Below are 81,842 nucleotides of genomic sequence, written 5' to 3'. Positions count from 1 at the left end.
TTCCGTGGTGTTGTACTGAGGACGGCGCCGACATGGAACTGATCTCTCAACATGGCTGCCACGGCGGCATGCAGCGCTTCTATCGTCATGACTCGGCCGCAATCGGGCTGCAGATGCGTTTCTCGGTCTACCTGCCGCCGCAGGCGCAGGCCGGCGCACGGGTGCCGGTGCTGTTCTACCTGGCCGGCCTGACCTGCACCGAAGAGACCTTCATGATCAAGGCCGGCGCCCAGCGTTTTGCCGCCGAGCACGGCCTGATGCTGGTGGCACCGGATACCAGTCCGCGCGGCGCGGCCCTGCCCGGCGAAGCGGATGCGTGGGACTTTGGAGTGGGCGCGGGGTTTTATCTCGATGCCACCGAGGCACCGTGGCACAAGCACTGGCGCATGGAAAGCTACGTCGCCGACGAACTGTTCGAACTGGTGACCAGTGCGTTGCCGGGCGATGCCGCGCGCGTCGGCATCTTCGGGCATTCGATGGGCGGGCACGGTGCGCTGGTGCTGGCGCAGCGCCATCCGCAGCGCTTCCGCTCGGTGTCGGCGTTCGCGCCAATCGCCGCGCCGTCGCGCTGCCCGTGGGGCGAGAAGGCCTTTACCGGCTACCTCGGCAGCGACCGCGCCGCCTGGGCGCAGCATGACGCGAGCGAGCTGATGGCACGACAGCAAGCGGCGCCGTTCCCGGCCGGCATCCTGGTCGACCAGGGCCTGGACGACCAGTTCCTGCAAAGCCAGCTGCATCCGGACGCATTCGCCGCGGCCTGCCAGGCCGTGGGCCAGCCGCTGACGCTGCGCCGGCACAGCGGCTACGACCACGGCTACTATTTCATCACCAGCTTTATCGCCGATCACATCCGGCACCACGCCACGCAGCTGTAGCCGCGCACTCAGCCTTCCGCCACGCGGCGGTAGGCCCCCGGGCGCGATCCGGTCCAGCGCCGGAAGGCCCGGTGGAACGCGCCGGGCTCGGCAAAGCCGAGTTCGGCCGCGATATCCGCGACCGCGCGCCCGGAATGGCTGAGCGCTTCGATCGCCAGGTCGCGCCGCAGCGCATCCTTCAGGTCCTGGTAGCTCACGCCCTCCTCCATCAGCCGGCGCCGCAATGACGATGCCGACAGGTTCAGGCTGACGGCCAGGTCTTCGAAGGTCGGCCACACATCCGGCCTCTGGTTGCGCAGCAGCCTGCGCACGCGCGCACCCATGCTGCTGCGGTCCGAATACTTGACCACCACGTTGTGCGGCGCATCGCGCAGGAACGCCTTCAGGCTGCGCTCGTCCTGGCGCACCGGCTGATCCAGCAGCGCCGCGTCGAATACCAGCGCCGTGGCCGGCTGCGCGAAGGCCAGCTGGCGCGAATACATGACGCGATACTCCGCGCTGTACGGTGGCTCGGCATAGGCGAACGCCGCCAGCCGCACCGGCACGCGCCGCCGCAGCAGCCAGCTCATCAGGCCATGCAGCATGATCAGCATGGTTTCCTGCGCAAACACGCCGGGCTGCCGCCCCAGGTGCGCGCTGGGCGTAGTCAGCACCAGCGCGGCCTCGTCGCCGTGGCGCTCCAGCCGCACGCCGATATCGTCGAGCAGCAGCCGGAAGTACCGCGTGATGCGCTCCAGAGCCTGCGCCAGCGTGCGGCTGCCCGCCACCGCATGGCACAGCATGGCAAAGCTGCCGCACTTCATGCTGCGCGAATCCTGGCCGAAGAACTCGTCGTCCAGCGCCGCGGCCACCGCCAGCCACAGTTCGCTGTAGCTGGCAGCCGAAACCCGCGCCTGCGGCACGGTCAGCAGCGCCGGGGCAATGCCGGCGCTGCGCAGCACCGGATCGGGGTCGATGCCGCGCGCACGCAGTCCCGCAATGGCGTGGTGGACGAAACAGATGGCGACACTGCCTTTTTCCATGGCGCTGGCGGGTGGCAAACGAGTTCACGAAGATTGGCGGATTTTGGCATAGGAGCCGGCCCCGGGCGTTCCTACACTGCCCGCAGGTCAAACGCCGAGCGCGCATTCTGCCTGAGTTGCAGCGCGGCTCCAAACGCCAACCCAATCTGCCATGCACAGCGACTACACCGAAGAGCAAACCATGATCCGCGACAGCGTGCGCGCCTTTGCCACCGAGCGGCTGGCCGGCGGCGCCGCGCAATGGGACCGCGACGGCCGCCTTCCCGACGAGGTCGTCGCCGAAATGGGCGCGCTGGGGCTACTGGGCATGATCGTGCCAGAGGAATGGGGCGGCACCTATACCGACTATGTCGCCTACGCGCTCGCCATCGAAGAGATCGCCGCCGGCTGCGCCGCCTGCGCTACGATGATGAGCGTGCACAACTCGGTAGGCTGCGGGCCGATCCTGCATTACGGCACCGATGCGCAGAAGGAACGCTACCTGGCCCGGCTGGCCAGCGGCGAGCTGATCGGCGCGTTCTGCCTGACCGAGCCGCAGGCCGGCTCCGAAGCGCACAACCTGCGCACCCGCGCCCGCTTTACCGACAACGGCTGGGTGCTCAACGGCAGCAAGCAGTTCGTCACCAACGGCCAGCGCGCGGGCGTGGCGGTGGTGTTTGCCGCGACCGAGCCGGAGCGCGGCAAGAAAGGCATCTCGGCGTTCCTGGTGCCCACCGACACCCCCGGCTTTATCGTGCACGCACCGGAAAAGAAGCTGGGCATCCGCGCCTCGGACACCTGCGCCATCACGCTGGAAGACTGCATGGTCCCGCACGACGCGCTGCTGGGCGAGCCCGGCGAGGGCCTGCGCATCGCGCTGTCCAACCTGGAGGGCGGACGCATCGGCATCGCCGCGCAGGCGATCGGCATCGCCCGCTCGGCATTCGAGGCCGCATGCCGCTACGCGTCCGAGCGCATCCAGTTCGGCCGCGCGCTGCGCGAGCATCCTCCCATCGCCAACATGCTGGCCGACATGGCCACCGAACTGAATGCCGCGCGGCTGCTGGTGCATCGTGCCGCGCGCATGCGCAGCGAGGGGGTGCCGTGCCTGTCCGAAGCCTCGCAGGCCAAGCTGTATGCGTCGGAGCTGGCCGAGCGCGTGTGCTCGAAGGCGCTGCAGATCCACGGCGGCTATGGCTACCTCGAAGACTATCCGGTCGAGCGCCATTACCGCGACGCCCGCATTACCCAGATCTACGAAGGCACCAGCGAGATCCAGCGCATGCTGATCGCGCGCAGCCTCTGACCCTTCTTCCCCTGCAGAACAACACCCTCCGGAGACAACCATGACTGCCGTGCCCAACACCGCCACTGCCGTGCCGACCGTACCGCTGCTGATCAACGGCGAATGGGTGGACTCGTCCGCCACCGAATTCCGCAACGTGGTCAACCCCGCGACGCAGGAAGTGCTGGCGCGCGTGCCGCTCGCCACCGCCAGCGAAGTCGCGGCAGCCGTGGGCGCCGCGCACCGCGCCTTTGCTAGCTGGCGCCACACGCCGATCGGCGCGCGGCTGCGCGTCATGCTGCGCTTCCAGGCGCTGATCCGCGAGCACAGCAAGCGTATCGCCGCGATCCTGACCGCCGAGCAGGGCAAGACCCTGGCCGATGCCGAAGGCGATATCTTCCGCGGGCTGGAGGTGGTCGAGCACGCCTGCTCCATTGGCACGCTGCAGCAAGGCGGCTTCGCCGAGAACGTCGCCGCCACCGTCGACACCTACACGCTGCAGCAGCCGATCGGCGTCTGCGCCGGCATCACCCCGTTCAACTTCCCGGCGATGATCCCGCTGTGGATGTTCCCGATGGCGATCGTCTGCGGCAATACTTTCGTGCTCAAGCCGTCCGAGCAGGATCCGCTGTCGACCATGGAGCTGGTCAAGCTGGCGCTGGAAGCCGGCGTGCCGCCGGGCGTGCTGAACGTGGTGCACGGCGCCAAGGACGTGGTCGATGCGCTGTGCACGCACCCGGACATCAAGGCGGTGTCGTTCGTCGGCTCCACCGCCGTCGGCACCCATGTCTACAACCTCGCCGGCGCGCACGGCAAGCGCGTGCAGTCGATGATGGGCGCCAAGAACCACGCGGTGGTGCTGCCCGACGCGCACAAGGAACAGACCCTCAATGCGCTGGCGGGCGCCGGCTTCGGCGCGGCCGGGCAGCGCTGCATGGCGACTTCGGTGGTGGTGCTGGTGGGCGCGGCGCGTGACTGGGTGCCCGACCTGGTGGCGCGCGCCAGGACGCTCAAGGTCGGCGCCGGCGCCGAGCCGGGCACCGATGTCGGCCCGGTGGTTTCGGTCGCGGCAAAGGAACGCATCCTCGGCCTGATCGCCGCCGGCGAGCGCGAAGGCGCCACGCTGGTGATGGACGGTCGCGGCGTGGAAGTTCCGGGATACCCGCAGGGCAACTTCATCGGCCCGACCATCTTCACCGAGGTGAAGACCGACATGTCGATCTACACCGAAGAGATCTTCGGCCCGGTGCTGGTGGTAATCGGCGTCGACACGCTGGACGACGCCATCGCGCTGGTCAACCGCAACCCGTTCGGCAACGGCACCGGCGTGTTCACGCAGAGCGGCGCCGCGGCGCGCAAGTTCCAGAGCGAGATCGATGTCGGCCAGGTTGGCATCAACATCCCCATCCCGGTACCGGTGCCCTACTTCAGCTTCACCGGCTCGCGCGGCTCCAAGCTGGGCGACCTGGGGCCGTACGGCAAGCAGGTGGTGCAGTTCTACACCCAGACCAAGACGGTGACGGCTCGGTGGTTTGACGATGCCACGGTCAATGATGGGGTGAATACCACCATCAGCCTGAAGTAATCGGGCGGCATTCAAAAACGACACGGAAGGAGACACCCATGCATATCGCCTTCATCGGCCTGGGCAACATGGGCGCGCCCATGGCGCGCAACCTGCTCAAGGCCGGCCACACGCTGACCGTATTCGACCTGAACGCCGCCACGGTGGCCTCGCTGTGCGCCGACGGCGCGGGCAGCGCGGACTCGGCGCGCAAGGCCGTGGCCGAGGCGGATTTCGTCATCACCATGCTGCCGGCGGCCGCGCACGTGCGCAGCGCCTACCTGGGCGAAGACGGCGTGCTGGCCGGGGTGCGGCCCGGCGTGCCGCTGGTCGACTCCAGCACCATCGATCCCGCCACCGTGCGTGAACTGGCCGCCGCCGCCGAGGCGCGCGGCAATGCGCTGGCCGATGCCCCGGTCTCCGGCGGCACCGTCGGCGCGCAGGCCGGCACGCTGACCTTCATGGTCGGCGCCTCCGAAGCGCTGTTCGCGCAGGTGCGGCCCGTCCTGGCCGGCATGGGCCGCAACCTGGTCCATTGCGGCGGCACCGGCACCGGCCAGGTCGCCAAGATCTGCAACAACCTGATCCTGGGCATCTCCATGATCGGCGTCTCGGAGGCGATGGCGCTGGGGGTCAAGCTCGGCATCAATGCCAATGTGCTGGCGGGCATCGTCAATACTTCCACCGGGCGCTGCTGGGCTTCGGATACCTGCAACCCGTGGCCCGGCGTGATCGAGACCGCGCCGGCCGGGCGCGGCTACAGCGGCGGCTTTGGCGCCGACCTGATGCTGAAGGACCTGGGCCTGGCCACGGACGCCGCGCGCAGCGTGAAGCAGCCGCTGTTTCTCGGTGCGCTGGCGCAGCAGGTCTACCAGGCGGTGAGCCATGCCGGCGACGGCCATCTCGACTTCTCCGGCGTGATCCGCCAGTACCTGTCCGCTGCGGACAAGGAGAACCAGCAATGATCGAGTTTGCCCTGCACGGCCACGTCGCCACGCTCACGCTGAGCCGCCCGCCCGCCAACGCCTTCACCGCCGAAGGCCTGCAACAGCTGCGCGAACTGGTGGCAAGGATCGATGCCAACCCGGAAGTCCGCGCCGTGGTCGTCACCGGGGCCGGCGAGAAGTTCTTCAGTGCCGGCGCCGACCTGAACGGCTTTGCCGAGGGCGACCGCGCCCACGCGCGCGTGATGGCGCAGCAGTTCGGCAACGCCTTCGAAGCGCTGCAGAATGCGCGTCCGGTGGTAATTGCCGCGATCAACGGCTATGCCATGGGCGGCGGGCTGGAATGCGCGCTGGCCTGCGATATCCGCATCGCCGAGGAGCAGGCGCAGATGGCACTGCCCGAAGCCGCCGTGGGGCTGCTGCCGTGCGGCTGCGGCACGCAGACGCTGCCGTGGCTGGTGGGCGAAGGCTGGGCCAAGCGCATGATCCTGACCAACGAGCGCGTCGACGCGGCCACCGCGCTGCGCATTGGCCTGGTGGAAGAAGTCGTGCCGCGCGGCCAGGCCCTTGCCACGGCGCTGGCGATGGCCGAACGCGCCGGCAAGCTCAGCCCGCGTGCCGCCGCGCACAGCAAGCGGCTGGTGCACCTGGCGCGCCAGGGCGTGCCGCGCCAGGCCGCGCTGGCACTGGAGCGCGAGCGCTTTGTCGACCTGTTCGACGATGCCGACCAGCGCGAAGGCGTCAATGCCTTCCTCGAGAAACGCGCGCCGCAATGGCGCAACGCCTAGGAGCGCGCCATGCGCCTGACCGAAGAAACCAAGGCCGCCAACCTGGACGTGGCCGAGCCGGAGGTGCTGTTCCAGGTGGTCAACGGCGTCGGCATCGCCACGCTGAACCGGCCGCGCCAGCTCAATGCCCTGTCGTATCCGATGGTGGTCGCGCTGGGCGCGCAGGTCGAAGCCTGGGCGACTGACGATGCCATCCGCGCGGTGGTGCTGCGCGGAGCGGGCCCCAAGGCCTTCTGTGCCGGCGGCGATATCCGCGCGCTCACCGACAGCTATCGCGACGGCACGCCGCTGCACCGGCGCTTCTTTATCGACGAATACACGCTGGACTACCGCCTGCACCGCTACCCCAAGCCGCTGGTGGCGCTGATGGACGGCATCGTCATGGGCGGCGGCATGGGCCTGGCACAGGCCGCGCACCTGCGCCTGGTCACCGAACGCTCGCGCGTGGCCATGCCCGAGACCGGCATCGGCCTGGTGCCGGATGTCGGCGCCAGCCACTTCCTGTCGAAGCTGCCGGTGCCGCTGGCGCTCTACCTGGGACTGACCGGCGTGAGCATCGGCGCGGCCGACGCCTTGCTGTGCGGACTGGCCGATGCGGCGGTAGACAGTGCCACGCTCGCCGGACTGGAGCAAACCCTCGCCGGCATCGAATGGGGCCATGACACGCTGGCCGATCTGCGCCACGCGCTGGTCCGCGAGCCCGTTGCCAGCGCCGCCGAAGCGCCGCTGCTGCAAGTGCTGCCGGCGCTGCTGCAGCATTTCGCGGGGCACGCCACGCTGCCGGAGATCCTGGCCGACCTGGCTTGCCAGGACGACCCCGCCTACACCGCATGGGCCACCCGCACCATCGACGTCTTGCGCACCCGTTCGCCGCTGTCCGCGTGCGCCACGCGGGAGCTGCTGCTGCGCGGGCGCAGGATGGACCTGGCCGACTGCTTCCGCATGGAACTGGCGGTGGTGGTCAACACCTTCACGCAAGGCGATTTCGTCGAAGGCGTGCGCGCGCTGATCGTCGACAAGGACAACGCGCCGCGCTGGCGCGTCACCAGCTATGACGCGGTGGACGATGCCCGGGTCCAGGCGCTGTTCCGGCCGTGGTGGGCGCCGGGCGAGCAGCCGCTGGCCCTGCACCACTGAGCGGATGCGCTGCCGTGAGCCTCGACGCGCTGCTGGCGCGCAGCCCCTGGGCCGCGGCACTGACACCGGAGCAACGCGACCGCGTGCGCGCCGAACTGCGCGAGCGCGCGGTGCCGCAAGGCGCCTATGTCATCCGCAAGGGCGACCGGGCCGACAGCTGGCTGGGCGTTGCCGACGGCCTGGTCAAGGTGCATTGCGCCTCGCCGTCCGGCAAGCGTGCCACGCTTACCGGCGTGCCGGCCGGCGGCTGGCTCGGCGAAGGTTCCCTGCTCAAGCGCGAGGCGCTGCGCTATGACGTGGTGGCGCTGCGCGATTCCCGCATCGCATGCATGCCCGGTGCCACCTTCCGCTGGTTGCAGGAAACCAGCCTGCCCTTCAACCGCTACCTGCTCGACCAGCTCAACGAACGGCTCGGCCTGTTTATCGCCACCGTCGAGCATGAGCGGCTGCATGGCATCGAGGGCCGCGTGGCGCGGGCGCTGGCGACGCTGTTCAATCCGGTGCTATGCCCTGGCCTGGGTCCGGCACTGCACCTGACGCAGGAAGAAGTGGGCCTGCTGGCGGGGATTTCGCGCCAGCGGGCCAATGCGGCGCTCAAGGTGCTGGAGAGCGAAGGCTTGCTGGCGGTCGAGCACGGCGCCGTACATGTGCTCGACCTGGAGGCGCTGCGCCGCTACTGAACGCGGCGCGGGTTCATGCCTGTGGGCCCGTCGATGGCTTCACCAGACCGTCCGCCCGGAACATCGCCTTGATGCCGCGCACCGCCTGCCGGATGCGCGATTCATTTTCGATCAGCGCGAAGCGCACGTACTCGTCGCCATAGTCGCCAAAGCCGATGCCCGGTGACACCGACACCTTGGCCTTGGCCAGCAATTGCTTCGAGAACTCCAGCGAGCCCAGCGCGCGGTAGGGTTCCGGAATCCGCGCCCAGATATACATCGAGGCCTTCGGGATTTCCACCGGCCAGCCCGCCTCGATCAGACCGCGCGCCAGCACGTCGCGGCGCGACTGGTATTGCGCGGCGATCTCGCTCACGCATTGCTGGTCGCCTTCCAGCGCGGCAATGGCGGCGATCTGCAACGGCGTGAAGGTGCCGTAGTCGTGATAGCTCTTGATGCGCGTCAGCGCCGCCACAAGGTCCGGGTTGCCGACCATGAAGCCCACGCGCCAGCCCGCCATGTTGTAGCTTTTGGACAGCGTGAAGAATTCCACCGCGATATCCTTCGCGCCCGGCACCTGCATGATCGACGGTGCCTTCCAGCCGTCGAAAACAATATCCGCGTAGGCTAGGTCGTGCACCACGAAGATGTCGTGCTTGCGCGCCAGCGCGATCACGCGCTCGAAGAAGTCCAGCTCCACGCACTGCGCCGTCGGGTTGGACGGAAATCCCAGCACGATCATCTTGGGCTTGGGATAGCTGCCGCGGATGGCGCGCTCCAGCTCGGCAAAGAAGTCGATGCCCGGCACCAGCGGCACCGAGCGGATATCGGCCCCGGCGATGACCGCGCCGTAGATGTGGATCGGATAGCTGGGATCGGGCACCAGCACCGTGTCGCCGCGATCCAGCGTGGCCAGCATCAGGTGCGCGAGGCCTTCCTTGGAGCCGATGGTGACGATGGCCTCGGTATCCGCATCGATGTCGACGTCATAGCGCTGGCGGTACCAGTGCGAGATCGCGCGGCGCAGCCGTGGAATGCCCTTGGATGCCGAATAGCCGTGCGTATCGGGCCGCTGCGCCGCTTCGGTGAGCTTGGCCACGATATGCGCCGGCGTGGCGCCATCGGGATTGCCCATGCTCATGTCGATGATGTCCTCGCCACGGCGGCGGGCGGCCATCTTCAGCTCGGCGGTGATATTGAAAACGTACGGGGGAAGGCGATCGATGCGCGCAAAGCGGCGCTTGCCGGAGGAAGCGGCAGTCATGAGGGAGTCCTTTACGTAAGCGCCCGGAACCGTCCGAGCGACGTCGGCAGCCGCTGTCTTTTGTCAAACTTATCGGCGCCGGGGACTCATGTTAGCGGGGATGCGGCCATTGCACAACGGGCGTGTGCAGATGACCTAGAGCCTGCCGCCCGGCAGACCGGTCGGCCGGTTCGCGGGCAGATGGCGCACGATGCAGTCCAGCGCGGGGGAATCGGAGCGCCCACCCAGCGCCGCACTGACCGAATCGCGGTACTGCTGCGCAGAGATGCGCTGGTAGTACAGGCGCGAGGTCTGGTCCAGCCAGTAGACGTAGTCGTCGTCGCTGCGGCTGCCGCTGGTGCGCAGCCACTCGCTGATATTGTTCGTCCCGACGATCATGTTCGGGCACGCGGTCTGCAGCGAATCGAGATAGGCATTGAAGTCGGTGGCCTGGCGGTTGCGCACGGCGTCCGGCGCACAGGCGGCGAGCAACGCTATGGATGCCGCCGCGGCGCCAGCAGCGCGCAACGGTCTGGATGCAGTCAGCACGGCAGTCCCCTTGGACAGTAGCGATGCGTGCCATCTTATGGCAACACATCGCCCGCGTACACCGTGCCGCCCCGCGTTGCTCAGTCGTCCAGCGTCTCGTGCACCGCCGAGGCCCCGCGCTTCCAGTAGGCGGAGGCCCGGATGCGCTTCTTGTCGATGCCGCGCTCCGTGACCAGGTACTGGCGCACCGTCTTCATCGCCGCGCCCTCGCCGGCGGCCCACACATAGCCCTCGCCACGCGGCAGCGCCAGCTTGCGCAGCGCGCCTTCCAGCAGGCTGCCTTCCGGCGCATCGCCGCGATGCAGCCAGTGCACGTCCGCCTTCGCGGCGCTCGGCAGCGGGATCTGCGCGGCGGCATCGCCCACTTCCACCACGACAATGGCATGGGTGCCGGCACCCAGTTCTTCCAGCCGGCGCGCGATCGCCGGCAGCGCCGTATCGTCACCGACCAGCAGGTGCCAGTCGAACCCCGTCGGCACCACGAACGAACCGCGCGGCCCGCCCACGCCCAGGTACTGGCCCGGCCGCGCCTGGGTCGCCCACGTCGACGCGGGGCCATCGCCATGCAGCACGAATTCGAGGTCCAGCTCCTGCTTCGCGGCATCGTAGCGGCGCGGCGTATAGTCGCGTGCCGCCGGGCGCGGCTCGCCCTCGGGAAACGCAATGCCGTCCGCGGTGACCCGCGGCAGCACCGGCTTGTCATCGCCGGCAGCCGGGAAAAACACCTTGACGTGATCGTCGAAGGACCCCGAGACAAAGTCCTGCAGGTCGGCGCCGCCCAGCGTCACGCGCAGCAGTTGCGGCGAGACCTGCGTGGTGCGCACCACCTGCAGCAGGCGCATCTTCAGCGGATGGCGCACGCGCTCGACGGTCAGGTTGCGTGCGGGTTCGGTAGCGTTTGTCGTCATATCGGAATTCCTTGTCTGCGCGCCCTGCGCCTGCCGGGCACGATTGCCGAAGGCCGATGCCAGGGTCAGCGCCATGGTTCAGGCCTGCGGGCCCGCTTCGATTTCCTTCGCCGCGCGCGCCAGGATCGCGGCAATGCGGCGCTGCTCGTCGGCACCCGCTTCACTGCGCATCACCAGCGCCTGCTTCAGTGCCGCGCGCGCCTGCATCAGCTCGGGCAGCCAGCCGCCCTGCTCCGGCTCGGGCTGCTGCTCGCCCCGCATCGCCCGGCGCATCCACTCCATCTTGCGCGCCACATGGCGCAGCCGCGCCACCATCACGTCGACCCGCTCGCGGTTGGCCGCCAGGTGCGCCTTGCCGGGCTCTGACAACTGGTAGCGCTTCTTGTTGCCTTCGGTGTCGACGGTGGCATAGCCGACTTCTTCCAGGTAGGTCAGCGCGGGATAGACCACCCCGGGGCTGGGCTTGTAGAAGCCGTTGGTGCGCGTTTCCAGCGCCTTGATCAGTTCGTAGCCGTGGCTGGGCTTTTCTTCCAGCAACGACAGCAGCAGCAATTGCAGGTCGTCCGCACTGAACTTGCGGCCGCGGCGCCAGCCTTCCTCGTCGAAGCCGCCGGGCCCGCCTGGACCGAAGGCGTCATCGTCGCGACCGCCCCAGAAGCTGCCGTGCCCTCGGCCCATGGCGTGGTGAGCTACGTGCGGGGCAAGGCGCATCATGAGATGGCGGGCCCTTCCGAGAAAGTCCGGATGGGGGCCGAAGCCGTGGTGATGCGGGTGGTGGTGATGCATGAAGCTCTCCTGTATGTCGCTAGACATATCTTACGATATATATCGTAAGAGCTAAAGTCAAGGCTCACCGCTTTACCACGCTACGCACCACAAGGACTGCCATGCGTGCGCTGGCGTACCAACCCGGGTTGTCTATCGTCCTGCCGCTTTCCAACATTCATTTAACGCCAAGCATCGCGACAGACGGCGCAGCGGCCGGCACGACAGTGAACAACAACAGGCCAACCGGGGGACAAAGATGGACGCCAGGATTCAGCGCAGGCTGAGGGCCTGCATCGGCGCCATGATGCTGGCGCCAGCGGGAGTGGCGTTCGGCGCCATGGAGGATGCGCTGCTAAGCGCGGAACCGGTGGGGGCGGCGGCCCGGGGCTATTACGCCGAACCGGCGTACGACATGGGCACCCATTACCAGGGCGGCCATCTGCGGCTCGGCTACAAGCTGTCGCCGGACTGGTCGCTGGAAGCAGGCTACTGGCGCCGCCACCTCAGCCACGGCGACGACTCCGCCGGCATCGACAGCTGGCTGGCGTCGACCAGCTATGGCCTGATCACGACGCCGGACGCTGGCCGCAAGCTCACGTTGCGCCTGTCGGCCTGGGGCAACTACACCGGCAGCCTGCGCAAATCCGGCGCAATGCCGGGAAGCAAGCTCGCCGACTACAGCATCGCCCATCCGAACGACACGCAGGTGCAGGCCGATCTGGTCTACACCGGTCAGCCGTGGCCGGGCCAGTCCCTGACCGGCTTTATCAGCGGCGGCTATAGCTGGGTCCGTGCTGGCGATATCCAGGGCACGCTCAAGCAAGGCTCTTGCCTGTACAACGTCAGGGTCGGTGCCGACAACATGGCGACCGGAACGCTGGCGGCGCCATGCCGAGTGGGCCGCGCCACCGTGTCCAACGGCGGCTTTCGCCTCAATGCCGCCGATGTCGGCGTCGACGCCGGCAGCAGTTTCAATGACAGCGGCGCATTCGTCGGCGCGGGCGGCTCATGGCGCTGGGGCCTGGGCGCATGGAGCCTGACCGCGGGCTACCACGTCCAGTACTTCTTCCGCGAACTGGACAATCGCTACATGGCCTATGGCTCGGCCAAGACCCAGTTCAACCAGACCGTGCTGCTGCAGGCGTCTTACGCGATCAACCGGCACGTCGACGTCTTCGTGCGCGGACAAGGGGCGCAGAACAGCCTGATGGGTTATGTGCCGCTGCTGTACAACCCGGTCACCGCGAGCCGGCTTGACCGGACCTATGGGTTGTTCTCGATCGGCCTGCGGATCAGCGGGTTCTAGCCGCCGCGAGAACACCGGTCAGCGGCGTTGCAGCCTGACGCGCACCCCGTTGCCCGAACGGATCGTTACGCGCCCCACCACCTTCGGCACGTGCCCCGGATCGGCTTCCACGCGATACCGGCGAACGATGCTGGCGAGTATCAGCACGGCCTCCTGCGTTGCATAGGCAGCGCCGATGCATACGCGCGGCCCCTTGCTGAACGGGATATACGCGCACTTCGACGACTCCTTGCCGGCCGGCGTGTCGAAACGATCCGGATCGAATTCGTCCGGCCGCTCCCACAACGCGCGGTGCCGATGCAGCAGCCACGGCGAAATCAGGATCGGCGAGCCTTCCTTGACCGACTTGTCGCGGATGCACTGCGACTGCGCGGCCTCGCGCACGAAGAACCCCACCGGCGGGTACAGGCGCAGCGTTTCGCGGAACACATTGCCCACGGTCGGCAGGCGCTTGATATCGCTCAGCTCGAAATCCCGTTCCCCCACCGCGGCCTGGATCTCCGCCAGCATCTGGTCCTGCAGGTGCGGGCATTGCGAAATCAAATAAAGCGCCCAGGTCAGCGCGCTGGCCGATGTCTCGTGCCCGGCCAGGAACAGCATGCAGACCTGGTCCACCAGCTCTTCATAGGTAAACCGATCGCCGCTGACCGGATCGACAGCATCCATCATGGCGGCGAGGATGTCCTGCCTTGCACCGCCCTGCCCGCTGTCGCGCTCCGCCATCCGCCGCGCGATGATCCCCGACAGGATCGACCGGATCTTCTTCGCCGCGCGCTTGCTGGCCCAGGCCGAATACACCGGCGGCAACCGGTAGATCATCAGGATCATCGCCCGTTGCGCGTGATGCTGGAATTCCAGGAAGGCGTCGTAGATCTCCTTCGCCGCGGATTCCTCCAGCGTTTCCGACAGGATGGTGCGGAAGATGATGTCCGCCGTCACGTAGGTCATCTCGCCGTCGACCTCGTACGAACGCCCGTCCGCCACCTCATCCAGGCGCTGTGTCATGCCCGACACCGAATCCGCCATCAGCGCGAACACGAGCCTGAGCCGCGCCTGCGCGAACGCTGGCTCAACCAGGCGGCGCTGCCGTTCCCACAGGCCACCGTTGGTGGTGAAGATGCTGGTGCCCAGCAGCGGCTCGAGCATCCGGTGCATCAGCTTGTGCTTGGGATACGCATGCGCATCCCCCAGAATCCGGCGCACCCAGTCGGCATCGTTCACCATGAAGATGTCCATGCCGGGCTGCGAGATCTTGCCCATCTTCATCGAATAGCTGCGCTCGAACAGCACATCGATCCAGGAATTCCAGCCACGCAGGAAGCGCAACAGGAACGAACTCTTGCGCACATGCGGCCTGGGGTACGGGGGCTGGAAATTCATGGGGGCGAACGGCGGGTATCAGAAAGGCTGGATGCGGCGCGGACCGGCCGTCATCCGGAAATAGTCATACTCGTTAGGCAAGGCGCTTGCCATCAGGTACTGGAAATGCAGGCGCTGCTTGCTGCGCTTCATGCGCGCGTATTCCTGCTTGCCGAACATGCGGAACGGGCGCACCACCTGCGCGGTCGGCCGGCCCGCGGCCACGCCGGCAATGCCCGAGATTTCGAGCGGATTGGCCTGCGAGAAACACAGCGAATCGGCACGGGCGTTCATGTCCAGCCACTGCATCTCACGCTCCGCCGACAGGCGCTGCAGGTCGCGGCGGAACGCAACGGCCGACGGCATCAGGCTCAAAAGCGGAATGCACTGCCCCAGCGTCACCAGCGTCAGGCCGCGGCGCTGCGCCGGTGTCAGCGCATCCGCCAGGCGCGCCGCCAGCGACACGCCGACGATCGAGCCGACGCTATGGCCCACCACCAGCGCCTCGTCGCAGGGCGATGCCTCCAGGTCACGGCGGATCCAGTCCGCAAACGCATCGATGCGCTGCCGGACATCCTCGGGCTCGCGCTCGCCCCACGCCTGCACGAAACGGTAGATCCGCAGCAGCCAGAACACCGCCAGCCGGTTCGCCAGCGCAACCCCGCCGCCGAACAGCACGGCACCGGCGGCCATCCCGCCCGTCACCGCCAGCCATCCATGCACTCCCACCGCCGACAGCGCCGCCGAGGCGCCAATCCCGAGACCGAGCGACAGCATCAGCAGCAGCGCCAGATAAACCAGCGGATACAACGCACTGAAAAATGGCCCGCGGAAGGTCTTGCTCAGGCGGCCGAACGCGCCGCAACCGATATAGCGCGCATAGCTGGCGAGCGTCGCCAGCACCAGCAGCGTCAGGCTCGGCTCCCAGTGCCGACGCACCAGGTCATCCCAATGCAGGAACTGGTACTCCGTGGAAACCGAATGGCCATCCCATTCACTGTCGACGTTCCAGGCGCTGACATGCTCACCCAGCCGCGAGCGCGCACCGACGGCGACCGAACCGCCATGATGGACGGCCTGCTTGGCGGACTCTTCGCGATACAGGCGGTGATAGAACGCCGCGCCACGCGGATCGAAGCCGCTGACGTAATAGACCTTGCGGCGCCTAACGCTGGCCGAAGCAGCCTGCGCGGGCTTGTCCTGAGCGGCAGTGCTCATCCTTGCGTCCGGTGATGGAGCTTTTTCTTGAGTACCAGGTCCACGATCGGCTGCTCGCGCTTGTTGGCGCGCCGGCAATGGTCCTGCTGGAACTTGTCGGTAAACCAGATGATGAATCGTGCCCACCAGCGATGCTGCTCGCGCCAGGCGTGCGAAGACACCGACTCCCAGGCGTAGCCGTTGAGCAGCGTCGCATTGACGAAATGATCGAGCGCCCGCACCCCTGCCCGGCCGCGCTCGGTCTTGCCGAAAAAACCGATATAGACGATCAGGAGGTATCCGAGGACGGCCAACGGGACGATAAAGATCATCAGCAGGAAGCCGGCGATGCGTTCTCTCATGGCGATGAGTGGGGGCGAAGAATGGGGGCTGGGGGCGCAGCGGGGGTAATGCGGGTGGACCGGCTAGCCGGTAACGCTAAGGGCGCCGGGGCGCCCGACAGTATAGCGGCAGATCAAACCTGGGACAGCCGGATAGCGTCCGACCGGACCGGCTCGGCAATGCTACCGTCTTGACTGTTGTAGTTTTGAAACAATATCCAGTCGGCACCCACAGCAGCTTTCCGGTCGCGAATAAGACAGGGATTCACTGCTACGCAGATTTGACTGACATCCGGGTTTCCTCCAATTTATGACCGGCATGCGCGAGCCGTTGAATAGAACAAGGAGCTGAACGCTCGACAAAGGACTCGCATGCTGGTTCTCAGCCTTGTTCTATTTGCAGTGATTGGCCTTGCCGCCTTCGTGATGGAATCGGCAGCGCAAGACTGGCGCGACGAACACGTATGACGGAGGCAAGGAAATGACTTGGTCATGCGCAGCACCAGCCGGGCCCACCGGTCGTATCGCTCATCCAACCAGCAGCGCAGCCAGTACGTTAACGGTTGCGTTGATATCCCAGACCCGGCCGCTATAGGCATCGGCGGTGACGAGGCCGGCGACAAACAGCAGACGCGCCAGTTTCCGCCTTTGCAGATCCTTGCGACGCTGCTCCGGAACAGGCACCAGCATGTCGTCGGCATAGAACGACGAGTTGATCTGAGACACCCGCACCAGGTAGTTGCGAAAGCGCGCATAGACCCGCATGTCGACAGCGCCTGGATCATTCCAGAAGGCATCCAGGGACCCTTGGTAAGTCAGGCCGGGCTTGGCGTAAAAGCAGCGGCCAAGCGCAATGACGGGGACACGGTGAAACAAGGCCTGCAAACCGGTCGTGGAGTTCACCGTCACCAATCCCATGCAACGGTGCATCAACGATGGCAGGTGGGCATCGTGAATATAGACGATGCGGCCGCTGGCACCGAAGCGTGCGGCGCATGCCTCAATAAAGGCTGCGTAATCGCTATGGCCCCGATCCATCGGATGATGCTTGAACACCAGCACGCTGTCGGCCGGCGCATGCTCGGCAAAAGAATGCGCGGTCCACTCGATAAAATCCTCGATCCGGCGCCAGGGGCTATGTACCCGAATCTGGCTGTCGTTGTAGACCTGAAGCGGAGCCAGGAAAAAGTGGGGATGCTCGTTCGCCAGCAACTGCTCGCGCAGCGACCGCTCCTGCCAGCGATATACCTGCTTGCGGTATGCCGCCCGTGTCCACTGCCCCAGTTCGTGCACGCCGAACGGCTTGTGATGCTGGTAATGCGGATAGCGGCTCGCAGCGGCCATGCCGCCGGCAAAGTACCAGAACGAGTACAGCGCCATCTTGCGGAACGAATGGCGGAACTTGCGGGGCTTCGGCGGCACCGTGACCTTCGGAATCTCCGGGATCCCAAGCAGGTCAAGCGGTGAATCCGCATTCACGCCGCCGCACTCCAGCGTGATGTAGTCCGGACGCACGTAGCCCTCTTCGAACGCCCACAATGCAATGCCCAGAGCCTCGGCCACCCGCGCGGCAATGCGGTGGTGGCGACGGCTGGTGCCGAATACCACGATGGCGTCGATACGCCGCTCCGCAACCAGGCTACGGAGCACCGCCTCCCACAGCACCATCGGCTGCACGAACCTGACAATGTCACCGCGGCGATAGAAGGCATCGTCGCCGCCGTTGAAGTTGACTTTGGTGACCTGGCAGCCTTTGGCCGTCAGCAGGTCGCGCAGGCGCGCGAAGAACGGGCCGTTCGGTCCTTGTAGCAGCAGGATGCGGCGATGCCTGGCAATCTGTTCCAGGCTCGCCGGCTCCGTCGCGGCAGGCCCTGCAGCGTCGTGCGGAGTGGCCCCTCCACTTCCCTGCGACAGACTGGGGATGTCGATACTTCCGGATGGCTTCCTGAACGACAACATTTCTCGACCCTCGTGCTGCTCTTGTATTCTGTTATTTGTGATTCTGTCTTTGTTCTGCAGCGTCTTATTGCTCTGGCGCAGATACCCGTCGATGCGCCGTGCAATGCTGCGGATGCGCCAGACCGGCAGGATCGGCTCCCCGGGACCTCCGACCGTCTCGCCCGGCGGCGCCGTCACGCCAGCGGATCCATGGACGCAGCAGCGACTGAATCAAATGGCGCCGGAGTCCCGACGCACGGGCTGGTGCCTCATCGCGCCACGACAGGATGTGGTCCACCACAATTTCCGGCGTCGCGAATCCGTGCTTGCCATCGCGCAAGACATAGCGCGGATACAGGATCAGCGCACCCGCAACGAGCATGTCGAGCGAAAGACGACGATGCCGACGTGGCGTTTCGCACCGGTCATCCGTGAGGCCCCAGCCGGCATAGAACGGCGCACCGTGCGTCGTGACCGGCTTGCCCCGGAGCATGGCCTCGAACCCGGCAAGCGAGGTCAGGACATGGACGCCATCGACAGCGGCAATAAGCCGGTCCATCGGACAGTCCGTCACCAGTTCGTCGCACAGCGCGGCGAGCGCCTTTTCCTCGTCGCGATTGCCGCGCAAGCCGCTCATGACATCGGGATGGGGCTTATAGACCAGATACGCGCCAGGCACCTCGGCGCGCACCGCCTCGAGCAGCGCGCGGTTGGTGCGGATGCCAGGTGCCCCGAAAAGCAGCGACGCATCCGCCTCCACCTGGCCGACTACCAGAATTACCCGGCCAACGCCTGCAGGCCGGGTCCAGCTGCCTGACCCGACGTTGTACTTGGTGAGCCCGGCATGGATGATGGATTCGCGCAGTCGCGCTGCGCGCGAAAGGGTAGCGGCATCGAATTCGGCACTCGCCAACAGTCGCTCCAGGTCGGACTCGGAGGTCGCGTCGTAATAGATGCCGGAACGATCAAACACCCACGACAGCGGACGGACCAGCTGCGCGCCCAGGCCAACAGAACGCAAGAAGCCATCCTCCACCGTGATCACCGCCAGATCGGGTCGCACCGTTGCGTCGACACTCTGGCCCCAGCGCAGCAGCGACGCGCCCTGCGGTACATATCGCAGACCGCGATGGAAAATTACCTCGTGACCTTGCAGGAAGTCCTTCAGGATTTTCCGCTTCCAGCGGGAAAAGCCAATTGCATGCAGGCGCCGCGGAAACTGCTGAGCCATCCGGCGCTGCAGTGCCAGGTAGTCGATGGCGTCTTCTACCTCGCAACGGCTTCCGGTATGTGGCTGGACGTAGCGCGTGTAGCGGACCAGCGCGGCAAATGCCAGTTGCTCCACCGAAACGGGATGCCGCCGCGCCGGGGCCGACAATGCATCAATCGTCAGGCCCCATCCGGCATAGAAAGGCATGCCAAAGGTATGAACCGTCTTGCCATGCAGGAGCGCTTCGAAGCCGACCTGCGAGGTAACGGCGAAGACGGCCCGCGCGCCGCGGATCAGCGGCACCACGTGGACGTCGTCCTGGATCCGCTCCACGCGCGGATAGCCGCCGTGGTCCAGGATCTGCCCGAGATAACCACGTTTGCGTCCGAGCGCGACCTCTGGGTGCTCCTTGACCAGGATCGTGCAATCCGGATATGCCTGCAACGCTGACTCGAGCATGCGGCGGAAACTGTCGCCGTCTGCCAGGCCAAACTGCACCGAGGCATCGTTCGCGGTCTGGTCAACCACAAGCACGTATGGCTGTGCCGGCAGCGATGCCGGCGCCGGCGCCGGCGCATAGTTGTACTTGGAGATCCCCGCGTCTCGCCAGCGTTCGATCAGTTGCCAGGCCCTTGCCTGCTCGGACGGCAGCAACGGCGTGGAAATCAGCTCGTCCAGCCGGGAAGGCTGCGATGCGTCGTAATAGATGCCGCGATCATCGACTACCAGCGAACAAGTCGGCGACGACGCTCCGGGGTACAGCGAGCGCAGAAAGCCGTCTTCGAGACACAGGAAGCGCTCGATGCCACGGGAATTCGCGAACGCCCGGGCCTTGCGGGCGGTAGGCCGCCGCCCCCATGCGGCAACGGCGGACAGCGGTACCGCTGCGCCTCGCAACGGATGCACCAGGGCCACCGGCTCGCCCAGGAAAGCAGACAGGTGTTCAATTCGGCGAATGCCGTGGGAAAGAACGCCGATCGCGCCCTCAGACGGCAGGCTCATCACTTCCCAGATCGTGGATTTGCAGGATGCCGACGACCCGATCCGACTCGTTTTTCACCACCAGTGCGCCGATCCTGGCGGCATGGATCCGCGCTTCCGCATCGGCAAAGCGTTCGCCCGGCGATGCGGTCTTCGGATCGGTGGACATGATGTGCCTGGCCATGATCGCCTTGTAATCGCGGTCGGAGTCGAACGCGCGGCGCACGTCGCCATCCGTGATTACGCCCTGCAGTTGCTCGCCTTCCATCACCAGCGCCATGCCGAGGCGGCCGCGGTTGATGACATGCACTACATCGCGGAACGATGCATCCGGGCGACAAACCGGCAGGTTCTCCTTGTGCATGACATCCGTCACGCGGGTCAGGAGTTTCCGGCCCAGGCTTCCGCCCGGGTGGAATCGCGCGAAATCCTCGGGCTGGAAGCCCCGCTTGACCGAAAGGACCACAGCGAGCGCATCGCCCATTACCAGCGTGGCGGTGGTGGAACTGGTCGGTGCCAGGTTGTTATTGCAGGCTTCGCGTTCGACCGAGATGTCCAGCACCACATCCGCGTGCCGCGCCAGCGTGGAATGCACCTTTCCGGTCATCGCGATAACCGGATTCTGCTGATGCTCGAGAAACGGCAGGATGCGGATCAGTTCTTCCGTTTCCCCGCTGTTCGAGATCATCAGCACGACATCAATCGGCTTGATCATGCCGAGATCGCCATGGAAAGCTTCGCCCGGATGCACGGAAAACGCCGGCGTACCCGTCGACGCCATGGTTGCGGCGATCTTCTTGCCGATCAGCCCGGACTTGCCCATGCCGACCACCACCACGCGGCCGCGAGCACGCAAAATGATTTCGACCGCCTTCTCGAATCCCGAATCGATCCGCCCCGACATGCGGTCCAGTGCCTGGATCTCGGTGGCAACGACGTTGCGTGCCAATGCAATGACTTCAGTCATCGTTCTCTCACATTCCCTAATGTTATGCGTGCCGGTCATTGCCCACCGGTGACCCCAAACTGCTATTCGATATGAAGCGGAGCACACGACTTCACCAGGTCGTCCACTGCCTTCACCTGTGTTAGAAATGGTTCGAGCTTGTCCAGCGGCAAGGCACTCGGTCCATCGCACTTGGCGTTGGCAGGGTCCGGATGCGCCTCGAGGAAGAGGCCGGCCAGACCGACCGCCATGCCCGAACGAGCAAGTTCAACGACTTGCTGGCGCCTGCCACCCGATGCGGCGCCATTAGGATCGCGCTGCTGCAAGGCATGCGTGACGTCGAAAATGATCGGCATGTCGTTGGTGACCCGCTTCATCACGCCGAAACCGAGCATGTCGACGACGAGGTTGTCGTAGCCAAAGCAGGTTCCGCGATCGCAAAGGATCAGTTGATCGTTGCCCGCCTCTTTGAACTTTTCGACGATGTTGGCGACCTGCGTCGGGCTAAGGAATTGAGGCTTCTTGATGTTGACGGGCTTGCCGGTTTTCGCCAAAGCGACAACGAGGTCGGTTTGGCGGGCGAGGAATGCGGGTAGTTGGAGGACGTCGACGACCTCGGCAACCAATGGGGCTTGCCAAGGCTCGTGGACATCCGTGATCACGGGTACGCCAAACTTCGCTTTCACTGCTTCGAAAATCTTCAGTCCTTCATCCAGACCAGGTCCCCGGTAGGAGTGAATAGAAGAACGGTTTGCTTTATCGAAACTTGCCTTGAAGACGTAGGGTATGCCGAGCTTTTGAGTAACACGGATGTACTCCTCGCATGAAACAACAGCGAGATCCAGTGACTCAAGCACATTCACGCCCCCAAAAAGAACAAAAGGGCTCGAATTATTCGCCTCAATATTTTCGCCAATATCGATTACCATCCCACATTCACCCGATAACTAATTTTAAATAACCTGGTTACACCAACCACCCGCAACAACAGCACGAAAACTAGACCCCCACCCACCCTTTACAACCACTCTAACAAACCAACCATAACCCATTACTTCACAATCGTAGCAGCTTGTTTATTTCGCCAAAATATTTTCAACGGCCTAAGCGCTGCGATTCGTGAATCCCGAAAAAACGCATGTGGATCTCGTCGCAGCTTTGCCAATTTTGCGGCACGCCTTTCCCTTTCGCTCAAATTAGTTTTACGATTAACAATAACAGCCTTTGATATAGCAATTGCTCTATCCTTATTTTCTATTTTAGACACAGCAGAGGGCGCAATCTTGGAGGCTGGAGTATGAGCAATTGAAACTGGTGCCGCTTTCGAAATTTTCCGTCTCTTTTCGTGCAGGAATAGCTGATACCGCTCGAAAATCGGCGCCGACGTTGAAATCATGGGATAGTGGTCCCAGTCATAGGAAATTTCCTTTACCCCCGGCACTCTCAAATTATAGAAATCCAGCGCCACGGTCAAATTTCTCATTGATCCGTCTCGCTCTTTTCGCAACGCCGTTCGAGGAACACCAAATGAGTAGAATTTAAAAACCAAATAATAAAGAAATCTATAAGCCAACTCCATATTCACCGAAGACTCTAGTGTGACATCAGAGAAAAATCCGTCAACATCCAGTGACGCAATTTCTCTATTGACACCAGGAATAGAATAAAAGGCTTTTCCGAAGATGTAGCAGGGTTTGCCCATAGCCATGGCATAGAGCCCAACGCCGGAATTTATCAATGCAACTCTATCCGACAGTTCTAGCAAATCCAAAAAGTTAGTTTCATTCGGCACATATAATGCGTTCTTTAACTCCGGCGCTTCCGTCTCTAATGGGTGCTTTTTACACAGAACGACCCATCCAGCGCGTTTCAACAGACCCGCAGCTTCATCGATGAACTCGATAAATGCGTCATATGACGGCAAATTTCCCCTCAAGTGTTGAATCACCGTATCACTGGGTCGCTGTAAGGGGACGAACAGTACCTTCTTGCCACCAATACCCAAACGACTGCCTAGCCCTTCCCCGCCAAGTCGGGAGCCTTGACTTTCAAGTGCGGGCGCATCAGTTAGGAGACGCTCAACATATGCCTTAATTGATTCAGACTCATGCTCGGTAAGTGCCATGTCCCACAGTTCCCGCCGATAACTTTCGGAGTCTGCATTGAACCCACGGGGATCAAGAAACCAGCTATCCGGAAACGCACCGCGCTCAAACACAAGGTATGGGAAGTCGTTGCGACGGCACCACTCATAGGCTTGTAGTCGCGCTGGGTTCCCGTACGGGTTGGCAAACAATACTGAGCCGATTCCGTGACCCTCAATTAACTTCTTAAAAGCGACTTCATCGACCAACCCATCTTGATCGATAAGGTCGTATTCGCTCATATACATCAACTGACCCAGAAGCGGAATTATATCCTTTAATACTCTAGCCGCATTAGTATTCTGCTTGCCAAAGAAAAGCACTTTTTTGGACAGCGCGGATGAATCAATTATCGGCTCCGGGTGAAATCTCGTTTTATCAAAATCCTTAAAGAAGTCTAACCAGATCTCTCTATTTTCGGCCATCCTACCGTAAAATGAACTGCTTTTCGGTCGCGGATGCCAGAGATGAAAAACCATGAGATTTGCGAGCAGCGCCGGGCGCCCAAACAATGAAAATTGAGATCGAAATCCTCGATATGTAGCGATATCCCAACTTTTTGAATCATGATAATAATCATCCGGTCGAGGTATCTGACCCAACTCACTACTAAGCCGGTGATACAACTCAAAGTCTTCATAGCCATGGCCTCTAAATTCTGGGCGATGGCCTCCAACCGACAGGTAATGAAGTCGGTCGACGATCATCACCGAGGAACATGGCGCTAGATTCTGTACTGCTCCAGAATCACCATGCATCCATCGCAGATAGAAATCTAGTGCCCTAACATTAGGGTCAGATGCCTCAAATTCCTCCGTACCGTCAGCAGTGAGATAAAGGCAAGGGATCGCGAGAAATCTTTTTTTATATTTTGAAATGCCATAACTTTTCATTAGGATAAGCAGGCGATCCCAGAAATCAGCAGCAACTCTAAGATCTACGTCCAAAAAAGTTATTGCCCTTCCTTCCGCGAAAGATGCACCATAATCTCGCGCCGCCCCAATGGAAAAGACCGATCCCTCACTATCGTGATATAGATATCGGATTCCGTGACGTTTGCAGATAATGTGGCACGGATCGCGATACTCGATCGGGGAGCCCGAATCAACGACCATGAACTCAACATCATCACGCCGTTTGAAGGACGAACATTGATCTTCTAATCTTGCCATAAGATATGGCAACTTTGGATCAGCGCGAAATGGAATAATTACAGTAAGTAAAGGCCTCGCTTCCCGAACACGCATCATTTTATTTTTCATATTCGAAATTTACTTAAAAACTATCAATCAATTTTTTGTCACTGCAAATCTTGATGTTTTACAATCCCAAAACAACCTTCGCACTAATCGCAATCTGATAAAGAATCTGAAACACATCCTTAGCAAACTGCCGCGTCTTGAAATCAACCTTCGGCAACACCATAATCTCGTCGCCCGCCTTCACCGCATCATCCTTCTTGCCATCCGAGAAACTCCCATCCCGATGCGCAATGATGATTCGCGACGTATCCGCGTTCTGCGAAAAGCCGCCGGCCTGCTGGATAAAGTCATCCAGGTCCAGACTCTTGTCATAGGCAACGGCATTGGGGAACAGCACCTCCCCGCTGACCAGCACCAGCCCATCCTTGACGGGCACACGGAGGATGTCGCCGTTTTCCAGCAGCAAATCATTGCGGGTGGTCGATTTCGCGATCAGCGTCTGCCCTGAAGGCTCGATCTTCTTGGCGCGTTCCACCCACTGCAGCACCAGCGCCGCTTCTTCCTTCCGCAGTTGGGCCTCTTCCGCCGTACCGGAACGTGCGGTCAGCACGCTCGATTCGAGGCTCTTGAGGGTGGTGCCCAGCAGCGTCTTCTGGCGCGCCTTCACGCTCTGGCGGAAGAGCTGGATGCTTTCGCTATCGGACTCCTGTGTGAAATGCACCTGGCTGAGCAACTGACCCATGCGGCTGCCATACGGCAGCACGTATTCCTGGGGACCGGTGTGTTCGCCCTCAACGCGGACGGTGATGGTGCCGGGCCGCTTGTCGGCGGTGAATTCGATTTCGTCGCCGTTGCGCAGGTCGATCTGGTTGCCCTGTGAGATCGGGAAGTACTCGACATTGCGCACCGTGCCGGTATTGCGCACCACACGGACGTTGGTGGCTTCGGGCAGCGGTTTGGCCAGCCGCACGATCTGGTCAAGCCGGGCCTGCTCGCCCAGGAATTCGAAGCGCTTGGCGTTTTCGGCCAGGCCACTGACCTTGACGGTCTTCTTGCGCGACTGGACGAAGATGACGTCGCCGTTGTTCAGCTGCCGCGAGGTCAGGTCGCCCTTGAGCAGGAAGTCATAGAGATTGACGACTTCCAGCGTCTGATTGCCGCGCTTGATCGCAACGTCCAGGAAGGAGCCGCGGTCGGGGTCGATGCCGCCGGCCTGGTCGAGGTAGCGCAACACGCTGTCGCTGGAGGTGCCGTCGTACATGCCGGGGCGGCGCACCGCGCCGGTAACGTAGACGCGCACCGGCTGCGCGGCCAGCAGGCTGGCGTAGATCGACACCTTGCTGGCAAAGACACGCCGCAGTGCATTGCCGACGGCGGTCTGCAGATTGCCGTTGGTGATGCCCTGCACACGGAACGGCCCGATTTCCGGCAAAACAATGTTGCCGCCGGCGTCAACGGTCAATACGGTGTCGACGTTGTATCCGTTCCAGATGCGCAGCTGGATGCGGTCACCAACGGAGATGACATGGCTGGGATTGAAGACGGAAGCACTGTCGCGGCTGAATGCGCCGGTGAACAGCTGCGCGCCAAAGGCGTCGCTGGCCATGTTGGCGGTGTAGTCGTTGTTCTGCGGGGCGCTGTCTGGCAGCGGCGTGTCGGCACGTGCCGGGATGGTGGCAACGCCGCCGATCGCGCCGGGATTGGCGACCACTGCGCCACTGGGGGTGGTAGCGCCTTGCGCAGCCAGCGCGGCGTATTCCATCTGGCCGACGGCCGACGATTGCGGCAGTCGCATGCCGCCCTGGGCATGCGCGCCGTGGGCGCCGGCCAGGCTGGCCGCGGCGACCGCGATAGCAAGGATTCTTCGAAGCATGGATCAGTCTCGGTGGTCGCGGATGATGGCGCTGAGCAGTTGCACGACGCCTGCCAGCATCAGCGTCATCAGGACGAACACCACGATGTTGTAGATTCGCCGGGGCTGGAGCGGATACTCCGGCCGGGTCGGGCTTTGCACGACCGCTACGTTCTTGAGCTTGCGCGTGGCCTCGATGCGGGCCTTCTCCAGTGCGCCGATCGCGGTCTTGTAGATGTCGAAGGCAAATTCGGCGGCGGCCTGCAGGCGGTCGTGTTCTTCCACCACGCGGTTCAGGCCGCGGCCCTTGGTCGAGACCATGCGGCCGCGCTGCTCCGCCATCTGGCGTTCGACCGCGGCGATCTGTGCGTCGATCTGCTGGATCGCCGGCGACTGCGGCGTGAAAACGTCCTTGAGCGAGTTGCGCTTGACGTGCAGTTCGGCCAGGGTGGCCTCGGCGTTCGCGACCACGGTGGACAGGCTTTCCACCTCGCCGCGCGGCGACACCAGGCCATTGGCGTTCTGGTAGGCCACCAGCGCCTGGCGCGCTGCCTTCAGGCGTTCGCCCTGGTCGTGTACCTGTTTCTCGATATAGACGACCTGCTCGCTGGCGATGCGGTGCGTCATCTCGTTCATGAAGCGTTCGCCGTCGGCGACCAACTCCTGCGCGATCGCATGCGCCATCTCCGAGGTGTAGCCCTGCACCCGGATCACGAGGACGCGCGCAAAGTCGTCGTATTCGACGCTGACGCGTTTCAGGTAGTAATCATGGAAGCGTTCGAGCGAAGCATCCTCGAACCACAAGCGCGACAGCGGATCCCGGCCGCTGTCGGCGTAGTGCTTGCGCAGCCCGAGCTTGGCGTCGAGCTTCTTGAGCATGTCGGCCGACAGCAGGTACTCGCGCAGCAGCAGCAAGTCCTGAGGGGCAGTATTGCCGACCAGCAACGAGGTGAAGTCCGCGGCGCTGGCGCCCACGCCATCGCTGCGCTCCACTACCACGCGCGCTTCCGACACATACAGGTCAGACGCAATCACGCTCCAGTACACCACGGCAAGCAGGCACGCGGCCACGGCGACTTGCCAGATCCGGTTCAGGGTGTTCACTCGTGTCAGGCGCCCGATCTGCCCCGCGGCGCCCGACGTAATGGTCTTCATCATGCTGGAATGCTGTCCCTGTACGCGTGCAGGGCCTCTTCAACGGAATCGAACCAGTGCGCCTGGCCCTGATGCAGCCAAACTGCCGACTGGCAGAAATTTTTAAGGGTGGATTCGCTGTGCGAGACCATCACCAGGCCTGCACGGCCGGCGAGGTCTTCGAAGGCTTTCTGCGACTTGCGCTTGAACGCTGCGTCGCCGACGGCCGTCAGCTCATCCACAAGATAGGTATCGAAATCGAAGGCAAGCGACATGGCGAACGCCAGCCGCGAGCGCATGCCCGACGAATAGGTCTTGACCGGATCCTCGAAGGCGTCGTGCAGTTCCGAGAACTCGCGCACAAACTCGAGCTTCTCCGCCAGCGCGCCGTGGATGCCGTGGATGCGGCAGACGAACTTGGTGTTCTGGCGACCGCTCAGCGAACCCTGGAATCCGCCGCTCAGGCCCAGGGGCCACGACACCCGGCAGTTACGGACGATGCTGCCGCGGTTGGGCTGGTCGATGCCGCCTACCAGCCGCAGCAGGGTCGACTTCCCTGCGCCGTTCGCGCCGATCAGTGCCACGCGGCTCTTCTGCGGAATCCGGAGCGTCACGCCCTGCAGCACCCACTTCGAGCCATGGGTGGTGCGGTAGCGCTTGTGGACGTCGGTGATCTCGATCATTGCGCGGTCAGCCGGGTTGCGTACCGCATGTGCATGGCCAGGCCAAGGAACACCGTGGCCAGCGCGCAGAAAGCCAGATAGCCCAGGCTGATATGCGCTTCGCCGTGGTAGGCGGCAAACCAGCCGCTGCGCATCGCTTCCAGGCCGTGCGTGATCGGGTTGACCAGCACCACCTCGCGCATGGCCCGCGGCATGCTCGCGACCGAATACATGACCGCGGAAAGAAAGTAGAGCGGCGTGAAGACGATGCGAATGAGCTTGCCCAGGCCCGGCAGCAGCGTGCCGATGACTGAGAACATCAGGCCCAGGCCCAGCCCGAACGCCCATAGCAGGAACGCCGACCACATCACGAGCAGCGGGTCGGCCGGCCGCACATCGATGTCGAGCAGCGCCAGCGCGGCTAGCAGCACGGCGCCGACGATGACATACAGGAAGGCCTCTACCGTGGCGCGTACCAGTACCGTGTCGACCGGCTGTACCTGGCGGTACGAGAACAAGGCCTGGTTGGCATTGATGGCTTCCATGCCCCGTTGCGCGATATTGCGCACGAGGAAGAATCCCCACACCCCGACGAGGATGAACACTTCGATGTTGGCGTCCTGCCTGACCTGATGCCTGATCACGCCAAACACCACCATCAGGAAGATGATGTGCGCCGCCGGCTCGAGCAGGATCCAGATCCAGGCCGCGCGCGCGCCGGCCAGGCGAGCGCTGGCCTCGCGCAGGAACAGCGCTTGCCATACGGAAACTGCGATGGAAACGTCCGACCGGACTGATGTCCGGCTCATTGCAGGCGTTGGTGAGTATCTGCGATGTCGACGCAAATGTGGGCAAGGCTGCCCACGGCAACCAATTGGTGCCGGACGCCGCACTGGACCGACCCCGGCATGACCTGACGAAGAACTGCCGCCCTGGCGCCGCCCTGGTGTTGGCAAATGCCCTCCACCAAGCCTCCCGCCGCCGCGCGCTCAACGCTTTCCCGAACCGCTGCGCTCATTATCCGCTTCTGTTTTTTGCTGACCCTGACCACTTTTCTGCGGCCACTTACTTTTTGCAGGGCGCAATAATAAGCGGCCGGGGCGCGTCACGCAACATCTGGTAACAAAATACAACTTCACCCCCACAAGGGGGATGACGACACTTGCAAACGGATTTTGTGGCCCTTAGTCGACCTGGCAGGAGCTAATGTGGGGCGTACTGTCCACCTGGAAACCCACGCGGGAGAAGGGTTCCGAAAACAATGTAACAAAAAGTAGGTAAATGGTCGTTTTACACGAAGAGCAGTAACTTTGCGTCAGATCAATTTGGACAAAGGTAACTCATAAAATGTCATTTATAAAATACATTTATTCAAGTAAAGATAATCAATAAAAGCGAAATACTTATTCACGTAAAAAATCCTCGACAAATAATTATGGCCCAAAGAACGCGCTCGTTTCTGAAGCAATATTGTCACCGTACTATTTCTATAGAACGAAGGAGTGAACGAGTTAAAAGTTTTGTGCAGACCAGACAGGAGCGCTGAAAAGAAGCAGTGAGCGTGACGCCGATGTGCAGACGCAGCATTTACACTGAGTCCGACTCCGGCACTTTGCCGGACGGACGCTTATGTTGGCGGCTGGAAACTTCGTACGTATTGGAATCCGACGCACACCGCGGCCTGGGGCCACGCCGGAGCAGGCTGCGGCCGCGTCAATGGGCTTGTTGCCTGCCTTGGCGAGACGGCAGCCCGTTGCAGGCTGCCAACAGTGCGGCAACGAAAGTACGTGTATGAAACGTACAGGATCGGGACGCCAGAGTTGATCAGGCCATCCGATACCAGTAGCAGCTTCCCTCGCCAACCTCCCGCACCACCTCCCCCCGCGCCAGCAAGTAGTTCAAATGCGCAACACTCTCCCCCGTCGCCATCCCCAGCAGCCCGCCACTCCCCGTAATCGGCCGCGAGAACAATTCCCCAAACACATCCACCGCCCGCCGGGGTTCAGCCAGCGCGCCGCGCAGGCGGTCCAGAGCCTGCATCTGGCTGGCCCGCAGATAGTCGATCCGTGCGTGCAGCCCGCGGAACGGTTCGTTATGCGCCGGCAGCACCAGCACGTCGTCCGGCACGGCGGCGCGGACCTTGTCGAGCGAGGCCAGCCAGTCGGCCATCGGGTCGGCGTCGGGCTCGGTCGGGAACACGGATACGTTAGAGGAGATGCGGGGCAGTACTTGGTCGCCCGATACCAGCAGCTTCAATTCGGGACAGTACAGGCAGGCGTGTTCGGGGGAATGGCCGGTGCCGACGATGACCTGCCAGTCGTGCGCGCCGATGCGGACGGTATCGCCGTCGGACAGCCGGCGGAAGCTTTCGGGCAAGGCATGCACGTATTTGCCGAAGCCGCCGAAGCGGGTGCGGTACACCTCGATCGCCTCGTCATCCCAGCCGGCCTTGCGATAGAACGCGATGGCATCGTCAGGCGCGGCGCGGCCGGTGTCGGCGGCGAGCACGCGGCACATCAGGTATTCAAGCCGCGTCATCCATAGCTGGCAGTCGAACTTGCCGGTGAGCCAGCCCGCCATGCCGATATGATCGGGATGCATATGGGTCACGAACAGGCGGGTCAGCCCGCCGTCCAGCGCGCCGCCGTCGGCGAACAGCGCGCGCCATGCCTGTGCGGTTTCCGGGGTCTGCAGGCCGGCATCGACGGCGGCCCAGCCGCTGCCGTCGCGGACCGCCCACAGGTTGATATGGTTCAGGCCGAGCGGCATCGGCATGCGCAGCCACAGCACCCCGGGCGCGACTTCGCGTGCGCGGCCGGGTTCGGGGGCGTCGCCGCAGGGGTAGTTGAGTACGGGCTTTTCGATGGAGATGGGGGCAGCTGCGAGCGCGATGTCGGGCGATTGGGCGGTCATCGGTGTCTGGGCCGGTGGGCCGGCCGTGCTGTGCGCCGTGGTTGCGGGCGGCGATGCCCCGGCCTCGGCTGCGTTCTGGATAGCTGACACCTTAGCCCAGATGGGCGATTCATGCCACGCGCGCCCTCCCCCTGCCCGCGCTCCCCCCTTTGCGATACCCGCGCGTTAGCGCGCCGGTGCCGGCAGCACCTTGCCCGGATTCAGCAGGTTCAGCGGATCCAGCGCCTGCTTCACCTGCCACATCAGTTCCAGTTCCACCTGCGACTTGTAGCGCGTCAGGTCGTCGCGCTTGGCCACGCCGATGCCATGCTCGGCGGAGATCGAGCCGTTTTCCGCGTGGGCCATGCCGTCAACCAGCGCGGAGACCGGTTCATACCATTGCGCCAGAAAGTCCCGCGCGGGCTGGTCCTTGGGCCGCAGCGGATTGAAGTGGACGTTGCCGTCGCCCATATGGCCGTAGATCACCATGCGGGCATCGGGCACCAGCTCCAACACTCTGGCCGACGCCTCTTCCACGAACGCGGCGATACGCGACAGCGGCACCGAGACATCGCATTTGATGCTGCCGCCGGTGCGGGTCTGCGCGTCGGAAATCTCTTCGCGGATGCGCCAGAAGGTCTGCGCGTCGGACAGGCTGGCGGCCACCGCGGCGTCCACAACCAGGCCCTGACTGAAGCCCGATTCGAGGATCTCCATCAGCGTGGCGTTGAGGCTTTCGGCGTCGCTGCCGGAGGTCAGTTCGACCAGCACCATCCAGTCGTGCCGGTCCTGCAGCGGCGAGGCGACGTTGCCGAGGTATTCCAGCACCAGGTCCAGCGCCGGCCGGGAGACCAGTTCGAACGCGGTCACGGCCTGGCCTGACAGGCGCTTCGCCTCACCGAGCAAGGCGACGGCAGCGGCGGGGTCCGGCACCGCGACGAAGGCCACGGCGCTGCTGCGCGGCTGGGGCATCAGCTTGAGCACGGCGCCGGTAATGATGCCGAGCGTGCCTTCCGCACCGACGAACAGCTGCTTCAGGTCGTAGCCGGTGTTGTCCTTGCGCAGGCCGCGCAGCGACGAATAAATGCGGCCATCGGGCAGCACCACCTCGAGGCCCAGCACCAGGTCGCGCATATTGCCGTAGCGCAGCACCGCGGTGCCGCCGGCATTGGTCGACAGGTTGCCGCCGATCTGGCACGAGCCTTCCGAGCCGATGCGCAGCGGAAACAGGCGCTGCTGCGCCTCGGCGGCGCTGCGGGCCGCGCTCAGCGTGACGCCGGCCTGCACGGTCATGGTGTCGTTGACCGGGTCGATCGCCAATACGCGGTTCATGCGGCTGAGGTTGACGACCACGGCGGTGCCGCTGTCATCCGGCACGGCGCCGCCCATCAATGAGGTATTGCCGCCCTGCGGCACCACCGGCACGCGCTGTGCATGGCACCACTGCAACACGCGGCTGACTTCTTCCGTCGACGATGGCAGCACTACCACCTGCGCCTGCCCGCGATAGATGCCGCGGTAGTCGGTGACGTAGGACTGCGTGTCGGCCTCGCCGCTGCGGCAGGCGTTGGCGCCGACAATGGCCTGCATCGCGCGCAAGGTGGTGTCTGGGGTCGGTAGCTCGGCGTTCATGGGGCTAAGGCGAAGAATAGTCGGGTCAGTACGCGGCAGAAGGCTTGCTGGCAGCAGCGTCGGCCTGCGGCTCGCGGAACGAAGCGGCAAGCTTGCGCGCGGCATTGGCATACAGCATCACGTCCACGCCCGTGGCGACGAAGGTGCAGCCCAGCTCGAGGTAGCGGCGCGCAAGCGCGGGGTCCGACGTCAGCGTGCCGGCGGCCTTGCCGCTAGCGATGATGGTGCGCATGGCGCCTTCGATGGCGGCCTGCACATCGGGATGGCCGGGGCGGCCGCGGTAGCCCATCGAGGCGGCCAGGTCGGCCGGGCCGATGAAGACGCCGTCGACGCCGTCCACCGCGCAGAACGCTTCCAGGTTCTGCAGCGCGGTGACGGTTTCGGCCTGCACCAGCAGGCAGATTTCGTCGTCGGCCACGTCGAGGTAATCGGTGCGCGCGCTCCACTGCGAGGCGCGCGCAATCGCGCTGCCCACGCCGCGGATGCCATTCGGCGGGTAGCGCGTGGCGCTGACCAGCGCGCGCGCCTGCTCGGCGGTATCCACCATCGGCACCAGCAGGCTGCGCGCGCCGATATCGAGCAGCTGCTTGATCAGCGGCACTTCGCCGGCCACGGCGCGCACCACGGGCTGGACCGGATACGCTGCTACGGCCTGCAGCGCGTGCAGCGTCGAGCGCAGGTCGTTGGGCGCGTGCTCGCCGTCGATCAGCAGCCAGTCAAAGCCTGCGGTGGCCGAGACTTCGGCCAGGTACGGCGTCGCCATCGACAGCCACAGGCCGATCTGCGCCTGGCGCGCGGCCAGTGCGGTCTTGAAGGGATTGTTTGCGGGCATGGTGGAATTCCTGGTGCGAACGGGCAACGCCTGGCGCTTCAGCCGAGCTGGCCCTGGCAAAGGTACTTGGTATGCATGTAGTCGTCCAGCCCATGGCGCGAGCCTTCGCGCCCGTAGCCGGATTCCTTGACGCCGCCGAACGGCGCCGCCTCGGCCGCGATCGCGCCTTCGTTGATGCCGACCATGCCGGTCTCCAGCGCCTGCGCCACGCGCCAGATGCGGCGGATGTCGTTGGAGTAGAAATACGCGGCGAGGCCAAACGGGGTGTCGTTGGCGTCGCGGATCACCTCAGCTTCGTCGCGGAAGCGGAAGATCGGCGCGACCGGGCCGAAGGTCTCTTCGCACGACAGTTCCATCGCCGGCGTGGCATCGACCAGCACCGTTGGCGCGTAGTAGTGCGGACCGTCGGCGCTGCGCACGCGCTTGCCGCCGGTGACCACGCGCGCGCCCCTGACAACCGCATCCTCGACATGGCGCGCAATCTTGTCTACGGCGCGTGCATTGATCATCGGGCCGATCTGCGCGGCGTCCTCGGTGGCCGGGCCGACATGGAGCGCGCCGACGCGTTGTGCCAGGCGCTCGACGAAGGCGTCGTGCACGGTGTCATCCACATAGACGCGGTTCGGGCACACGCAGGTCTGCCCGCCGTTGCGGAACTTGGATGCCATCAGGCCATCGACCGCGGCATCCAGGTCGGCATCGTCGAAAACGATGAACGGCGCATTGCCGCCCAGTTCCAGCGAGAGTTTCTTCAGCGTCGCCGCGGATTCGCGCGCCAGGTGCTTGCCGACCGGCGTCGAGCCGGTGAACGTGACCTTGCGCACGCGGCTGTCGGCCAGCCAGGCATCGACCACGCCGGGCGTGTGTTCGCGCGAGGCCGTGACGAGGTTGACGACGCCCGCGGGCATGCCGGCCTGTTGCGCCAGCCAAGCCAGCGCCAACGCGGTCAGCGGCGTGTCTTCGGCGGGCTTGGCTACCACCGTGCAGCCAGCGGCCAGCGCGGGCGCGATCTTGCGGGCGATCATTGCCAGCGGGAAGTTCCACGGCGTGATGGCTGCGACCACGCCCACCGGTTCCTTCAGCACCAGCAGCTTGCGGCCCGGCACGGCCTCGGCAACGATGTCGCCGCAGATGCGCGTGGCTTCCTCGGCGAACCACTCCACGTACGATGCGCCGTACTGCACCTCGCCGCGCGCTTCCTTCAGCGGCTTGCCCTGTTCGGTCGAGATAATGCGCGCCAGGTCTTCCTGGTGGTCAAGGATCAACGCATGCCAGCGCTTGAGCAATTGCGCGCGTTCGCGCGCGGGCCGGCGGCTCCATGCCGGGAAGGCCGCGGCGGCGGCGTCGACGGCAAGGCGCGCGTCGCCGGCATCGCTGTCGGCCACGTTGGCGAAGGCCTCCGCGGTGGCCGGGTCGGTCACCGCAAGGCGCGCGCGCAGGCCGGCATCGCGCCACTGGCCGTCGATCAGGTTCTGGCTGCGCAGCAGCGTGGGCTCGGAAAGCGTCAGCATCGATGTGTGTACAAAGGGATTGGTGAAGCGCGGCTCAGCTGACGATGCCGAGGTGCCAGGGCACGAACTCGTGGTCGCCCAGGCCGAGCAATTCGCTCTTGGTCGGCTCGCCCGAGGCCGCGCGCAGGATATGGTCGAAGATCCGCTGGCCCATCTGCGGCACGCTCAGCTCGCCGTCGAGCACCAGGCCGCAGTTGATGTCCATGTCTTCTTCCAGCCGGTGGTACATCGTGGAATTCGACGCCAGCTTGATCGTTGGCGCCGGCTTGGAGCCGAACATCGAGCCGCGCCCGGTGGTAAAGCAGATCAGGTTGGCGCCGCTGGCGATCTGGCCGGTGACGGCCACCGGGTCATAGCCGGGCGAATCCATGAACACAAAGCCGGCCTGGTCGATCGGCTCGGCATACTCATACACCGCCTGCAGCGGCGTGGTGCCGCCCTTCATGGCCGAGCCGAGCGACTTCTCGAAGATATTGGCCAGCCCGCCCTGCTGGTTGCCATGGCCGACCACGCCGTTGAACTGCGCGTTGTGGCCCGCGGTGTAGCGCTCCCACCAGGCGAGGCGGTCCAGCAGCTTCTGCCCGACTTCCGGCGTTACCGCGCGGCGGGTCAGCATGAACTCCACGCCATGGATCTCCGGGGTCTCGGACAGGATCGCGGTGCCGCCATGGCGCACCAGGATATCCATCGCCGCGCCCAGCGCCGGGTTGGCGCTGATCCCGGAAAAACCGTCCGAGCCGCCGCACTCGAGACCGATCTTCAGATGGCTGGCGGGCACCGGCTGGCGCACCGCGGCGTTGGCCGCCGGCAGCATCGATTCGATCGCGCGGATGCCGGCCGCAATGGTGGCGCGCGTGCCGCCGGTATCCTGCATCACCAGCGTATGTACCGCGGGCCCCGGCTCCAGGCCTTGCGACTCCACCAGCGATGCGACCTGGTTGCGCTCGCAGCCCAGCCCCACGATCAGCACGCCGGCCAGGTTGGGATGGCGCGCATAGCCGGCCAGCGTGCGGCGCAGCACGTCGAAATGCTCGCTCGGCGACGACATGCCGCAACCGCTGGTCTGCGCAAAGGCGACCACGCCATCGACATTCGGATACTCGGCGAGCCGCTGCGGCGTGAAATGCGCCGCAATCTGGCGGATCACGGAGGACGAGCAATTGACCGACGACAGGATGCCGATGAAGTTGCGCGTGCCGACGCGGCCATCCGCGCGCACAAAGCCGTTGAAGGTGGCGCGCTGCGCCTGCGGCACGTAGTCGACCGGTCGCACGTCCTGGCAGAAAGCCGGATCGCGATAGAAGTCGACCAGCGTCAGGTTGTGCGCATGCACGTGGTCGCCCGGCACGATATCGCGCGCGGCCACGCCAATGACGGTGTCGAACTTGCGCACCGGCGTGCCGGCCGCGATAGCGCAGGCAGCGATCTTGTGGCCGGCCGGCACCTGTGCGCGCACGCGCACCACGGGATCGGCCAGCTGCTGGCCCAGGCCGAGGTCGCTGCGTGCAACCAGCACGTTGTCGTTGGGGTGCAGCCGGATGACGGGATTGGATTTCACTGGGTCTTGGGCTTCTCGGGCCATCAGCTTTGCTGCAGCAGTTCTTTCAGCTTGAGGCGCTGGATCAGCTGGGTTTCCTGTTCATAGACGCTGGCGACGTACTTCTTGTAGTCGGGCCCGTCCAGGTACATCACGGGCGCGTCCAGGCGCGCCGCGACCTGCTTGAACTCATTGCTGGCGACCGCGGCGCGGAAGGCATCGCGCAACTTCTTTTCCACGGCGGGCGGCAGGCCCTTGGGCGCGCCGATGCCGTTGGGCGCTTCCACCACCACGTTGTAGCCCAGCTCCTTGAGCGTGGGCGTGTCTTTGAAGCGGGTCGCGCGCTGTTCGCCCCACGTTGCCAGCAGGCGAAGCTTGCCGGCTTCGACGTGCGGCGCCCATGAGCTGGAATCGGCCAGCAGTTCCACCTGCCCGGCCAGCACGTCCTGCAGCGCTGCCGCGCCGCCCTTGTAGGCGATGGCATTGAACTGGATCCCCGCGGCGAGCGCGAACTGCTCCATGCCGACATGGGTGGCGCCGCCGATGCCGGCGTGCGCATAGGTGAGCTTGCCGGGGCTGGCCTTGGCGGCGGCGACCACATCCTGCAGCGTCTTGTAGCGCGAGTTGACCGGCACCGCGATGCCGAAGGTCTGTCCCGAGGTGCGCGCCAGGTAGGTCAGCTCGGTGCGCGGATCCAGCTGCAGCATGCCGAGCTGCGCGAAGCGCGTGACCGAGATCGGGATCTGGCCGATGGTGTAGCCGTCGGGATTGGCGCGCGCCAGCGCCTTGGTGCCGATCATGCCGGACGCGCCGGCGCGGTTCTCCACCACGATCGATTGCTTGAGGATGCCGCCGGCCACTTGGCACAGCGCGCGCATCGACTGGTCGGCGGTGCCGCCGACCGGCCATGGGCAGATGAAGGTGATGGGACGCTCGGGATACTGATCGGCCAGCGCGCGCGTGGCCGGCAACAGCACGCCGGCGGCACCCGCGGCGGCTCCGATGAGCAGGCGGCGGCGCTTGGCATCGATGGGAAATGCTTGAGTCATTTGCGGGTCTCCGATGTTTTGATTATCGGCGCGGCCGGCGCTGCCAGCCTCGTCATGCCCGCATTCTGTCGAGGCACTGCATAACAATCCAATCGCTAATTGGCATTGCTTCATAACCTTCCGGTTAGCTAGACTGCGGGCATGGTACAGATCGACCGCGCGCTGCGCTCCAATATCAAGCTGCGCCACCTGCAACTGCTGGTGGCGCTCGACGAGTTTCGCCATCTCGGGCGCACCGCGGAATTCCTGTCGGTAAGCCAGCCGGCAGTGTCCAAGGTGCTGACCGAGGTCGAGAAGATGCTCGGGCTGACGCTGTTCACGCGCTCTACCCGCGGCACCGAGCCCACGCCCGCGGGCGAGTCGCTGGTGCGCTTTGCGCGCTCGGTGCTGGCGCAATACGAGCAGACCCGCGACGAGATCGCTGCCGTGCAAAGCGGCGCTTCCGGGCGCATCCGCGTGGGCTCGATGGGTGCGGCACTGCCGGTGCTGCTGGCGCAGGCAGTGAGCGCGCTCAAGCAGCGCCACGCACACGCGACCGTGCTGGTCGAGGAAGGCGACCTGACCCACCTGCTGCCCAAGCTGCGCCTGCGCGAGCTCGACCTGATCGTGGGCCGGCTCGAGCCCGGCTATGCCGCGCCGGACCTGCTGACCGAAGCGCTTTATGAAGAGCCGATGGTGGTGGTGGTGCGGCGCGGCCACAAGCTGGCGCGCAAGGCCCGGCCCGGCTGGGCCGACCTGGCCGCGATGCCTTGCGTGCTGCCGCCGCCGTGGGCCTCGCTGCGGGTGAAGATCGAGCAAGCGTTCTTCCGCCACGGCCTGCATCCACCGCAGGACGTGATCGAGACCTCCTCGTACCTGGCGCAGGCGACCTTTATCGACCAACGCGGCGCAGCCGCCTTCATGGCCGGATCGGTCGCCATGGCGATGCAGGAGGAAGGCCGGCTGCAGGTGCTGAAGATGGAGGTGCCGGTCGACCTGCCACCGGTGGGCATCATCACGCTGCGCGAACGCGCGCCGTCGATCAGCACCGACCAGCTGGTGGCGTGCCTGCGGCAGTCGGCCGCGGCGCAGCCCTAGCCCGCGCCGCGCGCCACCAGCACGGGCACCGAAGTCGCCAGCAGCGCCACGCCGGACACGGTCAGCAGCGTCAGCACGATCTTGCGGAAGGTGGCCTCGCTGATGCCCAGGTAAAGCCGGGTGCCGAGCAGCGTGGGCACCAGCATTGCCGGCGCCACCACCAGGAACATCGGCAGCATCTCGCGCGTGACGATGCCCTTGCCGACATAGGCGGCCATGGTCATGGCCAGCGTGGCGAGGTTGAAGTTCTGGATCACGGCGCGCTGCTCGTCCTTGTCGAAGCCGCGCAGCGTGCACCACAGCGTGGGGATCACGCCGGTAAAGCCGCCGATGCCGCCCATCACGCCACCGGCGGCGCCGGCCATGCCGTCGGCCACGCGCCCGCCCACGCCGATATGCGGCAGCTGGCGCGCCATCAGCATCACCGGGCACCACAACGTCAGGAACGCGCCCAGCACCGCCTTGAACCACTGCGCGTCGAGCAGCGGCAGCACCGCCACGCCCAGCGGGATGCCGGCCACGCCGCCGGCGACGAATGGCCACAAGCGCCGCCACGACAGGCCGCGCCGCACCGACGCGGCCGCCAGCAACTGGCCGGTGAGCGCGCCGAACACCGTCATCGCGGCGGCCAGCCGCGGTTCGATCGCCCAGGCCCAGAACGACATCGCCACCATGCCGAAGGCAAATCCGGACAAGCCTTGGACGAAGCCGGCCACGGCGGCGCCGGCAATGACGATCAGCAAGGTGGAATCGAAGGACACTGGGGAAGACGCAAGAGGCGGACGATACAGGGCGCATAACTATGCACTTCCCTGCCCCTGTTGTCAGCCCTCACCCCTGCTGCAATGCGCCAATCTGATACGGTGTTTTTCCGCGGACTTGATTCTGTTCCGCCTCGCGGTGCTCCGTTACGATTTCTTCATCAGCAATGGCCTGCGCGGTGCGACAAGCGCGGCGCTCGCCCGCAGGTGCGGCGATTTGTCGCCCGGCCGCTACCGGGCAGGACGCTGCCCTTTGCGGCTCGCGCGGCGTACACTACGCTTACCGCACGCGCCTACGCCCCCGCGCCCCCGGCGCGCTCCTGCCCACGTGTCGAACTGCCAAGGCTTCAGGCAGCCCGCACCCGTCCAAGGCATGCGCCAGGCCAGCGCCACGGAGAACACACATGTTTGGTTTGACCGCGCTCGACCTCGCCCGCATCCAGTTTGGCTTCACCATTTCCTTCCACATCGTCTTTCCCGCCATCACCATTGGCCTGGCCGCCTACCTGGCGGTACTCGAGGGCTGCTGGCTGCGCACGCAACGGCCGCTGTACCGCGACCTCTACCACTTCTGGTCCAAGATCTTTGCCGTCAACTTCGGCATGGGGGTGGTGTCGGGGCTGGTGATGGCCTACCAGTTCGGCACCAACTGGAGCTTCTTCTCCGAGTTTGCGGGCAGCATCACCGGACCGCTGCTGACCTATGAGGTGCTGACCGCCTTCTTCCTGGAAGCAGGCTTCCTCGGTGTGATGCTGTTCGGCTGGAACCGCGTCGGCCCGGGGCTGCATTTCTTCTCCACGGTGATGGTGGCGCTGGGCACGCTGATCTCGGCGACATGGATCCTGGCCTCGAACAGCTGGATGCAGACGCCCGCGGGCTTCGAGATCATCGACGGCCGCGTGGTGCCCACCGACTGGTTCGCCGTCATCTTCAATCCGTCGTTCCCGTACCGCCTGGTGCATATGAGCGTGGCGGCCTTCCTCGCCACGGCGCTGTTTGTCGGCGCGTCCGCCGCCTGGCACCTGCTGCGTGGCCGGGACAATCCCGCCATCCGCAAGATGCTGTCGATGGCGATGTGGATGCTGCTGATCGTCGCGCCGATCCAGGCGGTGATCGGCGACTTCCACGGCCTGAACACGCTCAAGCACCAGCCCGCCAAGATCGCCGCGCTGGAGGGGCATTGGGAAAACAAGGGCAACGAGGCCCTGCCGCTGCTGCTGTTCGGCTGGCCCGACATGGAGCGCGAGGAAACCCGCTTTGCGGTCGAAGTGCCGCATCTGGGCAGCCTGATCCTGACTCACAGCTGGGACGGGCAGATCCAGGGCCTGAAGGAGTTTCCGCCGGAGGACCGACCCAATGCGACGATCCTGTTCTGGTCGTTCCGGGTGATGGTGGGCCTGGGGCTGCTGATGATCCTGCTGGGCGTGTGGAGCCTGGTATTGCGGCGCCGCGACCGCATCTATCGCGTCCGTCCGTTCCTGCATATGGCGCTGTGGATGGGACCGGCTGGCGTGATTGCGATTCTGGCCGGCTGGTACACCACCGAGATCGGCCGCCAGCCGTGGGTGGTGTACGGGCTGCAGCGCACCGCGGATGCGGTGTCGCCGCACGGCGTGCCGGAACTGGCGGCGACCCTGGCGATCTTCGTGGTCGCGTACTTCTTCGTGTTCGGCGTCGGCATCGCCTACATGATGCGGCTGGTGCGCAAGGGCCCGCTGCTCGAAGAGCCCAAGCCGCATGGCGGCCCGGGCCGCGAGCATACGCCGGCGCGGCCCTTGTCGGCCGTGGACGACGATGAAGTGCTCGCCCCCACCCCCACCGCAAGCACCCGGAGCTGACACCATGGGCATCGACCTCTCGCTTCTCTGGATCGTCATCATCTTCTTCGGCGTGATGATGTACGTGGTGATGGACGGCTTCGACCTGGGCATCGGCATGCTGTTCCCGTTCGTGCCCGACCGGCATGACCGCGACGTGATGATGAACACCGTCGCGCCGGTCTGGGACGGCAACGAGACCTGGCTGGTGCTGGGCGGCGCCGGGCTGCTGGCGGCGTTCCCGCTGGCGTATTCGGTGGTGCTGAGCGCGCTCTACCTGCCGCTGATGCTGATGCTGCTGGGCCTGATCTTCCGCGGCGTGGCGTTCGAGTTCCGCTTCAAGGCCAATGACCGCGAACGCCCGGTGTGGGATGCCGCCTTCATCCTCGGCTCGGCTACGGCCGCCTTCTTTCAGGGTGTGGCGCTGGGCGCCTATATCGACGGCATCAAGCTGGAGGGCCACCGTTTTGCCGGCGGGCCGCTGGACTGGCTGGCGCCGTTCCCGCTGTTCTGCGGCGTGGGACTGATCGTGGCTTATACGGTGTTGGGCAGCACCTGGCTGATCATGAAGACCGAGGGCGACCTGCAGCAGCGCATGATCCGTTTGACCGGCACGCTGGCATGGCTGCTGCTGGCGGTGATCGCCGTGATCAGCCTGTGGACGCCGCTGACCCATCCCGAGATTGCGCAGCGCTGGTTCAGCCTGCCCAACCTGTTCTGGTTCTCGCCGGTGCCGATCCTGGTGGCGCTGTGCATGTTCATGCTGATGCGCGCGCTGCGCCGCGAGCCCGATATCTCGCCCTTCCTGTATGCGCTGGGACTGGTGTTCCTGGGCTACAGCGGCCTGGCGATCAGCGTCTGGCCCAATATCATCCCGCCCGGGATCTCGATCTGGGAGGCCGCGGGGCCGCCGCAAAGCCAGGGCTTTGCGCTGGTGGGCGCGCTCTTCATCGTGCCCTTCATCCTGATGTACACGGTGTGGGCCTACTACGTGTTCCGCGGCAAGGTCCGCCACGGCGAGGGCTATCACTGATGGGCGCGCCGCATACGGACAGCGGCACCCGCACCGGCACCTGGCTGCGCCGCGTCGGCTGGCTGGTGCTGATCTGGGCCGCCAGCGTGGCGGCGCTGGGCGTGGCTGCGTGGGTGCTGCGGCTGATCATGCGGGGCGTCGGCTTCCACAGCTGACGCCCTCGCGCACCGGTGCGCGGCCTCAGAGCTGGACCGAGGCCTCGCCGATACCATCGAACGCCACCGTCACCAGGTCGCCGGCGGCGGCATCGAGGATGCCGACCCAGGTGCCGGTGGTGACTACCGTGCCGGCCTCGACGCGTGCCCCGTCGCGCGTGGCATGGCGCAGCCATGCAACCAGTCCATAGGCCGGATCGCCCAGCGCGTGGGCGCCGCGGCGCTCGAAGGTTTGCGCGCCGATCTGCACCAGGCAGCGCTGGCTGGCCCAGTCGCGCGCGGCATAGTCGCGCCACGCCCCTAGTACCAATGCGCCATGCGCCTGCAGATCCGCCAGCTTCAGCAAGGCAGGGGCTGCCACGTACTGCTGCCAGCGCGAATCGACGATCTCGATGGACACCGCCATCGCCTCGACCAGTGCAGCCGCGCCGGCATAGTCGAGGCTGGCCGCTTGCGCCGCGTCCACGCCCTGCCCCAGCCGCAGCGCGATCTCCGCCTCGATGCCGCGCCATGTAAAGGGGAAGTCGCCGGCGTGCGCGGGGCTGGTCCAGACCCCGCCCGCCGGCAGACGCGCATGGGTCAGCGTGGCCTCGCGCGAGGGGCCGCCGGATTTCCAGTACGCGGCGCCGGGCTCTTGCCAGCCCATTGCTTGCGCAACGATGGCTTGCACCGCGTAGGCCTGCTCGGCGTTGTCGAGTGCCGTGGCAAATGCGTGCGCATCGGCGCAGCGGTGTTCGCGCCGCGCGCTGAGCAGGGCCTGGGCGACGCAGTCGATATCGGTGGTGGTCATGACTTGGATGATTCCTTGTGGATCAACAAATATTGCCTGGCAAGCCGCGCCCGCACGCTGGCGGGCTCGGCCAGGCTTCAGGAAGCGCTGGCGTTGGCCGTTTCGCCGCGGATCTCGCGCTGGCCTTCGGCGTCGTCGTCGGTCTCGCCCATGGCGCGGCCGAAGGTCTCAGGCGCAAACTGCACCGCCAGCGCAAAGACGCCATACATGGCCGCCAGCATGCTGAACATGCCGCCGACGCCGTAGGTCTCGAACACGCGCCCGCTGATCAGCGGCGTCAGCGCCCCCGCCAGCGTGCCCAGCGCCAGGATCACCGAGGTGCCGAACGCGCGCACATGGGTAGGATACTGTTCCGGCGCGAAGATCCAGATCGAGGTATTCAGCAACACCACGCAGAAGGTGAAGGCCGCGCCGAACAGCAGCACCAGCGCCACGTTATACGTCAGGAAGCCGAAGCACAGCCCCGCTGCGCAGGCCAGCCCCGCGCCGACGGTCAGCACCCGCTTGCGCGGGATGTGATAACCGCAGTACGACGCCGCCAGCGCGCCGAACAGGCTGCCGCTCTGCATCACCATGGTGAAGAGAAAGCTCTTGGAGATGGTATAGCCCTGCGCCATCAGGATGGTCGGCATCAGTGTCAGCACCGAGATCTGCGCGCCGTAGGTCATCGACACCGCAATGCCCAGCGCGATGGTGCGCCGTCCCAGCCGGCCCTTGAAGATATCGCTCAGCCGCACCTTGGCCCGCGGCGCTTCGTCCTGCACCGCCGCCTTGATATAAGGCGTGGGCTCGCCATCTAGCTTGCCCAGTTTTCCCGATGCCAGCACCGACAGCACCCGGTTGGCCTCGTCGACGCGGCCCTTGGACAGCAGGAAGCGCGGCGTCTCGGGGATAAAGCGCCGGTAGAAGATGACGAAGAACGCCGGCAGCACCAGGCAGGCAAAGAGCCAGCGCCAGCTGTCCGGGCCCGGGAACATGGCGAAGACCGCCAGGCCGAATGCCGGCGCCAGCATATTGCCGAGGCCGCCGCTGCCGACGCTGACCAGGCCCACCGCGGTGCCGCGGAAGCGGGTCGAGCACAGCTCGGCCAGCATGGTCACGGCGATCGAGATCTCGCCGCCCAGGCCGATGCCGACGATAAAGCGGCCCGCCGCCAGCACCCAGTAGTTCGGCGCCAGCGCACAGATGATGGCGCCCAGCGTGAACAGCAGCAGGTTGGCGCTCAGCATCGCGCGCCGGCCGTAGCGGTCGGCGATATAGCCCGAGCCAATGCGCCCCAGCGCGGCGGCGCTGAACGTCAGCGTGTTGAGAAAGCCGATTTCCGCCACCGAAATCCCCCACTGCTCGCGCAGCATGGGACCGATCAGGCCGACGGCGTTCTGCTCGAACACATCGAACATCACGCCCAGCATGATCATGAAGATGATCTTCTTGTGCGAGGCGGTCACCCCGATGCCGTCCATGGCCCGGTCCAGCTCGTGCTGCTGGGGGGAATTCGGCGATTGAACTACAGTTTCTGCGCCCATCTTTTGTCTCCTCCTCGTCTAGAGGTGCCGCGGTGTGCCCGCGAGCCTGGCGCCGCCGCGAGCGGCGGGCATTGGTCGAGCAGCGATAAAACTTCGTTCCGGCGCGCCGTTACTCCAGGGCCGGCGTCGAGTGCGGCGGCCGGCGGGCCTGCAAGGCCTGCTCGGCCGCAAACGCCAGGCGCAACAGCACGGGCTCGGTGAAAGGCAGGCCGAAGAATTCCAGCCCCACCGGCACGCCTTGCGGCGCATTGCGCTCGGGCGCGGAAAACCCGGCCGGGATGACGATGGCGGGAAAGCCGGTGGCCGACGCGAGCACGCCGTTGCGCTCGGCCTGGGTCTCGCCGACCGGAACCACCAGCCGCCGCTGGTGCGGAAACACCAGCGCATCAAGCCGGTGGCGCGCCATCAGGTCGCGCAGCCATTGGCGCAGGGTGTGCTGGCGCTGCATGCGCTCGCGGTATTCGGGCTGCCGGTCGCTCAGCGCGGCCGCGGTGGCCAGCGTTCCGGCCACGCTGGGATGCACGCCGCCCGCGGCGATGATGTCCTGCGTGGACCGCACCCGCACGCCAGGCGCCAGCTGCGACAGGTAGGCGTCGAGATCGCGCGCCATCTCGTAGTGGTGCACCAGCGTGGAAGCCAGCAGCTCGTCGGGGCTGATCGCGTCGTCGATGTCGACCAGATCGGCGCCCTGCGCCGCGATGACGGCCAGCGCCTGCTGCATCACGGCGTTGACCGGTCGATGCACGTCCTGGCCGCCGAAGAAGCTGCGCAGCACGCCGATGCGCGCGCCCCTGAGTCCGTCGCGGTCTAGGCTCGCGGCATAGCTTGCCGGGAGATGGCTGGCACCTTCGCTGGTGACCGGATCGGCCGGGTCATGGCCGGCGATGACGTCGAGCACCAGCGCGGTATCGGCAACGGTGCGCGTGATCGGGCCGATGGTGTCCTGCGTCAGCCCGCACGGGACCAGCCCGGCCCGGCTGATCAGCCCCATGGTCGGGCGCAGTCCGACCAGGCTGTTGGCCGACGCCGGAGAGCGGATCGAATTGACCCCGTCGGTGCCGATGCCAAGCACGCCGAAGCTGGCGGCGATGCCGGCGGCGGTGCCGCCGCTGGATCCACCCGGCGTGCGAGCCAGGTCATAGGGATTCAGTGTCTGCCCGCCCAGCGTGCTGACGGTCTCGCCACCGGAGGCAAGCTCGTGCAGGTTGGTCTTGGCCAGCACCACCGCGCCCGCCTCGCGCAGGCGGCGGATGACAAAGGCATCGTTGCCGGACTCGTTGCCGCGCAGGCATTCGGCGCCCGCCGTGGTAGCCATGCCGGCGCATTCGATGTTGTCCTTGACCAGCACCGGCATGCCATGCAGCGGCGCCATCGGTTGAGACGGATTGCGCGCAGCGACGGCGTCGAGGCGATCCGCTTCTTCCAGCGCCTGCGGATGGACCTGCAGGATGCTGCGCAGCGCGGGGCCGCGCTGGTCATAGGCGGCGATGCGGTCCAGGCAGCGGCTGGCCAGCTGCCGCGCCGTCAGCGTGTCGTCGCGCATTGCGGCATGCGCGCCGGCAACGGTGGCTTCCACCACGCTGAACGGCGCGTGCTGGCCCGGGCCGTCTGACACCGGTTGGTACGAGGTTTTCATGAGGGGATTTCCATGCGCCGGCACGGGCGCGTGTAGGGTTGATGGGAAGTGCGGCGGGGCCGCGGCAAGGTGGCCGCGCCGCGCCCTGCCCGGCTATCGGTTGACCAGCCTGGCGGGAATGGTCCAGATCGCGAAGGCCCCAAGGACCAGCATGCCGGCGATCATGTAGTAAGCGCTGTTGCCGCTCTGGGTCACGTCGCGCAGGTAGCCGATCATGTAGCCGCTGGTAAAGCCGGCCAGGTTGCCGATCGAATTGCTCATGGCGATCGCCGTGGCCGCTGCCGCGCCGCTGAGGAACGCCGTCGGCAGGGACCAGAACAGCGGCGTGCAGGTCAGGATGCCGGCAGCGGCGATCGACAGGAACACCAGCGACAGCGCGGTGTTGTGCATCACCCATGGCAGCGCCAGGAAGCCGATCGCGCCCATCATGCAAGGGATGATCAGGTGCCAGCGCCGTTCGCGGTGCTTGTCGGCGCTACGGCCGAAGAAATACATCGCGACGATGGCGGCCATGTACGGGATCGCGCTCAGCAGGCCGATATGGAGCGGGTCGGCGACGCCGGTCGACTTGATAAAGGTCGGCAGCCACAGCGTGATGCCGTACTGCCCCGTGACATAGCAAAAGCAGATCAGGCTGATCAGCCAGACGCGCGGATCGGTGAACACCTTGCCGACGCGGGCCTGCGGATCCGCCGCCTTGACGTCCTCCGCCTTGGCCTGCTCGAGCACGCGCTTCTCGTCGCTCGTGAGCCACTTGGCCTTGGCGATGGAGTTGTCGAGGTAGTAGAAGCAGAAGGCACCCAGCAGCACCGCCGGCACCGCCTCGATGATGAACATCCATTGCCAGCCGCCCCACCCGCCCACGCCGGCCATGCTGCCCATCAGGAAGCCGGACAGCGGATTGCCGATGATGCCGGACAGCGGCGAGCCCATGCAGTAGATGGCCATGATCTTGGCGCGCCGGTGCGACGGATACCAGCACGACAGGTAATACACGATGCCGGGCGTGAAGCCGGCCTCGGCCAGGCCCAGCAGGAAGCGCAGCGTGTAGAACTGGGCTGGCGTCTCGACGAAGGCAAAGCACGCGGACAGTATCCCCCACGTGATCATGATCCGGCCGATCCACACCTTGGCGCCGAACTTGTGCAATGCCAGGTTGCTCGGCACTTCGAACAGGAAGTAGCCGATAAAGAAAATCCCGGCGCCCAGCCCATAGACGGTTTCGCTGAAGCCCAGTTGCTGCGACATCTGGAGCTTGGCAAAACCTACGTTGACACGGTCGAGATAGGCGATCAGGAAGCAGACCATCAAAAATGGCACCAGCCTCCAGCTCACCTTGCGATAGGTCGCATCCTCGAACGTCCTGATCCTTGTTCCCGCCTGCAGGGTCGTATCCACAGCGTCTCCTCTGTTTTTTTGTCAGGTACGGCAGTGCTGCGCTGATCCGTTGCGATCAGTTTCCGGCCGGGGCGGCGCACGCGCCGGCCCCGGTTGCGGATGGGAAAGGCTGCGTCAGGCGGCAGCCTGGAGCGACAGCGGCACGGTATGCGCGGCGAGATAGTCCATCGCGGCAATGGTGCCGCTGGCGGCGACCGGCACGCCCGAGATCTTCAGCCCCATCTCGCAGCCGGCCAGCGTGGCCATCAGCGTGAGGTCGTTGCAGTCGCCCAGATGGCCGATGCGGAACATGCGGCCTTTGACCTTGCCCAGGCCGGCGCCGAGCGACATGTTGAAGCGCTCGTAGATGTGGCGGCGCACCACGTCCGCATCGACGCCGTCGGGCATCATCACGCCGGTCAGCACCGGGCTGTAGACCGACGGATCCGCGCACTGGATCTCCAGGCCCCAGGCCCTGACCGCGCGGCGGCAGGCCTCGGCCAGGCGCAGGTGGCGGGCAAAGACGTTGTCCAGGCCCTCCTCCAGGATCATGTCGAGCGCTTCCGACAACCCGTACAGCAGGTTGGTGCTGGGGGTGTAGGGCCAGTAGCCGGTCCGGTTCATCTCGATGATCTCGTTCCAGCCCCAGAAGCTGCGCGGCAGCCGGGCCAAGCGCGAAGCCTCGATGGCCTTGGGCGACACCGCGTTGAAGCTGATGCCCGGCGGCAGCATCAAGCCCTTCTGCGAGCCCGACACGGTCACGTCGACGCCCCACTCGTCGTGGCGATAGTCGGCGGAGGCCAGCCCGGAGATGGTGTCGACCAGCAGCAGCGCCGGGTGCCCGGCCGCATCGATGGCTCGGCGCACCGCCGCAATATCCGACGTCACGCCGGTCGAGGTTTCGTTGTGCACCACGCATACGGCCTTGATGGCATGCGTGGCATCGGCGCGCAGGCGGGCCTCGATCATGTCGGCCTGCACGCCGTTGCGCCAGCCTTCGATGCCGGGCAGGCCGAGGAACTCAGGGCGGATGCCCAGGTTCTCCGCCATCTTCTTCCACAGCGTGGCGAAGTGGCCGGTTTCGAACATCAGCACGGTGTCGCCGGGGCTCAGCGTGTTCGACAGCGCGGCTTCCCACGCGCCGGTGCCCGAGGCCGGATAGATCACCACCGGGTGTTCGGTCTTGAAGATCTTCTTGATCCCGTCCAGCACCTTCAGGCCCAGCGCGCCGAATTCCGGGCCGCGATGGTCGATGGTCGGATAGCTGATGGCGCGCAGGATGCGGTCCGGCACCGGGCTGGGACCGGGGATTTGCAGGAAGTGGCGGCCGGCGGGGTGAAAGTTGAGATTCAGCATGGAACTCCTCCGTTTGAGTTTTGAATGCAAAATACTCTAGCAAAGGAGTGACGAAAAAACAGGTCCTGCCGGGACCTTTTTCGCTAGCGTTTACCCGGTAAATCTCGGTGAAACTCGGGTTTACGATCAATCTGGCGTTCCTGTTAAGCGGCTGCTAAACTTGCATTCAATCTGTCCACAGGACGAATTGAATGCAAATCCAAGCCGACTCCAACCGTGACCTGCCGCGCCAACTGCCCCCGGTGGAACGTCAGCGCCTGCACGACACCGTGGTGACACATCTGCGCACCTTGATCATCGAGGGCGCACTGGAGCCGGGTCGCAAGCTCAATGAGCGCGAGCTGTCGGAAACCCTGGGCATCTCCCGCACGCCGCTGCGCGAAGCGCTGAAGGTGCTCGCGGCGGAAGGGCTGATCGAGATCTCGCCCAACCGCGGCGCCAGCGTCGCGCGGCTGTCCGCGACGGAAATACGCGATACCTTCGAGCTGTTGAGCAACCTGGAGGCGTTTTCCGGCGAACTGGCTTGCGAGCGCATCACCGCCGTGGAGCTGGCCGAACTGAAGGCCCTGCACTACGCGATGCTGGCCTGCCGTGCCCACGAAGACCTGCCCGGCTACTACCGCCTGAACCACCAGATCCATGACCGCATCAACCTGGCGGCGCGCAATGCGGCGCTGCGCCAGACCTACCTGGCGGTGAACCGGCGGTTGCAGGCGCTGCGCTTTCGCTCCAACTACCGCAAGCCCAAATGGGACAGCGCCATCCACGACCATGAAGAGATGCTGGCGGCACTGGAAGCCCGCGACGGCAAGCGCATGGCCGAGATCCTGCGCCAGCACCTGCTCGACAAGCGCGACGCCGTGCTGCTGATGCAGGCGGGCGTGGGCGACGAGGCCGGCGTCACCCAGCAAAACTAACTTGTGGCGGCAGGTCCGCCACAAGAATCCGAATAGCCCCATCAGCATTCTTTGCCCCGCTGTCACCACCGTGACAACCCCGCTTCTTACTCTGCGAGCGCATTGCGGCACACGCAATCCGCCGCGCGGCCATGCCGCCGGCGCACAACAACGCAGATGAACAGGGGAATGAACGATGGCAGGGAACCTTGCACCTGGCTGGTTGGCCGGGATGGAGCGCGGCCGTGTGCTGGCCGGCACCGTCATGGTCGTGCTGGCCGCGACGCTGGCAGGCTGTGGCGGCGACGATAGCGCGCCGTCCGGGGCGCCCAACGATACCAACCCCAGCAAGCCCGCGCCGGAGCCTGAGCGCGCCAGCGGCCCGCGCGTGCTGCTGGTCGGCGTCGACGGCGCCACCTATGCGCAGGTGCAAGGTGGGGTGCTGCGGCGCGAGCTGCCCAACCTGGCCAGCATGAACCTGGTACCGACCGCCACCGGCGGCATGCCCGGCACCATCACCGCCCAGCCCCCGCTCGACGCGCCCAGCTGGGCCACGGTGCTGACTGGCGCCTGGGCCAACCGCCATGGCATCGATGACGACACCGGCAGCACCGCGCTGCGCGCGCCGACCGTGTTCCATTACCTGCGCGCAGCCGGCAAACCCGGCGGGCAGCAAGGCGCCGTGGTCAGTGCGCCGGCCTTGCCGGTGCTGCTCAAGACCGACCAGGACGCGGGCGTGCTCGATACGCTGGTCGATTGCGCGGGCGTCGACCGCTGCGTCACGCAGAATGCCGTGCGCCAGGTGCAGTCCGGCTATGGCGTGGTGTTCGCGCAGTACAGCGCCCCGGCGCAGGCCGCGCAAGCCAGCGGCTTCGGCAACGGCGCCTACGCCACCGCGCTCGGCGAGACCGACCGGGCGCTGGGCGAACTGCTCGCCGCCGTGGCAGCGCGCCGCCAGGCGCAGCCGGGCGAGGACTGGCTGGTGCTGGTCACCACCAGCCACGGCCTGGATGCCACCGGCGCCACCACCACGGTGCCGACGGTGGAGAACCGTACCGCCTTCCTCGCCACCAACAAGACCCTGAACGGCGCGCTGGCCAGGCCCGGCGCCGCGGCCCCCGACACCCCGGCGGACCTGTCCGCGCTGCCGACCGAGGCCGACATCGTCCCGACCGTGCTGGCACACGCCGGCGTCGCCCTCGACCCCGCGGCAACGCGCCTCGACGGCTCCGCGCTGACCACCGCCACCGCCGGCGTGCGCGCCATCGGCGCCAGCATCAGCCAGTACAACGACGCCATCACGCTGACCTGGCAGAACCCGAGCCCGGCTTACGGCGTCACGCGCGTGCTGCGTGACGGCGTGCAGATCGCCGCGCTGGGACCCGAGGTGCGGACCTTCACCGACCAGGCCTTCGACATATCCACGGGCCTGTACCAGTTCAACTACACGCTGGTGCGCAACGACGTGCCGGTGTCGTACCTGGCGCAGATCCACTACGTCAAACCCGTCACGCTGATGCCATCGCTGCTCGATGGCCTGGCGTCGTATTTCAGCCTGGACAGCAAGCCGTTCGCCGACCCAAAGAACGCGGCCACGCTGGGCCCGTGGGTGGCAAGCCTTGACGGCGGCACGCTCGCGGCCGACAACTTCGGCCGCCAGTCGCTGCAGCTCGACTCGCGCATCGACAGCTACCAGCTCAAGCACAACGCTGCCGATATCGCGCAAAGCCCGCAATTCACCATCGGCCTCTGGTTCCGCACCGACTGCACCCAGGGCAACAGCACCGGCGAGCCGATCCTGTCGAACAAGAACTACATCTCGGGCGGCAATGCCGGCATTGCCATCGCCCTGTTCGGCAGCTGCGAGATCCGCTTCAACCTGGGCAGCGGCAGCGGCAAGCGCGACGACATCAACGGCATGAAGGTCTCGGCCAACCAGTGGGCCTACCTGGCGCTGTCGGTCGACGCGGCGGCGAAGCGCTTCAGCGCCTACGTCATCGACCCGGTGCTCGGCCTGCAGAAGACCGAGAACAAGGCGATCGCCAATACCGACGTGACCAGGCTCGCCGGCCTCGGCACCGGCTGGGGCGTCAACGACGACGCCACCCACAACTACGTTGGCAACAACCCCGGCGCGCTCAAAGGCGTGATGGGCCTGAACGACCTGGCGATGTGGACGCGCGTGCTGACGCTCGACGAGCTGAAGGCCATCACCGGCGCACGCCAGCCGCTGTCGACGCTGAATCCCTGAATCCCCGAACCGGCGGTGCACCCGTTTCCTGAGGCAACGGGTGCCCAGCCGGCCTTTACCCTCCCCGCCTCCCGATCCCCCAGCAGGAGATTGACACCATGACCTTCCGACCTTCCACCCTGGCCCGGCCGCACTGGCTGGCCGCCTTGCTGCTGAGCGCGGCGCTCGCCGGCTGCGGCGGCGACTCCGGCGAGGGCACCAGCGGCACCCCGGCCGCGGCGCCGACCACGCCCGGCGCGCCCGGCACCGGCGGCAACCCCGGCCAGGGGAACGGCAGCGACCGGCCTGGCGAGACCCCGGCGGTCAAGCCGCAGCTGCGCTGCGCGCCCTGAACCTGGCCCGGCCTGTCTACCCTCCCCGCAACCATCCGGCACCGAATCCCATGAACCCCCAAAGCAGACGCAACTTCCTCAAGCTCGCCGGCGGCAGCGCCGCCGCCACCGCCGCGCTGGCGGCCTTTCCGCCGTCGATCCGCCGCGCCCTGGCGATCCCGGCCAACAACGCCACCGGCACCATCCGCGACGTCGAGCACGTGGTCATCCTGATGCAGGAGAACCGCTCGTTCGACAACTACTTCGGCACCCTGCGCGGCGTGCGCGGCTTTGGCGACCGCTTCCCGATCCCGCTGGCGGGCGGCCTGAACGTCTGGCAGCAGACCTATACCAACGGCAGCACCACCCGCACCCTGCTGCCTTACCACCTCGACAGCAGCGCCGGCAATGCGCAGCGCGTCAGCGGCACCCCGCACTCGTATCCCGACGCGCAGAACGCCTGGGACCTGGGCCGCATGAACAAGTGGCCCACCTACAAGCAGCCCCAGTCGATGGGCTTCTACACCGAAGCCGAGCTGGATTTCCAGGTGGCGCTGGCCAATGCCTTCACGCTGTGCGACGCCTACCACTGCAGCTTCCATGGCGGCACCAACCCCAACCGCCTGTTCCACTGGACCGGCACCAACGACCCGGCCGGCGACTTCGGCGGCCCGGTGATCGACAACAGCGGCGACTCGTTCACGGGCTCGAACACGCCCTATACCTGGAAGACCTACCCGGAGCGCCTGGAAACCGCCGGCGTGAGCTGGAAGGTCTACCAGAACATGCCGGACAACTTCACCGACAACCCCCTCGCCGGCTTCAAGCAATACCGCGACGCCAATGCCGCGCGCGGCAACCAGGCCAACGGCAGCCCTTATCCGCCGTACACCAGCGCCGACGACGCGGTCAGCCCGCTGCTCAAGGGCGTGGCCAACACCATGCCCGATGGCGGCTTCCTGCAGGCGCTGCGCGACGATATCGCCGCGGGCAAGCTGCCGCAGGTGTCGTGGATCGTGGCGCCGGCCACGTACTCGGAGCATCCCGGGCCGTCCAGCCCGGTGCAAGGCGCCTGGTACACGCAGGAGGTGCTCGATGCGCTGACCGCCAATCCCGCGGTCTGGAGCAAGACCGTGCTGCTGATCAACTTCGACGAGAACGACGGCTATTTCGACCACGTCCCGCCGCCCTGTGCGCCCGCCTATGACGGCGACACGCTGGCCGGCGCCACCACGCTCGACCCCGAACAGCTCAAGCCGGAATACCACGTCGACAAGCGCCCCTACGGCCCTGGCCCGCGCGTGCCGATGTACGTGGTCTCGCCGTGGAGCCGCGGCGGCTGGGTCAATTCGCAGGTGTTCGACCACACCTCGGTGCTGCGCTTCCTGGAAGCGCGCTTCGGCGTTGCGGAACCCAATATCAGCGGCTTCCGCCGCGCAGTGGCGGGCGACCTGATCTCGGCCTTCAACTTCGTCAGCCCCAACACCAACCCCCTGCCCGAACTGCCGAGCCGCGACAAGGCCAGCGCGGACGCCATCCGCACCGCGCAGGGCGTGCTGCCGCAGGTGCCGCTGCCTCCGGCTGGCAGCCAGCAGATGCCGCAGCAGGACCCCGGCACGCGCCCGTCGCGCGCCCTGCCCTATGAACTGCACGTCAGCGCGCGCGAAGACGCCCGCGACCAGCGCGCGGTGTGGCTGCTGTTCAGCAACACCGGCACGGCGGCGGCGGTGTTCCACGTCTACGACCGGCTGCACCTGGACCGCGTGCCGCGCCGCTATATGGTCGAGCCGGGCAAGGAGCTGCATGGCAGCTGGGACGTCTTTGCCACCGACGGCGGCAAGTACGACCTGTGGGTGCTGGGCCCGAACGGCTTCCACCGCGCCTTCCGCGGCGACGTCGCGGCGGTGACCGCGGCCGGCGCCAGCGCGCCGGAGATCCGCGTCTGCTATGACATTGCCAACGCCGCGATGTACGTGGACATGATCAATACCGGCAGCGCCCCCTGCACCTTCACGGTCCAGGCCAACGCCTACCGCACCGACGGCCCGTGGACCTACGAAGTGCCCGCCGGCATGCAACTGCAGCAGCACTGGCCGGTGGCGCGCCAGGGCAACTGGTACGACTTCACCGTCACCACCGCGCAAGGCGGCTTTACGCGCCATTTTGCCGGGCGCATCGAAACCGGCAAGGACGGCGTGTCCGACCCGGCGATGGGCGCGGCCGGCTGACGCAAACCGTCGACCCGGCGCAACGACAGGCCCCCGCCCCGGCCGGTCCCAAGCGGACCGGCCCGGGCGGGCGTAGCCGTTTTGTCATATTGGGCCGCTAGACTGCGCGGTCGTCCGGGCCGGTCCGGACCCCTTCCCCAAACTCCGCGCGGATGACCATGCTAGGCGACCTGCTGATGACCTTTTTCGAAGTGGCGCGCCAGGGCAGCATCACCATGGCGGCGCGGCAGTTGCGCGTGAGCCAGCCCACGGTCACGGGACGCATCCGCCAGCTGGAGGAAACTTACGGCGTGGAGCTGTTCCATCGCCGCGCCAGCCGCGTCGACCTGAGCGATGTGGGCGTGGCCCTGATGCCGGTGGTCGAGCAACTGATGCAGCAGGAAGGCAATGCCGACTACCTGCTGCGCAACGCGGGCAACCTGCGCTTCGGCAACCTGCGCATCGGCGCCACCGGGCCGTATTACATCCTGCGCGCAGTGGCGGCGTTCCGGCAGCGCTATCCGGCGATCGACGTGAGCCTGGACATCGGCAACTCGCAGCAGATGCTCGAAGCGCTGTTCGAGTACCGCATCGACGCGGCGGTGTCCTCGCATCCGGTGGACGATGACCGCCTGGCCTGCATCCGGCTGGCGAGCGACCCGATGGTGCTGGTGGTCCATCCCGACCATGCGCTGGCACGGCTGGCGCAGATCGACCTGCCGCAGCTGCGCGGCTGTCACCTGCTGGTGCGCGAGCACGGCTCGATGACACGCAAGACGATCGAAACCGCGCTGGCCGCATGCGGACTGGAACTGCCCCCGCACACCGTGATCGGCAGCCGCGAGGCCATCTACGAGGCGATCCGCCAAAGCCTGGGCGCCAGCGTGGTGCCGCTGGGCGAGGTGCCGCGCGACCCGCTGCTGCGCGTGGTGCCGTTTGCGTCGGGCGCGCCGGTGCTGCACGAATACCTGTACTGCCTGCAGAGCCGGCGCCAGACGCGGCTGGTCGGCGCCTTCCTGGATTGCGTGGCGCCGGATGCCGCGACGCTCACCGCCCACGCTGCCTGACCCGGCGGTTTTCATCTTCGGAGCCCCCGCTGCATGCCAGCCGCACCACGCCTTGTCCCATTCCATCTCATGGCCGCCACCCGGTGAGCCCATGCACCCGCGCGCCGACTTCCCGGAATATGACCAGTTGCTGACCTTGCTGGATGCCGGCAGCCACGTGCTCGACACCCGGGTGGTGTGCGAGACCACCGTGCAGGGCCACCGCTTTGGCGTGCATGTCGCCGCGCTCGGCAGCCGCGACCCGGGTGCGCCCGCGATCGGCATCTTCGGCGGTATCCACGGGCTGGAGCGCATCGGCACCCAACTTGTGCTGGATTACCTGCGCTCGGTGCTGTCCCGCCTGGCCTGGGACGAGCTGCTGCACCGCGAGCTGCAATCGGTGCGGCTGGTGTTCATGCCCATCGTCAACCCCGGCGGCATGTGGGCCGGCACGCGCGCCAACCCCAACGGCGTCGACCTGATGCGCAACGGCCCGCAGGATGCCGACGCGCGCGTGCCCTTCCTGGCCGGCGGGCAGCGCATCGGCGCCTGGCTGCCGTGGTACCGCGGCGCCGCCGGCGCGCCGATGGAGGCCGAAAGCAGCGCCTTGCTGCGCGTGGTCCGGCAGGAACTGCTGCCGCGCCGGCTCAGCTTTGCGGTGGACTGCCATTCCGGCTACGGCTGGCGCGACAGCATCTGGTTTCCGTACGCGCGCACGCGCCGGCCGATGCCGCACCTGGCCGAGATGTACCTGCTCAAGACCCTGTTCGAGCAGGCCCACCCGCACCATGGCTATACCTTCGAGCCGCAGAGCCACCAGTACCTGCTGCACGGCGACCTGTGGGACCATGCCTATGACCTGGCGCCGCGCGGCAACCTGTTCCTGCCAATGACGCTGGAGTTGGGCTCGTGGCTGTGGATCAAGAAAAACCCGCGCCAGCTGTTTTCGCGCGAGGGCATCTTCAACCCGATCAAGGCGCACCGCACCGCGCGCGTGCTGCGCCGGCACGTCAGCCTGTTCGACTTTCTCGGCCGCATCGCCTTTGCCTCGGACCGCTGGCCGCCCCGCGGCGCGCAGCGCGACGAGCTGCTGCAGCAGGCACGCGCGCACTGGCACACGGAGCCGCCATGAGCCGATGGGTATTCTTGCGGGGACTGACGCGCGAATCGCGTCACTGGGGAACGCTTCCGGCGCGCTGGGAGGCAGCCGGGCTGGGACGCCCGCTGTTGCCTGACCTGCCCGGCAATGGCGCGCTGTCGGCGCAGCCCGCGCCGTGGAGCGTGCGCGACATGGTGACGGCGGTGCGGCGCCAGCTGACCGCCGCCGGCGTGCCGGGACCGTACCGCGTGCTGGCCATGTCGCTGGGGGCGATGGCCGCGATCGAGTGGGCCAGTACGTATCCGGAAGAAGTGAGCGGCCTGGTGCTGGTCAACACCAGCATGCGGCCCTTCTGCACGCCGGCGCAGCGCCTGCGTCCGCGCAACTGGGGCAGGCTGCTGCGCGTGGCGCAGCGCTGGCGCGATCGCGCGTATTGCGAGCGGACCATCCACGCCATCACCTGCGCACGCACCGACACGCAGGCCGCCGACCTTGCGCAGTGGCAGGCCATCGCGGCGGACGCACCGGTCAGCCGGCAGGCCGCGCTGGCGCAATTGCTGGCCGCCGCGCGCTACTGCGCACCGGCCGAGCCGCCCCGCTGTCCGGTATTGCTGCTGGCTTCGGCGGCGGACCGCCTGGTCAACCCGGCCTGTTCGGCGCGCATCGCGCAGGCATGGGACGTGCCCTTGCTGACCCACCACTGGGCCGGCCACGACCTGCCGCACGACGACCCGCAATGGGTATGCGATGCGGTCGCACGCGCGGGATCACGCTTCGGCTAGCGCCTCTTCCACTGGCATGGCGCTGAGCAGCAGCGCCGCCGCGGCATCGACGCGTTCCCACGTGCCGAACAGCCGCGCGCTGATCAGCCCGTTCTGCAGCGCGCCGAATACCACCTGCGCCAGCTGCTGCGGCGGCAGCGCAAACGGCGCCGCGCCCCGGACGGCCGCCTGTTCGAACAGGCGCGCCAGCCATTGCTCGTTAAGGCGGGTGAAATCCTGCATCGCGGCGCGCACGGTATCAGGCATGGCCAGCACGTCGGCCGACAGCATGCCCACCACGCAGGCCTGGTCGGTGCAGGCACCGTCGCGCAGCGGCTGCAGGTATTGCCGCGCCTGCTCTGCGCACGGCTGGCTGGTATCGATGGCCTGCAGCCGTGCCCGCTTGCGCGCGCTGTATTCGCGCACCGCCTCGAGCACCAGGTCGTCCTTGGACGGGAAGTAATAGTGGATGCTCGAGGTCTTGACGCCGACCAGTTCGGCCAGGTCGCGGTAGCTGAAGCCGTTGAACCCCCGGCGACGGATCAGCACCAGCGCGTGTTCGACCAGTTGCTCGCGTACGGTTGGGGTATGCATGGCATCGACTCCTCGGCTTGCCGCCGGGCCATTCAGGCCGGCAGCGTTTGTGCGATCAGCGTGATGAGGGACCCGCTTGCAAGGCAAAGTCCAACCCATCCGCCCAGGATCAGCGCAGTGTCACGCCAACGCATGATCAACTCCTGAAGCAGGGCCGCAACATTGCGGCCCTATAGTTTTCGGTGGCCGGCGCCAGGCCGGCCGGCTCTCAGGCGATGGCGCCGTCGGTGTAGGGATCGACCTTGCCTACGCGCGCACCGTCGGTGTACGGGTCGAAGCTGCGGGCCGGTTCGGCCGACACGCCGCTGCGATCCAGGCCGGCAACCGTGCGTGCGCCGTCGGTGTACGGATCAGCCTTGCCTACGCGCGCCCCGTCGGTGTACGGGTCGAAGCTGCGGGCCGGCCCGGCCGACACACCGCTGCGATCCAGCCCGGCAACCGTGCGGGCGCCGTCGGTGTACGGGTCGGGCTTGCCCACGCGGGCGCCATCGGTGAACGGGTCGGCCTTGCCGCTGCGGAAGTTGTAGCCGTAGCTGTCGGCCGGCACCGTGGCCGCGATCATGCGCGCGCCGTCGGTGTACGGGTCAGGCTTGCCGACGCGTGCGCCTTCGGTGAACGGATCGAACTTGCCGCTGCGCGCGCCTTCCGTGAACGGGTCGAACTTTCCGGTGCGGGCACCGTCGGTAAAGGCATCGGCGTTGCCGACGCGGTAGCTGTAGCCGTACTTGTCGCCGGCATTGGCGTTCACGCTGGCGGCCTGCGCGACACCGCCGGCGAGCGCGGCGGCAAGGGTGGCGGCGGTGATCAGGGTCTTGGCGGTCTTGGTCATGATGGGCTCCTGGGGTGCGATGGTTCGGATCGCGTCAAATTCGGTATCAGTGGCTGTTGCAGTCCTTCTTCGGATTCCGCATCTATCAGTAGATAGATAACCAGTCCCAAAAAATGACCGCTTCCGGTCGTGCAATGGGATCGCCGTGTGCCGCCTGGTCTTGCTTGTTGGTGGCGGTGCTGCGCTTCCATGGACTTGATACTATCTACTACTAGGTAGAGAGTCAAGGAAAAACATTTCTATCGGTGCGATAGGCATTCGCCATGACGTCTTACGCCATTGTTTTTAAACTGATTTTCTACAGGCGGAGGGCAGCGCGGCGAGCCATAAAAAAACCGCCATGCGGCTTGCGCCACATGACGGCTTCAGACGCGCCACTGATATCGCGCGCAAACTCAACCGGACACGGCAGCCATCAGCGTGTCGGCAGCGGCCTCAACGCGGTCCGACGTGCCGAACAGGCGTGCCGCGATCAGCCCGCTCTGCAGCGAGCCGAATACCACCTGTGCGAGCCGCGCCGGCGGCACCGGGAACGGCGTACTGCGATGCGGCTGGGCCCGCTCCAGCAGCCCGGCGAGCCATTGTTCGTTCAGCAGGAAGAAGCCCTGCAGCATCTTGTGCACGGATTCCGGCAGGCACAGCGTTTCGGTCGACAGCATGCCGCACAGGCAGATCTGGTCCGAGCCGCAGCTGGCGCGGAATGGCGCCAGGTAGATGGCGGCCTGTTCGGTGACCGGCAGGCTGGTGTCGATGGCATTGATGCGCTCGGACAGGCGGGCGCTATATTCCTTCACCGCCTCCTGGACCAGGTCTTCCTTGGTCGGAAAGTAATAGTGGATGCTGGAGGTCTTCACGCCCACCAGCTCCGCCAGGTCGCGGTAGCTGAAGCCGTTGAAGCCGCGCCGCCGGATCAGGATCAGGGTGTGCTCGAGCAATTGCTCGCGTACGGATTGGGTTTTCATGCAAGCAGTTTATCTACGCGAAGATAGACGCTCAAGTTGAAATGCCCCGGGGCTGGGGTAATTCCCTAGCCTCGGGGCACGGTGCATTACATGGGCATTAGCCAGGCAGAACCTGCGCGGCGAAGGTAATCATCGAGCCACTCGTCACGCAAAGTACCAGCCATCCGCCAAGCAACAGGATGCTGTCACGCAAACTCATGATGGACTCCATCGGACGGCGGCCACGTGCCGCCATCGTAAGTTGTGGGCCGCCGGCCGGTGCCGGCGGCAATCAGGCCAGGGCGCCGTCGGTATAGGGGTCAGCCTTGCCGACGCGCGCACCGTCCGTGTACGGGTCGAAGCTGCGGGCCGGCTCGGCCGAGACGCCGGTGCGGTCCAGGCCCGCCACGGTGCGGAAGCCGTCCGTGTACGGGTCAGTCTTGCCGACGCGGGCGCCTTCGGTGAACGGATCGAACTTGCCGCTGCGCGCGCCCTCGGTGAACGGGTCGAACTTGCCGGTGCGGGCACCGTCGGTAAAGGCATCGGCGTTGCCGACGCGGAAGCTGTAGCCGTACTTGTCCCCGGCATTGGCGTTCACGCTGGCGGCCTGCGCCACACCGCCGACGAGCGCGGCGGCAAGGGTGGCGGCGGTGATCAGGGTCTTGGCGGTCTTGGTCATGATGGGCTCCTGGGGTGCGATGGTTCGGATCGCGTCAAATTCGATGTCGGTGGCTATTCAGTGGGTCGCTTTCCAGGCTCGCATCTACTAGTAGATAGATTCGCGGGCCTGAAAAAAAGACCGCTCAGGTCATGCAATGGAATCGCCACATTTCCGTGCCTTCTTGCTTTCGTTGCCAGTGCAGCGGTGCCATGGAGGGAATGCTATCTACTGATAGGTAGATAGTCAAGGAAAAAGATTTCTATCGAAGGAATAGCCGCCCTGCGCTCGCCAGGAAAAAGCGCTTCTGGATGAACAATTCTTCACTTGCAGAGCACGGCCTGCTAGCCTCTAGAAGATGAATCCTGACCCCCGCCCCCCTTCTAAAACCGCACGGCACCGCTGGCTGGCCGCGGCAGCAGGCATGGCCGTTGCGGCCGGGGTCGCGCGACATCTGCTGTTTCGTGCGCTGGAGCGCAAAGCCTTTGTCACGCCAACGGATGAGACAAGTCGCGCGGAACCACCCGACAATTCCGCCCCGATGGTGCGGCACGCCACCTTCGCCAGCGGCGACCGCATCCTCCACGCGGCCTGCATGCCGGTGGCAGACCCCGAAGCACCGGCCCTGATGGTGTGCCATGGCGACAACGAATGCCTGCCGGACTGGGCACCGGTGCAGGCCATGCTGGCCGATGCGGGCATCGCTTCCTACGTGTTCGATTACAGCGGCTACGGGCGCAGCACCGGACGGCCAAGCGTGCGCCGGCTGCGGCAGGATGCGATGGCCGCCTACCAGCAGTTCATCGCCGCCACGCCGCAATCGAAACGGCGCGTGGTGCTGGGACATTCGCTGGGCTCGGGCATCCTGCTCGATGTGGCACGGCGCTTCGAGCCGCAGCCGGATGGCTATGTGATAGCCGCGGGCTTCAGCTCGGCGCGGCTGGCCGCGGTGCAGACCGGCCGCATCCCCGCATGGGCTGCGTGGCTGCTGCCGGATCCGTGGAACAACGCAGCGCGTGCGAGCAAGCTGGAACGGCCACTGCTGGTGGTGCACAGCCGTGACGACGTGGTCATCGTGCCGCCCCACGCGGAACGCGTGGCAAGCGCTGCCAGGCATCTGCATGCGCTGGTCATGCATGAGGCCATGCCACACGATGCGGCCATATCGCCGGAGCATATCGACACCTTCTGGCCGCCGATCCTGCGCTTCATGCACGCGCAGGCGACTGGTCCGGAAGCGCCATCGCAGCAAGCGCGCGCTGCCGGTCCCATCAATGGCCGATCACATGGCCGATTAATCTAACGTAGAGTCCCGCAAGCGGCAATCATCCTTGTGGGCGAGGCGCCACGGCCAAGTGTCCGAGGGACGCGTTATCGATTTCTTGTCTATATTGGTCCTCATGGCGAAAGCCCGCAAACTCGCTGTTGACAGCACTGGAGGTACTGCCATGCGTTGGCTTGCAAACTTGTTCAGTCCGCCGACCCCGGAAAAAATTGCCGAAAGGGAACTGCAAGACATGAGGCTGACGCTATTCCAGGCCGAACGGCGCTTGCTCGAGGCACAGATGCAGGTCGCCTACTACCGCGATATGGTGGCGTTCCTGGAAGATGTCGCGGCCAAGGGCGTGGAAGACGTGGTCGACAAGCGCCGCGCCACACCGCCCGCCATGCCCGAACTGCCGGCGCGCACGCCCGGCCTGACCACGGTGCCGATCGTTCCGTCCGCGGCCTGAAGCGGACCCGATGCCGCGGCGCGTGCCAGGGCATGCGGCAAGGCAGGTCCGGACCTGTGCGATACTCGCGCTGCCTGACGCCCCCATGGCGCAGGCAGACCATCCACAGGAACCGGCCCCATGAGCGAACTGCTGCCCGCGATCGAAATTGAAACCGCGCCCAATCCCGGCTGCGCCGTCATCTGGATGCACGGACTGGGCGCCGATGGCAGCGACTTCGCCCCGGTGGTGCCCGAGTTGCGGCTGCCGGCCGCGCCCGGCGTGCGCTTTATCTTTCCTCATGCTCCGGCGATACCTGTGACCTGCAATGGTGGCTATGTCATGCCGGCATGGTATGACATCGTTTCCCTCGACCAGGCAGGCCGCCGCGCCGACGAGGCCGGCATCCGCGCATCCTGCGAGGCCATTCGCGCGCTGATCGCACGAGAAAATGCGCGCGGCATCCCGAGCGGGCGCATCGTGCTGGCCGGCTTCTCGCAAGGCGGCGCGATCGCCTACAGCGCCGGACTGACCCACCCGGAGCCGCTGGCCGGCATCGTGGCGCTGTCCACGTATATCCCCGCACCATCGATGCTCGCTGCCGAAGCCAACCCGGCCAACGCCGCCACGCCGGTGTTCGCCGCGCATGGCACGCAGGACGACGTGGTGCCGCTGGCCATGGGCGTGGCTGCGCGCGATTTCGTGCAGGCGCGGCCGAATCCGGTGACATGGCACACCTATCCGATGGGCCATGCGGTGTGCCTGGAAGAGATTGCCGAGATCGGCGCCTGGCTGGCTTCGCGCTTTGCACAGGCCGGCGCCGCGCCCGCCTGATCGCCTTCGACATGACCACGGCCGGCCCGCTGCGCCGGTCCGCACCAAGCTGCAAGCATGACCCTCGCCCCACCCCGCCGGATCGATTTCAATACCCGCAAGGCGCTGCTGTTCGCGCTGGCCGCGGAACGCCTGTCGGCCTACTACGAACATCGCAAATGGATGACCGACGCCCAGGGCGCCACGCTGGCCGGTGAATGGCTGTCGCGCTCGAAGCTGCAGTTGCCACTGTCGGAACGGCGCCTGCTGTCCGAACTGAGCGACCAGTTTGCGCGGCAGCTCGCCGACACCCTGTCGCGCGAAGCCGGCCTCTATGCCGCGCACGAAATGATGGAAGCGCTCGACCCGAACTACCAGTCCGCGTTCGCCTACGACATGCTCGAGGAATGCGAGCGGCTGCTGCACGAACACGGCGTCACGGAATAAGAACCACGGCCACGAAGCCTGCAAGGCGGCTGCGTTTGCAAAGGTTGACAATCGCCCGGCGTACGCGCGCTTAAACTTCGCGCACCAATGACGCCCCCACTGTCCGCCACCATGGAACGCAAGCACTGCCTGGCCTGGATTGCGCTGAGCATGATCGCAGCAGCCTTGCTGACGCTGCTGTGCCTGATCCTGAACGACCACGCCGAAACCCAGGCGCAGAAGCGCGTCGAGCAAATGGCTGTCCGCGTCAAGCCGGCAGGCGCGCTCCGGCCCGCAACTTCAGAACGACGACCAGGTAGTTAAGAAGGATTGCGATGCAGGCCGGACCGCGGGCTTGAGTGTAGACGCGCGCTCTCCCGGCAACTGCAAAGAATTGACAACGCCCTGGTCCGCGCGTTCATGCGGCCGTTGCGGGCCATTGCAGCCCTGCGACCACAGCCAGCGCCTGGTAAGAGGTGGCCAGGTGATAGGGCGAAGTCGAAGGCATCTCCGCACGCACCACGTCGCCGGTCGGCGCCAGGCACTCATGCCAGCCCTGCGCGTGCAGGAAACGGCTGCGGAACTGCGCGGCCCAGTCAGCCAGCGTGGCCAGCGACTGCGCCGAGCCTTCCACTGCCAGCGCGCGCGCAAACTCGGTCTGCGCCCAGATGCGCTCGGTGCCGTCGATCCTTGCGCCGTCCGCCTCCAGTGCCGCGCAGACACCCAGCGTGCCGGCGGCCACGCCGTGCTGCTGCGCAAACGCGAAGGCGCGGCGCAGGGCATCCGCTAGCGGCAGATCGTCAAACAGCGCCGGCCTGCCAGCCACCAGCGAGAACCATTCGAACTGGTGCCCCGGTTCGATGCGGTTGTCCGCGCTGCCTTGCGGCAGCTCCGCCACGCAGCCGTTGGCGGAATCGACAAAGCGCTCGTGCACCGCCATCGCAATCTCGCGCAGCCGTTCCGCATACCACTCGTCGCCGGTGGCATCCAGCGCGGCCAGGTAGGCCTCGGTCAGGTGCATGACCGGGTTCTGCAGCACGCCCGCACCCTTGGGCCGGAAGTGCTCGGTCAGCGCGGCGTGGTACAGGCCCTGTCCATCGGCGAAGCGGTCCTCGACGATATCGACGGTTTCATCGAGCACCTCCAGCGCATCCTCGTTGCCGAAGCGCGCGTAATACGCGGCGCAGGCGAAGATCACGAAGGCATGGGTGTAGAGATCGCGTGCACTGTCGAGCGGCGCGCCGGCCGGGTCGACGCTGTAGATCCACGCGCCCTCGCCATTGCCGAAATAGGCCTGCAGCGAGCCGAACAGTGTATCGGCATGCGTCTGCTGCCCTGCCAGCGAAAACACGTACAACTGGCGCGCACACGCCATGGCGCGATAACGCGCCGGCGGCAGCGGCGCGGCGCTGCCGCCGGCGAGCCCTTCATAGGGCAGCAACAGGTCGGGATTCCAGCCGGAGGCGGTCCACAGCGGCAGCACGACGGCATCGTAATGCGCCGTCAGGGCGGCGATCCGTTGGTTGAGCTCGGGCGAGAGAGGCATGTTAAGGCGACAAGATCCGGCGCGGCAACTGCCGCAAAGGCCGTATCTTGCCATGGCGCGGCCGCAATGCCTTATGGCATTTACGGCGCACACTTGCTAGCATCAATGCGCCTACCTGCGAACGGGAGACACCCATGTCGACTTTGCCTCTCACGCTGACCGACAATCACCGCACCCTGGTGCTCCATGTTCTCGAGGACGGGACGGGCCAGTTCACCTGGCGCATCGTCATGGAAGAACGCTGCGGCGCCGCCGACGAGGACTGCACGGTCTCGGCACCGGACACCTACAGGTCCTATGCGGAAGCCGAAGCCGCATGCTGGGCCGCCGGCAACGGCATCCTGAACGGCCCGCGCGCCGCAGGCGAACTGCGCATCACCTGACCCCGGCAAATTATCGCGATTCACTTGCACTACGCGCCGCGTGACCTAGTCTGGAAGCGTGGCAGTGGCAACGCGGGCGATGCATTGCCCGCGATTCTTCATTCCGGCCACGTCCCGGGCACGCGCCGCTGCCCGGTGCGCTTTTCTGCCACCTGCCTGTCATCTTCCTGGCCTTTACTGGCCTGGTCGCCATGCCGCGCCAAGAAACGGGTACGGTGGCCAGGGCCGCAGGAGCATGCAATGGACAAGCCGGTCGTCACGCCCCAGCGCTTCGTTGAACTGATGAACGAACGCCTCACCAAGCACCCGCTGTTCCGCGAGGGCATGCGGGTCTACGCCATTCCGCAGCACAGCGATCATCCGCGCAGCCTGGTCTGCGTGGGACCGCGCGGCACCGAATGCGTATGCGCCACCATCGAAAGCATCGTGCGCGGCGAATGCGAGGTCTTCCCCGACATCGGCCCGGACTGGCATCAACCGCCCAGGACCGCAACGCCGCCCGAGGTGCGGGCGCGCTAAAGGACGCGGCGCCGTATGGCGCCGCTTGCGTTTCAGACGTCGATCGCCGAATCGGACTTCACCTTGCGGCGCAGCTCGAATTTCTGGATCTTGCCGGTGGAGGTCTTGGGCAACGGTCCGAAGTAAACCGCCTTGGGAACCTTGAAGCCCGCCAGCAGCGTGCGGCAATGCGCGATCAGTTCTTCCGCGCTGACGCTGACCCCATCCTTCAGTTCGACAAAGGCGCACGGTGTCTCGCCCCACTTGGCATCGGGCTGCGCCACCACCGCCGCGGCCAGCACCGCCGGATGCCGGTAGAGCGCGTCTTCCACTTCCACGCTCGAGATGTTTTCTCCGCCGGAGATGATGATGTCCTTGCTGCGGTCCTTGATCTTGATATAGCCGTCGGGCATGCACACACCCAGGTCGCCGGTATGGAACCAGCCGCCGGCGAAGGCTTCGCGCGTGGCCTTCTCGTTCTTCAGGTAGCCCTTCATGCAGATGTTGCCGCGGAACATGATCTCGCCGATGGTCTCGCCGTCGGCCGGCACCGGCTGCATGGAATCGGGATCGAGCACGGCCACCTGCGACTGCAGGTGATAGCGCACGCCCTGGCGCGCCTTCCTGACCGCGCGATCCTGCTCCGACAGCGTGCTCCAGTCGTCCTGCTCGGCGCAGACCGCGGCCGGGCCGTAGACCTCGGTCAGGCCGTAGACGTGGGTCAACTCGAAGCCCATCGCCTCCATCTGCGCCAGCACCGCGGCCGGCGGCGGCGCGCCGGCCACCATGCCGCGCACCGGCCCGCGCACGCCCTCGCGCCACGCAGCGGGTGCATTGACCAGCGCGGTATGCACGATCGGCGCGGCGCAGTAGTGGGTCACGCCTTCATCGCGCATCAGGTCGAACACCAGCTTGGGCTCGAACTTGCGCAGGCACACGTTGACGCCCGCGCGCGCCGCCACCGTCCACGGGAAACACCAGCCGTTGCAGTGGAACATCGGCAGCGTCCACAGGTAGACCGGGTGCTTGGGCAGGTCCCACTCAAGGATGTTGGAGACCGCATTGATGGCCGCGCCGCGGTGATGGTAGACCACGCCCTTGGGATCGCCGGTGGTGCCCGACGTATAGTTCAGCGCGATCGCATCCCACTCGTCGGCGGGCAGTTGCCAGGCATACGCCGGGTCGCCGCCAGCGAGGAAGGCTTCGTAATCGGTCTCGCCGAACGGCGTCGCCTGCGGGCCCAGCACGTCGTGCACGGCAATCACCTTCAGCCCCGGAAGCTCCAGCGCCATCTGCCGCGCCACGTCGGCAAACTCGGTATCGGCCAGCAGCACGCGCGCCTCGCCATGGCGCAGCATGAACAGCAGGTTGGCGGCGTCGAGGCGGATATTCAGCGCATTGAGCACGGCACCGGCCATCGGCACGCCGAAATGCGCTTCCACCATGGCCGGCGTATTGGGCAGCAGCGCGGCCACGGTATCGCCCTTGCCGACGCCGGCGCGTGCCAGCGCGCTGGCCAGGCGCCGCGCGCGCGCATAGGTGTCGCGCCAGTTCTGGCGCAGCGAGCCGTGCACGATGGCCAGGCGGTCGCCATATACCTCGGCGGCGCGGACCAGGAAATCAATGGGTGTCAGCGGCACGAAGTTGGCCGCGTTGCGGGCCAGGCCGCTGTCGAAATCGGTTGGCATTTCGGGTGTCTCCGCCTTATCGAGTCAATCGGGCGCTGTCATTCGGGCGCCTTGCGGCGCTGTCACTTTTTCCGGCACAAGGCTATCATCGCACACGCCGGCGCACTGTCGTCGAGACGACAAACCTGCCGCAAACCCGCGCCAGGCAAGGCTTACACGATTCTTACAGGATGCGGCGCGGCGCGCCCGTCCATGCCATGAGCGAACCCGCAGACCCCACTTCCCTCCCCGCGCCGGCACCCGCCCCGGTGCTGGCCGGCCATGCCTGGTTCGGCGAACTGGCCCCGGCACACCAGGCCCTGGCCGCGCGCGAAACCCTGCTGCAATCCTTTGCCGCGGGCAGCTTCATTGCCCGGCGCGGCGAGCCTTCGCGCCACTGGATCGGCGTCGACAGCGGCCTGATCAAGCTGGCGGTGTACACGCCCGACGGCCGCGGCTGCACCTTCTCGGGCGTGCCAGCCGGCGGCTGGTGCGGAGAAGGCAGCGTGATCAAGCGCGAGCGCCGCCGCTATGACGTGATCGCGATCCGCGACTCGCAGGTGCTGCTGGTGCCCGAGCCGGTTTTCAACACATTGCTGGCGCAGAGCCTGCCGTTCGCCAGCTTTGTCGTGCGCCAGCTTAACGAACGCATGGGCCAGTTCATCGCCACCGTGCAGAACGATCGCCTGCTGGGTGCCGATGCGCGCGTGGCGCAAGCCATCGCGCAGCTATTCCATCCGGACCTGTATCCGCGCACCAGCCCGGTCCTGGAGCTGTCGCAGGAAGAAATCGGCCTGCTCACCGGGCTCTCGCGCCAGCGCGTCAACCAGGCGCTGCGCCGGCTGGCCGATGCGGGCATGGTGCACCTGTCGTACCAAAGCATCCGCGTGACCGACCTGCCGCGGCTGCGCCACTTTGGGATGTCGGACCTGTAACGCGGCCGTCACCAGGTGCCGGGCCGGCCTTAAACCGCTGTCCGCGGCCTTGCGCCGCCCGCCGAATCCTGCGACAGTTACCCGCCGCACCGCCGCCAGCTTCCGGGTCGTTTTCCGCATGCCGCTTGTCAGCCGTCACCACGTCCGCTTTGCCCGCCTGCGCTTTCCCTTTGCCGTCCATGTGCAAGCCCTGCACGGCACCGCCAGCCTGCGCGATGCCAATGCGCGGCGCGAAGTGCGGCCCGGCGACCCGTTCGTGGTGCACGCCTTCGCCCACTTCGACTGCGACCTTCCCGGTACCTGGCAGCAACCCTGCGCCATCGTCCTGACCGCCGTACCGGACAGCGACTGTCCCCGGCTGGCAGGCAAGCCCGCCGATCGTCCGTGGTCGCGCCAGTTCGCCGGCCTGGTCTTTTCCCGCCCCGACACCGACTGGAACGCCGAGCGCCTGGCGGCGCAATGGCAAGTGCCGGCGCGCCTGGTGCGCGCGCGCCTCTTTGCCGAAGGCGAGGCGCTGCATCCGCTGCTGCGCGAGCAACGCGCCGCCCATGCGCTGCACGCACTGGCGAGCGCCGGCGGCCTGGTGCCCGCACTGGATCAACTGGCCGCCCATGCGGGCCTGCGCTCAGCCAGCGCACTGGCGCGCGCCTGGCATGACTGGTTCGGCATCGACGCCATGCGGCTGCTCGAAGATTGCCGCGCTGGTGGCCGCACGCTCGCGCCGACGGCAACGTGGCCGGGGCTGGTGCGGGCGGCTGCCTGATTCGCCTTCCTTCCGCGGCAAACCGTCGTCCACGCCGCACGTGTTTTGTCAATCACCTCAACGCGGGTTGGGCGCGCATAGGCATTTCTCGCAAAATCACGCCCGCAAGGCGGGTCAGCCGCCCTGTGGGCGGGGTCCTGCATGAGCCGGTGTTCCACCACGCAGCGCCCTGCCATAACAAAAACCACAGAAAACAATACAGGGATGAAAACAAAACATCTGTTTTTGACGGGTCTGGCGGCGGCCGTACTGACGGCCTGCGGAGGCGGCGGTGGAGATTCCGCGCCCACCACGGCGCCCGCCGCCACGAAGATCAGCGGCACCGCGGCCGTGGGCGCTGCGTTGGGTGGTGCCACGGTCCAGGCCAAGTGTGCTGCGGGGAGCGGCACGGCAACTACCGCCGCGGATGGAACCTTTACGCTCAGCATCGATGGCGCCACGCGCCCTTGCGTGCTCAGCGTCAAGACGCCGGACGGCACCACGCTGCATTCGGTATTGGAGGCGGGCACCGGCACCACGGCGGTGGCCAACATCACCCCGTTGACCGAACTGGTGACCGCGTCGCTGGCGCAAGGCAGCACCACGGCCTTCTTCGAGCAGTTCGACACCGCGGCGCAGGCCAAGCTGACTTCCGACGGCCTGGCCGGCGCCACCCAGGCGGTGCGCCTGGTGCTGACCGGCGTGGTGGACCTGGGCAACGTCGACCCGCTCAAGGACCCGCTGGTGGCCGCCAACGGCGCCAACGCCGGCAATGCCCAGGACAAGCTGCTGGACCAGTTGGGCGATCGCCTGGAAGCCTCGCAGACCACGCTGGGTGAATTGTCCTCCGCGGTGGCATCCAACGCCGACGCCGCGGCGGTGCAGACTGCGCTGCAGCCGGCAGCGTCGAGCTGCGCCGGGCTGAAGACGGGCAAGTACCATGTGATCGGCCTGGGGTCCGCGATGGCGGAAGCCGGCGACCTCGACGCGGCCGCGCTCAAGCTGCAGATCGGCAATGAAACCGTCCCCTTCACTGCCGTTGCACAGGATGCCTGCCGCTTCACCGTGCCGGGCGCAAACGGGACCACCAACACCGTAATGGTCTCCAAGTCGGGCATCGCGCTGGCCGTGCCGCCCGCGGGCCCGATGAGCGATCTGCCGACCCTGCTGATGCCCGCACAGGCCGTTGCCCTGGCCGACCTGGCAGGCGACTGGAACGGTCTCGGCATGGAGCGGGACAACAGCGGAACGCCCTACGCATCGCGCCGCGTGACCTTCAGCATCGATGCCACGGGCAAGCTGACCAAGGGTGCCGACTGCTCCGGCGTGAACACCTGCGAGGCATGGCTGCCTGAAGAACTGCCGACGCTCAGCGCCAACGCCGACGGCAGCTTCAAGATCACCGACAGTTTCGGCTCGCAGCTTGCCTATGCATTCAAGGGCACCGACAGCCAGGTGACGGTCGTGATTACCCACGACGATGGCTTCATGATCGCCGCCAAGCAGGTGGTGCGCCCCCTGCCGGTGGTGGGCACGACCAACTCGTACTGGGACACGGTAATGTATAGCGGCCTGGTGCCCACGCTGCAAAACGCCGGCACGTGGTCGACCATCGTGACTGTGGTGGATGCGCAAACCGGCACCTACACCCGCAAGCGCGTGGAAGACAGCCGTTTGGACAGCTGGAAGGTTAACAGCCCGGCCAATGGCCTGCGCTACCGTGCCGCCACTAGCGGCGCTTCCGAGATGATCTCGCTGGTTCCGGGCAATACCGGCCTGGGCCTGGGGATCGCCGCGAACGGATCGTTCTACGATATCTCGGTGAACCGCCCGTAACTGCCCCGCAAGGCGCCGGTGCGGGCGCCTTGCACCAGGCAAGTCAAGCCGGTGCCGCCATGCGGTGCCGGCTTTTTTTTCGCCGGCATCTGGCGACCGTTCGCCCAAAAAAATACCCACAGCCGGGTGGTAGTGGGTAACAAAGTGGTGCGGGCACGTCGCGGAACTGCCCACGGCTCGCATCTTTGCATCGACATTCCCGCGCGCCAATAATCTTTCCGGACTAGTTGCGCCCCCACAGCGGTTGCATGGACAAGCGCCGGCGATTCTTGTTCAATGGATCGCCCCTCGCACCCCCTCTGTTCAATGCCCCACGCCCGCCTGCTGCTGATCGACGACCATACCTTGTTCCGCACCGGGCTGCGCCTGGTGCTGGCCGACAGCCCCAGCGTGGCCCATATCATCGAAGCGGGTTCGGTCATGCAGGCGGTGCAGGACCACGGCGGCGCGGCGGTCGACATCATGCTGCTCGATATCCAGATGCCCGGCCTGAACGGCATCGAGGGCGTCAAGGTATTGCGCCGGCATTTCCCGGCGGCGCGCATCCTGATCGTGTCGGGCACTTCGGGGCTGGACACCATCCCGGCCGAAGTGCGGCGCGAGATTGCCGGCTTCCTGCCCAAGTCCGCCGACGCAAACGAAATCGAGGAAGCCATCGCGTGCTGCCTGGCTGGCGGAACACATTTTTCCGGTGAAACCGATACCGGGGCACCGCCCCAGCCGTCCTACGCTGCGAGCAACCTCACACCGCGCCAGCTCGAGGTGCTGCATCAGTTGACGCTGGGCCGCTCGAACAAGGTCATTGCCTACCATATGGGCCTGTCCGAGAACACCGTGCGCGTCCATGTCGCGGCCATCCTGGACCATCTCGGCGTGGTCAGCCGAGTCGAAGCCATCCTTGAAGCCCAGCGGCGCGGACTGGTACAGGCGGCGCGATGACGGCGGAGACCACCGCCCCGGCCGCCCCCGCGCGCCGGCCGCTGCGCTGGCTGCCCCGCTACGATGCGCCACGCATTCTGGCGGCGCAGATGAGCCTGATCGACCAGAGCTTCGGTTGCGCGATGGCAGGCAGTTCGCTGGCAGCGATCTTCCTGGCGGCGGGCCTGGTCCTGAACTGGGACCGTCCCGGCGCCCTGCCCTGGGCCGGTGCGATGGTGCTGGCTTGCGCCGTGGCGTACTTCGGCCGGCTGCGGCTGCCCGGGCGGCTGACTGAAGCCGGCGCGGCGCGCTATGCGCGCGGCATGACCGCCATGCTGATGCTGATCGGCGCGCTGTGGGGACTGGTGGCATGGCTGTACCTGGACGTGCGCATGCCGGCGGTGGTGATCTGCATCCTGTCGCTGATCGCCGGCATGAGCGCGGCGGCGCTGGCGGTATTCTCGGCATGCCTGCCGGTGGCGATCGGTTTCTTCGTGCCGGCGATCGTGCCGGTCTGGATCGCCTTCCTGGCTACCGGCGATCTCGAATACCTGCCGATGTTCCTCGCCACGCCGCTGTACCTGTGCGTGCTGCTGGTGTTTGCGCGCAACTACGCGCGCGTGGCGCGGCAATCGATCGCGCTGCGCTTCGAGAACGTGGAACTGATCTCGCAGCTGCGCGAGCAGACCACGCGCGCCGAGGCCGCGCAGCACGCGGCCGAAGAAGCCAGCCGCGCCAAATCGGTGTTCCTGGCCTCCGCCAGCCATGACCTGCGCCAGCCGCTGCACGCGATGGGGCTGTTCCTGGTATCGCTCGGCCGCACCAGCCTGGATGAACGGCAGCGCCAGTTGCTGGCGCATATCGAGGCCTCTTCCGGCGCCGCGCGCGAGATGCTGAACTCGCTGCTGGACTTCTCCAAGCTCGAGGCCGGCGTGATCACGCCGCGCGCGCGTGCGTTCCGCCTGCAGCCGCTGCTGCACAAGCTGGAGAACGAATTCGCGCCACAGGCCGAGGCGCGCGGGCTGGTGTACCGCACCCGCGATACCACCGTCACGCTGCATGGCGATCCCACCCTGGTCGAACTGGTGCTGCGCAACCTGATTGCCAATGCCATCCGCTATACGCAACGCGGCGGCGTGCTGGTGGCCTGCCGCCAGCGCGGCGCGCGCGCGACGATCGAAGTCTGGGACACCGGCATCGGCATCCCCGCTGCCCAGCACCGCGACATCTTTCGGGAATTCCACCAGCTGGGCAATCCCGAACGCGACCAGCGCAAGGGGCTCGGGCTGGGACTGGCCATCGTCGAGGGCCTGGCGCGCACCATGCAGACGCGCGTGACGCTCGCGTCCAGCCCCGCGCGGGGCTCCGTGTTTCGCTTCGACATGCCGCACGCCTGGGAGTCGCCCGAAGAGAGCCCGCGCCCGCCAGCGGCGCGCGCACTCGATGGGTTGAGCGTGCTGGTGATCGATGATGACGAGGCCATCCGCAGCGCGATGTCCGAACTGCTGTCGGCGTGGCGCTGCGAGTGCCGCACGGTCGAATCGGAAGAACAGGCACTGGCAGCACTGGCGGAATTCACGCCCAGGCTGGTGCTTGCCGATTACCGCCTGCGCGGACACCGCACCGGCCAGCAGGCGCTGGACGCGATCCGGCAGCGGCTGGGCCGCCACGTGCCGGCCATCATCATCACGGGGGATACCGCGGCCGACCGCCTGCGCACCGCGCACGCGACCGGCACCGCATTGCTGCACAAACCGGTGGTACCGCAGGAATTGCAGGCGGCCATCGACAACCTGTTGCGCGAGTTCCCGGCACAGGTCAGCAGCACTGCGGACCGCCAGGCAGCGGTCACGAAATGAACTAGGCCCCCGTCACGCAGGGGTCAGGGCCATCAACCGCCCGAATGCAGCGGCGACAGCGAATAGGCCAGCACCAGTCCCGCCACGATCGCCGGCGATCCGAGTCTGATCGCCGTGCTGCGGGACAGCACGCCCAGATACACATACAAACACACCAGCACCATCGCAGTCACATACAGCAGGCTGTCATAGACTTGCATGGACGTCTCCCTTGCCATTGTTCTTATTGCTTTACTTCGGTGGGCTGCCAACGGGGCGGGATGCGTGGGGTATTGCGGAACTGCGTGGGGGGCGCTCCGTCGACAGCATGCTATGGCTGTCTGTTCAAAGGATAGTCCGCACTTCGGCGGCGCGTGGCAATTATGGAAATCCCTTTGCGGCGCTGCACCAGCAGCGGTGCGGGTCGGCTCAATCGGCCGGCAGCATCTCGGGGTTCCATGCAATTTCCCACAGATGCCCGTCCGGATCGTGGAAGTAGCCGGCATATCCGCCCCAGAATGTGTCCTGTGCCGGCTTGACCACGCTTGCCCCCGCGGTCAGTGCCTGCGCCATCACCGCATCGACTTCGGCCTTGTCGGCGACGTTATGGGCCAGCGAGACATCGGTCAGCGCCCGCGGCGTTACCAGCAGTCCGGCGTCATGCGCCAGGCTGGCGCGTGGCCAGAGCGCCAGCTTGAGGCCGGCCTGCAGGTCAAAGAACGCCACCGCGCCGTGCTCGAACTGTTCGCCCACAATGCCCGCGGTAGGCAAGCCAAGTCCGTCGCGATAGAAGCGCACCGCACGCTGCAAGTCATCGACACCCAGCGTGATCAGCGTAATCCTCGGTTTCATGGCAGTTCCTCACATTGTTGGTCGACAGCCTAGCGCTGTCCAAACGCCGCACCGGCGAACAGGTCTTTCAGCTCGCGCGGCTGCGAACGCCAGTATTGCTTCGGCGCCTGCACGCTCGCGCCGAGGCGCGCCGCCGCATGCCAGGGCCAGCGGGGGTCATACAGCATGGCACGCGCCAGCGATACCGCGTCGGCTTCCTGATTGGCGATGATCGCTTCGGCCTGCTCTGGCTCGGTGATGAGGCCCACTGCAATCGTCGGCAGGCCAACTTCCGCCTTCACCCGCTGCGCGTAGGGCACCTGGTAGCCGGGCCCGAGCTTGATCGCCTGCTGCGGCGAGACGCCGCCGGTGGTCACGTGGATCGCCGCGCAACCGCGCGCTTTCAGCGCCTTCGACAACGCCACCGTGCCGTCGATGTCCCATCCGCCCGGCACCCAGTCGGTCGCCGAGATGCGCATCCACACCGGTCGCTGCGCCGGAAACGCCTCGCGCACCGCGTCGAACACTTCGATCGGGAAGCGCATGCGGTTCTCCAGGCTGCCGCCGTATTCGTCGTCCCGGTGGTTGGCCAGCGGCGACAGGAACTGATGCAGCAGATAGCCATGCGCGGCGTGGATCTCGATGCCATCCAGCCCCAGCCGCGCCGCCCGCCTTGCCGCCGCGACAAAGTCATCGCGCACCTGGTCCATGCCGGCGCGATCCAGCGCCACGGGCGCGACTTCCCCAGCGGCGTGCGGCGCCGCGGAAGGCGCCACCGTATGCCAACCACCGGGCGCATCGGGGGCAATCTGCTGGCCGCCATCCCATGGCGCCTGGCTCGAGGCCTTGCGACCGGCGTGCCCCAGCTGGATTGCAATGGCGATCGGCGAATGCGCGCGCATCGCGTTGACCACGCGGCCCAGCGCCGCTTCGTTGTCATCCGAATACAAGCCCAGGTCATGCGGCGTGATCCGCCCTTCCGCCGACACCGCCGTGGCCTCCACGATCAGCATGCCCGCGCCCGACAGCGCCAGCGAACCCAGGTGGATCATGTGCCAGTCACCCGCATTGCCGTCGTGCGCGGAATACTGGCACATCGGCGCAATGGTGATGCGGTTGGCAAGGGTGAGGCCGCCGATGGCGAGCGGCTCGAACAGTTGGCTCATGCGTGGTGCTCCTAGCGGGGATTTTGCAGCGCTTCTGGACAGGAATTTCGATTCTAGGCCCATGCCGGCGTTGCTGCAGGCGGCCGATCATCGTCCCGCGCGGCGCTCGCCGCCCGCCGGCCCCGAAATAAGCGCCACGCAAAGAACCATGCCGGGGCCACCGGCGTCAGTGCATGGGATCGGAAAAAATTCGATGCGGTTCACCCACACACGGCCCAGGCCGCGTGCATGGCGTCTACGGAAGGAAAGTCAGGAAAACGCTGGCCGGCGTAAGCTCAAGCGCCGTGTTCACCAGCAGGCACCACGGTGCAGCCGGATCGGCGAGCGATCGGTCGATACAGGATGGCGGAGGCTGGCAATCGAAGCCCACGTTAGAATTGATGAATATAGTCAGGCGTATGATTGTAGGCAGTAATGCTGGACGCGGCCATATCATGCTGCAATCCCTCGCTCTTGCTGCAGGCGGTAGCCAGCACGCTTGATCCTGTCAGGACAATCGCCAGTATTATGGCTTGCCTTTGCTTCACGTTACTTTCCGCCCTTCCATTCCAGCATTACACGCACGTACTTCTGTGCTGATCACACCATGCTAACGGACTCATGGCGGCACGAGCGGTACTCTTCCCCTCCAACACATTCCACAAAGTGTCTAACCATTGCGCCATGCATTCCTTAAGACTGTCGCCACTAGCCACCTGCTTCCAGGTATCCGCGATAAAGCCATGCACGCTTCGAACCCGATGTTAGAACCATTAGAACGTCAGAAAAGCGCAGTCTGTCCACCTCGCTATTGGATGCCGACCAACTCCGGCATTGGCGGAGTCGTGCGTCGCAGGCGGATGCTCTTGAGCAAGGCATCCAGCCGTGGGCGCGCCTGCTCGTAAGGTGGCGCGTCCTTCGTCAGTTTGGGGTAGGAGGCCCGGGCTGCCGACTCCATCACCACCTCGATGGTCGGCAATATCTGCGAGCCAGCCCAACCGGCGTATCCGGTATAGACGTGATAGCCCTCGCGCGCGGGTTGGCCTGGACGCTTCGCTTCTACCACGATGCCGCCCTGCTCTGCAGTTAGCGATCCAATCTTCGAGGGACGAGGACCCAGGCGCTGTTTCACCGTTGTGTCTTCGGGCAAGTGGCTGAGCAACCCGGTCGACGAGCGGCCGGTCGCATTGAGCAGCGTGGTTTCGGAGGCGCCACCGCCCGGAATCGCGGCAACACTCAGCGTGTAGATGACCGCTGGACTATCGGCGAGCCGGAAAGAAGAGGAGATCTTGTTACCGTAGGTGCCGTCATCCCCGAGGAACGCAAAAGGCAGGCAGAATCCTCTATCCTTGGGAATCTCGTAGAGGGCACGGGGTTTGAGTTGGCTGATCAGTTTGCGCAAAGCGTTCTCGGCGACTTGCCACTGAGCTTCTGTAGGCTCTTCAAATTGCGGAATGTCACCACCACGTAACATTGATTCAAAGGCAACCAGATGTTGACCTAATATAATCGCCCCACGCAGGTATGAAACGCCGCCGCGACGCTGGTCATGGCGAAATGCCATGCTATGAGGACGGCCGAGGTCAACCACTTTTCGGTATTGACCAGCCTTCAGATCGGCGATGTTTTTCTCGGTTTTGGCAATATCGGCGGCAATATTTGCCATTGTATTGGGCCCTGGAGGATTGTGTCGAAAACGTTCTTCCTTCTCCTTCTGCGCATTTAATGAATTCACGGAATTTCGCAATAGGGCCTCGTTTTCCATGGCTCTAAAAGCAAAAAACTCATCACTCAGTTCCCGCGTAACCGGCCCATATACCGCAAACACGGTGCGCAGCTCTTCGGTCTCGAGTTGAAGGTGCCCCTTCCCAGTACCATTATCAAAGTGTTGAATAAAATTTTCAAATGTACCAAATTCACTAGTTTTCGACGAGATCGCCCATTCAAAGGAGGCCCTCTCGGGCACGTCGAAAACTACCCGTCCCAAGCACTCCATGTGCCGTCCATCAGGAGTGACATACCCCGGCGCTGTAGCAGCGAGTCGATCTTCACGACTTGGATTTGGAATCTCAACTTGGTTTCCAAATCGATCGGTACCAATTGCTCCCTTTGGCTCTTCTGCTTGCCCGCTTTGGCCACATCCAGTCAGTATCGCGACCACCAAGATGGCGCGAAGTCCGAAGCCAATCTTCAATATTTTTGTCTGCATCAAACATTAGTCCTAGTGTTCTCACTCAACTATTGGCTCTATTCGGTAGCAAAGCGTCCAATACGGCCATTTGCTGTGAGGAATCACCCCCAACTCCTGGGTCAACATTAGCAAGCGCAGTCAAATTCATTCCCGAATCGTTGTTTTCGCCTCGCATCCACATGATCGGCAGCGCCAAGATGAAGCCTCGGACCCCGGTAGGCACACATTCACGCAACAATAACTTTGCATCCCAGGTGAAGCTCTCATCACGCAGCTGAGGGGCGCGCCAGAATCGTTCATTGAACGGCATATAGCCGCCCAGCTCGCCCTTTTTCTTATCCCATGTCGGCCATACAGATGTAACCTCCTCCAGCTGAGGCAGAAACGGAAACGCGTTCTGGTACGCGATTGCATTGTCTCGCGCTAGTTCTTGAATCGACTCCCACGTCTTTTGTGCGGCTGGCTGTTCAAGACAAGAAGCCAGGGTCCTTGCGGGCGCTGCACTTCCCATTAACCCAAAATGTTTCTTCCACAATGCTCTACGTAGATTATAAGCGACCGTGCCGACAGACTGGGGATTGTGGCCGTCCAATTGCGCCGAGGTCGACTTGTCATCATGAACCACTATGGCCAACTCTGAATCTCGATCACCGAGTTGGCTACGATCATTAATGTTCGCGCTACCTAGAACGACCACACGATCATCAGCGATTAGGAGTTTACTGTGAACATAAATTTGCTCTGTCACCGGCCGACCGCCAAGGTTATCCCAGTTCCGTAGATTTAGTAACGTGAGATATTTTGACCATTCCTCTTGAGGAATTTCTCTATCAAGTACCTGCGACTTGGCCGAATGCGCCGTTTCCCTGGCCCTCTTCACCTCCATCTTCCGCTCACGCACATACTTCATCACCAACAGCGCGCGCCGAATCCGATTCACCAGACTGTGGCTCCCAAACACCAACGACTGCATCGTCAGGTGCTGTTGCGTCATGATGTTGATCGTGTCCAGTGTCCCTTCCGGGTGTACAGGCAACACCATGTAGACATGGAACGGCTTGCCGTCGTAGATGGCCCGTGTAATACGGTCACCCAACGCCTTGCAAATCGGATTCTTCAGGGTCTTTTGCGAAGGTCCCAGAGCGCTGAATCCAGCAATTTGGGCTTGCGTGGCCAGGACCCGTTTCAGGTCATTGACAAAGTCAGCGCCTCCTCCCCTGATGTCCCGCTGGACGTCGTCGATCTGGCTCCACTTGAGGGACTTATAGATCTGCCCGGGGGGCACTCCAAGGATGCCAAGTTGCGCGGCATATTTTTGATATCCCGGCGAGCCTTTGACATCCATCAACGCATGCATCGGTCCTGAAGCAGGGGCCCCGCCGCCCGCTTCCTCGTTCCCGAGCATGGTGCTCCCATAATCGGACTGAAAAAACTGACCCTCGATGTAAATAAAATGCGACGCGCCTTCGATGTTCTTCAGCATTGCGCTCAGGCAGCTGCTTTCCGCAACGCTCGGCGCAGTCTTTTCCGCCTCTCCGGCTGCTTCGGCCACACGCATCTTCTTAGGGGCGCTTCGGAGAACCTGGACCCAGCATGACCCTGGCTGAGCCTTGGATCGTACCGGCCGGTGTGCAGGCCCGATGCGGGGTGCCTTGAGACGAGCCGCGATACCGAGTTGCCGCAGCAGCGCGTCGACCGTCCTGCCATCGCTGCGCTCGTACTGCAGAGCCACGCCATTCCAGCGCCGTACGAAATTGCGACTCAGGTCATAAACCGACGGCCCTTCGATTCGGCAATGCACGTCATGCCAGGGCATGCGGGGCTGTACGCTGCTGTCAGGGCACTTTCCGCCGGCTGGCAAGAGTTTCCCCAGCTTCTCCAGGTTTGCATAGCACTGCTTGCGCTGGCTGCCTTCTGCTTGCAGGGCCAGCACCAGGCGCATGACAAAGGCCTGGATCGTATCGGCTGTATTCTGCAGCAGGGTTGGCGGCAAGCTATCAAGTGTGGCGCCATTCAGCCATGCTATCAGTGCGGTGGTGGCGTCCGCCACCTGCGCGCCGCCGTATTCACGCAATTTTTGGACCTTGGTCTGCAGCGTCGCACCCAGCTGCTGATACGCCCATTTGCTTACATCGGCTGAGGTTTCCTGGGCCGCATCGATGACCTTGTCCTGAGCCTTGCGGACGAATTCCGGTACGACGTCGCTGGTGACCCACCAGTCAGAGATTTGCTTGTTGACGTCCTTGATCTTGTCACTAGCCGCGGAATACGCGTCCATTGCCCCAGCCAGCGGCTTCATCGGTGCGGATAGAACGAATTGCGCCGCACGACCCGCCTTGTTATCAAAGCAGGCCGCCACCAGTTCGGCGCGTGTCAGGTATGCCGTTTGTTCTACGCTGCTGAGGCTATGAATCGGCGGCACGCAGCTGTTATAGAACTCGCTGCCCTGCCGCCCCTCCGCCTTGAGCGAATACTTGCCATCATCCCGGCGGCCGTAAGCGAGATCGATGCCACCCACGTACGCAAACTTGTTATCGATGACGACCAGCTTCTGGTGATGCGAGAAGGCAATGCCCAAGGCACCGGGCTGATCGCATTGCGATACTGCCGGCAGGACGAAGGCCCGCGGTGCGGGCAGACCGGCGTTAAGCTGAATCACCGTTAGCGCGGTCTCCAGGTCTCCCGTGTCGACCCCAACCTTGGGAGACATCCACGGCATGACATAGACACTGGCCCCGTTCCGGACGGCGGTGCGCAGGCATGTCCAAAGCGTCTTCTTTCCCGTCAGCACGACATCGAAATTCACTTGCCAGCCGGTGATGAAGACGCTGGATTGCGCGCCTTCTATCGCCTTGGCGACGTTGTCGAAGTACTCTGTCCCCGTGACAAAGAACTGTACCGCGTTGCCCTTCAAGGGCTCGGAGAAAACGTCCTTGCCATGCACGAAGCAGCCGGGAGCCGATGTCGCCGTCTTTGCGGCCTTCTGGTCTTCACCAAGGATCTGATACACCTGCTTGTCTGGCGCACCCATAGCTTCTTATTTACTGAGTTTTTTTGTAGATCTGATTGGACGACCCCGCAGTCAGCGCATCGCGGGCATAGCGCAGGCGTTGCTGGGTATTGTCGTCCGACATGGATTGCGGCAAGCCACCGCTGAAATCACCGGCATTGAGCGCGTGGCGTGCTGCCTCCTGGTCCGTCCACGACGGATCCTGTTCAGCAACGTGCACGCGTACGGTCTGGCCGGGATAGACCAGCCAGGTGTTGGCTGGACTGGCGCAATAGGCTCGCGCCAGGTCTTCCTGCTGGGCCTGGCTGAGCACCACGTTGCGATCCGCGTCAGTAACGCCATGTGCCACCAGTTCGTCGTCAGCCACCATGCCGAGTCCAAGCGGCGCTTCGCCCGCAGCGATCTTCCAGGGCGCGTGAGCCAGCGCGTGCCCACCTTCGCCCGGGGTATTTGCAAGGCGCATGCGAAATTCCATGGGCTTGTAAGGCATCGGGGCTTGCGGAAATTCCGGGAGCGAGTAGGCGCTATTCACCGGCCCTTCGAATTTCCTCTGCGCCGCCTTATAAGTAATCGCCCCCGGACACTCCACGGTAATATTTCCGCCCTCGATCAATATCGAAGCCCCACCCGCCGTGGCAATGCGGATCCGTTTCGCCGCCGCGAAATCCACGTTCATGTTGGCCGACACCACGGTCAAGTCATCCCGTGCCGCCAGCTTTAACAAATCGTGCTGCGCCTGGATATCGATATCATTCTGCCCCGCCGTCAGCTGCAGGCCGATGTT

General features: G+C 65.3%; 73 protein-coding genes. 32 read left to right on the top strand and 41 right to left on the bottom strand.

All coding sequences use genetic code 11. The features are described from left to right. The first annotated feature begins 32 nt into the window (after window positions 1–32). Window positions 33–875 carry an S-formylglutathione hydrolase gene (fghA, locus tag MKD38_RS26285; RefSeq protein ID WP_252681659.1) on the top strand — a complete coding sequence of 281 codons (843 nt, stop codon included), beginning with the start codon at window positions 33–35 and terminating at the stop codon, window positions 873–875. 8 nt (window positions 876–883) lie between these two features. Here the strand turns inward: fghA and MKD38_RS26280 are convergent, their stop codons facing one another. After that, complete coding sequence (locus tag MKD38_RS26280) at window positions 884–1,897, bottom strand: AraC family transcriptional regulator (RefSeq protein ID WP_252681653.1); 1,014 nt, start codon at window positions 1,895–1,897, stop codon at window positions 884–886. A gap of 151 nt (window positions 1,898–2,048) precedes the next feature. On the opposite strand from MKD38_RS26280, the gene MKD38_RS26275 reads away from it, so the two are divergent. Genes MKD38_RS26275 through MKD38_RS26250 form a run of 6 tightly spaced genes read left to right on the top strand, consistent with a single transcriptional unit; the run spans window position 2,049 to window position 8,274 of the window. Beyond that, window positions 2,049–3,182, top strand: a complete 1,134-nt coding sequence (locus MKD38_RS26275; RefSeq protein WP_252681651.1) for an acyl-CoA dehydrogenase family protein — start codon at window positions 2,049–2,051, stop codon at window positions 3,180–3,182. Between the two features lie 40 nt (window positions 3,183–3,222). Beyond that, on the top strand, window positions 3,223–4,746 hold the full coding sequence (locus tag MKD38_RS26270; RefSeq protein ID WP_252681648.1) for a CoA-acylating methylmalonate-semialdehyde dehydrogenase: 1,524 nt from the start codon (window positions 3,223–3,225) through the stop codon (window positions 4,744–4,746). Window positions 4,747–4,784: 38 nt separating this feature from the next. Next, entirely contained in the window at window positions 4,785–5,690 is a 906-nt protein-coding gene (mmsB, locus tag MKD38_RS26265) for a 3-hydroxyisobutyrate dehydrogenase (protein WP_252681645.1), read from the top strand. Then, the gene (locus tag MKD38_RS26260; RefSeq protein ID WP_252681642.1) at window positions 5,687–6,457 is read left to right on the top strand and encodes an enoyl-CoA hydratase; all 771 of its coding nucleotides are present in this window, start codon (window positions 5,687–5,689) and stop codon (window positions 6,455–6,457) included. Before mmsB ends, MKD38_RS26260 begins: the two co-directional genes overlap by 4 nt. Before the next feature lie 9 nt (window positions 6,458–6,466). Next, complete coding sequence (locus tag MKD38_RS26255; protein WP_252681640.1) at window positions 6,467–7,594, top strand: enoyl-CoA hydratase/isomerase family protein; 1,128 nt, start codon at window positions 6,467–6,469, stop codon at window positions 7,592–7,594. Window positions 7,595–7,608: 14 nt separating this feature from the next. After that, window positions 7,609–8,274 carry a Crp/Fnr family transcriptional regulator gene (locus tag MKD38_RS26250; RefSeq protein ID WP_252681638.1) on the top strand — a complete coding sequence of 222 codons (666 nt, stop codon included), beginning with the start codon at window positions 7,609–7,611 and terminating at the stop codon, window positions 8,272–8,274. 13 nt (window positions 8,275–8,287) lie between these two features. On the opposite strand, the gene alaC is transcribed toward MKD38_RS26250, so the two are convergent. From alaC to MKD38_RS26230, 4 genes are all read right to left on the bottom strand, one after another. Beyond that, window positions 8,288–9,517, bottom strand: coding sequence for an alanine transaminase (alaC, locus tag MKD38_RS26245; RefSeq protein ID WP_252681636.1), 1,230 nt, complete (start codon window positions 9,515–9,517; stop codon window positions 8,288–8,290). A gap of 135 nt (window positions 9,518–9,652) precedes the next feature. After that, the gene (locus MKD38_RS26240) at window positions 9,653–10,045 is read right to left on the bottom strand and encodes a hypothetical protein (protein ID WP_252681634.1); all 393 of its coding nucleotides are present in this window, start codon (window positions 10,043–10,045) and stop codon (window positions 9,653–9,655) included. An 80-nt stretch (window positions 10,046–10,125) separates the two neighbouring features. Next, window positions 10,126–10,953, bottom strand: coding sequence for a siderophore-interacting protein (locus MKD38_RS26235; RefSeq protein ID WP_252681632.1), 828 nt, complete (start codon window positions 10,951–10,953; stop codon window positions 10,126–10,128). A gap of 78 nt (window positions 10,954–11,031) precedes the next feature. Continuing rightward, window positions 11,032–11,739, bottom strand: a complete 708-nt coding sequence (locus tag MKD38_RS26230; RefSeq protein ID WP_252681630.1) for a PadR family transcriptional regulator — start codon at window positions 11,737–11,739, stop codon at window positions 11,032–11,034. 238 nt (window positions 11,740–11,977) lie between these two features. Between MKD38_RS26230 and MKD38_RS26225 the strand changes: the two genes are divergently transcribed. Beyond that, window positions 11,978–13,027 (top strand): hypothetical protein, encoded by a 1,050-nt coding sequence (locus MKD38_RS26225; RefSeq protein WP_252681628.1) that lies wholly within the window; start codon window positions 11,978–11,980, stop codon window positions 13,025–13,027. An 18-nt stretch (window positions 13,028–13,045) separates the two neighbouring features. Here MKD38_RS26225 and MKD38_RS26220 read toward each other — a convergent pair whose 3' ends face one another. The 12 genes from MKD38_RS26220 to MKD38_RS26165 all read right to left on the bottom strand — a co-directional run bounded on the left by MKD38_RS26220 (window position 13,046) and on the right by MKD38_RS26165 (window position 28,802). Beyond that, the gene (locus MKD38_RS26220) at window positions 13,046–14,407 is read right to left on the bottom strand and encodes a cytochrome P450 (RefSeq protein WP_252681626.1); all 1,362 of its coding nucleotides are present in this window, start codon (window positions 14,405–14,407) and stop codon (window positions 13,046–13,048) included. Between the two features lie 18 nt (window positions 14,408–14,425). Beyond that, window positions 14,426–15,604, bottom strand: a complete 1,179-nt coding sequence (locus MKD38_RS26215) for a hypothetical protein (RefSeq protein ID WP_252681624.1) — start codon at window positions 15,602–15,604, stop codon at window positions 14,426–14,428. Continuing rightward, window positions 15,601–15,945 carry a hypothetical protein gene (locus tag MKD38_RS26210; RefSeq protein ID WP_252681622.1) on the bottom strand — a complete coding sequence of 115 codons (345 nt, stop codon included), beginning with the start codon at window positions 15,943–15,945 and terminating at the stop codon, window positions 15,601–15,603. The genes MKD38_RS26215 and MKD38_RS26210 overlap by 4 nt, the downstream gene beginning before the upstream one ends. Window positions 15,946–16,452: 507 nt before the next feature. Next, on the bottom strand, window positions 16,453–18,060 hold the full coding sequence (locus tag MKD38_RS26205) for a capsule polysaccharide biogenesis protein (RefSeq protein ID WP_252681620.1): 1,608 nt from the start codon (window positions 18,058–18,060) through the stop codon (window positions 16,453–16,455). Continuing rightward, window positions 17,948–20,074 (bottom strand): capsule polysaccharide biogenesis protein, encoded by a 2,127-nt coding sequence (locus tag MKD38_RS26200; RefSeq protein WP_252681618.1) that lies wholly within the window; start codon window positions 20,072–20,074, stop codon window positions 17,948–17,950. Before MKD38_RS26200 ends, MKD38_RS26205 begins: the two co-directional genes overlap by 113 nt. Further along, a complete protein-coding gene (locus tag MKD38_RS26195) occupies window positions 20,058–21,020 on the bottom strand; it encodes a KpsF/GutQ family sugar-phosphate isomerase (protein ID WP_252681616.1) in 963 nt (320 codons plus the stop codon). Before MKD38_RS26195 ends, MKD38_RS26200 begins: the two co-directional genes overlap by 17 nt. A gap of 62 nt (window positions 21,021–21,082) precedes the next feature. Beyond that, window positions 21,083–21,928 carry a 3-deoxy-8-phosphooctulonate synthase gene (gene kdsA, locus MKD38_RS26190; protein WP_252681614.1) on the bottom strand — a complete coding sequence of 282 codons (846 nt, stop codon included), beginning with the start codon at window positions 21,926–21,928 and terminating at the stop codon, window positions 21,083–21,085. 122 nt (window positions 21,929–22,050) lie between these two features. Beyond that, window positions 22,051–24,405, bottom strand: coding sequence for a capsular polysaccharide export protein, LipB/KpsS family (locus MKD38_RS26185; RefSeq protein ID WP_252681611.1), 2,355 nt, complete (start codon window positions 24,403–24,405; stop codon window positions 22,051–22,053). Between the two features lie 58 nt (window positions 24,406–24,463). Next, a complete protein-coding gene (locus MKD38_RS26180) occupies window positions 24,464–26,218 on the bottom strand; it encodes a polysaccharide biosynthesis/export family protein (protein WP_252681609.1) in 1,755 nt (584 codons plus the stop codon). A gap of 3 nt (window positions 26,219–26,221) precedes the next feature. Beyond that, a complete protein-coding gene (locus tag MKD38_RS26175) occupies window positions 26,222–27,355 on the bottom strand; it encodes a KpsE/RkpR family capsule polysaccharide export protein (protein WP_111520271.1) in 1,134 nt (377 codons plus the stop codon). After that, window positions 27,352–28,014, bottom strand: a complete 663-nt coding sequence (locus MKD38_RS26170; RefSeq protein WP_111520272.1) for an ABC transporter ATP-binding protein — start codon at window positions 28,012–28,014, stop codon at window positions 27,352–27,354. The genes MKD38_RS26175 and MKD38_RS26170 overlap by 4 nt, the downstream gene beginning before the upstream one ends. Further along, the gene (locus MKD38_RS26165; protein WP_252681607.1) at window positions 28,011–28,802 is read right to left on the bottom strand and encodes an ABC transporter permease; all 792 of its coding nucleotides are present in this window, start codon (window positions 28,800–28,802) and stop codon (window positions 28,011–28,013) included. The genes MKD38_RS26170 and MKD38_RS26165 overlap by 4 nt, the downstream gene beginning before the upstream one ends. On the opposite strand from MKD38_RS26165, the gene MKD38_RS26160 reads away from it, so the two are divergent. After that, the gene (locus MKD38_RS26160) at window positions 28,790–29,116 is read left to right on the top strand and encodes a hypothetical protein (RefSeq protein ID WP_252681605.1); all 327 of its coding nucleotides are present in this window, start codon (window positions 28,790–28,792) and stop codon (window positions 29,114–29,116) included. The two genes, MKD38_RS26165 and MKD38_RS26160, sit on opposite strands and share 13 nt — an antisense overlap. A gap of 701 nt (window positions 29,117–29,817) precedes the next feature. On the opposite strand, the gene MKD38_RS26155 is transcribed toward MKD38_RS26160, so the two are convergent. The 6 genes from MKD38_RS26155 to MKD38_RS26130 all read right to left on the bottom strand — a co-directional run bounded on the left by MKD38_RS26155 (window position 29,818) and on the right by MKD38_RS26130 (window position 37,446). Then, entirely contained in the window at window positions 29,818–30,906 is a 1,089-nt protein-coding gene (locus MKD38_RS26155) for an MBL fold metallo-hydrolase (RefSeq protein ID WP_252681603.1), read from the bottom strand. Window positions 30,907–31,071: 165 nt separating this feature from the next. Next, entirely contained in the window at window positions 31,072–32,517 is a 1,446-nt protein-coding gene (locus MKD38_RS26150; RefSeq protein WP_252681601.1) for an FAD-binding oxidoreductase, read from the bottom strand. 25 nt (window positions 32,518–32,542) lie between these two features. Beyond that, window positions 32,543–33,349 (bottom strand): 4-hydroxy-2-oxoheptanedioate aldolase, encoded by an 807-nt coding sequence (gene hpaI, locus MKD38_RS26145; RefSeq protein ID WP_252681599.1) that lies wholly within the window; start codon window positions 33,347–33,349, stop codon window positions 32,543–32,545. 38 nt (window positions 33,350–33,387) lie between these two features. Then, entirely contained in the window at window positions 33,388–34,860 is a 1,473-nt protein-coding gene (locus tag MKD38_RS26140) for an NAD-dependent succinate-semialdehyde dehydrogenase (protein ID WP_252681597.1), read from the bottom strand. 34 nt (window positions 34,861–34,894) lie between these two features. After that, the gene (locus MKD38_RS26135; protein WP_252681595.1) at window positions 34,895–36,418 is read right to left on the bottom strand and encodes a UxaA family hydrolase; all 1,524 of its coding nucleotides are present in this window, start codon (window positions 36,416–36,418) and stop codon (window positions 34,895–34,897) included. 23 nt (window positions 36,419–36,441) lie between these two features. Continuing rightward, window positions 36,442–37,446: a tripartite tricarboxylate transporter substrate binding protein gene (locus MKD38_RS26130; RefSeq protein WP_252681593.1), complete on the bottom strand. Its 1,005-nt coding sequence runs from the start codon at window positions 37,444–37,446 to the stop codon at window positions 36,442–36,444. A 141-nt stretch (window positions 37,447–37,587) separates the two neighbouring features. Here MKD38_RS26130 and MKD38_RS26125 point away from each other — a divergent pair, with 141 nt between their 5' ends. Continuing rightward, window positions 37,588–38,523: a LysR substrate-binding domain-containing protein gene (locus MKD38_RS26125; protein ID WP_252681590.1), complete on the top strand. Its 936-nt coding sequence runs from the start codon at window positions 37,588–37,590 to the stop codon at window positions 38,521–38,523. Here the strand turns inward: MKD38_RS26125 and MKD38_RS26120 are convergent. Then, the gene (locus MKD38_RS26120; RefSeq protein WP_252681588.1) at window positions 38,520–39,284 is read right to left on the bottom strand and encodes a sulfite exporter TauE/SafE family protein; all 765 of its coding nucleotides are present in this window, start codon (window positions 39,282–39,284) and stop codon (window positions 38,520–38,522) included. The two genes, MKD38_RS26125 and MKD38_RS26120, sit on opposite strands and share 4 nt — an antisense overlap. Window positions 39,285–39,688: 404 nt before the next feature. Here MKD38_RS26120 and MKD38_RS26115 point away from each other — a divergent pair, with 404 nt between their 5' ends. From MKD38_RS26115 to MKD38_RS26105, 3 genes are read left to right on the top strand one after another with little or no spacing between them, the layout of a single operon-like run. After that, window positions 39,689–41,122 (top strand): cytochrome ubiquinol oxidase subunit I, encoded by a 1,434-nt coding sequence (locus tag MKD38_RS26115; RefSeq protein WP_252681586.1) that lies wholly within the window; start codon window positions 39,689–39,691, stop codon window positions 41,120–41,122. Window positions 41,123–41,126: 4 nt separating this feature from the next. Then, entirely contained in the window at window positions 41,127–42,134 is a 1,008-nt protein-coding gene (gene cydB / locus MKD38_RS26110) for a cytochrome d ubiquinol oxidase subunit II (RefSeq protein WP_252681584.1), read from the top strand. Continuing rightward, entirely contained in the window at window positions 42,134–42,289 is a 156-nt protein-coding gene (locus MKD38_RS26105) for a DUF2474 domain-containing protein (RefSeq protein WP_115713389.1), read from the top strand. The genes cydB and MKD38_RS26105 overlap by 1 nt, the downstream gene beginning before the upstream one ends. A gap of 25 nt (window positions 42,290–42,314) precedes the next feature. Here MKD38_RS26105 and MKD38_RS26100 read toward each other — a convergent pair whose 3' ends face one another. The 5 genes from MKD38_RS26100 to MKD38_RS26080 all read right to left on the bottom strand — a co-directional run bounded on the left by MKD38_RS26100 (window position 42,315) and on the right by MKD38_RS26080 (window position 48,974). Continuing rightward, complete coding sequence (locus tag MKD38_RS26100; protein ID WP_252681581.1) at window positions 42,315–43,079, bottom strand: fumarylacetoacetate hydrolase family protein; 765 nt, start codon at window positions 43,077–43,079, stop codon at window positions 42,315–42,317. 77 nt (window positions 43,080–43,156) lie between these two features. Further along, entirely contained in the window at window positions 43,157–44,605 is a 1,449-nt protein-coding gene (locus MKD38_RS26095) for an MFS transporter (RefSeq protein ID WP_252681579.1), read from the bottom strand. A gap of 109 nt (window positions 44,606–44,714) precedes the next feature. Further along, the gene (locus tag MKD38_RS26090) at window positions 44,715–46,241 is read right to left on the bottom strand and encodes an amidase family protein (RefSeq protein ID WP_252681577.1); all 1,527 of its coding nucleotides are present in this window, start codon (window positions 46,239–46,241) and stop codon (window positions 44,715–44,717) included. A 93-nt stretch (window positions 46,242–46,334) separates the two neighbouring features. Further along, the gene (locus MKD38_RS26085; protein ID WP_252681575.1) at window positions 46,335–47,639 is read right to left on the bottom strand and encodes an MFS transporter; all 1,305 of its coding nucleotides are present in this window, start codon (window positions 47,637–47,639) and stop codon (window positions 46,335–46,337) included. Window positions 47,640–47,753: 114 nt separating this feature from the next. Further along, entirely contained in the window at window positions 47,754–48,974 is a 1,221-nt protein-coding gene (locus MKD38_RS26080; protein WP_252681573.1) for a pyridoxal-phosphate-dependent aminotransferase family protein, read from the bottom strand. A 191-nt stretch (window positions 48,975–49,165) separates the two neighbouring features. On the opposite strand from MKD38_RS26080, the gene MKD38_RS26075 reads away from it, so the two are divergent. The 7 genes from MKD38_RS26075 to MKD38_RS26045 all read left to right on the top strand — a co-directional run bounded on the left by MKD38_RS26075 (window position 49,166) and on the right by MKD38_RS26045 (window position 57,566). Continuing rightward, entirely contained in the window at window positions 49,166–49,891 is a 726-nt protein-coding gene (locus MKD38_RS26075) for a GntR family transcriptional regulator (RefSeq protein WP_252681571.1), read from the top strand. A 175-nt stretch (window positions 49,892–50,066) separates the two neighbouring features. Beyond that, window positions 50,067–52,121 (top strand): LamG-like jellyroll fold domain-containing protein, encoded by a 2,055-nt coding sequence (locus MKD38_RS26070; protein WP_252681568.1) that lies wholly within the window; start codon window positions 50,067–50,069, stop codon window positions 52,119–52,121. Window positions 52,122–52,219: 98 nt separating this feature from the next. After that, the gene (locus tag MKD38_RS26065; protein WP_252681566.1) at window positions 52,220–52,453 is read left to right on the top strand and encodes a hypothetical protein; all 234 of its coding nucleotides are present in this window, start codon (window positions 52,220–52,222) and stop codon (window positions 52,451–52,453) included. A gap of 50 nt (window positions 52,454–52,503) precedes the next feature. Beyond that, on the top strand, window positions 52,504–54,660 hold the full coding sequence (locus MKD38_RS26060) for a phosphocholine-specific phospholipase C (protein WP_252681563.1): 2,157 nt from the start codon (window positions 52,504–52,506) through the stop codon (window positions 54,658–54,660). Between the two features lie 158 nt (window positions 54,661–54,818). Beyond that, window positions 54,819–55,706, top strand: a complete 888-nt coding sequence (locus MKD38_RS26055) for a LysR substrate-binding domain-containing protein (RefSeq protein ID WP_252681561.1) — start codon at window positions 54,819–54,821, stop codon at window positions 55,704–55,706. A 91-nt stretch (window positions 55,707–55,797) separates the two neighbouring features. Then, on the top strand, window positions 55,798–56,817 hold the full coding sequence (locus tag MKD38_RS26050) for a M14 family zinc carboxypeptidase (RefSeq protein WP_252681558.1): 1,020 nt from the start codon (window positions 55,798–55,800) through the stop codon (window positions 56,815–56,817). Beyond that, window positions 56,814–57,566: an alpha/beta fold hydrolase gene (locus MKD38_RS26045; RefSeq protein WP_252681556.1), complete on the top strand. Its 753-nt coding sequence runs from the start codon at window positions 56,814–56,816 to the stop codon at window positions 57,564–57,566. Before MKD38_RS26050 ends, MKD38_RS26045 begins: the two co-directional genes overlap by 4 nt. On the opposite strand, the gene MKD38_RS26040 is transcribed toward MKD38_RS26045, so the two are convergent. From MKD38_RS26040 to MKD38_RS26025, 4 genes are all read right to left on the bottom strand, one after another. After that, a complete protein-coding gene (locus MKD38_RS26040) occupies window positions 57,552–58,139 on the bottom strand; it encodes a TetR/AcrR family transcriptional regulator (RefSeq protein WP_252681554.1) in 588 nt (195 codons plus the stop codon). The two genes, MKD38_RS26045 and MKD38_RS26040, sit on opposite strands and share 15 nt — an antisense overlap. Before the next feature lie 208 nt (window positions 58,140–58,347). Further along, window positions 58,348–58,968, bottom strand: a complete 621-nt coding sequence (locus MKD38_RS26035) for a copper resistance protein CopQ (RefSeq protein ID WP_252681552.1) — start codon at window positions 58,966–58,968, stop codon at window positions 58,348–58,350. Window positions 58,969–59,363: 395 nt separating this feature from the next. Further along, a complete protein-coding gene (locus MKD38_RS26030) occupies window positions 59,364–59,930 on the bottom strand; it encodes a TetR/AcrR family transcriptional regulator (RefSeq protein WP_115700271.1) in 567 nt (188 codons plus the stop codon). A 271-nt stretch (window positions 59,931–60,201) separates the two neighbouring features. Continuing rightward, the gene (locus MKD38_RS26025) at window positions 60,202–60,588 is read right to left on the bottom strand and encodes a hypothetical protein (protein ID WP_252681550.1); all 387 of its coding nucleotides are present in this window, start codon (window positions 60,586–60,588) and stop codon (window positions 60,202–60,204) included. A gap of 337 nt (window positions 60,589–60,925) precedes the next feature. Between MKD38_RS26025 and MKD38_RS26020 the strand changes: the two genes are divergently transcribed. The 5 genes from MKD38_RS26020 (at window position 60,926) to MKD38_RS26000 (ending at window position 63,842) form a co-directional block, all read left to right on the top strand. Then, window positions 60,926–61,870, top strand: coding sequence for an alpha/beta hydrolase (locus MKD38_RS26020; protein WP_371925750.1), 945 nt, complete (start codon window positions 60,926–60,928; stop codon window positions 61,868–61,870). A 145-nt stretch (window positions 61,871–62,015) separates the two neighbouring features. After that, window positions 62,016–62,300 carry a hypothetical protein gene (locus MKD38_RS26015; protein WP_010812500.1) on the top strand — a complete coding sequence of 95 codons (285 nt, stop codon included), beginning with the start codon at window positions 62,016–62,018 and terminating at the stop codon, window positions 62,298–62,300. Window positions 62,301–62,420: 120 nt separating this feature from the next. Then, window positions 62,421–63,113 (top strand): alpha/beta hydrolase, encoded by a 693-nt coding sequence (locus MKD38_RS26010; protein ID WP_252681545.1) that lies wholly within the window; start codon window positions 62,421–62,423, stop codon window positions 63,111–63,113. Between the two features lie 57 nt (window positions 63,114–63,170). Then, the gene (locus MKD38_RS26005; RefSeq protein ID WP_112775198.1) at window positions 63,171–63,539 is read left to right on the top strand and encodes a hypothetical protein; all 369 of its coding nucleotides are present in this window, start codon (window positions 63,171–63,173) and stop codon (window positions 63,537–63,539) included. Window positions 63,540–63,650: 111 nt separating this feature from the next. Next, window positions 63,651–63,842, top strand: coding sequence for a hypothetical protein (locus MKD38_RS26000; protein ID WP_252681542.1), 192 nt, complete (start codon window positions 63,651–63,653; stop codon window positions 63,840–63,842). A 94-nt stretch (window positions 63,843–63,936) separates the two neighbouring features. Here the strand turns inward: MKD38_RS26000 and MKD38_RS25995 are convergent, their stop codons facing one another. Continuing rightward, window positions 63,937–65,064: an AGE family epimerase/isomerase gene (locus MKD38_RS25995; RefSeq protein WP_252681540.1), complete on the bottom strand. Its 1,128-nt coding sequence runs from the start codon at window positions 65,062–65,064 to the stop codon at window positions 63,937–63,939. Between the two features lie 134 nt (window positions 65,065–65,198). Here MKD38_RS25995 and MKD38_RS25990 point away from each other — a divergent pair, with 134 nt between their 5' ends. Further along, window positions 65,199–65,447, top strand: coding sequence for a hypothetical protein (locus MKD38_RS25990; protein ID WP_252681538.1), 249 nt, complete (start codon window positions 65,199–65,201; stop codon window positions 65,445–65,447). 240 nt (window positions 65,448–65,687) lie between these two features. Next, a complete protein-coding gene (locus MKD38_RS25985; protein WP_062803237.1) occupies window positions 65,688–65,966 on the top strand; it encodes a hypothetical protein in 279 nt (92 codons plus the stop codon). Between the two features lie 32 nt (window positions 65,967–65,998). Here the strand turns inward: MKD38_RS25985 and MKD38_RS25980 are convergent, their stop codons facing one another. Continuing rightward, the gene (locus MKD38_RS25980; RefSeq protein ID WP_252681536.1) at window positions 65,999–67,633 is read right to left on the bottom strand and encodes an acyl-CoA synthetase; all 1,635 of its coding nucleotides are present in this window, start codon (window positions 67,631–67,633) and stop codon (window positions 65,999–66,001) included. A gap of 197 nt (window positions 67,634–67,830) precedes the next feature. Here MKD38_RS25980 and MKD38_RS25975 point away from each other — a divergent pair, with 197 nt between their 5' ends. The 5 genes from MKD38_RS25975 to MKD38_RS25955 all read left to right on the top strand — a co-directional run bounded on the left by MKD38_RS25975 (window position 67,831) and on the right by MKD38_RS25955 (window position 73,902). Beyond that, window positions 67,831–68,547, top strand: a complete 717-nt coding sequence (locus tag MKD38_RS25975; RefSeq protein ID WP_252681534.1) for a Crp/Fnr family transcriptional regulator — start codon at window positions 67,831–67,833, stop codon at window positions 68,545–68,547. 118 nt (window positions 68,548–68,665) lie between these two features. After that, entirely contained in the window at window positions 68,666–69,310 is a 645-nt protein-coding gene (locus tag MKD38_RS25970) for an AraC family transcriptional regulator (protein ID WP_252681532.1), read from the top strand. 204 nt (window positions 69,311–69,514) lie between these two features. Further along, window positions 69,515–71,125 (top strand): hypothetical protein, encoded by a 1,611-nt coding sequence (locus MKD38_RS25965; protein ID WP_252681530.1) that lies wholly within the window; start codon window positions 69,515–69,517, stop codon window positions 71,123–71,125. Between the two features lie 306 nt (window positions 71,126–71,431). Then, on the top strand, window positions 71,432–72,064 hold the full coding sequence (locus MKD38_RS25960) for a response regulator transcription factor (RefSeq protein WP_252681527.1): 633 nt from the start codon (window positions 71,432–71,434) through the stop codon (window positions 72,062–72,064). Continuing rightward, window positions 72,061–73,902 carry an ATP-binding response regulator gene (locus MKD38_RS25955; RefSeq protein ID WP_252681524.1) on the top strand — a complete coding sequence of 614 codons (1,842 nt, stop codon included), beginning with the start codon at window positions 72,061–72,063 and terminating at the stop codon, window positions 73,900–73,902. Before MKD38_RS25960 ends, MKD38_RS25955 begins: the two co-directional genes overlap by 4 nt. A 32-nt stretch (window positions 73,903–73,934) precedes the next feature. Here the strand turns inward: MKD38_RS25955 and MKD38_RS25950 are convergent, their stop codons facing one another. From MKD38_RS25950 to MKD38_RS25925, 6 genes are all read right to left on the bottom strand, one after another. Further along, a complete protein-coding gene (locus tag MKD38_RS25950) occupies window positions 73,935–74,102 on the bottom strand; it encodes a hypothetical protein (RefSeq protein ID WP_010812488.1) in 168 nt (55 codons plus the stop codon). Between the two features lie 208 nt (window positions 74,103–74,310). After that, the gene (locus MKD38_RS25945; RefSeq protein WP_252681521.1) at window positions 74,311–74,733 is read right to left on the bottom strand and encodes a VOC family protein; all 423 of its coding nucleotides are present in this window, start codon (window positions 74,731–74,733) and stop codon (window positions 74,311–74,313) included. Between the two features lie 29 nt (window positions 74,734–74,762). Further along, window positions 74,763–75,878 (bottom strand): NADH:flavin oxidoreductase/NADH oxidase, encoded by a 1,116-nt coding sequence (locus MKD38_RS25940; RefSeq protein WP_252681519.1) that lies wholly within the window; start codon window positions 75,876–75,878, stop codon window positions 74,763–74,765. Window positions 75,879–76,665: 787 nt separating this feature from the next. Further along, on the bottom strand, window positions 76,666–78,066 hold the full coding sequence (locus tag MKD38_RS25935) for a T6SS immunity protein Tli4 family protein (protein ID WP_252681656.1): 1,401 nt from the start codon (window positions 78,064–78,066) through the stop codon (window positions 76,666–76,668). Window positions 78,067–78,091: 25 nt separating this feature from the next. Then, entirely contained in the window at window positions 78,092–81,079 is a 2,988-nt protein-coding gene (locus tag MKD38_RS25930) for a phospholipase D-like domain-containing protein (RefSeq protein WP_252681517.1), read from the bottom strand. Window positions 81,080–81,089: 10 nt separating this feature from the next. After that, on the bottom strand, window positions 81,090–81,842 hold a 753-nt coding region (locus MKD38_RS25925; RefSeq protein ID WP_252681514.1), incomplete at its 5' end, for a DUF2345 domain-containing protein.

The organism is Cupriavidus sp. WGlv3 (genome assembly GCF_023952475.1).
Lineage (GTDB): Bacteria > Pseudomonadota > Gammaproteobacteria > Burkholderiales > Burkholderiaceae > Cupriavidus > Cupriavidus phytorum.
Note: the sequence above shows the minus strand (reverse complement) of the source record. Positions and strands in the feature narration are given on the sequence as shown.

Bases quoted from the DNA above. Each gene is read 5' to 3' on its own strand.
- cydB (WP_252681584.1), top strand. From the start codon at position 41,127: ATGGGCATCGACCTCTCGCTTCTCTGGATCGTCATCATCTTCTTCGGC.
- hpaI (WP_252681599.1), bottom strand. From the start codon at position 33,349: ATGCCCGCAAACAATCCCTTCAAGACCGCACTGGCCGCGCGCCAGGCG.
- MKD38_RS25960 (WP_252681527.1), top strand. From the start codon at position 71,432: ATGCCCCACGCCCGCCTGCTGCTGATCGACGACCATACCTTGTTCCGC.
- MKD38_RS25955 (WP_252681524.1), top strand. From the start codon at position 72,061: ATGACGGCGGAGACCACCGCCCCGGCCGCCCCCGCGCGCCGGCCGCTG.
- MKD38_RS26180 (WP_252681609.1), bottom strand. From the start codon at position 26,218: ATGCTTCGAAGAATCCTTGCTATCGCGGTCGCCGCGGCCAGCCTGGCC.
- MKD38_RS25945 (WP_252681521.1), bottom strand. From the start codon at position 74,733: ATGAAACCGAGGATTACGCTGATCACGCTGGGTGTCGATGACTTGCAG.
- MKD38_RS26080 (WP_252681573.1), bottom strand. From the start codon at position 48,974: ATGCTGAATCTCAACTTTCACCCCGCCGGCCGCCACTTCCTGCAAATC.
- MKD38_RS26185 (WP_252681611.1), bottom strand. From the start codon at position 24,405: ATGAAAAATAAAATGATGCGTGTTCGGGAAGCGAGGCCTTTACTTACT.
- MKD38_RS26035 (WP_252681552.1), bottom strand. From the start codon at position 58,968: ATGACCAAGACCGCCAAGACCCTGATCACCGCCGCCACCCTTGCCGCC.
- MKD38_RS26130 (WP_252681593.1), bottom strand. From the start codon at position 37,446: ATGACTCAAGCATTTCCCATCGATGCCAAGCGCCGCCGCCTGCTCATC.
- MKD38_RS26075 (WP_252681571.1), top strand. From the start codon at position 49,166: ATGCAAATCCAAGCCGACTCCAACCGTGACCTGCCGCGCCAACTGCCC.
- MKD38_RS26255 (WP_252681640.1), top strand. From the start codon at position 6,467: ATGCGCCTGACCGAAGAAACCAAGGCCGCCAACCTGGACGTGGCCGAG.
- MKD38_RS26140 (WP_252681597.1), bottom strand. From the start codon at position 34,860: ATGCTGACGCTTTCCGAGCCCACGCTGCTGCGCAGCCAGAACCTGATC.
- MKD38_RS26065 (WP_252681566.1), top strand. From the start codon at position 52,220: ATGACCTTCCGACCTTCCACCCTGGCCCGGCCGCACTGGCTGGCCGCC.
- MKD38_RS26115 (WP_252681586.1), top strand. From the start codon at position 39,689: ATGTTTGGTTTGACCGCGCTCGACCTCGCCCGCATCCAGTTTGGCTTC.
- MKD38_RS26235 (WP_252681632.1), bottom strand. From the start codon at position 10,953: ATGACGACAAACGCTACCGAACCCGCACGCAACCTGACCGTCGAGCGC.
- MKD38_RS26225 (WP_252681628.1), top strand. From the start codon at position 11,978: ATGGACGCCAGGATTCAGCGCAGGCTGAGGGCCTGCATCGGCGCCATG.
- alaC (WP_252681636.1), bottom strand. From the start codon at position 9,517: ATGACTGCCGCTTCCTCCGGCAAGCGCCGCTTTGCGCGCATCGATCGC.
- MKD38_RS26155 (WP_252681603.1), bottom strand. From the start codon at position 30,906: ATGACCGCCCAATCGCCCGACATCGCGCTCGCAGCTGCCCCCATCTCC.
- MKD38_RS26200 (WP_252681618.1), bottom strand. From the start codon at position 20,074: ATGAGCCTGCCGTCTGAGGGCGCGATCGGCGTTCTTTCCCACGGCATT.
- kdsA (WP_252681614.1), bottom strand. From the start codon at position 21,928: ATGGTAATCGATATTGGCGAAAATATTGAGGCGAATAATTCGAGCCCT.
- MKD38_RS25995 (WP_252681540.1), bottom strand. From the start codon at position 65,064: ATGCCTCTCTCGCCCGAGCTCAACCAACGGATCGCCGCCCTGACGGCG.
- MKD38_RS25990 (WP_252681538.1), top strand. From the start codon at position 65,199: ATGTCGACTTTGCCTCTCACGCTGACCGACAATCACCGCACCCTGGTG.
- MKD38_RS26095 (WP_252681579.1), bottom strand. From the start codon at position 44,605: ATGGGCGCAGAAACTGTAGTTCAATCGCCGAATTCCCCCCAGCAGCAC.
- MKD38_RS26215 (WP_252681624.1), bottom strand. From the start codon at position 15,604: ATGAGCACTGCCGCTCAGGACAAGCCCGCGCAGGCTGCTTCGGCCAGC.
- MKD38_RS25965 (WP_252681530.1), top strand. From the start codon at position 69,515: ATGAAAACAAAACATCTGTTTTTGACGGGTCTGGCGGCGGCCGTACTG.
- MKD38_RS26210 (WP_252681622.1), bottom strand. From the start codon at position 15,945: ATGAGAGAACGCATCGCCGGCTTCCTGCTGATGATCTTTATCGTCCCG.
- MKD38_RS26070 (WP_252681568.1), top strand. From the start codon at position 50,067: ATGGCAGGGAACCTTGCACCTGGCTGGTTGGCCGGGATGGAGCGCGGC.
- mmsB (WP_252681645.1), top strand. From the start codon at position 4,785: ATGCATATCGCCTTCATCGGCCTGGGCAACATGGGCGCGCCCATGGCG.
- MKD38_RS26020 (WP_371925750.1), top strand. From the start codon at position 60,926: ATGAATCCTGACCCCCGCCCCCCTTCTAAAACCGCACGGCACCGCTGG.
- MKD38_RS26280 (WP_252681653.1), bottom strand. From the start codon at position 1,897: ATGGAAAAAGGCAGTGTCGCCATCTGTTTCGTCCACCACGCCATTGCG.
- MKD38_RS25970 (WP_252681532.1), top strand. From the start codon at position 68,666: ATGCCGCTTGTCAGCCGTCACCACGTCCGCTTTGCCCGCCTGCGCTTT.
- MKD38_RS26050 (WP_252681558.1), top strand. From the start codon at position 55,798: ATGCACCCGCGCGCCGACTTCCCGGAATATGACCAGTTGCTGACCTTG.
- MKD38_RS26260 (WP_252681642.1), top strand. From the start codon at position 5,687: ATGATCGAGTTTGCCCTGCACGGCCACGTCGCCACGCTCACGCTGAGC.
- MKD38_RS26030 (WP_115700271.1), bottom strand. From the start codon at position 59,930: ATGAAAACCCAATCCGTACGCGAGCAATTGCTCGAGCACACCCTGATC.
- MKD38_RS26000 (WP_252681542.1), top strand. From the start codon at position 63,651: ATGGAACGCAAGCACTGCCTGGCCTGGATTGCGCTGAGCATGATCGCA.
- MKD38_RS26055 (WP_252681561.1), top strand. From the start codon at position 54,819: ATGCTAGGCGACCTGCTGATGACCTTTTTCGAAGTGGCGCGCCAGGGC.
- MKD38_RS26125 (WP_252681590.1), top strand. From the start codon at position 37,588: ATGGTACAGATCGACCGCGCGCTGCGCTCCAATATCAAGCTGCGCCAC.
- fghA (WP_252681659.1), top strand. From the start codon at position 33: ATGGAACTGATCTCTCAACATGGCTGCCACGGCGGCATGCAGCGCTTC.
- MKD38_RS25930 (WP_252681517.1), bottom strand. From the start codon at position 81,079: ATGGGTGCGCCAGACAAGCAGGTGTATCAGATCCTTGGTGAAGACCAG.
- MKD38_RS26010 (WP_252681545.1), top strand. From the start codon at position 62,421: ATGAGCGAACTGCTGCCCGCGATCGAAATTGAAACCGCGCCCAATCCC.
- MKD38_RS26040 (WP_252681554.1), bottom strand. From the start codon at position 58,139: ATGCATACCCCAACCGTACGCGAGCAACTGGTCGAACACGCGCTGGTG.
- MKD38_RS26195 (WP_252681616.1), bottom strand. From the start codon at position 21,020: ATGACTGAAGTCATTGCATTGGCACGCAACGTCGTTGCCACCGAGATC.
- MKD38_RS26175 (WP_111520271.1), bottom strand. From the start codon at position 27,355: ATGATGAAGACCATTACGTCGGGCGCCGCGGGGCAGATCGGGCGCCTG.
- MKD38_RS25940 (WP_252681519.1), bottom strand. From the start codon at position 75,878: ATGAGCCAACTGTTCGAGCCGCTCGCCATCGGCGGCCTCACCCTTGCC.
- MKD38_RS26090 (WP_252681577.1), bottom strand. From the start codon at position 46,241: ATGAAAACCTCGTACCAACCGGTGTCAGACGGCCCGGGCCAGCACGCG.
- MKD38_RS26220 (WP_252681626.1), bottom strand. From the start codon at position 14,407: ATGAATTTCCAGCCCCCGTACCCCAGGCCGCATGTGCGCAAGAGTTCG.
- MKD38_RS26025 (WP_252681550.1), bottom strand. From the start codon at position 60,588: ATGACCAAGACCGCCAAGACCCTGATCACCGCCGCCACCCTTGCCGCC.
- MKD38_RS26165 (WP_252681607.1), bottom strand. From the start codon at position 28,802: ATGAGCCGGACATCAGTCCGGTCGGACGTTTCCATCGCAGTTTCCGTA.
- MKD38_RS25975 (WP_252681534.1), top strand. From the start codon at position 67,831: ATGAGCGAACCCGCAGACCCCACTTCCCTCCCCGCGCCGGCACCCGCC.
- MKD38_RS25935 (WP_252681656.1), bottom strand. From the start codon at position 78,066: ATGCAGACAAAAATATTGAAGATTGGCTTCGGACTTCGCGCCATCTTG.
- MKD38_RS26105 (WP_115713389.1), top strand. From the start codon at position 42,134: ATGGGCGCGCCGCATACGGACAGCGGCACCCGCACCGGCACCTGGCTG.
- MKD38_RS26160 (WP_252681605.1), top strand. From the start codon at position 28,790: ATGTCCGGCTCATTGCAGGCGTTGGTGAGTATCTGCGATGTCGACGCA.
- MKD38_RS25950 (WP_010812488.1), bottom strand. From the start codon at position 74,102: ATGCAAGTCTATGACAGCCTGCTGTATGTGACTGCGATGGTGCTGGTG.
- MKD38_RS26100 (WP_252681581.1), bottom strand. From the start codon at position 43,079: ATGACCACCACCGATATCGACTGCGTCGCCCAGGCCCTGCTCAGCGCG.
- MKD38_RS26230 (WP_252681630.1), bottom strand. From the start codon at position 11,739: ATGCATCACCACCACCCGCATCACCACGGCTTCGGCCCCCATCCGGAC.
- MKD38_RS26275 (WP_252681651.1), top strand. From the start codon at position 2,049: ATGCACAGCGACTACACCGAAGAGCAAACCATGATCCGCGACAGCGTG.
- MKD38_RS26015 (WP_010812500.1), top strand. From the start codon at position 62,016: ATGCGTTGGCTTGCAAACTTGTTCAGTCCGCCGACCCCGGAAAAAATT.
- MKD38_RS26005 (WP_112775198.1), top strand. From the start codon at position 63,171: ATGACCCTCGCCCCACCCCGCCGGATCGATTTCAATACCCGCAAGGCG.
- MKD38_RS26270 (WP_252681648.1), top strand. From the start codon at position 3,223: ATGACTGCCGTGCCCAACACCGCCACTGCCGTGCCGACCGTACCGCTG.
- MKD38_RS26150 (WP_252681601.1), bottom strand. From the start codon at position 32,517: ATGAACGCCGAGCTACCGACCCCAGACACCACCTTGCGCGCGATGCAG.
- MKD38_RS26060 (WP_252681563.1), top strand. From the start codon at position 52,504: ATGAACCCCCAAAGCAGACGCAACTTCCTCAAGCTCGCCGGCGGCAGC.
- MKD38_RS26045 (WP_252681556.1), top strand. From the start codon at position 56,814: ATGAGCCGATGGGTATTCTTGCGGGGACTGACGCGCGAATCGCGTCAC.
- MKD38_RS25980 (WP_252681536.1), bottom strand. From the start codon at position 67,633: ATGCCAACCGATTTCGACAGCGGCCTGGCCCGCAACGCGGCCAACTTC.
- MKD38_RS26170 (WP_111520272.1), bottom strand. From the start codon at position 28,014: ATGATCGAGATCACCGACGTCCACAAGCGCTACCGCACCACCCATGGC.
- MKD38_RS25985 (WP_062803237.1), top strand. From the start codon at position 65,688: ATGGACAAGCCGGTCGTCACGCCCCAGCGCTTCGTTGAACTGATGAAC.